Source organism: Pseudomonas sp. Pseusp9, from assembly GCF_059491265.1.
Genome location: NZ_CP168500.1, coordinates 4,313,163 through 4,424,191, shown reverse-complemented (window position 1 = coordinate 4,424,191; position 111,029 = coordinate 4,313,163). Strand labels below are relative to the sequence as shown.

General features: G+C 58.7%; 111 protein-coding genes, 9 tRNA genes and 3 pseudogenes (2 of these 123 cut by a window edge). 77 read left to right on the top strand and 46 right to left on the bottom strand.

Features of this window, described 5'->3' with window-relative positions; genetic code table 11:
• Nucleotides 1-443: the 3' end of a tyrosine-type recombinase/integrase gene (locus ACEN8E_RS20050; protein WP_102698819.1), read on the top strand. Its footprint begins 682 nt before the window's first position; the window shows 443 of its 1,125 coding nt (coding positions 683-1,125); its start codon lies off the left edge, out of view; its stop codon occupies nt 441-443.
• On the opposite strand, the gene ACEN8E_RS20045 is transcribed toward ACEN8E_RS20050, so the two are convergent.
• The 7 genes from ACEN8E_RS20045 to ACEN8E_RS20015 all read right to left on the bottom strand — a co-directional run bounded on the left by ACEN8E_RS20045 (nt 444) and on the right by ACEN8E_RS20015 (nt 5,507).
• Entirely contained in the window at nt 444-719 is a 276-nt protein-coding gene (locus ACEN8E_RS20045; protein ID WP_102698698.1) for a pyocin activator PrtN family protein, read from the bottom strand.
• A 373-nt stretch (nt 720-1,092) separates the two neighbouring features.
• Nucleotides 1,093-1,401, bottom strand: coding sequence for a hypothetical protein (locus ACEN8E_RS20040; RefSeq protein ID WP_495589572.1), 309 nt, complete (start codon nt 1,399-1,401; stop codon nt 1,093-1,095).
• Between the two features lie 8 nt (nt 1,402-1,409).
• Nucleotides 1,410-4,103: a toprim domain-containing protein gene (locus ACEN8E_RS20035; protein ID WP_495589571.1), complete on the bottom strand. Its 2,694-nt coding sequence runs from the start codon at nt 4,101-4,103 to the stop codon at nt 1,410-1,412.
• Between the two features lie 2 nt (nt 4,104-4,105).
• Entirely contained in the window at nt 4,106-4,351 is a 246-nt protein-coding gene (locus ACEN8E_RS20030; protein ID WP_495589570.1) for a hypothetical protein, read from the bottom strand.
• Nucleotides 4,352-4,423: 72 nt separating this feature from the next.
• Entirely contained in the window at nt 4,424-4,789 is a 366-nt protein-coding gene (locus ACEN8E_RS20025; RefSeq protein WP_102698693.1) for a hypothetical protein, read from the bottom strand.
• Nucleotides 4,786-5,265, bottom strand: a complete 480-nt coding sequence (locus ACEN8E_RS20020; protein ID WP_495589569.1) for a YmfL family putative regulatory protein — start codon at nt 5,263-5,265, stop codon at nt 4,786-4,788. Before ACEN8E_RS20020 ends, ACEN8E_RS20025 begins: the two co-directional genes overlap by 4 nt.
• A gap of 29 nt (nt 5,266-5,294) precedes the next feature.
• Complete coding sequence (locus ACEN8E_RS20015) at nt 5,295-5,507, bottom strand: helix-turn-helix domain-containing protein (protein ID WP_102698691.1); 213 nt, start codon at nt 5,505-5,507, stop codon at nt 5,295-5,297.
• Nucleotides 5,508-5,591: 84 nt separating this feature from the next.
• Here ACEN8E_RS20015 and ACEN8E_RS20010 point away from each other — a divergent pair, with 84 nt between their 5' ends.
• On the top strand, nt 5,592-5,942 hold the full coding sequence (locus tag ACEN8E_RS20010) for a helix-turn-helix domain-containing protein (RefSeq protein ID WP_102698690.1): 351 nt from the start codon (nt 5,592-5,594) through the stop codon (nt 5,940-5,942).
• Nucleotides 5,943-6,299: 357 nt separating this feature from the next.
• On the opposite strand, the gene ACEN8E_RS20005 is transcribed toward ACEN8E_RS20010, so the two are convergent.
• From ACEN8E_RS20005 to ACEN8E_RS19995, 3 genes are all read right to left on the bottom strand, one after another.
• Entirely contained in the window at nt 6,300-6,560 is a 261-nt protein-coding gene (locus ACEN8E_RS20005) for an ogr/Delta-like zinc finger family protein (protein ID WP_102698689.1), read from the bottom strand.
• Between the two features lie 87 nt (nt 6,561-6,647).
• The gene (locus ACEN8E_RS20000; protein WP_495589568.1) at nt 6,648-7,490 is read right to left on the bottom strand and encodes a phage portal protein; all 843 of its coding nucleotides are present in this window, start codon (nt 7,488-7,490) and stop codon (nt 6,648-6,650) included.
• Complete coding sequence (locus ACEN8E_RS19995; RefSeq protein WP_495589567.1) at nt 7,417-9,456, bottom strand: terminase large subunit domain-containing protein; 2,040 nt, start codon at nt 9,454-9,456, stop codon at nt 7,417-7,419. The genes ACEN8E_RS20000 and ACEN8E_RS19995 overlap by 74 nt, the downstream gene beginning before the upstream one ends.
• Nucleotides 9,457-9,617: 161 nt before the next feature.
• Between ACEN8E_RS19995 and ACEN8E_RS19990 the strand changes: the two genes are divergently transcribed.
• The 21 genes from ACEN8E_RS19990 to ACEN8E_RS19890 all read left to right on the top strand — a co-directional run bounded on the left by ACEN8E_RS19990 (nt 9,618) and on the right by ACEN8E_RS19890 (nt 26,438).
• Nucleotides 9,618-10,487: a GPO family capsid scaffolding protein gene (locus tag ACEN8E_RS19990; RefSeq protein WP_495589566.1), complete on the top strand. Its 870-nt coding sequence runs from the start codon at nt 9,618-9,620 to the stop codon at nt 10,485-10,487.
• Complete coding sequence (locus ACEN8E_RS19985; protein ID WP_495589565.1) at nt 10,487-11,533, top strand: phage major capsid protein, P2 family; 1,047 nt, start codon at nt 10,487-10,489, stop codon at nt 11,531-11,533. Before ACEN8E_RS19990 ends, ACEN8E_RS19985 begins: the two co-directional genes overlap by 1 nt.
• On the top strand, nt 11,530-12,297 hold the full coding sequence (gene gpM, locus ACEN8E_RS19980) for a phage terminase small subunit (protein ID WP_495589564.1): 768 nt from the start codon (nt 11,530-11,532) through the stop codon (nt 12,295-12,297). The genes ACEN8E_RS19985 and gpM overlap by 4 nt, the downstream gene beginning before the upstream one ends.
• A gap of 109 nt (nt 12,298-12,406) precedes the next feature.
• Entirely contained in the window at nt 12,407-12,859 is a 453-nt protein-coding gene (locus ACEN8E_RS19975; protein ID WP_008048489.1) for a head completion/stabilization protein, read from the top strand.
• Nucleotides 12,859-13,305 carry a phage tail protein gene (locus ACEN8E_RS19970; protein WP_008048490.1) on the top strand — a complete coding sequence of 149 codons (447 nt, stop codon included), beginning with the start codon at nt 12,859-12,861 and terminating at the stop codon, nt 13,303-13,305. Before ACEN8E_RS19975 ends, ACEN8E_RS19970 begins: the two co-directional genes overlap by 1 nt.
• Nucleotides 13,295-13,987 carry a phage virion morphogenesis family protein gene (locus ACEN8E_RS19965; RefSeq protein WP_008048491.1) on the top strand — a complete coding sequence of 231 codons (693 nt, stop codon included), beginning with the start codon at nt 13,295-13,297 and terminating at the stop codon, nt 13,985-13,987. The genes ACEN8E_RS19970 and ACEN8E_RS19965 overlap by 11 nt, the downstream gene beginning before the upstream one ends.
• An 11-nt stretch (nt 13,988-13,998) precedes the next feature.
• Nucleotides 13,999-15,243 (top strand): DUF2586 domain-containing protein, encoded by a 1,245-nt coding sequence (locus ACEN8E_RS19960; RefSeq protein ID WP_495589563.1) that lies wholly within the window; start codon nt 13,999-14,001, stop codon nt 15,241-15,243.
• 3 nt (nt 15,244-15,246) lie between these two features.
• A complete protein-coding gene (locus ACEN8E_RS19955; protein ID WP_008048493.1) occupies nt 15,247-15,702 on the top strand; it encodes a phage protein in 456 nt (151 codons plus the stop codon).
• Nucleotides 15,703-15,772: 70 nt separating this feature from the next.
• Nucleotides 15,773-16,024, top strand: coding sequence for a hypothetical protein (locus ACEN8E_RS19950; protein WP_008048496.1), 252 nt, complete (start codon nt 15,773-15,775; stop codon nt 16,022-16,024).
• A gap of 3 nt (nt 16,025-16,027) precedes the next feature.
• Complete coding sequence (locus ACEN8E_RS19945) at nt 16,028-16,315, top strand: putative phage tail assembly chaperone (protein ID WP_008048498.1); 288 nt, start codon at nt 16,028-16,030, stop codon at nt 16,313-16,315.
• 20 nt (nt 16,316-16,335) lie between these two features.
• Nucleotides 16,336-16,479 carry a DUF6890 family protein gene (locus tag ACEN8E_RS19940; protein ID WP_410922435.1) on the top strand — a complete coding sequence of 48 codons (144 nt, stop codon included), beginning with the start codon at nt 16,336-16,338 and terminating at the stop codon, nt 16,477-16,479.
• 30 nt (nt 16,480-16,509) lie between these two features.
• A complete protein-coding gene (locus ACEN8E_RS19935) occupies nt 16,510-18,579 on the top strand; it encodes a phage tail tape measure protein (protein WP_495589562.1) in 2,070 nt (689 codons plus the stop codon).
• The gene (locus tag ACEN8E_RS19930; RefSeq protein WP_008048506.1) at nt 18,576-18,893 is read left to right on the top strand and encodes a DUF2590 family protein; all 318 of its coding nucleotides are present in this window, start codon (nt 18,576-18,578) and stop codon (nt 18,891-18,893) included. The genes ACEN8E_RS19935 and ACEN8E_RS19930 overlap by 4 nt, the downstream gene beginning before the upstream one ends.
• Nucleotides 18,890-20,065, top strand: coding sequence for a baseplate J/gp47 family protein (locus tag ACEN8E_RS19925; RefSeq protein WP_102701201.1), 1,176 nt, complete (start codon nt 18,890-18,892; stop codon nt 20,063-20,065). The genes ACEN8E_RS19930 and ACEN8E_RS19925 overlap by 4 nt, the downstream gene beginning before the upstream one ends.
• Nucleotides 20,058-20,606: a phage tail protein gene (locus ACEN8E_RS19920; protein ID WP_008048509.1), complete on the top strand. Its 549-nt coding sequence runs from the start codon at nt 20,058-20,060 to the stop codon at nt 20,604-20,606. The genes ACEN8E_RS19925 and ACEN8E_RS19920 overlap by 8 nt, the downstream gene beginning before the upstream one ends.
• Nucleotides 20,594-22,780 carry a phage tail-collar fiber domain-containing protein gene (locus ACEN8E_RS19915; RefSeq protein WP_495589561.1) on the top strand — a complete coding sequence of 729 codons (2,187 nt, stop codon included), beginning with the start codon at nt 20,594-20,596 and terminating at the stop codon, nt 22,778-22,780. Before ACEN8E_RS19920 ends, ACEN8E_RS19915 begins: the two co-directional genes overlap by 13 nt.
• Nucleotides 22,780-23,358: a hypothetical protein gene (locus ACEN8E_RS19910; protein ID WP_495589560.1), complete on the top strand. Its 579-nt coding sequence runs from the start codon at nt 22,780-22,782 to the stop codon at nt 23,356-23,358. The genes ACEN8E_RS19915 and ACEN8E_RS19910 overlap by 1 nt, the downstream gene beginning before the upstream one ends.
• Entirely contained in the window at nt 23,355-24,269 is a 915-nt protein-coding gene (locus ACEN8E_RS19905) for a hypothetical protein (protein ID WP_495589559.1), read from the top strand. The genes ACEN8E_RS19910 and ACEN8E_RS19905 overlap by 4 nt, the downstream gene beginning before the upstream one ends.
• Nucleotides 24,266-24,811 (top strand): baseplate complex protein, encoded by a 546-nt coding sequence (locus tag ACEN8E_RS19900; protein ID WP_495589558.1) that lies wholly within the window; start codon nt 24,266-24,268, stop codon nt 24,809-24,811. The genes ACEN8E_RS19905 and ACEN8E_RS19900 overlap by 4 nt, the downstream gene beginning before the upstream one ends.
• The gene (locus tag ACEN8E_RS19895; protein ID WP_495589557.1) at nt 24,808-25,497 is read left to right on the top strand and encodes a hypothetical protein; all 690 of its coding nucleotides are present in this window, start codon (nt 24,808-24,810) and stop codon (nt 25,495-25,497) included. Before ACEN8E_RS19900 ends, ACEN8E_RS19895 begins: the two co-directional genes overlap by 4 nt.
• Nucleotides 25,485-26,438, top strand: coding sequence for a hypothetical protein (locus tag ACEN8E_RS19890; RefSeq protein WP_495589556.1), 954 nt, complete (start codon nt 25,485-25,487; stop codon nt 26,436-26,438). Before ACEN8E_RS19895 ends, ACEN8E_RS19890 begins: the two co-directional genes overlap by 13 nt.
• Nucleotides 26,439-26,614: 176 nt before the next feature.
• On the opposite strand, the gene ACEN8E_RS19885 is transcribed toward ACEN8E_RS19890, so the two are convergent.
• The 8 genes from ACEN8E_RS19885 to ACEN8E_RS19850 form a co-directional block, all read right to left on the bottom strand.
• Complete coding sequence (locus tag ACEN8E_RS19885; protein ID WP_495589555.1) at nt 26,615-29,005, bottom strand: hypothetical protein; 2,391 nt, start codon at nt 29,003-29,005, stop codon at nt 26,615-26,617.
• A gap of 139 nt (nt 29,006-29,144) precedes the next feature.
• On the bottom strand, nt 29,145-29,450 hold the full coding sequence (locus ACEN8E_RS19880) for an XRE family transcriptional regulator (RefSeq protein WP_495589554.1): 306 nt from the start codon (nt 29,448-29,450) through the stop codon (nt 29,145-29,147).
• A gap of 49 nt (nt 29,451-29,499) precedes the next feature.
• Complete coding sequence (locus ACEN8E_RS19875) at nt 29,500-29,664, bottom strand: hypothetical protein (protein WP_495579982.1); 165 nt, start codon at nt 29,662-29,664, stop codon at nt 29,500-29,502.
• A 119-nt stretch (nt 29,665-29,783) separates the two neighbouring features.
• Nucleotides 29,784-29,978, bottom strand: a complete 195-nt coding sequence (locus ACEN8E_RS19870) for a hypothetical protein (RefSeq protein ID WP_008048542.1) — start codon at nt 29,976-29,978, stop codon at nt 29,784-29,786.
• A gap of 1,035 nt (nt 29,979-31,013) precedes the next feature.
• Complete coding sequence (locus ACEN8E_RS19865; RefSeq protein WP_495589553.1) at nt 31,014-31,580, bottom strand: hypothetical protein; 567 nt, start codon at nt 31,578-31,580, stop codon at nt 31,014-31,016.
• A gap of 186 nt (nt 31,581-31,766) precedes the next feature.
• Nucleotides 31,767-32,261, bottom strand: coding sequence for a hypothetical protein (locus ACEN8E_RS19860; protein WP_495589552.1), 495 nt, complete (start codon nt 32,259-32,261; stop codon nt 31,767-31,769).
• A complete protein-coding gene (locus ACEN8E_RS19855; RefSeq protein ID WP_495589551.1) occupies nt 32,258-33,427 on the bottom strand; it encodes an AAA family ATPase in 1,170 nt (389 codons plus the stop codon). The genes ACEN8E_RS19860 and ACEN8E_RS19855 overlap by 4 nt, the downstream gene beginning before the upstream one ends.
• Before the next feature lie 155 nt (nt 33,428-33,582).
• The gene (locus ACEN8E_RS19850; RefSeq protein WP_495589550.1) at nt 33,583-33,792 is read right to left on the bottom strand and encodes a hypothetical protein; all 210 of its coding nucleotides are present in this window, start codon (nt 33,790-33,792) and stop codon (nt 33,583-33,585) included.
• Between the two features lie 600 nt (nt 33,793-34,392).
• Between ACEN8E_RS19850 and ACEN8E_RS19845 the strand changes: the two genes are divergently transcribed.
• Nucleotides 34,393-34,614 (top strand): hypothetical protein, encoded by a 222-nt coding sequence (locus tag ACEN8E_RS19845; protein WP_495589549.1) that lies wholly within the window; start codon nt 34,393-34,395, stop codon nt 34,612-34,614.
• 69 nt (nt 34,615-34,683) lie between these two features.
• Here the strand turns inward: ACEN8E_RS19845 and ACEN8E_RS19840 are convergent, their stop codons facing one another.
• From ACEN8E_RS19840 to ACEN8E_RS19820, 5 genes are all read right to left on the bottom strand, one after another.
• Nucleotides 34,684-35,445 carry a transporter substrate-binding domain-containing protein gene (locus tag ACEN8E_RS19840; RefSeq protein WP_495593358.1) on the bottom strand — a complete coding sequence of 254 codons (762 nt, stop codon included), beginning with the start codon at nt 35,443-35,445 and terminating at the stop codon, nt 34,684-34,686.
• A gap of 223 nt (nt 35,446-35,668) precedes the next feature.
• Nucleotides 35,669-36,052: a copper homeostasis periplasmic binding protein CopC gene (gene copC / locus ACEN8E_RS19835; RefSeq protein ID WP_495589548.1), complete on the bottom strand. Its 384-nt coding sequence runs from the start codon at nt 36,050-36,052 to the stop codon at nt 35,669-35,671.
• Nucleotides 36,053-36,104: 52 nt separating this feature from the next.
• Entirely contained in the window at nt 36,105-36,968 is an 864-nt protein-coding gene (locus tag ACEN8E_RS19830) for a copper resistance protein B (protein ID WP_495589547.1), read from the bottom strand.
• 10 nt (nt 36,969-36,978) lie between these two features.
• Entirely contained in the window at nt 36,979-38,685 is a 1,707-nt protein-coding gene (locus ACEN8E_RS19825; RefSeq protein WP_495589546.1) for a copper resistance system multicopper oxidase, read from the bottom strand.
• Between the two features lie 108 nt (nt 38,686-38,793).
• Nucleotides 38,794-39,495: a murein L,D-transpeptidase catalytic domain family protein gene (locus ACEN8E_RS19820; protein WP_495589545.1), complete on the bottom strand. Its 702-nt coding sequence runs from the start codon at nt 39,493-39,495 to the stop codon at nt 38,794-38,796.
• 81 nt (nt 39,496-39,576) lie between these two features.
• Between ACEN8E_RS19820 and ACEN8E_RS19815 the strand changes: the two genes are divergently transcribed.
• A complete protein-coding gene (locus ACEN8E_RS19815; protein WP_495589544.1) occupies nt 39,577-41,331 on the top strand; it encodes a L,D-transpeptidase family protein in 1,755 nt (584 codons plus the stop codon).
• A 123-nt stretch (nt 41,332-41,454) separates the two neighbouring features.
• Here ACEN8E_RS19815 and ACEN8E_RS19810 read toward each other — a convergent pair whose 3' ends face one another.
• Nucleotides 41,455-41,922 carry a hypothetical protein gene (locus ACEN8E_RS19810; RefSeq protein ID WP_495589543.1) on the bottom strand — a complete coding sequence of 156 codons (468 nt, stop codon included), beginning with the start codon at nt 41,920-41,922 and terminating at the stop codon, nt 41,455-41,457.
• A 384-nt stretch (nt 41,923-42,306) separates the two neighbouring features.
• Here ACEN8E_RS19810 and ACEN8E_RS19805 point away from each other — a divergent pair, with 384 nt between their 5' ends.
• On the top strand, nt 42,307-43,713 hold the full coding sequence (locus ACEN8E_RS19805; protein WP_495589542.1) for a DUF1254 domain-containing protein: 1,407 nt from the start codon (nt 42,307-42,309) through the stop codon (nt 43,711-43,713).
• A gap of 35 nt (nt 43,714-43,748) precedes the next feature.
• Here the strand turns inward: ACEN8E_RS19805 and ACEN8E_RS19800 are convergent, their stop codons facing one another.
• On the bottom strand, nt 43,749-44,060 hold the full coding sequence (locus ACEN8E_RS19800) for a hypothetical protein (protein WP_495589541.1): 312 nt from the start codon (nt 44,058-44,060) through the stop codon (nt 43,749-43,751).
• Nucleotides 44,061-44,265: 205 nt separating this feature from the next.
• On the opposite strand from ACEN8E_RS19800, the gene ACEN8E_RS19795 reads away from it, so the two are divergent.
• Nucleotides 44,266-45,096, top strand: a complete 831-nt coding sequence (locus ACEN8E_RS19795) for an arylamine N-acetyltransferase family protein (protein WP_495589540.1) — start codon at nt 44,266-44,268, stop codon at nt 45,094-45,096.
• A 60-nt stretch (nt 45,097-45,156) separates the two neighbouring features.
• On the opposite strand, the gene ACEN8E_RS19790 is transcribed toward ACEN8E_RS19795, so the two are convergent.
• Nucleotides 45,157-45,462 (bottom strand): BrnA antitoxin family protein, encoded by a 306-nt coding sequence (locus tag ACEN8E_RS19790; protein WP_495589539.1) that lies wholly within the window; start codon nt 45,460-45,462, stop codon nt 45,157-45,159.
• Between the two features lie 3 nt (nt 45,463-45,465).
• On the bottom strand, nt 45,466-45,747 hold the full coding sequence (locus tag ACEN8E_RS19785; protein WP_495589538.1) for a BrnT family toxin: 282 nt from the start codon (nt 45,745-45,747) through the stop codon (nt 45,466-45,468).
• A 253-nt stretch (nt 45,748-46,000) separates the two neighbouring features.
• Between ACEN8E_RS19785 and ACEN8E_RS19780 the strand changes: the two genes are divergently transcribed.
• Complete coding sequence (locus ACEN8E_RS19780) at nt 46,001-47,518, top strand: nucleobase:cation symporter-2 family protein (protein WP_495589537.1); 1,518 nt, start codon at nt 46,001-46,003, stop codon at nt 47,516-47,518.
• 134 nt (nt 47,519-47,652) lie between these two features.
• Here the strand turns inward: ACEN8E_RS19780 and ACEN8E_RS19775 are convergent.
• Nucleotides 47,653-47,728: transfer RNA gene (locus ACEN8E_RS19775), tRNA-Asn, on the bottom strand.
• Between the two features lie 238 nt (nt 47,729-47,966).
• Between ACEN8E_RS19775 and ACEN8E_RS19770 the strand changes: the two genes are divergently transcribed.
• Nucleotides 47,967-48,197 (top strand): hypothetical protein, encoded by a 231-nt coding sequence (locus ACEN8E_RS19770; protein WP_007978659.1) that lies wholly within the window; start codon nt 47,967-47,969, stop codon nt 48,195-48,197.
• On the opposite strand, the gene ACEN8E_RS19765 is transcribed toward ACEN8E_RS19770, so the two are convergent.
• From ACEN8E_RS19765 to ACEN8E_RS19755, 3 genes are all read right to left on the bottom strand, one after another.
• A complete protein-coding gene (locus ACEN8E_RS19765; protein ID WP_046038165.1) occupies nt 48,194-48,403 on the bottom strand; it encodes a hypothetical protein in 210 nt (69 codons plus the stop codon). The genes ACEN8E_RS19770 and ACEN8E_RS19765 overlap by 4 nt on opposite strands.
• 136 nt (nt 48,404-48,539) lie before the next feature.
• Nucleotides 48,540-49,736 (bottom strand): amino acid aminotransferase, encoded by a 1,197-nt coding sequence (locus ACEN8E_RS19760; protein WP_429366652.1) that lies wholly within the window; start codon nt 49,734-49,736, stop codon nt 48,540-48,542.
• Between the two features lie 147 nt (nt 49,737-49,883).
• Nucleotides 49,884-50,075, bottom strand: a complete 192-nt coding sequence (locus ACEN8E_RS19755) for a hypothetical protein (protein ID WP_495589536.1) — start codon at nt 50,073-50,075, stop codon at nt 49,884-49,886.
• Here ACEN8E_RS19755 and uvrB point away from each other — a divergent pair.
• A complete protein-coding gene (gene uvrB / locus ACEN8E_RS19750; RefSeq protein ID WP_495589535.1) occupies nt 50,074-52,089 on the top strand; it encodes an excinuclease ABC subunit UvrB in 2,016 nt (671 codons plus the stop codon). The genes ACEN8E_RS19755 and uvrB overlap by 2 nt on opposite strands.
• A 103-nt stretch (nt 52,090-52,192) precedes the next feature.
• Here the strand turns inward: uvrB and ACEN8E_RS19745 are convergent, their stop codons facing one another.
• Both ACEN8E_RS19745 and ACEN8E_RS19740 read right to left on the bottom strand, forming a co-directional pair.
• Nucleotides 52,193-53,743 carry an MDR family MFS transporter gene (locus tag ACEN8E_RS19745; protein WP_495589534.1) on the bottom strand — a complete coding sequence of 517 codons (1,551 nt, stop codon included), beginning with the start codon at nt 53,741-53,743 and terminating at the stop codon, nt 52,193-52,195.
• Entirely contained in the window at nt 53,733-54,821 is a 1,089-nt protein-coding gene (locus ACEN8E_RS19740; RefSeq protein ID WP_495589533.1) for an HlyD family secretion protein, read from the bottom strand. The genes ACEN8E_RS19745 and ACEN8E_RS19740 overlap by 11 nt, the downstream gene beginning before the upstream one ends.
• A gap of 243 nt (nt 54,822-55,064) precedes the next feature.
• Here ACEN8E_RS19740 and gltX point away from each other — a divergent pair, with 243 nt between their 5' ends.
• From gltX to ACEN8E_RS19690, 10 genes are all read left to right on the top strand, one after another.
• Nucleotides 55,065-56,546 (top strand): glutamate--tRNA ligase, encoded by a 1,482-nt coding sequence (gene gltX, locus ACEN8E_RS19735; RefSeq protein WP_413705325.1) that lies wholly within the window; start codon nt 55,065-55,067, stop codon nt 56,544-56,546.
• A 203-nt stretch (nt 56,547-56,749) separates the two neighbouring features.
• Nucleotides 56,750-56,825, top strand: a tRNA-Ala gene (locus ACEN8E_RS19730).
• A 79-nt stretch (nt 56,826-56,904) separates the two neighbouring features.
• Nucleotides 56,905-56,980: transfer RNA gene (locus tag ACEN8E_RS19725), tRNA-Glu, on the top strand.
• A 53-nt stretch (nt 56,981-57,033) separates the two neighbouring features.
• Nucleotides 57,034-57,109: transfer RNA gene (locus tag ACEN8E_RS19720), tRNA-Ala, on the top strand.
• Nucleotides 57,110-57,189: 80 nt separating this feature from the next.
• Nucleotides 57,190-57,265 (top strand) — tRNA-Glu (locus ACEN8E_RS19715).
• A 183-nt stretch (nt 57,266-57,448) separates the two neighbouring features.
• Entirely contained in the window at nt 57,449-57,988 is a 540-nt protein-coding gene (locus ACEN8E_RS19710) for a TetR/AcrR family transcriptional regulator (RefSeq protein WP_495589532.1), read from the top strand.
• 29 nt (nt 57,989-58,017) lie between these two features.
• Nucleotides 58,018-58,851, top strand: coding sequence for an alpha/beta fold hydrolase (locus ACEN8E_RS19705; protein WP_495589531.1), 834 nt, complete (start codon nt 58,018-58,020; stop codon nt 58,849-58,851).
• A gap of 49 nt (nt 58,852-58,900) precedes the next feature.
• Nucleotides 58,901-59,335, top strand: coding sequence for an acyl-CoA thioesterase (locus tag ACEN8E_RS19700; RefSeq protein WP_495589530.1), 435 nt, complete (start codon nt 58,901-58,903; stop codon nt 59,333-59,335).
• A 169-nt stretch (nt 59,336-59,504) separates the two neighbouring features.
• Nucleotides 59,505-60,464: a tRNA dihydrouridine synthase gene (locus ACEN8E_RS19695; protein WP_008050845.1), complete on the top strand. Its 960-nt coding sequence runs from the start codon at nt 59,505-59,507 to the stop codon at nt 60,462-60,464.
• Between the two features lie 132 nt (nt 60,465-60,596).
• Nucleotides 60,597-61,043 carry an Hsp20 family protein gene (locus ACEN8E_RS19690; RefSeq protein ID WP_085722999.1) on the top strand — a complete coding sequence of 149 codons (447 nt, stop codon included), beginning with the start codon at nt 60,597-60,599 and terminating at the stop codon, nt 61,041-61,043.
• 54 nt (nt 61,044-61,097) lie between these two features.
• Here ACEN8E_RS19690 and ACEN8E_RS19685 read toward each other — a convergent pair whose 3' ends face one another.
• Entirely contained in the window at nt 61,098-64,376 is a 3,279-nt protein-coding gene (locus ACEN8E_RS19685) for a PAS domain S-box protein (RefSeq protein WP_495589529.1), read from the bottom strand.
• Between the two features lie 67 nt (nt 64,377-64,443).
• Nucleotides 64,444-65,334: a LysR family transcriptional regulator gene (locus tag ACEN8E_RS19680; protein ID WP_085716665.1), complete on the bottom strand. Its 891-nt coding sequence runs from the start codon at nt 65,332-65,334 to the stop codon at nt 64,444-64,446.
• A 148-nt stretch (nt 65,335-65,482) separates the two neighbouring features.
• Here ACEN8E_RS19680 and leuC point away from each other — a divergent pair, with 148 nt between their 5' ends.
• From leuC to ACEN8E_RS19565, 23 genes are all read left to right on the top strand, one after another.
• Nucleotides 65,483-66,913 carry a 3-isopropylmalate dehydratase large subunit gene (gene leuC, locus ACEN8E_RS19675; protein WP_495589528.1) on the top strand — a complete coding sequence of 477 codons (1,431 nt, stop codon included), beginning with the start codon at nt 65,483-65,485 and terminating at the stop codon, nt 66,911-66,913.
• Between the two features lie 2 nt (nt 66,914-66,915).
• Nucleotides 66,916-67,560: a 3-isopropylmalate dehydratase small subunit gene (gene leuD / locus ACEN8E_RS19670; RefSeq protein WP_057396171.1), complete on the top strand. Its 645-nt coding sequence runs from the start codon at nt 66,916-66,918 to the stop codon at nt 67,558-67,560.
• A gap of 145 nt (nt 67,561-67,705) precedes the next feature.
• On the top strand, nt 67,706-68,473 hold the full coding sequence (locus tag ACEN8E_RS19665) for a class I SAM-dependent methyltransferase (protein WP_495589527.1): 768 nt from the start codon (nt 67,706-67,708) through the stop codon (nt 68,471-68,473).
• Between the two features lie 64 nt (nt 68,474-68,537).
• Nucleotides 68,538-69,620 carry a 3-isopropylmalate dehydrogenase gene (leuB, locus tag ACEN8E_RS19660; protein WP_008016234.1) on the top strand — a complete coding sequence of 361 codons (1,083 nt, stop codon included), beginning with the start codon at nt 68,538-68,540 and terminating at the stop codon, nt 69,618-69,620.
• Between the two features lie 66 nt (nt 69,621-69,686).
• Entirely contained in the window at nt 69,687-70,799 is a 1,113-nt protein-coding gene (gene asd, locus ACEN8E_RS19655; protein WP_110662242.1) for an aspartate-semialdehyde dehydrogenase, read from the top strand.
• Nucleotides 70,800-71,039: 240 nt separating this feature from the next.
• Nucleotides 71,040-72,050 (top strand): aspartate-semialdehyde dehydrogenase, encoded by a 1,011-nt coding sequence (locus ACEN8E_RS19650; RefSeq protein WP_495589526.1) that lies wholly within the window; start codon nt 71,040-71,042, stop codon nt 72,048-72,050.
• Between the two features lie 205 nt (nt 72,051-72,255).
• Nucleotides 72,256-74,883: a motility hub landmark protein FimV gene (locus ACEN8E_RS19645; protein WP_495589525.1), complete on the top strand. Its 2,628-nt coding sequence runs from the start codon at nt 72,256-72,258 to the stop codon at nt 74,881-74,883.
• 301 nt (nt 74,884-75,184) lie between these two features.
• Nucleotides 75,185-76,009, top strand: coding sequence for a tRNA pseudouridine(38-40) synthase TruA (gene truA, locus ACEN8E_RS19640; protein WP_032829430.1), 825 nt, complete (start codon nt 75,185-75,187; stop codon nt 76,007-76,009).
• Between the two features lie 63 nt (nt 76,010-76,072).
• Nucleotides 76,073-76,699, top strand: coding sequence for a phosphoribosylanthranilate isomerase (locus ACEN8E_RS19635; protein WP_495589524.1), 627 nt, complete (start codon nt 76,073-76,075; stop codon nt 76,697-76,699).
• A gap of 217 nt (nt 76,700-76,916) precedes the next feature.
• Nucleotides 76,917-77,837 carry an acetyl-CoA carboxylase, carboxyltransferase subunit beta gene (gene accD / locus ACEN8E_RS19630; protein WP_495589523.1) on the top strand — a complete coding sequence of 307 codons (921 nt, stop codon included), beginning with the start codon at nt 76,917-76,919 and terminating at the stop codon, nt 77,835-77,837.
• Nucleotides 77,834-79,141, top strand: a complete 1,308-nt coding sequence (gene folC / locus ACEN8E_RS19625) for a bifunctional tetrahydrofolate synthase/dihydrofolate synthase (RefSeq protein ID WP_495589522.1) — start codon at nt 77,834-77,836, stop codon at nt 79,139-79,141. The genes accD and folC overlap by 4 nt, the downstream gene beginning before the upstream one ends.
• Nucleotides 79,125-79,784, top strand: coding sequence for an SPOR domain-containing protein (locus ACEN8E_RS19620; RefSeq protein ID WP_495589521.1), 660 nt, complete (start codon nt 79,125-79,127; stop codon nt 79,782-79,784). The genes folC and ACEN8E_RS19620 overlap by 17 nt, the downstream gene beginning before the upstream one ends.
• A 98-nt stretch (nt 79,785-79,882) precedes the next feature.
• On the top strand, nt 79,883-80,443 hold the full coding sequence (locus ACEN8E_RS19615) for a CvpA family protein (protein WP_495589520.1): 561 nt from the start codon (nt 79,883-79,885) through the stop codon (nt 80,441-80,443).
• A gap of 41 nt (nt 80,444-80,484) precedes the next feature.
• Entirely contained in the window at nt 80,485-81,990 is a 1,506-nt protein-coding gene (gene purF / locus ACEN8E_RS19610) for an amidophosphoribosyltransferase (protein WP_008016246.1), read from the top strand.
• A gap of 81 nt (nt 81,991-82,071) precedes the next feature.
• Nucleotides 82,072-83,283, top strand: a complete 1,212-nt coding sequence (locus ACEN8E_RS19605; RefSeq protein WP_495589519.1) for an O-succinylhomoserine sulfhydrylase — start codon at nt 82,072-82,074, stop codon at nt 83,281-83,283.
• The gene (locus ACEN8E_RS19600) at nt 83,280-84,056 is read left to right on the top strand and encodes an SDR family oxidoreductase (protein WP_495589518.1); all 777 of its coding nucleotides are present in this window, start codon (nt 83,280-83,282) and stop codon (nt 84,054-84,056) included. The genes ACEN8E_RS19605 and ACEN8E_RS19600 overlap by 4 nt, the downstream gene beginning before the upstream one ends.
• 235 nt (nt 84,057-84,291) lie before the next feature.
• Nucleotides 84,292-84,367 (top strand) — tRNA-Val (locus ACEN8E_RS19595).
• A gap of 53 nt (nt 84,368-84,420) precedes the next feature.
• Nucleotides 84,421-84,497: transfer RNA gene (locus tag ACEN8E_RS19590), tRNA-Asp, on the top strand.
• Nucleotides 84,498-84,590: 93 nt separating this feature from the next.
• Nucleotides 84,591-84,667: transfer RNA gene (locus ACEN8E_RS19585), tRNA-Asp, on the top strand.
• A 434-nt stretch (nt 84,668-85,101) separates the two neighbouring features.
• A complete protein-coding gene (locus ACEN8E_RS19580; protein WP_495589517.1) occupies nt 85,102-87,933 on the top strand; it encodes a xanthine dehydrogenase family protein molybdopterin-binding subunit in 2,832 nt (943 codons plus the stop codon).
• Nucleotides 87,926-88,465, top strand: a complete 540-nt coding sequence (locus ACEN8E_RS19575) for a (2Fe-2S)-binding protein (protein WP_007982256.1) — start codon at nt 87,926-87,928, stop codon at nt 88,463-88,465. The genes ACEN8E_RS19580 and ACEN8E_RS19575 overlap by 8 nt, the downstream gene beginning before the upstream one ends.
• A 2-nt stretch (nt 88,466-88,467) precedes the next feature.
• A complete protein-coding gene (locus ACEN8E_RS19570; protein ID WP_495589516.1) occupies nt 88,468-89,706 on the top strand; it encodes a c-type cytochrome in 1,239 nt (412 codons plus the stop codon).
• Between the two features lies 1 nt (nt 89,707).
• The gene (locus ACEN8E_RS19565) at nt 89,708-90,679 is read left to right on the top strand and encodes an XdhC family protein (protein WP_495589515.1); all 972 of its coding nucleotides are present in this window, start codon (nt 89,708-89,710) and stop codon (nt 90,677-90,679) included.
• Nucleotides 90,680-90,732: 53 nt separating this feature from the next.
• Here the strand turns inward: ACEN8E_RS19565 and ACEN8E_RS19560 are convergent, their stop codons facing one another.
• Entirely contained in the window at nt 90,733-92,016 is a 1,284-nt protein-coding gene (locus ACEN8E_RS19560; RefSeq protein ID WP_495589514.1) for an NAD(P)/FAD-dependent oxidoreductase, read from the bottom strand.
• A gap of 184 nt (nt 92,017-92,200) precedes the next feature.
• On the opposite strand from ACEN8E_RS19560, the gene ACEN8E_RS19555 reads away from it, so the two are divergent.
• Nucleotides 92,201-92,277: transfer RNA gene (locus ACEN8E_RS19555), tRNA-Val, on the top strand.
• 102 nt (nt 92,278-92,379) lie between these two features.
• On the opposite strand, the gene ACEN8E_RS19550 is transcribed toward ACEN8E_RS19555, so the two are convergent.
• Nucleotides 92,380-92,550, bottom strand: coding sequence for a hypothetical protein (locus ACEN8E_RS19550; RefSeq protein ID WP_495589513.1), 171 nt, complete (start codon nt 92,548-92,550; stop codon nt 92,380-92,382).
• Between the two features lie 270 nt (nt 92,551-92,820).
• Between ACEN8E_RS19550 and ACEN8E_RS19545 the strand changes: the two are divergent.
• Nucleotides 92,821-92,919 (top strand): annotated as a pseudogene (locus tag ACEN8E_RS19545) (glycoside hydrolase family 19 protein); the annotation flags it as partial.
• Nucleotides 92,920-93,528: 609 nt separating this feature from the next.
• Here the strand turns inward: ACEN8E_RS19545 and ACEN8E_RS19540 are convergent.
• Nucleotides 93,529-94,374, bottom strand: coding sequence for a hypothetical protein (locus ACEN8E_RS19540; protein ID WP_495589512.1), 846 nt, complete (start codon nt 94,372-94,374; stop codon nt 93,529-93,531).
• 1,387 nt (nt 94,375-95,761) lie between these two features.
• Between ACEN8E_RS19540 and ACEN8E_RS19535 the strand changes: the two genes are divergently transcribed.
• Nucleotides 95,762-96,418, top strand: coding sequence for a trypsin-like peptidase domain-containing protein (locus tag ACEN8E_RS19535; protein ID WP_495589511.1), 657 nt, complete (start codon nt 95,762-95,764; stop codon nt 96,416-96,418).
• A gap of 321 nt (nt 96,419-96,739) precedes the next feature.
• On the opposite strand, the gene ACEN8E_RS19530 is transcribed toward ACEN8E_RS19535, so the two are convergent.
• Nucleotides 96,740-96,946 (bottom strand): hypothetical protein, encoded by a 207-nt coding sequence (locus ACEN8E_RS19530; protein WP_495589510.1) that lies wholly within the window; start codon nt 96,944-96,946, stop codon nt 96,740-96,742.
• Between the two features lie 251 nt (nt 96,947-97,197).
• Between ACEN8E_RS19530 and ACEN8E_RS19525 the strand changes: the two genes are divergently transcribed.
• The gene (locus ACEN8E_RS19525; RefSeq protein ID WP_007993363.1) at nt 97,198-97,392 is read left to right on the top strand and encodes a hypothetical protein; all 195 of its coding nucleotides are present in this window, start codon (nt 97,198-97,200) and stop codon (nt 97,390-97,392) included.
• A gap of 75 nt (nt 97,393-97,467) precedes the next feature.
• Here ACEN8E_RS19525 and ACEN8E_RS19520 read toward each other — a convergent pair whose 3' ends face one another.
• Nucleotides 97,468-98,220: a carbonic anhydrase gene (locus ACEN8E_RS19520; RefSeq protein WP_495589509.1), complete on the bottom strand. Its 753-nt coding sequence runs from the start codon at nt 98,218-98,220 to the stop codon at nt 97,468-97,470.
• A 203-nt stretch (nt 98,221-98,423) separates the two neighbouring features.
• Here ACEN8E_RS19520 and ACEN8E_RS19515 point away from each other — a divergent pair, with 203 nt between their 5' ends.
• Entirely contained in the window at nt 98,424-98,879 is a 456-nt protein-coding gene (locus tag ACEN8E_RS19515) for a DUF2214 family protein (RefSeq protein ID WP_495589508.1), read from the top strand.
• 185 nt (nt 98,880-99,064) lie between these two features.
• Here the strand turns inward: ACEN8E_RS19515 and csrA are convergent, their stop codons facing one another.
• A complete protein-coding gene (csrA, locus tag ACEN8E_RS19510; RefSeq protein ID WP_007975691.1) occupies nt 99,065-99,256 on the bottom strand; it encodes a carbon storage regulator CsrA in 192 nt (63 codons plus the stop codon).
• 250 nt (nt 99,257-99,506) lie between these two features.
• Here csrA and ACEN8E_RS19505 point away from each other — a divergent pair, with 250 nt between their 5' ends.
• Complete coding sequence (locus ACEN8E_RS19505) at nt 99,507-99,872, top strand: SPOR domain-containing protein (RefSeq protein WP_495589507.1); 366 nt, start codon at nt 99,507-99,509, stop codon at nt 99,870-99,872.
• Between the two features lie 86 nt (nt 99,873-99,958).
• Here the strand turns inward: ACEN8E_RS19505 and ACEN8E_RS19500 are convergent, their stop codons facing one another.
• From ACEN8E_RS19500 to ACEN8E_RS19480, 5 genes and pseudogenes are all read right to left on the bottom strand, one after another.
• A complete protein-coding gene (locus ACEN8E_RS19500; protein WP_495589506.1) occupies nt 99,959-100,648 on the bottom strand; it encodes an endonuclease in 690 nt (229 codons plus the stop codon).
• Between the two features lie 4 nt (nt 100,649-100,652).
• The gene (locus ACEN8E_RS19495) at nt 100,653-100,868 is read right to left on the bottom strand and encodes a DUF1654 domain-containing protein (RefSeq protein WP_495593357.1); all 216 of its coding nucleotides are present in this window, start codon (nt 100,866-100,868) and stop codon (nt 100,653-100,655) included.
• Nucleotides 100,826-101,788: an IS110 family transposase gene (locus ACEN8E_RS19490; RefSeq protein ID WP_495589505.1), complete on the bottom strand. Its 963-nt coding sequence runs from the start codon at nt 101,786-101,788 to the stop codon at nt 100,826-100,828. The genes ACEN8E_RS19495 and ACEN8E_RS19490 overlap by 43 nt, the downstream gene beginning before the upstream one ends.
• Nucleotides 101,789-101,990: 202 nt before the next feature.
• Nucleotides 101,991-102,092, bottom strand: a pseudogene (locus tag ACEN8E_RS19485) (DUF1654 domain-containing protein); the annotation flags it as partial.
• Between the two features lie 182 nt (nt 102,093-102,274).
• Nucleotides 102,275-103,363, bottom strand: coding sequence for an asparaginase (locus tag ACEN8E_RS19480; protein ID WP_495589504.1), 1,089 nt, complete (start codon nt 103,361-103,363; stop codon nt 102,275-102,277).
• Nucleotides 103,364-103,715: 352 nt separating this feature from the next.
• Between ACEN8E_RS19480 and ACEN8E_RS19475 the strand changes: the two genes are divergently transcribed.
• From ACEN8E_RS19475 to ACEN8E_RS19440, 8 genes and pseudogenes are all read left to right on the top strand, one after another.
• Nucleotides 103,716-104,174 carry a hypothetical protein gene (locus tag ACEN8E_RS19475; RefSeq protein ID WP_495589503.1) on the top strand — a complete coding sequence of 153 codons (459 nt, stop codon included), beginning with the start codon at nt 103,716-103,718 and terminating at the stop codon, nt 104,172-104,174.
• Nucleotides 104,175-104,368: 194 nt separating this feature from the next.
• Nucleotides 104,369-105,325 carry a sugar ABC transporter substrate-binding protein gene (locus ACEN8E_RS19470; RefSeq protein WP_495589502.1) on the top strand — a complete coding sequence of 319 codons (957 nt, stop codon included), beginning with the start codon at nt 104,369-104,371 and terminating at the stop codon, nt 105,323-105,325.
• 55 nt (nt 105,326-105,380) lie between these two features.
• Nucleotides 105,381-106,934 carry a sugar ABC transporter ATP-binding protein gene (locus ACEN8E_RS19465; protein ID WP_495589501.1) on the top strand — a complete coding sequence of 518 codons (1,554 nt, stop codon included), beginning with the start codon at nt 105,381-105,383 and terminating at the stop codon, nt 106,932-106,934.
• On the top strand, nt 106,931-107,908 hold the full coding sequence (locus ACEN8E_RS19460; RefSeq protein WP_495589500.1) for an ABC transporter permease: 978 nt from the start codon (nt 106,931-106,933) through the stop codon (nt 107,906-107,908). Before ACEN8E_RS19465 ends, ACEN8E_RS19460 begins: the two co-directional genes overlap by 4 nt.
• Before the next feature lie 3 nt (nt 107,909-107,911).
• Nucleotides 107,912-108,931: a LacI family DNA-binding transcriptional regulator gene (locus ACEN8E_RS19455; protein WP_495589499.1), complete on the top strand. Its 1,020-nt coding sequence runs from the start codon at nt 107,912-107,914 to the stop codon at nt 108,929-108,931.
• 109 nt (nt 108,932-109,040) lie between these two features.
• Nucleotides 109,041-109,958 carry a ribokinase gene (gene rbsK / locus ACEN8E_RS19450; protein WP_495589498.1) on the top strand — a complete coding sequence of 306 codons (918 nt, stop codon included), beginning with the start codon at nt 109,041-109,043 and terminating at the stop codon, nt 109,956-109,958.
• Entirely contained in the window at nt 109,955-110,359 is a 405-nt protein-coding gene (rbsD, locus tag ACEN8E_RS19445) for a D-ribose pyranase (protein ID WP_495589497.1), read from the top strand. Before rbsK ends, rbsD begins: the two co-directional genes overlap by 4 nt.
• 43 nt (nt 110,360-110,402) lie before the next feature.
• A pseudogene (locus ACEN8E_RS19440) lies at nt 110,403-111,029 on the top strand (nucleoside hydrolase) (it continues 401 nt past the right edge of the window).

The window sequence follows — 111,029 nt, the reverse complement described above, 5'->3', positions numbered from 1 at the left end:
CGCGAATTTTATGGGCTGATCTGGATGAGGCAGGTCATCGAGTGCTGGTCCGGGATATGAAAAACCCTGGTCAGAAAATCGGTAACGACGTGTGGTGCAATCTGCCTCCAGAAGCCTGGGACATTATCCAGACCATGCCAAAGACATTACCCGAGATTTTTCCGTACAGCGCCGAATCTGTTTCCACATCTTGGACCAGGGCCTGCAAGATCCTAGGGATTGAAGATTTGCACTTTCACGACCTGCGTCATGAAGGGGTCAGTCGACTTTTTGAAATGGACTGGGACATCCCACGGGTGGCGAGCGTTTCAGGGCATCGAGATTGGAACTCGATGCGCCGTTACACGCATTTGCGTGGGCGGGGGGATGCCTACGCTAAATGGAAGTGGTTCGACAAAATCCTGAAAGCGCCCGTGAAACTGGGCGCTAGAACCTTGAAGTGATCAGCTACTGCGGGGCGGGCTGTGTAGTTGGTTGCACTCCTTAACCGCAGCAGCGCGCTGAAGGTCAAGGTATTCAGAAAGGTCTGTGATATGAATCCCCTTTGCACTCTTTTGGCTCTGCTCTATACGTGTGATGGGAATCTTTATTTGGCCAGCACCGACTTTGCGTTGGAACATATCCGTAGTCAGGTGGGTGAAATAGTCCTCACAGACGCGCTCCAGTGGTATGACTACCTGGCCGTTGTACTGGGCCATAAGGACGAATAGGGTTTTCATATTGTTGTTCCAGTAATGCCCGGGTTAGAGATCATGATTAATCCTTTCATCAAACCGAGATGGGAGAAGTAGTTAGTGGCTCTGACGGCGACCTAGCCAGCAATTGAGCAACCACAGCTGCATCATTTGCACTCAGCTCGCCAAGGTCATGCGCCATAGCAGTTAGGTTTTCAAGCCGTATGCGGGCGTCAGGTGTCTTGTGTACTAGGTAGCCAATCATCGCGGCTCCAATGACGGCGGTAGCCACCTGGTGACGCGCCGGTGTGGTAGCCTTCCCGCCGCTACTACTTTGGTTCAGTGCTTGCATGGTGTTGTTCCTCAGTCGTGGTTGATGTCGGGGAGGGCCAACTCCTCGGCATCGCTTCTTTTCCAGTCAATCCTGGCGCGCCAGGTGAATGACCAGGTCATCGAAACGCTGGTCATCCTCAGTGCATGACCGCCATTCCAAAACCTTCAAAATCTGCAAATGAGTGCAATCAGCCACCAGAATCTCGCGCTGACCGCCAGCAGCTTGAACTTCCAAAATCTGTAACAGAGCCTCTTCGGCATATGCGGCAGCTTGAATGATCGGTGCGATTTGTCCTGCTGCGCGCAATTGGTCCTGGATCTCTTGCAGTTTGCTGGTCGTGCCGTCGCCGGCGTTGCCCATGAACACTTGAACTTGCATTTGTGCTTTCTCCATTGGTGGACTCAGGCAGCCTGGAAAATCCAGCACCGCACGGTTTTCGGCTTATCAGCGGCATCGGTATCCCATGCCGAGCAGACGTTTCTATTGGTCTCAACAAACTTGGGGCACTTGCTTGTTTTCAGGTGCCGCTTGAGCTCGGTTAGGTCCGGAACTTTCTGGCGCTTCTCTGCAGCTTCTTTGGCGAAGTCGTTGAGGTTCACCGCGATCAGACCGTCATTGCGAGAGTGGTTGAGCCCACCGGCAGCGCTGTTCAGGTACTCGTACAGCTCCCAAAACTCGACGACGATCGGGTGATCAGCATTGATCGCTAGCTGGCGATCCTTGGCCATGCTTTGAATCTCGGTGTGAGCCGCTTCCACCTGGTGTTTTTTCAGCGGGACAACGTGCACCAGGGCGTCAATTAGGGCGTGCAATTGGGCGTGATTTTTTGCGATCCGGACAGTGCGGATCTCGGGCAGGGCCAGCAGCTGCTGTTCATACTTGGGGCCCTTTTCGCGGACGCTCTCCATCACCTGGTTTTCCATCATGGTGGACTTGACCAAGAACCCGCTGACGCGGTCGACCGGCATGCGCTCGAGTTTCTCCACCAGCAATTTGGTTGCCGGCGTCTGCCCGTCCTTCGTCATGGCGATATGCACCAGGCGTTGCAGAATGGGTTCGGATGCGTTCACCGCGTGGTTCTGGCCGATGACCACTGCGCCACGAAAAGGAGGCTCGCGGGTATCGTTGCCGTTGTTTTTTACACCGGTGGAGCGGACGCTGCGGCCGTTGTAGGCGGTTTTCAGTTCGTCCCAGTCGTACTGTTTGGTTTGGCTGCCATCGGTCTTTTCCCGCTCCGATTCGATCAGCACCACCGGCAGATTGCCGACTTGGGCAAAGTTACGTGCTCGAGCAACTGGGGTGCCCTTGGTTGGGTCGAAACCCTCGTAATCGATACGCCCGCAGAGCTTCCATAGGAACTCGATCAGCGTGGACTTACCGGCGCCCGGCTCACCGATGATTTCCATGAAGGGGTAGCTTTTCTGGTGCTGTCGGATCTGCTCGGCGAACAGCGAACCGAACCAGAAGGCGAGCGCGACCAGGCCTTTGGCACCGAAGCATTCCCAGATGATGTCCAGCCATTCGGTGTCGAACTTCTCCAAGTCCGTGTTCAGGTTGAGAAGTACCGACTGGCTGAGGGTTTTAATGCTCAGCCGGTCCATGTCGAAGAAGTCCTCTTCGTTCAGCTTGAACACTTTCCCATCGCGCACAGCCACGTCGCCGTAGACGTATGCACTGTGCTCACGGGTGTAGCCGGTGAAGTCAATTGTTTGCACGGTTTTGAGGGCGTCGGTTTGCTCTTCAATGAAGGCGTCCAGCTGCTGGGTGGTGCCAGTGAACATCCCACCCGGGGCAATGCCCAGCAGGCGCTTCTTGAACTCTGCGGAGGAGGCGATCTGTGAGCTGGTGAAGGTGTTCTTGATCGGCGCAGCATCGTGGGCGAACGTGATCCGGAAGTAGTACCAGGACTCGTCGGTAAGTTTGTTTTCTTGGTAATACAGGGCCTTCGGGTTACAGGTGGCAATGCGCTGCAGCGCGCCGCACTGCTGCATGGCCTTAGCCCGCATTTGTTTGTTGTTCAGCTGCTGGTCGTCGTGGTGCTCGCTGTCCTCGAGTTCCTGAATCGCTTTGTTGTACTTCTCCAGATCGAGCTTGAACCAGTACAGGCGATTGCCGAACTCCAAATGAAATTCGCTACGGCGCTTCCAGTCGAACATCACCAGGGCCTTCTCGGTGGCGTTCTCAGCGATCAGCAGGGCGCCATTGTGCCGCGCAGTAGTGATGTCTTTGTCGACCTGAGCATCACGCTTCTCGCCTTCGTCCAGAAACTGCCAACGCTGATGCAGATCGTTCCAGTCGACCTTCTTGTTATCCCGTTGTGGGATTTGGGCCGCTTCGCAGGTGAAGCCTAGCTCGCGGGCCATACGGACCCAACGCTTGGTGTAAGCGTGTGCACCAGGTTCGTTATCAAGCGCCCAAACCAGCTTTGGCAAATTACCTGGGCGAGCCGCTACAAGTGCTTGCAACGAATCCGCTGGAAAAGCGTTTGAGGACATCGCCGATACGGCGGCAATGTGGTGGTGCACAAGGGCGAGCGCGTCGAAGATGCCTTCAACAATCCAGATTTCTTTCGCCTCGAGCACGTCCACGCACGGTGGGCACCACCACACCCCTTTGTAGGATTCACCCGGCTTGAAGCGGGCCTTCATCTTGCCGAAGCGCGAGGGCTTATCGATCAGGCGTTCCCAATAGCCACCTTTCTCTAGGGCGAATCGTACCGTCGCGGTTCCCGCCTCATGTTGGGACGAGTAGTACGTATCCTGTGTGAACCAACCTCCGATTAGTGAAATATTGAAACCGCGGGCGAACTCAAGGTATGCGCGCGCAGTCGCTGTTGGGGCGTTCTCAGTAGCGGGAGCGCGCTTGCTCCAGTCTTCAAATAGGTCGTCATAGATCTCTTTTACATGCAATGTGTGGCCACATTTCTCCTGGCGACCACAGATGAGCTGCCACGGGCTGTCAAAGCGGGTGTACAGCTCTTTCTTGTTGCACTTCGGGCAAGTCCCACCACGCATGTAATTGGTGGAGGGGCGGTGTTTGAGACCGAATTCGGACTCGATGCGCTGTAGAACGTCGTGACGCAGGTCGTCTCTCATGGTTATTTCGCTGCTTTCAGGCTAAGGCCGAGGCTATGAGTGAGGGCGCCAATCAGATGTTTCTGAGCAGCCATCACGGGGCTGTTGGCAAGGATCGATCCGTGACGTAGGCCATCGGGAATCAGGCGGTACTGGTCTGCGTACCAAAGTTCATTGAGGCTGAGACGGTATCGCTCGCGCAGGTTGGCCAAGAGCGCTTGAGCCTGGTCGGGCGTCAGTTTTGCGTTGATGTTCATGGCGTTTTCCATCGTCAAACCTCAATTTCAGGCGCAGCTCACCCAAACCCAATACAGTGGGACAGGCGATTTATTGGGTGGGTATTACGAAGCTGTGACGCGGAAACGCCCGTTATCAGGGGCGATAAGAATGCGTTCGTAGATCAGGCTGACCGGGATTGCCCAGGCTTTGCCGGTGGCAGTGTCGATGATGACGGTGTGCGTGGATGTGCTGCTGGCAATATCCATTCGTTGTCGATTGCTTACAGCCAACATTTCGCTGCTGGCCAGGTGCACCAGCTTTTCGGCGGTCTGAGTCAGGACGTCGTAATCCGCAACCAAGTGCTGAACGGTACGGTCAAACAGTTGCTGACCGTCGCCGAGGTGTTCGCACCGGTGCCGCTCTAGGAATATGAGCGCTGCGGCTTTAAGGGTGTCCTGATATTCCTGTACTGCGGGCAGGTTGTTCATTTGCCTTTCCCCGGTTTTGCCCGATACAAGTCGATGGCTGCGAGTACTTCGGCGTGTCGTGCGGCCATGTGTAGATTGTGAGCATTGAGGATAATTTCGGCCTCTCCCGCATTGATCGAACCGTCCTCCAACGCCTGGGCAATTGCTAGGTCAACGCTACCGCGCTTGGCTGAAACCTGAACGGATCGGGCATACAGCTCAACGTTATCCAGCGTTTCAGGATTGGCGACCGGTACAAAAAGCCCGCCGTACATTTGCGCAATGTAGTTCGGCAAATGAGAGGTGCCGTGCTCCTGTTCCAGCATGTAAACCTGAGCATCGCTGAGCGAACTGCAGCCCGCGCTTTCATAGGCGTGGTTGTCAAATTTTTTGACGTTCATTCCCAAGCGTGCTGCCGCGCCTTCGCGTCCATCAGGGTAGCTGCGAATGATCTGGCGCATAGCTTCCTTGCGTGTCTTTAGAATGGGGCTTTTCATCTTCTACTTTTCCCTATTGAACAGTGCCGTTACTGTGGGATTACGCCGACTTTTATACCGAGTAATACGGCGGCGCGATGTGCCTCCCCACGACGACAAAGGCTCTGTCCACTCAGCACCGCGTATACGGTACTGGGGTTCAGGTCGTGTAGTGCTGCAAAATTCTTTGCGCTCTGACCGCGCTGCTCTAAGGCTTCACGCGCTTGTTGTCGAGCTTGCTCGGTGATACTTCTGTTGGGCATAGTGCAGATCCGTGCAATTTCATGTGGTGTGAGATGCACAATGATGCACTTAGATGCATTTGTAAATATCAGAGATGAAAAATTTTGCACCTTTCCGAAGAAATCGGCTCTCGACTCCAGGAAGAGCGGAAGCGCTGCGCTTTGACGCAGAACGAGATTGCAGAAGCTCTGGGGATTGCCAAGCGAACCCAAGCTAACTACGAAGCCGGAACAAGCGATGCGACAGCGTCTTACCTAAGCAAAGTCGCGAGCCAGTTCGGCTTTGACGTTCCCTACATTCTCAATGGCTTGCGCACGACTTTGGCCGAACAGGCTTTGAATGAAGTGGAGGATTGCCTTGTAAAGCAGTTCAGAAGTATCACGCCATTCGATCAGGAAGCGATACGTCGTTTCCTGCAAGTCATGGCCGACGATGCCGCGAGGAGATCGAATTAATTTGTAACAAAGCCCGCATGAGATTCATGGTCTTTCCATTTTAATGCCGTTTAGCGCCCCGATATCGTCGATTCAATAATGCACTTTACGGAGTAGTTAGCATGTTGGATCGCACAGTTGGCGACGTTGGGGTGGTTGAAATATCTGATATTGAATGGCATCCATTGACGAAAACTGAACGTCGTCTGATCTGTTTCCATCGACAGTTGACCGAAGAGGAGCAGTGCCAACTATATCGATTAGCGGAGCTACTTTTTCAGTCTAGAGAGTCCACATAGATCTTGATCGAGCCTTCAAAAAATTAGAAGTCATTGGATATAACAAGTCGCCGGCTCCGTAGGGACGGGGGCTTGTATGTTACGTAATGGCAGGCGATCCAAGTCTCTCAAACAATTCTCGTTGTTCTGCCCGGGGCATATTGCGCAGGTGGTCGAGCAGCAGACGATCAACCACCTGCGCTGATGGATTGAGGGTATGGCAAAACGTGAGGTTGGCCACCCAAGTGTGACCACAACTGACAGACAGGCACTGGCAATAGAGCCTGGCAAACTCTAGCGACAATTCTTCACGCGAAGCGATCCGACCTTTTTCGCCACATTCCTTACAGTAAATCCGCATAGCCCCACCCACCGTATTCACAGGGGGCTATTTTGCCACACAACATCTGGTAGTTGTGTGGCTCTTCAGATACTAATTATGGTGTCGTCAGGTGGCAGACACGGATTCCGCCCAGGCAATATGGCGGTCAGCCCTCAAACATTCATTAACTTGGAGGAATAGCTGGCAAATTGGTCGAATCTCGTTGTTGGTGTAGATTTTGTCGATCTTTTCGATATCCCCAAACCCACCTGCGTTCTCCGGTATCACGCCAGCTAGGGCAGGGTGCATTCGCCAGGCGGCAATTACGTCGTTACGCGTGATGTTCTTGATCCGCTCGAACTCGTCTTTGGTGGCTACATCCCCAATCGGAATAATTTGAATGGCTTTTTCCGCACCGCCGGGGATATTCACAAACATCGAGCGAAAGTTACCCACACCTTTGGCGCTTTGAATCTGGCTCTTTAAATTCGCCTCGTCCTCTTCGGACAAGTCAGGGTCATTCGTATAAAAGATAAATCCAGCATGCGCACCGTTGTTGTAATAGCGGCGGCGAAACAAAGTAGCCGATTCGTTCAAGAGCAACGCGTGCATGCCGCCCAGGTAATCGGGCACCCCATAAATATTCTGCTCCACGTCGTAATCCATGACGTGCTCCACTTCCTCCTCTTCAAAGTGCAACTCCTTGGCATTGGGCAACAACATCATGAAACCGCCCCCGACTTTGCGCCGCATGTTGATCGCCGGTAAGTGCTGCAACTCAATCACCTGGCCGATGACGTTGCGGATGCGCAGGAAAAACGCATCGCCAAACACCATGAAGTCCAACCCTGCACGGCCCATGGTCTGCCGACTACAGCCGGCCGAGGGGATGAAGTCACGCAGCAGCATGTTGCGTTTGAAGCGCGGAATGGTGCCGTGATGGGCGTTGGCTCGCAGCAGCTTGGCCAACCCGGTGCGCGACACGGGCGGCACGTACACCCGCCCGTCGCTGGTCGAGAACACGCCCAGGTATTCGCCGACGTTGTTGGTCAGCACCGACTCCGGCGCACCGAAGCTGAACGCCTGCACTTTGTGAGGCTGGGGATTGTGCTGTTCGAGTTCGTTCATGGCTGCCTTCTAGGGTTGACCAGCGGCTGCGCCGCTTTTTATTTACGTTGAGAGGTTCGTTGGCCAGTGCGTGCATCACCGCCCAGGCGATGTCGGCATGACCGGTGGCGTCGGTGCGCGAGGCGCTGTAGGTGATCTGGCCGCTGTTGGTTGCACCGCGCTTGATCGTCAGGAAGGCCGAAGCGATGTCGTTCCAGTCGGCGTCCCATTCGATCCGCCGCCCTTGAATGGTGTCCTGGGCTTTGAGTACCAGGGTGTTTTTGGTTTCCAGGCTGTAATGGATCGGCGTCACGCGTGGGAAGAAATCGCGCACCAGGTCAAACACGCCATACCCCACACCAGTGATGTCGATGCCAATGTGTTGGACGTTGAAACGCTCGGTGATCTTTTTGACCTGCGCCGCCTGGTAGGTGAACGAGTGCCCGCGCCAGGAGTACTTCTCCAGAATCCGGAACTTGCCACCTTGCTCCAGGGGCGGCGCGACCACCACGCAAGTGGCATCGTCGCGGGTGCGGCTGGGGTCGTAACCGACCCACACCGGGCTGTTGGCGAATGGCCGTAGCGCCTTCGGGTCCGTGTCGTAGTCGGTCCACAGCAAGCGATCCGAATAGCAGCGCTCCAGATCTGCCAGGGCAAAGGCGCTCTGCGTGCTGTCGATAAATTTGCACAGGTAGAGCTGGTCGAACTGGTCATCGGAGTTTTCCAGTTGCAGCTGTTCCAGGTCGAACAGATCGCAGCCGCCGGCAATGGCATCGTGAATGGTGATGATCTTGCGCCACTGCCCATCCGGGCACAGCGCGCCCTGGCGTAGCTCGGCTTCGCTGGGGAACGGCAGACTGGCCTTCTTGTGTTTGCCACGCTTGAAGGCATCGCCGGTCCAGAACGGATACGCTTGATGGCTGACCGCGCTGGGCGTGGAAAAGTAGGTTTTGCGCCACTTCTTATGGGTGGCCATGGCCCCCGACAGGGTGTTGAGTTTGTCGAAATCGCGAATCCAGAAGTACTCGTCGACGTAGACGTGGCCATGGTGCCCTTGGGCGGTGCTGCTGTTGGTGCTTAGGAACCGCAGCTCGGCACCGTTGCTGAGGATGATCGGGTTACCGGTCAGCTCCAGGCCAAACCACTCGCGGGCAAACTTGATGATGTAGTTGCGGAAAATCTCGGACTGGGCACGGCTGGCGGACAGGAACATCTGGTTGTCACCGGTCAGCACCGCATCCATGAACGCTTCGCCGGCAAAGTAGTAGGTCAGGCCGGTCTGGCGAGCCTTCAGCACGTTGCGGATGCGCCGCGTCAGCGGGTTTTGCTTGGCCTCGAACAACTCTTTTTGATAGCCGAACAGCTTGCTGGTGAACTTGTCGAGAAAGTCCACCTCGGTCAGGTGGCTGATGTCGTTCTTTGGCGCTTTGGGTTTCTTCTTCCCAGGGCCGTCGGCGTCGCGACGGCTGGACTTATCCCCAGGCGCTCGCCGCTCACCATCGGCACCGGCGGGCAGATCCGCAGCAGTGCCGGGGGGCGGTCTGACCGCCTGCTTTTGCAAGCGCTCGCGCACGCTGAGCAGCCGGTCGAGCTCGTCCAGTTCCTTTTTTTCCAGCGTCTCGACCTTCTCCAGAATCAAGGTGATGCGCCGGCTGACCGCCGTCAGTGGTTCCTCGTCCGTCAGCAGTTCATCCCAACTGCCCTTGGCAATCCAGTAGTACACAATCCGGATGTTAGGCAGCTTGAGTTGCGCCTGTATCTCGCGGGGTTTGTAGCGGCGCAAATAGAGCTTTCTGGCCGCGTCTTTGACTTCAGGTAAGTAGGGCATGAGCCGCAGTTTATGCAGCTCCCCCCTCACAAACCCGCCCTTAAATTCCTGCTCAATCCTATTTCCTGAATATAGGATTTTCGCGCAATGGAACCGTTTGTTCGGGCTGGCGCAGCTGCCTATCGTGGCGGCCACTGCACCGAATCGAGCGACTTTGCCCCATGCCCCGCACCCTTGTTTCTGACTGGAAACGTGTCGCCACCAGCGGCAAAACCGTTGATGGCCGAACCATCGAAGCCCAGGACCTGCGCGACATGGCCAGCGCTTACGACCCGGCCACTTACACCGCAACTATCTGGTACGAGCACATTCGCTATTTTGGCAGCCTGGGCACCGTTGCCGAGGTGAAAGCCGAGGACGTGGCCGGCGGCAAGGTGGCGCTGTTCGCCAAGCTCCAGCCCAACGACCGCTTGCTCGGCCTGAACAAAGCTGACCAGGTGCTGTTTTCGAGCATCGAGATTCAGCCGAACTTCGCCGACACCGGCAAAGCCTACCTGCGCGGTATGGCAGTGACGGACAACCCGGCCAGCCTTGGTACCGAAGCGCTGCACTTTTCCAGCCGCGCTGAAGCCGGCAACTACTTTGCCAACCTGGAACCGCTGGACGACCTGACCGTGGGCGACAGCGAAGAAGCGGCGGCCCTGTCGTTTTTTGCCCGTGCATTCGCGGTCCTCCGGGGCAAGGGCGACACCGACTTCCCCGCACACCCCACAGAAGAGAACACCCCCATGGATCAAAAAACCGTGCAGGCCTTTGCCGCTGCGGTGGACAAACTCGGCACCGTGGCCACCAGCCTGGAAACGAGCGCCGCCACCTTTGCCACGCAGAAGCCGAACGAGCCGGACACCGCGCTCACCACTGACAAGACGGGCGATCAGCCCACCGGCCTCACCGTCGAGCAGTTCAACAGCCTGAAAGGCTCGATGGACACACTCACCGAACAATTCAACACCGCGCTGAACCAGGGCAAGGGGCAAGCGCTGCCCCTCACCACCGGTGCCGTGAGTGACCAGCCAGAGGGCATCTACTGATGAAGCTTAGCGATAATGCCCGCTTGAAATTCAGCACCCTGGCCCTGGCGATTGCATCGACCTATGCCGTGGCGTCGGTCCATGAAGAATTCAACGTCACGCCGACCCATGCGCAGACCTTGAATGAAAAAATCACCCTGAGTTCGGCTTTCCTGCAACGCATCAACGTGTTGGCAGTGACCGAGATCAAGGGCGAAAAAGTCATGATCGGGGTCAACGGCACGGTCACGGGTCGTATCAATACGGCCACCAATGACCGGGTCGCCCGTGACGTGCTGGGACTCGATGGCATTGGTTACGAGCTGTTCGACACCCAAAGCGACGTGGCGCTCAAATACGCCACCATCGACGCCTGGTCCAAGTTCCCCGACTTTGCGCAGAAGTACGCCGCCGCCGTGCAAAAGCAGATCGGCCTCGACCGCATCATGATCGGTTGGAACGGCACCAGCGTTGCCCCCAACACCGACCGCACAGCCAATCCGTTGTTGCAGGACGTCAACAAAGGCTGGATGCAGATCGTTCGCGAGCAAGCCCCGCAACAGATCCTGGTCGAGGGTGCGACAGCTGGAAAAATCCAGATCGGTGTCGGCGGCGATTACGCCAACCTGGACGCCCTGGTCTTCGACGTGTCCTTGATGATCGACGAGGAGTTCCGTGACGGTGGCGACCTGGTTGCCATTATCGGGCGCGACCTGCTGGCCTACGACAAGGGCAAGCTGTACGCCGCTCAAGGCGACAAGCCGACAGAAAAAGAACGCATCGAGATGGCCCAGGTGATCGCCACCTATGGCGGTCTGCCGTCGTTCACCTGCCCGCATTTTCCAAGCAAGGGCGTGGTGGTCACCAGTTGGGACAACCTGTCGATCTATTTCCAGGACAGCAGCTGGCGCCGCCAGATCATCCAGAACCCGAAACGCTCGCAGGTTGAAGACTACAACGCGCGCAATGAGGGCTATGTGGTCGAGCAACTGGGCAAGTTCGCCGGCATCGAAGCGGCCAACGTTGAGTTCGTCACCGTCACAGTGCCGGAGGCACCTGCGCCATGAGCCTCGCCCTCAATCACAAAAAGCGCCTGCTTGAGCAGGGGCCGATAGCCGACCCAAAACCCTACACCTCGGCCACGGCCTTGGCGGGACCGGCCAACGCCCAAAAACACCTGGCGTTGATGAACGCGGCGCTGGCCGAGGATTGCGGCCGACTGTCGGAGCTGAACTCGCTGGAGGCTCGCCAGCGCTTGAAGCGCGACGAGCTGTTGCCCAAGTACCTGGTGTACGTGCAGCGCTACCGCGAATCCGGTCTGAACCACCCGAACCTGGTGCTGATGCAGGTCCTGGTCTGGCTGTTCGACACCGAGCAGTTTGAGCAGGCACTGGAGCTGGCGGATTTTGCCATCGAGCAGGGCCAGGCCATGCCGGAGCGCTTCCGTCGAGACATCCCCACTTTCGTGGGTGACACGGTGGTCGAGTGGGCCGAGGCGCAGCACAAAGCCCAGCGCAACCCGGAACCGTACCTGTCCCAGCTGTTGTTGCGCGTGGACGGTCAGTGGCCAGGCCACCGCGAGCCCCGTGATGGCGATCCACGCGAACTGCCGGCACCGGCCGCTTCGTGGGAGCTGTTCGAGAAGATCCCGGCGCGCTACCACAAGCTGCTGGGCATCCTCGCCATGGAAGACAAGCGCTGGGCCAAAGCCTGCGCGCACTTTTACCGGGCCAATGAGCTGTACCCCGAGATCGGTGTAAAGACCCGGATGGATGAGGCCAGCAAGGCCCTGCGCAAGCAGGAAGCCGACGAAAAATCCGGTACCGAATAAACGACTAACCCCCCCAGCGGGGGCCTGCCGAGGTGAAGGCCCTGTGCCAACCGCCTAACGCAGTCACCCCCGCATCTATTCCGTAACAACCCACCGAGGAGGTCAGCACATGAGTTTTGGCGGCAAGCCGACCACCCTGGTGGATTGCACAATACCCAACGACGGTTTCTGGCCGGACCTTGAGCTGGCCGAATTCCAGGCGTCCTATCGTCTGCCGGCGGAGTACCTGCCGGAGATGATGGTCGAGGGGCTGACGCTCGCCATGGGTGAAGTCAACCTGGACCTGGCCAAGCGAAAAGCCGAATGGCAGGACATGGGCTACAAGTACCTGGAAGGCTCCGGCATGGAGCTGGAAAGCTTCTACCTGGCCAGCTACCGGCGTGCCGCGTACTGCCGCGCCAAGTCCTTTTTGCTCCAGCAGTTCGCCACGGTCAACCGCCGCGAGAGCGCCGAGAACCTGGGCAAAGAAGCCCCGGAGCGACACGAGCTTTTTCTGTCCTACAGCCAGCAGTCCGTGCGCGTTCTGCAAGGCCGTGGGCGTGTCACCGCGGAACTTCTCTGATGGAAAAGCTCCGCGCCCTGACCAAGTACCTGATCGAACATCGCGTGGTGGTCGCCGAGCAGCTGGAAAGTTGCGCGGAGCAGGTCAACTTGACGCTGGTCTGGAAGCCTGAAGAACTCGGCTTGCACATGGGCGACATGCGTTACCGCGCTGTGATCTTCCTGGAGCGTTTTACCGAGCAACCGGCGCGGCTGATGGCCTTGCTGGGCACCTGGTTGGTGAACAACGATCCCGACCGCCACCTGGATGAACTTCCGGCGCCGACCTTCGATATTGAACAGATGGACCCGGACGCGTCGGACGTGGAAATCACTGTCGAATTTATCGAACCGCTGCACCTGACCGAGTCGCCGGACGGCGAGTTCGAGGCCTTCGGGACCACCTGGGCCCTCGAACCGTTCGACCTCTGGATTGCTGAGCGCGGGGAGGTGCTGTATGGCGCGTAAACAAGCCATCAGCCTGACCGTCGAGGGCATGCTGGATGTTCAAACCCAGCTGGCCATGCTCAGCCTGCCGCCCAAATTACAAGCGCGCTTGATGAACCGCGTTGGCCTGCGTCTGCGCAGCCAATGGCGGCAGCGTGTGCGCAAACAGAGCGACCTGAACGACAGTCCTTTCCAGCCCCGCAAGTTTCGCAAGCAAGGGCAGAAGAAACGCATGCTCACCGGCCTGGCCAAAAGAATGGGCGTCAAGCGCCTGGTCGGCAACGCCGCCGAAGTGGGCTGGGGCAACGCCAAAACCGCCATGATCGCCAGCGTTCATAACGCCGGCATGACCCTGCGTGGCGGTGCTGACCAACTGAGCCGGCAAAAGGGCAAAAACACCCTCATGGCCACCCGTTTTCAGGCCAAACGCCTGCGGGTGCTGGGCTACAAACGTGCCGTTCAGAACCCGGACAAAAAGCGCCGCAAACCCCGCTTTATGCGACCCGGTGTGGCGTGGATCGAGGCGAACCTGAGTTACGACCAGGCCGGCCTGTTGATCCGTTTACTCAAGGGCGACGACCCCGGCCCGGCGAAGTGGGACATCAAACTCCCAGGCCGCGAATTCTTCGGCATAGCCAACCAGCAAGAGGTCAACGAGCTGGTGACCTACCTCATTCCACAAATCCTTAATTCACCGCGATAGAGGCCCCTTCCATGGCTCTTGGCAAAGTAAGTGTCAACAACCTGAACCTCGGCCAAGGCCCGGTGACGGAGATCGAGCGTTACTTTCTGTTCATCGGTCCGGCGTCCGCCAACGTCGGCGAGCTGGTCGCGCTCAATACCCAAAGCGACCTCGATGTCGAACTGGGGGTCGATGCCTCCGATCTGAAAACCCAGATTGCCGCCGCGCAATTGAATGGCGGTGACCGCTGGGCCTGTATGTCGGCCCCGATTGCCCCGGACGGTGACTGGGCCGAAGCCCTGGACAAAGCCCAGCAAGCCGGTGTTTCGGTCGAAGGCGTGATCATCACCACGCCGGTGACCACCGGTGCCGAGCTAACGGCGATGCAAGACAAAGCGACGGAAATTACCAACGTGTACGGGCGCCGCGTGTTCTTCATGGCCGCCACCAGGGGCATCGACATTACTCCGGAGCCGGAGCCCCCGTTGAAAACTGCCGCTGTGTCCAAGGACCCGGACACCTCCGCGAAAAGCCCACGTGCGACGCCCAAGGCGGTTCAAACCACCGAAGGGGAAACACCGGCCCCGCGTATCCCCGAAGACTGGTCGACCTACCTGACAGCCCAGCGCGCTATCACCGCCGGCGTGGCCGCTCAACGGGTCATGGTCGTGCCGCAACTGCACGGCAATGACCAGGGCGTCCTAGCTGGTCGCCTGGCCAACGCCATCGTCAGCATTGCCGACAGTCCTATGCGGGTTGCCTCCGGCCCGTTGCAGGGTTTGGGGCCGGTGCCCGTCGATGCCGCCGGCGTGCCATTGCCGGGCAGCGTGCGCGCCGAGCTGGATAAGGCCCGTTTTTCCGTGTCGCAAACCTACCCGGATTACCCGGGTGTGTTCTGGGCCGACGGCAATACGTTGGACGCGCCGGGCTCCGACTTTCAGGTGATCGAGTACCTGCGCATCGTGGACAAGGCCTCGCGCCGCATCCAGGTGCTGCTGATCCAGCGGGTCGCGGATCGCCGGTTGAACAACACGCCCAACAGCATGGCCACCGCGACGTCTGCATTCATGCGCCCGCTGCGCGACATGGCGCGCTCCGTCACGGTGAACGGCCAAGTGCAGCCCGGCGAGATCGAATCGCCCAAAGACGGTGACGTGACCATCTTCTGGAAGAGCAAAACAGCCGTGGAAATCTACTTCACGGTGACCCCTTACAACTGCCCGAAAGACCTGACGGCATACATCGCCCTGGACCTGTCCAACGGCGAAGAGGAGTAACCCATGGGTGCGCGCATTGGCGGCAAAAACTTCGATGTGAACATTGGCGATCTGCAAATTCACGTCGAAAAAATCAGCCTGGATATCACCGATAACACCGCTGTGGCACAAACCGGCGGCGTTCCGGATGGCCATGTGGACGGCGACGTGTCGGCCAGCGGCGAGATGGAATTGGACAGCGGCAACTTCTCTTTGCTGATCGACGCGGCCCGCCAGGCAGGCAGCTTTCGAGCCCTGGAACCTTTCGACAGCGTGTTCTTTGCCAAGACCCCCAGTGAGGAGCTCCGGGTGGAGGCCTTCGGCCTGAAGCTGAAGGTATCCAACCTGCTCGACATCGATCCCAAGGGTGGCGAAAAGAGCGTGCACAAGGTGCCGTTCGACGTCACGTCGCCGGACTTTATCCGCATCAATGGCGTGCCGTATCTCGACCCAAGCGAGATCGAAGGCTTGCTCGGATGATCAAGCCCAGCCCTTGCGCATACCACTCGATGGCCGTGCGCATTGGCGGCCCTGGTAACTGGAGACCCTGATGGATCTTTCCCCCGCCAGCGTCAGCGTGATGCTGCTGCTCACTGACTTGCTGGTGACCGGCGTGCTGGGCTTCCAGGTGTACCTGTTCCGGCAAATCAGCTTCGCCCGCCGCGAGCACCTGGAGTTCCGCATCAAGATCGCCGAGGAGTACGTGCGCAATGAGCACCTGGACAAGGCGCTGAGCAAGCTGGAAGAGAACCTGGAGCGGCGTCTGACCGCACTTTTAAGCACTTCAAATAAACGGAACTGAGCAATGAGCGAACGACGCGAAATCACCCTGGAAGTCGGCGACAACGAATTCACCTTCGCCCTCGATCCGGTCGATGTGAGCAAGTACTTCAACCACCTGACGCCGAGCAACAAAGTGGCACCGGCCAACAATCTGCTGACCCAAACCGTCAAGCAGGAACAGCTGGCCAGCCTGCGCCCGCTGCTAGCCAATCCGGTGATTACCCTGCAACTGGCCGGCGCACTGCTGGAGGAATACACCCCGGACATTGAGATCAACGTAAAAAAGCGCTCGCCCGCGCCGAGCGCTTAAACGAAAACGCCCTGGGCCAGCTGATGGCCTTGGTCGACCGCTGGCTACCGGGTGAAGAGCCGACCACGGACAACATGGGCACCGCCAAGTGGCTGGACGACCAGTATTGGAGCCGTATGGAAATCGCCATCGCCAACGGCATTTCCCGGGCGTTCAAAGGGTAACCGGCCAGCACCTGGTCAACGGAGAGTTTCATGGCTGACAACAGCGCCAAGCTCAATTTCATCGTTGCGCTAACCGACATGATCACCGGCCCGCTGAACAAGGTGAACGCCAGTTTCACTGACTTGGCCAGCGGCGCACAAAAGGGCCTCACCCAGATGGGAGTGGGGGCCGCCGGCATGGTCGCCACCGGCTACGCGTTGCAGGCGGCCATGGGCCCCGCGATTGACCAGCAGCGGGCATTGGGCGAAGTGAAGTCACTCGGCGTTGCCGCCGAAAGCCTGGATCTGCTCAACCAGAAGTCCCTGGAGTTCGCCATCAATTACGGTGAAAACGCCCAGGCCTTTGTTCGCTCGGCCTACGACATTCAGAGCGCCATTGCCGGGCTCACCGGCACCCAGTTGGCCACCTTTACCAATGCATCCAACGTGCTGGCCAAAGCCACCAAGGCCGATGCCGCGACCATCACCAACTACGTCGGCACCATGTACGGCATCTTCAAAGATCAAGCCGACGCCATGGGTAAAGGCGATTGGGTCGAGAACCTGACCGGTGTCACGGCGACCGCTGTGAAAATGTTCAAGACGACGGGGCAGGGGATGAGTGACGCGTTTACCTCCGTCGGTGCCAACGCCACCGCTGCCGGCATTAGCTTGAACGAGCAAATGGCGATCCTCGGCACGCTGCAAGCCACTATGAGCGGTGGCGAGGCCGGTACCCAGTACAAGTCCTTTTTGGCCGGTATTGGGGGAGCTCAAGGCAAGCTCGGTTTGAAATTCACCGATGCCCAGGGCGCCATGCTGCCCGTCCTGCAGATCCTCGAAAAAATCAAAGGCAAGTTCGGCGACACCTTGGATGTGGCTGAGTCGGACGCCTTGAAAGCAGCCTTTGGCTCCGACGAAGCCGTGAGCATGATCAAGTTGCTGATGGCCGACACTGATGGCCTGGCCGACAGTTTGAACGCCCTGGGCCAGGTCAAGGGCATGGAGCAAGCCCAGACCATGGCCGAAGCGATGATTGATCCCTGGGCACAATTTGCCAGCACGATAGAGGTGCTGAACATTGCGTTTGGTCAACTGATCGGCCCCGCGCTCACGCCGTTGCTGAAGATGCTCACCGAGGGCGGCGCGAAAATTCTGAAGTGGACCAAGCTGTTCCCCCACCTGACCAAAGTGATTGGCATGACCGTGCTCAGCGTCATTGCGCTGGTGGCGGCCGTCGCGCTCTTCACCTTGGGCATGGGGATGGCGCGCACGGTGATGGTCGGTTTCATCGTCATTCAGAAGATCTTCCGGATGGGCTGGCTTCTGACCAAGGCGGCGGTGATGTCCAACATCGTTTGGGGAGCCCTGTACGTCACGCTGCTTGGCGTCATGGCCATCGGCATGGGCACCGTGAGTGCCGCCATGATGATTTGGCAAGGGATCATCTGGCTGGTGAATGCGGCCCTGTTGGCCAACCCGATCGGGTTGGTCGTCACCGGCATCGTCGCCCTGGTCGCTGTCATTGTTGCAGCCATTTACTACTGGGATGAATGGACGGCGGCGCTGCTCAACAGTGCCGCGTTCACCTGGCTGAATGAACAATTCCAGGCCTTGAGCAGCTGGCTTGCCGCGTTCGGCACGCTGGCCAGCGATGCCTGGAGCGCGTTCACCACTGCCTGGAGCGACCTGTCGGTGTTCGACCTGCTGGGAGACGCGGCCAACGGCTTGATCGAACTGCTGAATCAGATTCCTGGCATCAACATCGAAACCCGCTTTGCGACGCCGACCGCCCCGGGCACTGCTGAAGCCCTGAGCGCCGCAACAGGCCCAGGTACGCCCGAAGCACTCAATGGAGCGGTAGTGCCCGGAGTCCCCGAGGCGATGCAGGCCGCCGACCAGGCCAACATGGCCACCAAGGCACAGCAGACCATCAACGGTGCCATTCCTAGCTTGCTACCTGCCGGCCCCAGTGAGGTTCCCACCGGTGGCTTGATGCAGTCGTTCCAGAACAACACGACCCAGAACAAGGGCACGCAGATTGGCAAGATCGAGATCCACACCAGCCAACCCCTGTCGCAGCACGAGCTCGACAAGATGCTGGAGATGGCCGCCGGATGAGCGAATACGTCGACTTGCTGATCAGTGCCAACGACCTGGTGTTCGATCCATCCAACCAGCCCATGGAGATCGAGGACCGCGCCAGCATCGCCCAGGACATCGCCCACATGATTCGGGAAAGCGGCCTGCTGGTGACCTTGATCGCCGAACGCAACAGCCTGCGTCAGCGTGACTGCATTCAGCAGCTGGAGCTGATGGTCGAGGCTGACGAACGACTGGTGCCAGGTACGGCGCGCATCACTCAACCGGGTTACGGCCAGTACTTGATCGAGGCCGACACCATTAAATTTGGCAACATCGAGGTGGCGTTTTGAGCGACGTAGATTTTCGTCAGGCGTTGGCCGACGCCGGCATTCCGACCACGCAGGAAGAGTTGCAAGCCGCGTGGGAAAGCGAGATCGCCGAACAGGGCAGCCGCTTGAGCAATACCAGTGCCTGGTCACCATTCTGGCGGGTCGTTACCGCCATCGTGACCGAGCCTGTGATGTGGTTCATCGATTTTATGGTTGAAGTCTCGCTGCCCAACGCCTACGTCAAAACTGCCGAAGGTGAGTATCTGGAAATGCTCGCCTGGGCGGTACAGGTTGAGCCCATGGGCGCCACCAAAACCGAAGGCAATCTGCTGTTCACCCGCTCCAGCCCGGTCGGCACGCTGGAAGTTGCCGCCGGCACACGGGTCCAGTCCGGTGCCATCAACGGGCATGTGTACGAGCTGTTAACCAGTCTGCCAGGCACCTTTACCGACGGCCTCACCCAGATCCTGATTCCAGCCATCGCCGCCGAACCGGGCAGCGGTTACAACCTGGCACCTGGTTACTACGCCATTTTGCCGGAGCCGGTACCGGGCATCGTCAACGTGGTCAACCTGGACGGCTGGATGACCGTACCAGGCACCGACAAGGAGTCGGACGAAGACCTTCGACTGCGCACGCGCAACCAGTATTCGGCCATCAACCAGTGGAACACCGACGCGGTTTATCGCGCGCTCATCACCACCTTTCCCGGCGTACAACCGGACGGTGTGTACTTCGAACACGAAGCCCCACGCGGCCCCGGTAGTGCCAATGCTTTCGTGCTGTTTGAAGCCAACGTGCCGGCGGACAGCTACCTGGAAGAAATCAACGACTACATCCGCGACCAGGGCAACCATGGTCACGGCGACGACATGCTGGTCATGGCCATGCCCGAGACCCTGCATGACATCCGCGTGACGCTGTGGCCGGTGCTGAACCTGCCGGTGGAGCAGTCCGACAAGCTGTTTGCCGATGTCGAAATGTTCATCCGCACGGCCTTTCGGGAAAGCACCCAAGCCGACTATCAGCCCACGCTGACCTATCCCCAGTCGCGATTTTCCTTCAGCCGTCTGGGCGAAGAGCTGCACCAAAAATTCCCCGAACTCGACTCGTTGCACTTCGACAACCTCGACATCGTGTCCGACCTGAACATTCCCCGCATTCAGACGCTGGAGGTGGTGCCCGGTGTTTAACCTCAAACTGCCGTTTTGGCTCGACGGACCGGAGCTGGCCAAGCTCAAAGGCGCCGCGCAGGCCTGGTGGGCCAACGTCGAGGGCTGGCTGAATTGGCCGCTGCACCAGATCGACCCCGACATCTGCCCCCTGTCTTTGCTCGACCTGCTCGCCTGGCAGCGCGACATCACCCGCTTCCCGGGGGAAGAGGAAAGCCTGTACCGCCTGCGGATCAAGCACGCCTACATCAACGCCGTGGACGCGGGCAGTACGGCGGGTCTGAAAAGGATTCTGATGCGCCTGGGCGTCGGCCGAGTCGAGATTCAGGAACGCATGGAGGGCCGCGACTGGGACGTGGTCTTCGTGAAAATCACTGACGAACAGAGTGCACTGCATTCGGACCTGCTGCGCGTGCTGCTCCGCAGTTACGGCCGCACCTGCCGCCGCTACGCATTTTTGACCGTGACCCCGCTGGATAACCTGCGGGTGTTCGCGGTGGAGTTCAACGACGACCAGCAGACCCTGATTGCCAGTTACGAGGAAGCCACATGGCCGCAATAACCATCGCCGGTGAAAACCTGATTGCCGAGAAGCAAGCCGCTCAGGAAGTCCTGGTCGTGAGTAAGTTTCTCTACGCCCTGGTGCCGGGGCAGGACCCAACCACACCGGTGGACCGCTATGCCGGCAAACCACCGCCGGACCAGATGATGTACGAAACGGACATCACCAAAGGCGGCTACGTGGACCCCAACCAAGTGGTCTACAGCAGCATGATCGGCTCCAATGTCGGCGACTGGGACTTCAACTGGCTGGGCCTGGAAACCGCTGAAGGCGTGCTGTTAGCCGCGGCTTACACGCCGGTGCAGCAGAAGCGCAAAAACATTCCGAACCAGCAGATCGGCAACAACATCACCCGCAACATGATGCTGGTATTCGACGGCGCGCAGTCGGTCACCGAGCTGACCATCAACGCCGACACCTGGCAGGCTGACTTCACCGTGCGCATGGCGGGCATGGACGAACGCGAGCGCCTGAGCAACCGCGACATGTTCGGGCGAGCCTGTTTCTTTGGCGACAGCCTGGCGCTGGTCTATCAGAACGAACAGTTCACGATTCAGCCGGGCATCGCCTACGTGGAAGGTTTGGCCGTCCATCAGCCTGCCGGCGGATTCATCACGCCGCCGGCGTTTCCCTTCACCTTGTGGTACGACATTTCGCTGAAAGGTGAATTGAGCGACGTGAACGTGGTTTTGGCCGCCAGCTACGGCGACGACCTGGTGGACTTTGTCGACACCAACGGGGTGGTGCACTACTTGGTGCCGGTGGCCACCGTCCTCAGCTCCACCGAAATCACCGACCTGCGCAGTACCGTTGAACCGATAGCTGGAGCGTTGATTCAGCACTTCGCGGCGCGCAGTGGCGACTATCCAGATTTGCGGGCTCGTGCCACCACCAAAGACGATGTCGACCTGGGCAATCTGCCGAATGCAAAAAGCGATGACCCGGAGTCGAATAGCAGCGAGATTCTGGCCACAACTGCTGCGTTGCACGCGGTCAAGGTCGGTATCGACACCGAGCTGGATGCACTCGGTTCAGCCGCCTACTTGGATGCTCAAATCGATCTCCACGATGCAACGCCTGATGTGCTGATGAAGGTCGGAGCATTTGGCTGGGGCGGGGCCGCCTATGCGGTCAGTGATGTTGACATCGGTGGCCTGAACGCGGTGACGGCCCTCTATTTCGTCAGCAATGGTACGGGAGGCCCAGGAGGCGGGATCTATGAGGGTTGGGTTCGCGTCTCGGCGATTACACCAGGTCAATACGCCTTCCAGGAGATTTATGGGAATGCCGACCACACCCTACACCGCCGGGCCTTGACTGCCGGAGTTTGGGGCGAATGGGAAAGCACCTGGGACTCAACCGATCTGGTTAAACAAACCTCTCCCCAAGATGACACACCAGGCCATGTATTGCTCACAGGTGCTTATGGCATCGGTCACGGGGGGATTGTCCTTCCCGACGGCACCGATCTAAACACAATCACCACTGTGGGCATTTACCGGGTGAACCCCGGCCCGAACGTTCCAGAAGGGTGTCAATTCTCCCCCATGCTGGTTGCGGTCAGTCAAGACACCCTCTGGCAACAAATCATCGGCTATAACACCGGTACAACTTACACCCGTGGCGGTGTGCAGACCCCAGAGGGATATGTATTCAGTGAATGGGTAACGGGCTGGGACACCAGTAACTTTGACCCTGCTGCCATATTTTCCGTCCCTGTCGGCGTGCCGTTTCCATGGCCAACCGCTACGCCGCCCGACAAATGCTTCTTGATGGGGGGGCAGCCGTTCAATGTCGCCGGGTTCCCGGAATTGGCAGCTGTGTATCCCAGCGGCATCCTGCCCGACATGCGCGCCGAGTCGATTCGTGGTCTAGATGGCGGGCGCGGAATCGACCCCGACTATGGGCGCCCCGTGTTGAGCCTTCAACTCGACACGCTGCAAAACATGACGGGCGAGTTCGTCCTGCAAGACGACGACTCGACGTTACTGGTGAACACCGCGACTGGCGTATTTACGGGTGGCAATTACGGCACGGCCATCACGCCGGCTGCACCGCAAGTCACTACAACGGGTTACCGCTCAGTCGTTTTCAATCCTTCAGCCGTCGTCCGTGTGAGTACAGAAACCCGTATGCGCAACGTGGCGTACAACTACATTTGCAGGGCGTACTGATGCCGACTTTAGTGAATGGCTTTTTTGATGAAAGTGGTTGGATCGACGTTTACACCTTCAGTGAAAACACTGCCGAATACCTCGGCCAACACGAAACTTATGTCAGCTGTGGTTGCGGTCTCCCAGCGGGCGCCACGTTGGAAGAACCACCCGAAGCCGGGGACGGGGAGGTGGTGGTCTGGAGGGATGGGGCGTGGGTGGTCGTGCCAGACTTCCGTGGTCCGGTGTATCAGACTACCGATGGCGCCGAGGTGCTGTACTCGCTGCCGGGCGAGTTGCCGCCCGAGTTGACGACCTTGCCGCGACCGAGTGCGGCCTATCTCTGGGATGGTCTCGTTTGGGTGCTCGATGCCGCACGCGATTTGGTGATTCAAAGCCGTCGAGAACGGTCGTGGATCGAAAATGAACTGCATTGGGCGGGCAGAGAGATCGACAAGCATCTGGATGCCGACCCGGCCGCGCTCAGCACGGAACTCGCCTGGCGCACCTACCGCAATGAACTGCGGGCCTGGCCAACCAACGAGATGTTTCCCAACCTCGACGCCCGTCCTACTGCACCATCCGGCCAGCAGCCATGACCTGGACGTCGGTCACCATGCAGTGGCCCAGCGAGGCCACACAGTGGGTCGAGGGACTGGATGAAGCCAAAGGCCTGGCCAGTACTGAAATCGCCAAAACGGAAGAGCGCTTGGCCGGAATGACGGTCACTACCAACCCCGGCCCCGTGGGTTCCGCTGCGCAAGAAGCCATCGAAGTCGGGCGCGTCGCCATGACCGAGCAACTGGCCACCGCGCCGGCCAGTCTCGTGGTGACGCCGTTCCAAAGCGGCATGGGGCAGGGTCGGGGATATCAAAAGTTTCTCTCGGCGCCCAACCTGTTGGAGGCGTTGGCCAACAAGCTCATTGATGCCGATACCGGTCGTCCCGAAGGGGAGCAGTATGGTTTGTGCGTGCTGTTTCTCTCTACGCGCTTCGACCAGTTTGCCGCCACCCTGGGCCGCTTCAATGCCTTGCTGCCCACTCCCGACCTGGAACGCGCCGAGCGTCGTGCCGCGAACATCGCACGCCTGGAGGCGGAGAAGTGGACGCTGCCCACCGCAGAGATACTGCCACGCTGGGGAGCCTTACCCTTGGAGCGTTGCACGGTGACCCGGGTGTCCCAGCAGACGCTGAACAGCCAGCTGGCCATCTATGAAAGCTACGCCGCCGACACGTCCCCGATGGCTGACCTGAGCGCCTTGGCGACCCGCAAGGCTGAGCAACAGGCCGCCTGTGATCAGCAGTTGACTGACCTGCAAAACGCACTGGCCAACGGCTTGCCCGATGCCACGATGCAGGCGCGCATGATCGGCCCAGGTGATGCCGCTGAGTTACGCCGGCAACTGCTCGAAGGCCCTACGCCTGGCTATGAATGGGTGCTGTGTGCCGGTCTGTTGTTGCTCGGCAGTGAAGAGAGTCTGAGCTTTGTGCAGGAGCTGATCGGGTTATGACGTTGCTACTCAACGGCGAGAAGGTTCAGGGCAAGGGCCTCAAGGTCATGGCCACCCTGACCATTGAAAGCGAAGACCTATCAGGCCAAACCAGCAATACGGCACAGGCGCACAAGGGCTTCAAACCCAAAACCCTCAGCGTCACGCTGATGATTCCCTACCGTGACGAGTCCGACTTGCGCAACTTGATGCGCATGGCCAGCTCGACCGCCGGCGGCGGGCAGTTGACGGTCTATCGGATCGTCAATCGCACGGCCTCAGCCTTCGGTGTGCGCGAGGTGCAGTTTCGCGATAACGTGAACGCCAATGAAGACGACAGCCTTCGAGCCTGGCGCGTGCAATTCAATCTGATCGAAAAACTGTCGATACCGGAGCGCGTGGAGCAACGCAGCCCGAGTAATCCCGTCGTGCAGCAAAGTGCACCAGGACAACCCGTCTCTGGTACGTCCGGTGCAGACGGTGGCAGCGCGCCCGTTGAAATGGACGGATTTGAGAAGGTCCTGAAGTCCGTCGACGACTGGTTAAAACCGGTCACGCCATGAACCTGCACAAAGTGTTGACCGTCGACGGCGTGTCCTACCCCCTCTGCAAAGATGAAACACGCCTGGACCATCACGCGCCCGGGCGCGCCAGTTTCACCATCACCGCCAGCGAATCCGTACACGGATTGGTGACCTTCGACATCGGCTACAACGACAGCCCACTACAGCGGCATTTTTTGGGTTACGTGGAGCGTTGCACTGCTGCCAACAGTCAACAGCAAGTCCTGCTTTGTCGTGAACTGTCCGCCGCACTGGAAATCCCCATGCCGCTGAACCTGCGTCATGTGGACTTGCACGCGGTCCTGGCTGCGATCAGTGAGCGTAATGGCCTACGTTTTCGGGTTCCCGACCAAGCCTACGCCCACACAAAAACTGCGTTCTTCTTCAACCTGGCCAACGGCGTGCAAGCCATCGACAGCCTCGGCAAAGTGTTTTCGATCCCTGACTTTATGTGGCAGCAGCAGGGCGACGGCGAAATCTATGTGGGCAGTTGGGCCGACAGCTTCTGGGGCCAGCGCCCGCCGCTGCAACTGCCTCGCGAACTCTTTGACAGCTACAACAGCAACCAGAGCGCGGTCATTGCCGCACTGCCTGGGATTCGTCCTGGTGCGCCGATTAACCAGGGCGAACGCATTACCGCCGTGACCCTCACCGAAAGCCAAATGAGCATCAAATGGAAGACGTAATTCGCCGTGTGGTTGACCGCCAGTATCCTGAACTGACCGGTGGCTATCACCTGCCGCGCTTTGCTCGTGTGGTCGCCATTCCGGACCCGCCCACTAACGCAGGGCTATGTGACGACTTCCGCCCGCGCTTCGCCGCTGACCTTGAGGTTCTGGGGCCGGACGGCGAGCCTGATACAGCATTGCCACTGCTCCAAGGCGTGCCGCTGCCGTTGCCGATGGGTGGCGAGTCCATGGGGATCTACGGCCTTCCCGATGAAGGCACGATGGTCGTGGTGTCGTTTGCCTATGGCCTGCCGCACAAGCCCTTTGTCCTGGCCATCCTGCCCCAGGGCTTGAGCCTGCCCAATCTGCCCAAAGGCGATCAGGTCTGGCAGCACAGCGAGGCCGTACAGCAGCGCGTCGACGCCGATGGCAACTGGCTGCGCCAGACGGATGGCCAGATCCATGATCAGGCCAGCGAGCGCCGTGTGGAGGCGCTGGAGAACACTGAGCACTACCAGCGCCACAGCGTGACCGTGGATGATCACAGCATCGAGTCAGTGGGTGGCATCAAAAAAATCGAGGCCCTGGGCTCGCTCAAGCTGCTCTCAGGCGGCTCCGCCAGCCTGGCGGCCGTGGACGACCTGCATCAGGCCACCGGGCGCGACCTGAATCTGGTCGTGGGGCAGAAGCTCAATGCTTCGGTGGGAGGTGATATGGAAGAGCGCATCACCGGCCTACGGCGCAGTGTGGCGGAAAAGACCTGGATGGGATCGGAAGGGGTGAACGTGCTGCAGATCCTGTGTGACCTGCTCGATCTGGTGACGGCAATGAACACGCAACTGGCCGGCCATACTCATGTACCTGGTCCGGAACCGAGCCCGAGCGATGCAAGCGCATTTACCGACAATGCGGCACAAGCCTCCGCTCTGGTCGGTCAGCTAAAACCGATTACCCTGTAGTTGAAGAATTGCTATTAACTACGACGATGGGAATCGGCAGGTGGTAAAAATAGCGTCAATGGAATGGATGAGAAGTAGGCGGGTTAGAATCGTAGCCTATAAAGCAGCCTTCTTATCGAAGGCTGCAGTCTCCGAGACAAACTTACCGCTGCTCCCGGAGGTCGAAATTACCTAGACTAGTACTGACGTAAAAAACCAAGCGCATAAACCTGGGAGAGTAATTTATTGCTTAGTGCATGGTAAGACTGCTCAAAGGGGATGAGGCTAACAGGAACATTGTGGCTGCTTCGACTACGCTCCTTTAAAGCTTTTCGTATTTGATACCACCCCACGTCCGACCTATTTAGCTTGTAGGCGTCACGCACGGCACGAACGTCCACATAGGAAAAATAGCTCTTCCAGATCTCGCGGCCGCAATCTAACACTGCCACTGCTTCACTCGAGAGGATCTTGCCGTCTAGGTACCGAACCATGAAATCCGACTCAAATCGGTCAGTTGCGCCGACTTCTGCTTCGGAGAAGGGAATAAAGTGATTAACTAGAGACCATTTTTTTTCATTCCATTCAATATTATCCGCCCCGGCGGTGAGGTTGTAGTTATTGAAAAGCATCCAGACTAAACAATCATTCTTGAATTCTTCAGTGAGAAACTCTGTTGGCTGCAAAAACTGGTCCCTGTCATTCAGCCAAGTCGGTTTCACTACTCGTCGCATAGAAAAAACTACAGCAACCTGCCAGAGATTGTCTTCGGTAATATATAGGCCGCCGCCATTCCCGCCCGTGTAAATCGATGAAGTAATGCAGGTTTCGATTGCAGCGTGCTGCAAATCATTATTGCTTGCGTAGAGATAGCCAAGCATATCATCGCACGATGTTTTCATTCGCGGATTTTTAGAAACAGTGACAGCATTTGATAGTGGTAAAGCGAGATTTTTGTTGGTTTTAGGCTTTTTAATCCATGCGTTGAGAAATGTATTGTTGGGCAAGTTGTAGTATTTCTTTGCGCCGATTTGGTTCCCTTTTTTATCCAGAACTTCAACCGGCAGATCAACTATTGGTGTCTTCGTCGTTGCGTGCTGATTGGTTTCCCAGATTAGAAAACCAATAGGAAAATCACCTTTTATGCCATCGAAGGCCTTGCTATGCACAACGAATCCACCCAGATACTGCGAATTCCAATGGTTACGAAACTTTTCAAAATTTGGTGAGTTGACGTATTTCATTGTACTGAACATTGCCAGCGTGGCATTGGGAAGCTCTTTCGATATGCGAGTCAAAAATTGCACGAATAGTTCTTTGCTAGCATACCCTTCTTTCGTCATTATTGCATTTATGCGAGTCTGCTCGACCCCAACTTTATTCTTATTGCCCTGCCCGACTCCAGCACCAGTTTCGCCGTAGGGAGGGTTAATTAGTACCAACAACTTTTTCCCATCCGCGATAGATTTTCGCAGTGTATTGGGTAGCTTGTTGGTAAGGTTGTAATCAATTTCACCGCTATCAGTAATGTCGTCATTAAGATAGTCATATTGGAACCTGATTGCGGCTGCGCAGGTTTTGGTAGCTCTCATTACGTCAATGTCGGCTTGATCTAGAGTAGACATGTAAATATTGCGGTGGTTGCTGTGCTTTACCTCCAAGTTCCCTACGCCACAGCACATATCCCAAACTACGTATTCTTTTTGCCAATTTTTCCCTAACGACTCTGATAGTTGGTCATACGCCTTGTCAACCACATGAAGAGGGGTATAGAAAGCGCCCTTAAAACTGCGCTCATTTAAAGGAATAAGGCTGTCGCGACGTTCAAGCAGGTAATCTCTATATTCGGATTTAGGGGGTTTGTGATAAATTGCCCAGAACTCTCTATATCCGTCTTGGTTGCCGAGTTCGTAGTATTTTCCAGCGAGACTAAATATGGGGGCGCCGTTTTTATGAAGCAATTCTGCTGGTAGATTTGAATGCGTGGATATAGTGCCGTCGTGCATTATGTCTGCAAAGAAGAGGAGCGCGTAATCTTCAGGCTCTACTCCTGAGAGTTCATCGCCAATCATGGAGACCCACTTGTCGAACACCTGCTTAAGGTTGTCTGGAGTGATTTGTATACGAATTATGTCTCCAGATTTGATAGCCTCCTTCGCGGTGCTTATAAACTCGTCTTCATGAGTAGATATCTTAAAAGATACAAAGTGCGTGCCAATATGAGCAGATATTTCATCCAGTGCTTCTTGAGTATACTGGCTTGCAGATTTTCCCCACTTAACAGTTTTCTTTTTAAGGAACGGTAAGACGTCGCTGAGTTTCATCAGCGCGGCCTTTTCAGTATCTATAACGGCAAGAAATGGAGGAACAGTTTCACCTTTGTCCAAAGCAAATTGAACATAGTGTAATAACTGGGTAAACATTGCGTAGCATGAATTTTTTCCAGTGTCCTTCGCCTCGAACCACATCTCTTTGGTTTGTATGTCAATCAAGCCTTTGGTGAAACTTTTGAGACCTAATGCTTTTATGTAGGCATCCTTGACATCTTCTTCGGTTTTTGCAGTTTTGAGGTTGGAATACAGGCTCAAGTTAAACTTCCTTTTAGTTTATAGTTAGCCAAGCATCTTGAATGCAGCATCGCATGACTACGTGATTCAGTACCAGCGTGACCATTCAAAGGTTTCCAGCCGGTTGCTGCGGAACTCAAGGGGGCGCTCTCGCAATTTCCTACGCTTGAGCCAAAGATGGCGGCCCGGCTGGTAGTGGACCTAACTCAACGTCAGCCCCCTGCGCGCGCATGGTGGCGACGACACGGGACAGTTCGTCCTCACTCAGCGTTAGCAGGGCCGCCATGTAGAAGTGCATGTGCATGCCCATCACGCGGTCCTCAGTGCGGCCCGTGTACTTGCGCCACTGCGACCCTTTCCCCAACCCGGCCAGATCCGCCATCTGTGGACTGGTGAACCCCAGTTCGATTTTCAGGCGCGCCAAATCTTCCGCTGTGGGCGGTCCATAGTGTTGAATTCGTTTCATTGAAAGTCCGAAAGCCCCAACACATTGGGGCAAAACTGGAGAAGGTCGGTTACAGGTGCGAGATATAGGTGTAAGCCATGAACACCACACCGGCGCAGGCGGCACCGATGAAGAACGGCACGAAGCCGTAGGTGGGCTTCTTGCTCAGGAGCTTGTCCAGGGCGGCAATCTCATCGGCCATCGGCTTGATCGGCGTCTTGTGGCTGTGGTTCATCGTTCATCCTCGTAAGGGGTTGGCAGGCGCGCCTATCGCGGCCCTTTTGGGTAATTTGGACTGATTCCCGGTAAAGCTCAAGGCCGAGAGGGTTGGCCCCGATGTTCGGGGCCGGTGACTCAGGGTTTGTTTAGCAGGTTGATCAGGGAAACTACCGCGGTAATCAGGGCCGCTCCAACCAGTAGCGGGTAAAACATTCCTTCCCGTCTCAACTTCTGTTCTTCGGCGATTAGCTTGCGGGTCTCTGCTACTAACTTCCGATTTTCTAACTGGAGCTTATCCAGTTCGAGGTAGGCTTTTTCATCTAGGTCCATCTGGCTTCCTTGGTTTGGGCGGCGCCTTCTGCGTCCCCCTTGGAAGCTATATTGACCCTTTAGGGGTCAATTAGAAAGGTCGTGTTGTGCCAACATTTCCACTATTTACGTGACTGCACTGGCTGCTGCTGGCGCTAGGGCAGCGCACGCCCCCATGTGCCTTCTCTTCACTTGAAAAACTCTTGCGCGAAGAAAGCGCAGCAAGGAACGCACTTTTCCCCCTCCCGCCGACGGGCCTTGCGTCCTTTTTTTGTGCAAATCTGGATGTAGTGCAAACGAACCTGCAGCCCAGGCGGGCCATGGGGCTCGGCAGGGGATCGGCCATTGCACAGAGTGCAAAGTATTGAAGGGAAATGCAGCGAGGTTGCGCAGCGGCGCTCAGGGCTGTCACGGACGGGGGGCGCGATGGAGGCCCCGGTTTCATTGGGTGGAAAGTTTTAAACAAAGTTTTCGGAGGGTTTTCAAAAACGTGCGCGATCTTTTTTGAGCAGAGATTGATGGTATGCGAAGTGCGGCTGAATTCTCTGCAAGCCATGACAGGCGGGGGCTGTAGGGAATTTAATGGATTTCACAGAGCTGAACACGATCCGCAGCCTGGTTCGCCTTTATGCAGTCGACCAAGGCCCTATGAAAAAATGTCATTTTATTGAGATTGATTCTTAAGGGGAGGGTGGTCGTTTTAAAAAGAGCGATATCAGCTATACGGAGGTGGCAATGGGGCTGGAGGCCCCGGCTTTACTGGGCTCTCGGTATTACAAGGGAAGGTAATATGAAGCGATATGAAAAGTAATATTTCTGTCAAACCCCGGGATTCATTGGGTTTTAAGGAATAGAAATATAGCTTTTAAGAAAGGTAATAGTATCGCCTTCCTATCGCTTAAATATCGCTCTTTCCAAAAAAGCTGGAGGCCTTGATCTACAAGGGCTGTGGCTGTTTTCAGGAGGGGATATTACTAATATTACGTTTTTTCGGGCCCCCACAGATTTTAAGATTGGTACATGTAGAGGCACGGAGAGTCACAAAGTCATTCAGCTTCAAAAGGCTTCAACTCGCCTGGTGTCACACATCTTTGCGTCGAGAAAGCCCTGGAGCAAGCCTCCGATCAGCCCGTACATATAGGAGAGGGATTCGTGAAAGGTAGGAGCTTCAGCTCCAGGGCCCGGAAAAGCCGAGCTCACTGCTTGCATGATCGCTGTCCGGCAGTTTCCGTATTTAACTTCATCAGGTTCGATGGCGTGGGCCATTAGGTTGCGCATGGTATTCAAGTGTCCTATCGAACCCCATACCCACTCTGAGGGGTGTGACTTCACAGGCACCATGGAGCGGACGAGCAATAAAACCTGCTTGAAGGAAAGACGGGCGTCCCTCAAGTACTTTGGATTACTAACGGATGACTCACAAAAGTCACGCAGTAGTTCCTCCAGAAGCAAATGGGTTTTCAGAATGAGCGTGGACTCATCGAGGTCGTCGTTTAAGTGCTTTTCAGCGAGGACGAAATGCTTGGTGCTTATATCCAGCCTTTCGGGGGGATGACTTACTGGGTTCGTCGGATCTTCCAAGTGGAACGTCTCCCAAAACGGCCCCCAACTGATTGCAGTCATGTACATGCACCGCTGGAGGCCTTGAAAACAGTGGAACGGATGAAGGGAATCGTACCCTCGTTATCAGCTTTGGAAACTGGTAACGAGGTGTTTGAAGAAGTTAGTGGATAAGCTGTGGTCGTTTTATTTGGTTGCCTGAGGAGATATCTCCCAGATATGCGCTGGTGGACCAAATAATTGCTGTCGTTATTTTTTTTCCGTCAGGTAAAAGTTGTGTTCTAAGTCAATGAATACCAGATAGAAAGTATTGGGGTCATAGGTCAAATGCCCCGGTATTGATCTATCCACATAGGTGGCAGGTATGGTGAAACCAATTAATCTCGAAAGGTTTTCCATTCTAAATCGGCACCAATTCACATCGTTAGGAACAAATTTTGGATACGTGAAATTGCTTTTCACTGGGAATGAATCGTAGTCTGCAAGGATTTTTAAACCGTGTCCGCCGCAGCGTTGATTACGCCAATAGTTTAAATCGTTTCGGGTATACGATTTAATTTTGTCTGCAATCTCTGCCAATACTCCAGCTTCCAATCCTATAAAGCTTGAACCGCATTTTTGGGAGTCATCAAAAAAAGAAAAATTAAATTTGCATCTTGTTTGAATATCGCTGGTCGCTACACTGGTTTCTGGAAATTGTTCAATGAAACTCATTTTCCGAGGGTTGTTCTTGAATTTTTTCATACCTTCGGAATGCCCCCAAGTTTTCCTTCTCTATACAAAGTTGAAATGGGTCTGTCATTTCTGATGATGTCTCCGGGGATTTCATCGAGGCGGTAACAAAAGCTTTCTCCGTTTTCTTTGGATACTAAATAGGTTCTGTATTTCCCCAGGTAGTCCATTATTTCCAAATTGTGCGACGTAAACAAAAATTGCGCACCTTTAGGATTTGTGTCTTCATTCAGAAACAAGTTCAATATTTGGGGCAGGAGAGCGGGATGGTAGTTTGTGTCGAATTCGTCCATGAGTAGAACACCACCGATGCTAAGAACAGCCCAATATTGGTAAAGTCGACGATAAAGTGCGGTTGTTCCGTCTGATTCCTCCCAATAGGTTAGCCAGTTGGAATTATCATTGAGTAAGTCATGATCATGGTGAAATATGGGGAAGTATCTCAGTTCTCCCGTATCAGGTTTTGTTGATTCATGTATTACTATATCTTTTATGCCTAGGTCAGAGTCCAAGATTATTTTCTTTGCGAACTCTAATGCGGCTGGAAACTTGTAATAGTATTCACTAATGCTGCTGTAATTGTATAAAGTCGTATCATCCATCAGCCCAAGAGAGCTTATATTGCCTCTGAATTTTTTGAAAAAATCATGTATATTTGAAAGATCTTCACCAATGTCTTTTAGGTTGTATTGAATTGCGGTGTCAATTATTGATGCGTTTTTTTTCAGGGTTATCAAGTCTAATGCTGCGTACTCCGCCGTCTTGTGCTTAATAGCATCTAGCTTTCGTTCTATTATCAACGTCTTTCGAGAGATTTTCTTGTAAATTGCTTCGCGAGTTACATGTTCTTTCGTTGCTGATAGCTCGTAAGTGTATTTGATGCCGTTACTTTCGAAATCTATATAGAAGTCTGACGGTTCAGTACTGTTGAAATATGGACTTATAATTATCGGGTCGTCGATTTCATGTTTAAAAGATCTTGTTATGAAGTGTGTTAGGAACTGTAAGCATTTGAGGATATTGCTTTTCCCCGATGCGTTTGCGCCTTTGATACCAAGAATGGTTGAAACTTTACGTGAGTTAGATACATTTTTGGGTACTTTGGAGTTGAACTCAAGGGATACCTGAAAGCCATCTTTAAAGGAGAAGTAGTTGTTAGCGCCGAATGAGTGAATCATGTGATGGTTTTCCTTAGGCGTGGATCTTGCCAAAAAATGACGTGATCGTAGAATAAGGGAGCTGGCGGCTGATTGCTACCCGGTTGTACGGAAATCATGAAATTACTCGTTACCTGTTGAAAAACTGCTTATGACCTGCAGTCGGTCGATCGCAGTCACTCAGGTGTCATGAGCACTGCAAGTGTCAGCTTGATGAACTCTTCGTTACGGTCGATCGCACCCAGGGCGCCACGGATGTTATTGGCGACATCCCCAGACCCGCGCTGCTCCACCCACAGAGTAAGCTCCATGATGGCTGCTTCCAGGGCGAGCTGGTTTTCGTTGATCTTGTACAGAAGGGAAGGGAGCAGGTCTGAATTTGGCATCGTAATTCCTCCTTGAACAGGGGGGGGAGCGTAGCAGTTTCAGAACTTCATGTAGGGAAAGAGGGGAAGGTGAGATTTCGTTATGGTCGACCGGCAGCAGTCGACCTGGAGCAGACGATTGCGGTAGGGAGACGTCTATCGGGAGCTACTTTGCTGACTTATTTGTGCTAGTTCCAACGCCGCTCTTCGCCTTAACTGCCAGGTGTAGACACTTCCGCAGTAGAAAGGTCAGTTGAGAAGTGTGGTGGTACAGAATTGGTACAGCTGAAATCTAAGTTTTCTGCAAGCCTTTGTTTTTGGGGGGCTTTGTCGTTAATCGATCCAATCCATCATGGGCGCGACGGAGAAACGACGGGAAAGCGGGGCGGGTGTTGCGGTGGTTACGGACATGGGGGATCTGGAATCGGTGAGGCTGGGAGGTGGGGGAGTTTATCAGGAATGGGGCTTGTGGGGTTTGGGGGAGTCGGGATACGCCAAAGTACAGGTGCAACCTGAACTGACGCTGTCTCCCCACGAAATTTCATGATCCCTGGCACAGACGAGGCATAGGATGACCACCAAAGATCACGTCCCCGCGCCTCAACCCACAGGAATAAAAAAATGATCGCAAACCTCGTCAAAGTCTCGCTGATCGCCGGTGCTTTGTTGTTGAGCGCCTGTTCGGGTGTGAGCGCCCATAGCGATTATTCGACCGACTCCGTGCAGCCAGCCGGCTTTGGTCCGGGGCCAACCGGCAGCAACCCCGGCAAGATGAATTTCCATGGCAGCGCGCTCGGCAATAGCTTCGGCGAATACAGCTCGGGTTTGCTGCACGACGACTGATACGCGAAGCGCAATGAAGAAGGGCGCTCCTTTGGGGGCGCCCGTTTTTGTGCGGGAAACAACAATCGGTTATTTCGCGTCAGGCACCGCCAGCCACTGCCGCAGAATCTTCTGGTAGTTGCCCGTCGCCTTGGCCAGGTGCAGCCACTGGTCGACGTACTGTTTCCAGGTGATGTCATCGCGGGGCAGCAGGTAGGCTTTTTCGCCGTATTGCATGTAGTGCGTCGGGTTGACCGCACACAGGCCCGGTTTGAGCTTCTGCTGATACAGCGCCTCCGATGCATCGGTGATCATCACGTCGGCCTTTTTATCCAGCAGTTCCTGAAAAATGCTGATGTTGTCGCGAAGCTGCAGTTGCGCCTGGGGCAGGTAGGCGTGGACGAACGCTTCATTGGTGCCGCCGGCAGGTTCGACCAGGCGAACCGAGGGTTGGTTGATCTGCTCGATGGTCTGGTACAGCGCCTCGTCTTCGCAGCGCACCAAGGGGATTTTGCCGTCGACGCCCAGGGTGGTGCTGAAGAAGGCTTTTTTCTGCCGTTCCAGGGTGACCGAGATGCCGCCCATGGCGATGTCGCACTTGCCGGCGAGCATGTCTGGCATCAGGGTTTTCCAGGTGGTGGGCACCCACTCGACCTTGACGCCAAGGCTGTCGGCCAGGGCGTGGGCCATGGCAATGTCGATGCCGGAATACTCGCCGTCCTCGGCTTTGAGGGTGTAGGGCTTATAGTCGCCGGTGGTGCAAACGCGCAGTTGCCCCTGCTGCATGACGCTGTCCAGATGCGAAGGTTCTGCCTGGGCGCCAAGGGCGAGTGCGAGCAAGCCGCCGAGCATCATTGCTCTTTTGCTGTTTTTCATTGTTATCGGGCTTTTGTGCTGGAGTGGTTTTGAAGCGGGGAGTGTAGTGAAACTTTCTCGGGTGTGAAAAATCAACCGCCTCAACCACGCCACCCACTCCACAATAAACACCGCAACGGCCAATTCCACTACCACACAACAGCATCAAATCCACATACAACACAAACCGCAGCACGACATTGGCCGAGTCGCTCATCGATCATTTCACTTTGAAGGTGACGTTACCGGTGATCGGGTGGGTGTCCGACGACACCGCGCGCCATTCGACCTTGTAAGTGCCGGCAGTCAAGGGTGCTGCCGGCATGATGAACATGGTCTTCGGATCACTGCCGCCGCTGACTTTGGCCTTGACCGGCATCGGGGCATGGGCCATGCCGGACATTTCGGTCATCAGCAGTTTGGCGCCGGAAAACTGAGTGACGAGGTTTTCGGAAAAGTGCAGTTCGATCTTGTCGGGTGACGCACCTTCTACACCTTCCGCCGGGGTGGAGGAGAGCAGTTTGGGATGGGCTTGAGCGAGGGTGCTCATGAGCAGGCCGGTGATCAGCGCGGTAACGACGGTGGTGGGTTTGATGAGGCGCATGCAAGGTCCTTTACCGCTTGAAGCGGTTGTTATTGGTTTGAGGTGAATCTGTTCAGAACCACAGTCGAATACCGAGTACCAGGCGTGCTTCGCTGCGGTCCTCGCCTTCGTCGTTGGCAAAGTCGGCGGTGTTGCCGTAGGTGCGGTTCCAGGTGACGCCGAGGTAGGGCGCGATTTCCCGGCGGATTTCGTAGCGCAGGCGCAGGCCGGCTTCGGTGTTGGACAGCCCCGCGCCGATGCCACGTTGCGGGTCGTTTTTGCCGTAGGCGTTGAGTTCGACGGTCGGCTGCAGGATCAGCCGATTGGTCAGCAGGATGTCGTAGTCGCCTTCCAGCCGCACGGCGCTCTGGCCGCCTTCGCCAATGAAGGCTGTGGCTTGGGCTTCGAAGTTGTACAGCGCCATGCCTTGCACGCCGAGCGCGGCCCAGGTTTGCGGGGCACCGGGTTTGAAGTCCTGGCGCACGCCGCTGACGACGTCCCACCACGGGGAAATGGCGTGGCCCCACAGGGCCTGGATTTCCGCGTCTTCGGTCACGCCGTTGCTGCGTTCGCCTTCGGAACGCAGCCACAGGCGATCAATGTCGCCGCCAATCCAGCCGGACAAATCCCAGGCCAGGGTGCTGCCGTTATCGGCGTCCTGCCATTCCAGTTTGTCGGCGAGGAAAAATGAATTGAGTGTGCTGTCATGTACGTGGTGACCGGCGGGATCGGCATAAACCGCAGCGCGATCGGCATCGGTCAGCACCGGGATCGGCGTACGACTTTCACTGGGCGCGGCGGGCTGCATCTGGCCTTCGTCCATGCCTTGCATCTGGCCGTGGTCCATCTGGCTGTGATCCATGCCCTGCATGTCATCGCTGGCAGCCATCGCCGCCGAGGTCACGAGGGCGAAAAAAAACGGGGTGAATCGAATCATGGGGTGCGCCTCATTCTTCCACGCGAACTTCACGGAACATGCCCATTTCCATGTGGTACAGGAGATGGCAGTGATAAGCCCAGCGGCCGAGCGCGTCGGCAGTGACCCGATAGCTGCGCCGGGACCCCGGTGGCATGTCGATGGTGTGTTTGCGCACCATGAACTGGCCGTTCTCGTCTTCGAGATCGCTCCACAGGCCGTGCAGGTGGATGGGGTGCATCATCATCGTGTCGTTGACCAGCACGATCCGCAGTCGCTCGCCGTACTTGAGGCGCAGTGGCTGTGCATCGGAGAACTTCACGCCGTTGAACGACCAGGCGAATTTTTCCATGTGCCCGGTCAGGTGCAGTTCCAGGGTGCGACCGGGTTCGCGGCCGTCCGGGTCTTCGAAGGTGCTGCGCAGGTCGGAATAGGTGAGGACGCGACGACCGTTGTTGCGCAGGCCCATGCCGGGATCGTCGAGCTTCGCTGAGGTGGACATGGCTTGCATGTCCACCAGCGGGTTGTCGGTTTCCGAGGCCGGGTGGGCCTGCATGCCGGGCATGTCGCCCATGGCCATGTTGCTGTGATCCATGCCCGCCATGCTGCCGTGGTCCATGCCGCCCATGCCCATGTCATCCATGGTCACCAGGGGGCGCGGGTCCAGTGGTGGCAGCGGCGCAACCAGTCCTGCCTTCACCGCGAGGGTGCCGCGTGCGTAGCCGGTGCGATCCATCGCCTGGGCGAACAGGGTGTAGGCCGCTTCGGTGGGCTCGACGATAACGTCGAAGGTTTCCGCCACGGCAATGCGAAACTCGTCGACGCTCACCGGTTTGACGTGGAGGCCATCGGCGGCGACCACGGTCATTTTCAGGCCGGGGATGCGCACGTCGAAGTAGGTCATGGCCGAGCCGTTGATGAAGCGCAGCCGCAGCTTTTCCCCCGGGCGGAACACCCCGGTCCAGTTCATGTCCGGCGCCTGGCCGTTCATCAGGTAGGTGTAAGTGGCGCCGCCGACGTCCGCCAGGTCAGTGGGGTTCATCTTCATCCCGGCCCACATCGTGCGGTCGGCGACGGTCGGCCCCCAGCCTTTTTCGCTGACATCGTGGATGAAGTCGCCCACGGTGCGCTTGTTGAAGTTGTAGTAATCGGACTGTTTTTTCAGGGTCTTCATCAGGCCGACCGGGTCTTCGTCGGTCCAGTCGCTGAGCATCACCACGTAGTCGCGGTCGTACTGGAATGGCTCCGGGTCTTTGGCGTCGATCACCAGCGGACCGTAGACGCCGGATTGCTCCTGAAACCCCGAGTGGCTGTGATACCAGTAGGTGCCGTTCTGCCGCACGGTGAACTGGTAGACGTACAGGCCGCCCGGCTCGATGCCCTTGAAGCTCAGCCCCGGCACGCCGTCCATGTTGGCCGGCAGCAGGATGCCGTGCCAGTGAATGGACGTGCTGTCCTTGAGCCTGTTGCGCACCCGCAACGTCACCGTATCGCCTTCGCGCCAGCGCAGCAGTGGACCGGGAATGCCGCCGTTGATGGTCATGGCGGTGCGTGGGTGCCCGGTGAAGTTGACCGGGGATTCGCCGATGAACAGGTCGAAATCGTTACCGGCCAACACCTGCGGTTCGCCGGGACTGCTGAGCGCCCAGACCGGCGTGCGCCATAACCCGAGGCCGCCGAAGAGCCCGCCGATGGCCAGCCCTTTGACGAAGGTGCGTCTTGTAGTGTGGGAGTGCATGCCGTGTGTTCCGCCCGTCAGCCTGTTGAACTTGTCGACGAGGCTAGCGGGCGGTGCCTTTCAGCAGGCTGAGGCGGGGATTACAGTTTTGACAGGTGGGGGCGTTGCCTACTGGCGTGAAGTGGACTTTTCCCTTGAGGCCACAGTGTCGCCGCCGCAGTTGATATAGGACGACGATTTCAGCCAGCGCTGGTCCGGGTAGTAGGAAAACAACAACTGCCCGTCTTTCATCGAATCGATCAGCCGATGGGCAATCGCCGGTCTCACGGCCGGGCAACCCAGGCTGCGGCCGATCCGGCCGTTGGCGCGGGCCAGCACCGGGCTGACATAGGGCGCGCCGTGAATGACGATGGCCCGGTCATAGGCATTATCGTTGAAGCCGGGCTCCAGGCCTTCCATGCGCAGCGAGTAACCGTTCTGGCCGAGGTAGCTTTCTTGTGTGCGGAACAGGCCGAGGCTGGTGGCGTAGCTTTCGTTCCGGTTGGAGAACAGCGTGGCCATGTTTTCGCCGCTGTTGCGGCCATGGGCGACCAGTTCGTGAAACAGCAACTTGCGTCGTTTAAGGTCGAAGACCCACAGGCGTTGTTCGGTCGACGGCAGGGAGTAATCGATCACTGCCAGCCTTTGGGCTGGGGCGATACCCTGGGCACGGCTGCATTGAGTGGCGCGAACGGCAAGGGCAATCACTTTGGCGTCGGCGCCAGGAGCTGCTTTGACCAGCGCGTTTTCAAGCGAATCGGCGTAGGCTGACGTTACTGAAAGGCACGTCAGTAAAATGGCAAATAAAGGGCCAAAGCGGTTTAGCGCCATAGTCGGGTCTCATCATGATAATTTCGAGTCTAGCAGCGAGCGGAAAGTTGGCCGCTTGAAACGGGGGATTAAGGATTATCCATGGTGCAATTAACAAGGTCATTCGTCATAAGCCGCCTGTTTTTTATGGGCTTCCTGATCAGCGGTGCGACGATTGGGCAAACTTCGCCGATTGAGCCGGTATCTGCGGCGAGCAGCGTAATCGATGCCGCGGCACCCGACGACACGGTCGGCCAAGCGATTCAGGCGACGCTGGAACCGCTGCGTTCGGCCTTTCCGCCGTTGCTCACGTCCAGGCGCCATCAGCGTGTGGATGTCAGCCGGGTGGTGCTGGATTTCTATATGCATCGCAACTATCGCGCGGCGTGGACGGATGACCGTGATGTGGCCCAGTTACTCAAGAGCCTCGAAGACACCCGGATCGACGGCCTGAACCCGGCGGATTTTCGCATCTCCGAACTGGCCCAGGCCCATGAATCGCTGGTGGCCGCCGTGCCTTCCACGGCGCAACGGGCAATGTTCGACATGGCGGCCACCCGCACGTTCATCACCGCACTGCTGCAACTGCGACGGGGCAAGGTCGATCCGTCGCGGCTGGATATTCACTGGAATTTCGACCCCGCTGGTGGCGATGCCCGCGAGGACATGAACAAACTGTTCGCTGCGCTCGATGGCCATGACGTGGCACGCGCATTCGCCGAGGCGCCTCCTCAGGAAGAGATTTACCGCAACTTGCGTGAGGGGCTGGCCCGGTTGCGCCAGGTCCGTGATGCGGGCGGCTGGCCGAAAGTCACCGAAGGGCAATCGCTCAAGCCTGGTATGGACGGGGTGGCGGTCACCCAATTGCGTGCGCGTCTGGCGGCGGGCGGTTACCTGAGCCCGCACTTGTCGAAAAAAGCCGGTTACGACGACAAGGTCATTGCCGCGGTGAAGAAGTACCAGGCCGAGCAATACCTGGGGGCCGATGGCGTGGCGGGGGCGGCGACGCTGGCGGCGCTGAACGTGCCGGTCGAGGCGCGGATCGATCAAGTGCGGGTCAACATGGAGCGTGCCCGGTGGCTGTTGTACAAGCTTCAGGGCACGTTCGTGATCGTCGATATCGCCGGATACAAGGTGGCGATGTACCGCGACGGCCTGCCGATCTGGCGCTCGCGGGTGCAAGTTGGTAAGCCGGTGCGCAGTACGCCGGTGTTCCAGGCCGAAATCACTTACATCACGTTCAACCCGACCTGGACCGTGCCGCCGACCATCCTCAAGCAGGACGTGATTCCGAAAGTCCAGAACGATCCGGGCTATCTGGCGGCCAATCGGATTCGCGTGTTTGATCGCGAAGGCAATGAGCTCAGTCCGTCGAGCGTTGACTGGAGCAACCCGCGTGGCATCCATCTGCGTCAGGATGCCGGGCCCGACAGTTCGCTGGGGCAGGTGGTGATCCGCTTCCCCAACGACTATGCGATTTACCTGCATGACACGCCGCACCGCGAGCTGTTTGCGAAAACCGTTCGGGCCACCAGTTCAGGCTGCATTCGCGTGGAAAACCCGTTGCAACTGGTCGAGTTGTTGTTCAACGATCCGGTGCGCTGGAACAGCGCCGGCATTCAGAAGCAGTTGGCCAATGGCAGGACCGAGAACATCGTGCTACCGGTGAAAGTGCCGGTGCTGTTGGCCTATTGGACCGTGGACCTGAGCAATGACGGACGAGTGACGTTCAAGCCCGATATTTATGATTACGATGCCAGGGTGTTGCAGGGCTTGAGCCAGCCTGTGAAATTGCCGGCCCTGGACTTGCGTCGTGCAGAGATACCGCTGGTGGTGACGGGGCAGAGCAAGTTGTAGGAGCGAGCTTGCTCGCGATGGACTTGAGAACGCTGCGTTTAGTCAGTAAACCCGCGGCATCGTTAACGACCATCGCGAGCAAGCTCGCTCCTACAGGTATTACCAAGCCGTTCGGCAAGCAACTTAAAGCGCCAGCGCCTGTTGCACCACTACAAGCAGATCGGTTTCCGTCAGCGCTATCGCGTCCGGCTGTGCGGTGGCCTGCTCGATCGTTTGTAGCCACCATTGTGTTTCACCGTGTTCGTCCACGGTGCGCAACAGGGCGAGTTCGCTGCCATCTGTATGAATCTCGATCCGCCCCTCGCCATCGGCTGTGAAGCGTGCAACCGGGTCAAAGGTAAGGCTGTGGGCGTTGCCGGAAATTACCAACTGGTCGATGGCGTAGTCGTAATCGTCGCCATAGGGGTGACGTTCAATCAAATGGGTGGGGTTGCGCCGCAGGACCAGGCCAACTTCGGTCAAGGGCTGTAGCCAGGCCTCTATCCGTTGATACAGGTCGTAGACCTGGCCCGCCCAGGCATCGATCGCCTGATCCGTGCCGATAAGCCGTGTTTGTTTCAATTTTGCCGCGAGCTCATTTGCCTTGCTCATGTCGATTCCCTGTATAGAAGTCAGTCTAATCGTAGCTCGTTGGCGCGCAGGCGGCGCTGTCATGGGTCATGTTTGCAGCACCTCCGGGCAAGGCCTGTGCGGTTTGCTCTACCTGCATCCGGAACAGTCCCCCGCCATGGCCTGAGCCTGGCGCAAGTGGCGTCTGCGAACCTGACGCGGCGTCGTATCAAGCCAGGCATTCGGGGCGAAACCGTGTGGCAACGTTGTCGATGACCGGCGGTGTCCAGGCATTGATGCGTTCCGATCGTTGAAGTGTACTTTCTGCCGGTTGTCTGTCTTTCTGGCCTGGCCGAATTGATCGTCTAGAGTTCCGTTAGTTCTGTCGATTCCGGCAGACTCCCCTTCGTACGGACGATCGCCAACATGTTGATACCTCAAACATTGACAGCTGTTGCTTTGACTGTCGCAGCCGCTGCCATTTTCCCGCTGGCCAGCCACGCGCAATCGAAAATCACCGCCGAAGAAGCTCACGCGATCGGCGTGGATGCCTACATCTATTTTTACCCGCTGCTGAGCATGGACGTTACCCGCAAGCAATTCACCAACATCGAGCCGGGCAAGGAGTTCGGCAAAGGTCCGATGAACACGTTTGTGAGTGTGCCGCAGTACCCGCCTGCCGAATTCAAAGGGGTGGTGCGCTCTAATTTCGACACGCTGTATTCGATTGCCTGGCTGGACTTGTCCAAGGAACCGCTGGTGATCGCCGCGCCGGATACCGAAGGGCGTTTCTACCTGTTGCCAATGCTCGATATGTGGACGGATGTGTTCGCTTCGCCGGGCTGGCGCACCACGGGCACCGAGGCCGGGCAGTTCCTGGTGACGCCGCCGGGGTGGGCCGGCGCGGTGCCCGCCGGGATGAGTCACCTGCCGGCACCAACCCCGTTTGTCTGGGTCATCGGCCGTACCAAGACGGACGGCGCGGCGGATTACGCAGCGGTGCACAAGATCCAGGCTGGCTACACGGTGACGCCGTTGTCCCGGTTGGGCAAGGAACCTGAAGCCGTCACCGTGAAAATCGACCCGGAGGTGGACATGAAAACGCCACCGAAGATTCAGGTCGACTCCATGTCGGCTGCCAATTACTTCACTTACGCTGCCGACCTGCTGAAGGTGAACCCGCCGCACAGCACCGACCAGCCAATGCTGGCGCAGATCAAGCGTCTTGGCATCGAAGCAGGCAAGCCGTTCGACATGGACGCGCTGGACCCGCAAATCCAGGCCGCGCTGCAATCGGTGCCCCAGGATGCGCAGGCCCTGATGACCTGGAAAGTGCCGACCCTGGCGCGGGAGGTCAACGGCTGGTCGATGAACACAGACACCATGGGCGTCTATGGCAACTACTACCTCAAGCGCGCCATCGTTACGCAGGTGGGGCTCGGTGCCAACCTGCCCGAGGACGCGATTTATCCGTTGAACATCGGCGACAGCAATGGCAAACCGCTCGACGGGGCAAACAAATACGTGCTGCATTTCAACAAGGACGAGACGCCGCCGGTGAACGCCTTCTGGTCGATCACCCTGTATGACCCGGAAGGGTTCCAGATTGCCAATTCACTCAATCGTTTTGCGGTCAGTAGCTGGATGCCGTTCAAGGGCAACGCCGATGGCTCGCTGGACCTCTATTTCCAGAACGAAAGCCCCGGCAAGGATCTTGAGGCCAACTGGTTGCCTGCGCCCAAAGGGCCGTTCAACCTGACCATGCGTTTATACGGCCCGAAAGCCGAGGCGCTGAATGGCAAATGGAACCCGCCGGCAGTCACGCCGATGTAGGCCGCAGGCGACAAGAAACAGCCAATGACTGCCTGTCATTGGCTGCTTTTACCTGTCCAGCTGCCCGTTCCGCCCCCGGCGCCACCAGTTCCGCCGCCGGGGGCGCCAGTGCCACCGCCCGCGCCACTGCCCGGACCATTGACGCCAGTGGTCCCGATTGACGAGCTGGGGCCTTGACCGCGGCCGTAGTCGCCCGAAGGGGCGCTGGGCCTTTTGTTGTCTGGCAGCATGGTCGAGTTGCGGGTTGCGCCCGATGTCGTGTTGGTCGTGCCAGCGCCATCGCCGGACGCCGCAAACGCAGCCAGGGGTGTTGCCGACAGCAATCCCGCCAAGAGCAGCGAAGTCATTGTGATGTTCATCATGGTCGTCTCCTGGGGTGAGTCGTTACCTGATGTTGGTGTGAAGGGGCGCGCAGTTGGATTCGCACAAACAGCATTGAGTTTTTCATACCGGGTGATTGGCTAAATCAATTGTCGGCGGCAGTGCCTGATCCCGTATACATAGCGGCCACTGGCGGAGCAATCCGCCGCTTGCGTGCAAAAGGATTGAACGATGAGCGAGCCACGCCTGACTGACCGTGCTTTGTATCTGCAACGCCTGGGCTTCGATGCACCCCCGCCGCCGACCCTGGAAAGCTTGCGCCAAATGCAGCTGCGCCATACCAGTGTTTTCCCGTTTGAAAACCTCACCACATTATCCGGCGAACCGGTGCTGATCGACTTGCCGTCCATCGAACAGAAGGTCTTGCACGATGGGCGTGGCGGCTACTGCTACGAACTCAACAACCTGTTCCTGGCCTTGCTTCAATCGTTGGGGTTCGATGCCCGCGCCATCAGTGGTCGGGTGGTGATGGGCCAGCCGGAGGGGGCCTGGACTGCCCGAACCCATCGTCTGAGCGTGGTCATCATCGACGACGTGCGCTACATCACCGACGTCGGCTTCGGTGGCATGGTGCCGACCGCGCCACTGCTGCTCGATTCCCGCGCCGAGCAACTCACCCCTCACGAGCCGTATCGCATCGACCTGCACGTCGATGGCTTTACCCTGCGCGCCAACGTTGCGGGTGAATGGCGAGCGATGTACATCTTCGACCTGCAACGCCAGGAAGACATCGATTTTGCCGTGGGCAACTGGTACGTCTCGACCCACCCTGAGTCGACTTTCGTCAAACAGTTGATGGTGGCGCGCACGGGGGAGGGGTGGCGCCGTACGCTCAATAACGGCAGCTTTGCGATCCACCGGATTGGCCGTGACAGCGAGCGGCGAGAGGTGACGGATGTGCAGGAATTGATTGGCTTGCTGGACAGCGAATTCGGCATTCGCGTACCGGAACAGGCGCAGTTGCTGCGCACGCTGGAACGCTTGATCACAGCGCCGCAATAGTACGCCGATCGAAAACATCACATCGCCAAGGGCGGATCCGATCGATCAGCCCTTGGCGTTTCAGGGCCGAACTCCCGGCTCCATCACCTGTTGAATTTCGCGCAAGGCCTCTGCCAGCTTCTGCTCCAGCCCCTTGAGTTCGGCAGGGGTGATTGTTGGTTTTAGCTGTGCAGGCCTGGCTTCGTTGAGCAGGGCCCGGCGCAACGTATTGTTGATTGCGGTCTGGTAGCCGTACCCCTCGTTTTCTGCCAGTGCCCGGGCAGCTTCGATGACGGCGTCATCGAGCATGATGGTAATGCGAGTCTTGCCTTTGGCGGGCGCTACGGCCCCGCGTTTGGCGTTGCTGAAATCGTATTGGTCTTTCATCGGTCATGCCTCCAGGTACTGTCGGCGTTCGCTTTTGGTGGCGATGCGCGCGGAAATGATTCGAACGAAATTCGGATCGCGGCAGGTGTAAGCAACGACCAGCAAACGGCCTTTGGCATCCAGCCCCATGGTGATCCAGCGTTGTTCATCATGGTGGTTGTCCTCGAGGGTCAGCGCTCGCTCGTCATGGAATACCGGTTCGGTCTCTGCGAGGCTGATGCCTTGGTGCTTGAGTTTGTTGGCTGCGTTCTTTGCCTTGTGGAACTGAATCTCGAATGACTTCATTATGCATACTTTATATGTATGTGAAAGGGGGGCTTTGCTGATGATCGCCAGGAGCCGAAAAGACTAGTCAGCAACAGGGGTTGCCCGGGAAGGGATGTGTTTCAAGGTTTCAGGCGGGGGCTGCGCTTGTGGCAACCAGGGGAAATGGACAGGTATCCATTTCGTGATCGATAAGTTGTATACAACTCTATAGACATTTGTCCTGACTATTGCATACAGTGTGCGCATAACAAAAACCAGGGAACCCCCTACCATGAAAACGCCCCATGTTTCACACCAACGGCCCGAGGACGAAAATCTTGGGATCGGCGCGAATATGGCTTATGGCCTGCAACATGTTCTGACCATGTATGGCGGTATCGTCGCGGTGCCATTGATCATCGGCCAAGCGGCCGGGCTCTCGCCGGCGGACATCGGTTTGTTGATTGCTGCTTCATTGTTTGCGGGGGGGCTGGCAACGCTGCTGCAAACCCTGGGTTTACCGTTTTTCGGTTGTCAGTTGCCGCTGGTACAGGGCGTATCCTTCTCCGGCGTCGCAACCATGGTGGCGATTGTCAGCAGTGGCGGGGAGGGCGGGTTTCAGTCGGTGCTGGGCGCGGTCATTGCGGCGTCCTTGATCGGGTTGCTGATAACCCCGGTGTTCTCGCGTATCACCAAGTTCTTCCCGCCGCTGGTGACCGGCATCGTGATTACCACCATCGGCCTGACGCTGATGCCGGTAGCCGCGCGCTGGGCCATGGGCGGTAACAGTCACGCGCCGGACTTCGGCAGCGTGGCGAATATCGGCCTGGCGGCGGTGACATTGGTGCTGGTGCTGCTGCTGAGTAAAATCGGCAGTGCGACCATCTCCCGTCTGTCGATTCTGCTGGCCATGGTCGTCGGTACGATCATCGCGGTGTTCCTCGGTATGGCGGACTTCTCGTCCGTAACCCAGGGCCCGATGTTCGGCTTCCCGACGCCGTTCCACTTCGGTATGCCGACGTTCCACTTCGCGGCGATCCTGTCGATGTGCATCGTGGTGATGGTGACGCTGGTGGAGACTTCGGCGGACATTCTTGCCGTCGGTGAGATCATCGGCACCAAGGTTGACTCCAAGCGCCTGGGCAACGGTCTGCGTGCCGACATGCTGTCGAGCATGTTCGCGCCGATCTTCGGCTCCTTCACCCAAAGCGCCTTCGCCCAGAACGTCGGGCTGGTGGCGGTCACCGGCATCAAGAGTCGCTATGTGGTGGCAACCGGCGGTCTGTTCCTGGTGCTCCTCGGCCTGCTGCCATTCATGGGGCGGGTCATTGCCGCCGTGCCGACCTCGGTGCTCGGTGGCGCCGGCATCGTGCTGTTTGGCACCGTAGCGGCCAGCGGCATTCGGACCTTGTCCAAGGTCGACTACCGCAACAACGTCAATCTGATCATTGTCGCCACCTCCATCGGCTTCGGCATGATCCCGATCGCGGCGCCGAACTTCTACGATCACTTCCCGAGCTGGTTCGCGACCATTTTCCATTCGGGCATCAGCTCTTCGGCGATCATGGCCATCGTGTTGAACCTGACCTTCAACCATCTCACTGCCGGTAACTCCGACCAGCAATCGGTCTTTGCGGCCGGTACCGAACGGGTGCTGCGTTATCAGGATCTGGCGGCGTTGCGTGAAGGTGACTATTTCAGCGACGGCAAACTGCACGATTGCGATGGCAAGGAGATTCCGGTGCTTGAATCGGAACACGGCGTGGCAGAACCACGGACGGTGCACGGCAAAAGCAGTGAACATGTCTGACGTTCACGGTGGCTGAAAAGAGCCGATCTGTTGAATAGACAGATCGGCTTTTTGCGTTTCAAGAGTTGGCTTTTCAATCGGCCACAAAAAAGCCCCTGGATCTTTCGATTCAGGGGCTCTTCGATGTTGCTGTCTGGCTCCACGACCTGGACTCGAACCAGGGACCCAGTGATTAACAGTCACTTGCTCTACCAACTGAGCTATCGCGGAATGGCGCGTATCTTACTGATTAAAAAGGGGAAGTCAAGCATCGAATAACAATTGGAGCGCATCATCGGGACGGGCGGTGGTTTGGCGGTGGTTTGGCGGCGATTGGCGGTTACCAGGATCGTCCCAGAGGTCTACCATGGCCGCCCGGAAGTGGTGACACGCGCTGCCGGCCATTCGCCGAAAAGGTACGCGCCATGAATCATCTGACCCCCACACCTCGCCACCACAGGGTGCACCCATGAGCATCTCTCAGATCAGCCTGCCCAAAGGTGTCGGCCCCCACGCCGAAAAGTTGTTCGACGCCATCACTCAAGCCGGCACTGCTGAAGCATTGAACCGCGCGGGTGGCAAGGCCGAAGGTTTTGTCCTGGGCCTGGAAAGCACCAAGGCGATCAAGAGCCAGGTCGCGGAATCGCTGTATGTCGCCTACGACGACGCTGCCAGCCAGCGTGCGACCGAACTGGCTTAACCGCCGAAGGTAATCGTGCCAAGCATCAGTTTGGCGTAGAGCGCAGTGGCACCCAATTGCACCAGCCACAGGGCCAGGCCGCCGAGGAAGACACCCGCAGCGACTTGCATTACCAGGTTGTTGCCACGTTTGGTCGGGGCGCGGGGGATGAAGTGATCCAGGTCATCCAGGTCATCGCGGTCAGCGCGCAGGTCATCGTTTTTCATGTGGGTTCTCGCAGGAATTCCAGGGTGTATACAAGCCTTTGGAGTTTAGAGGGCAGAGCCACCGCTTTGAGATAAATCTGCAACAAACAAAAAACGGGAAGCCCAAAGGCTTCCCGTTTTTCATTTCAAGGTGTCATCAGATGACTTGGACGATAGCGTCCGTCACAACCTTGATGTTGCTCTGGTTCAGCGCGGCCACGCAGATGCGGCCGGTGTCCAGGGCGTAGATGCCGAACTCGTTGCGCAGACGGTGAACCTGCTCAACGCTCAAGCCGGAGTAGGAGAACATGCCGCACTGACGACCGACGAAGCTGAAGTCGCGCTGCGGCGCCTTTTGTGCCAGCAGGTCGACCATCTGGGTGCGCATGCCACGAATGCGCAGACGCATTTCGGCCAGTTCCGCTTCCCACTGGGCACGCAATTCCGGGCTGTTCAGCACGGCTGCAACAACGCTGGCGCCGTGAGTCGGCGGGTTGGAGTAGTTGGTGCGGATAACGCGTTTGACTTGCGACAGCACGCGCGCGCTTTCTTCTTTCGATTCGCTGACGATCGACAGGGCACCAACGCGCTCGCCGTACAGCGAGAACGACTTGGAGAACGAGCTGGAGGCGAAGAAAGTCAGGCCCGACTCGGCGAACAGGCGTACGGCAGCGGCGTCTTCGTCGATGCCATCGCCGAAACCTTGATACGCCATGTCGAGGAATGGCACGTGGCCTTTGGCTTTAACCACTTCCAGGACGTTTTTCCAGTCCGCCGGGCTCAGGTCCACGCCGGTCGGGTTGTGGCAGCAGGCGTGCAGCACGATGATCGAGCCGTTTGGCAGCGCGTTCAGGTCTTCGAGCATGCCGGTACGGTTGACGTCGTGGGTCGCGGCGTCGTAGTAGCGGTAGTTCTGCACCGGGAAACCGGCGGTTTCGAACAGGGCGCGATGGTTTTCCCAGCTCGGATCGCTGATCGCCACAACGGCGTTCGGCAGCAGTTGCTTGAGGAAGTCGGCACCGATTTTCAGGGCGCCAGTACCGCCAACGGCCTGGGTGGTGATCACGCGGCCAGCGGCGATCAGCGGCGAGTCATTGCCGAACAGCAGCTTTTGCACGGCCTGGTCGTAGGCGGCAATACCGTCGATTGGCAAGTAGCCACGGGAAACGTGTTGAGCGGCACGAACGGTTTCGGCTTCGACAACGGCGCGCAGGAGTGGAATTCGCCCCTCCTCGTTGCAGTAAACACCGACCCCCAGGTTGACTTTGTTGGTGCGGGTATCTGCGTTGAATGCTTCGTTGAGGCCCAGGATTGGATCGCGTGGTGCCATTTCGACAGCGGAGAACAGGCTCATTATTGCGGCGGCTCTGAATGGAGAGTGGAGGGACGTGTCGCGCTCCAGCCGAATGCACTAGAGCGGTGCACAAACGGGGAGCTAGTATAGAGGCCATCCGCGATCAATGGCGACAGGCGATTCGGCTTTTAAGGCAAGTTTTTCCGATTATTTTGCGACCATTAGTCGAATGGCGTCGGCAAAGGTTTTGCGCGATGTAGGACGTTTGCCTTGAAAGCGCTGGCAATCGGCGCCACATTGAGCACAATCCAGTTTTTTTTCCTCGGGCGACATCGGTCGTTTGCGGTCTTTCTCGTTCGTGCCGGTTTTGCCGGCAAGAGTGATCCAGAGGTTTTTCATGTCCGAATTCCAGCTAGTCACCCGTTTCGAGCCCGCCGGCGATCAGCCGGAAGCCATCCGCCTGATGGTCGAGGGCATCGAGGCCGGGCTGGCGCACCAGACGCTGCTCGGTGTGACCGGCTCGGGCAAGACGTTCAGCATCGCCAACGTGATCGCCCAGGTGCAGCGTCCAACCCTGGTGCTGGCACCGAACAAGACCCTGGCGGCGCAGTTGTACGGTGAGTTCAAGGCGTTCTTCCCGAACAACGCGGTGGAATATTTCGTTTCCTACTACGACTACTACCAGCCTGAAGCCTACGTGCCGTCGTCGGACACCTTCATCGAGAAAGACGCCTCGATCAACGACCACATCGAACAGATGCGTTTGTCGGCAACCAAGGCATTGCTTGAGCGCAAGGACGCGATCATCGTCACCACGGTGTCCTGCATTTATGGTCTTGGCAGCCCGGAAACCTATTTGAAGATGGTGCTGCACGTGGATCGCGGTGACCGGCTCGATCAGCGTGAATTGCTGCGACGCCTGGCCGACCTGCAATACACCCGCAACGACATGGATTTTGCCCGAGCGACCTTCCGCGTGCGTGGCGATGTGATCGATGTCCATCCGGCGGAATCCGATTTTGAAGCGATCCGCATCGAGCTCTTCGACGATGAGGTGGAAAGCCTGTCGGCATTCGATCCGCTGACCGGCGAAGTCATTCGCAAGCTGCCGCGCTTCACCTTCTACCCGAAGAGCCACTACGTGACGCCACGGGAAACCCTGATGGGCGCGGTCGAAGGCATCAAGGTCGAGTTGCAGGAGCGCCTGGAATACCTGCGCTCCAACAACAAACTGGTGGAGGCCCAACGCCTGGAGCAGCGCACCCGCTTCGATCTGGAGATGATCCTCGAGCTGGGTTACTGCAATGGCATCGAAAACTATTCACGTTATCTGTCCGGTCGCGAAGCTGGCGCACCGCCGCCGACGCTTTATGACTACCTGCCGCCGGATGCCTTGCTGGTGATCGACGAATCCCACGTCAGCGTTCCGCAGGTAGGTGCCATGTACAAGGGCGACCGCTCGCGAAAAGAGACGCTGGTCGAGTACGGTTTCCGCCTGCCCTCGGCCCTGGACAACCGGCCGATGCGTTTCGATGAATGGGAAAGCATCAGCCCGCAGACGATTTTCGTCTCGGCGACTCCGGGTAACTATGAAGCCGAGCACGCCGGGCGCGTGATTGACATGGTGGTGCGTCCGACCGGGCTGGTGGACCCGCAGATCGAGATCCGCCCGGCACTGACCCAGGTCGACGACTTGCTGTCGGAAATCACCAAGCGCGTCGCTCTGGAAGAGCGAGTGCTGGTCACCACGCTGACCAAGCGCATGGCCGAGGATTTGACCGATTACCTGGCCGACCACGGTGTGCGTGTGCGCTACCTGCACTCGGACATCGACACCGTGGAGCGCGTGGAGATCATCCGCGACCTGCGCCTGGGCACTTTCGATGTGTTGGTGGGCATCAACCTGCTGCGCGAAGGTCTGGACATGCCGGAAGTCTCGCTGGTAGCGATCCTCGATGCCGACAAGGAAGGCTTCCTGCGTTCCGAGCGCTCGCTGATCCAGACCATCGGGCGCGCGGCACGTAACCTCAATGGCCGGGCGATTCTGTATGCCGACCGGATTACCGGTTCCATGGAGCGGGCGATCGGTGAAACCGAGCGTCGCCGCGACAAGCAGATCGCGTTTAACCTGGCCAACGGCATCACGCCAAAAGGCGTGTTCAAGGACGTTGCCGACATCATGGAAGGCGCCACCGTGCCCGGTTCGCGCAGCAAGAAGCGCAAGGGCATGGCCAAGGCGGCCGAGGAAAACGCCAAGTACGAGGCCGAATTGCGCTCGCCGGGTGAGATCGCCAGGCGTATCAAGGCTCTGGAAGAGAAGATGTATGCATTGGCGCGTGATCTGGAGTTTGAAGCGGCAGCGCAGATGCGCGATGAAATTGGCAAGTTGCGCGAGCGGTTGATTACGGTCTGATCTCTAGCGCTTGGCGGGCCCTCTTCGCGAGCAGGCTCGCTCCCACAGGAATTACGCTGAACCTTGTGGGAGCGAGCCTGCTCGCGAAGAGGCCGCCGCGGTCTCAATGCGCCTCGCCAGCCTTCAACCCCGCCGGCAATTTCCTGGTCAGCAACACCGCCACCATGCTGATCCCCAACGCAATCCCGACAAAATGAAACGCATCGTTATAGGCCATGATCGACGCCTGTTGATGCGCTATTTCGCTGAGCTTGCCCAGTGCCGCCGTTTCGTTGCCCAGCGTGCTGGTCAACGATGCCAGGCGCTCAGCCACCTGCGGATTGCCCGGCACGATGGATTCACGCAGGTAGTCAAAGTAGACCTTGGTCCGTGCATCCAGCAGCGTGGCGAGCAGGGCGATGCCGATGGCTCCGCCGAGGTTGCGCAGGATGTTGAACAGGCTCGACGCCGATCCCGCATCCTGGGGCAGGATGTAGGCGGTGGCGATCAGCGAGATGGTCACCATGATCAGCGGCTGCCCCAGCGCGCGGATGATCTGGATCTGGTTGAACTGTGGTCCGGCAAAGTCCGGGTTCAGCACCCCCGAAGAGAAACTCGCCAGGCCGAACAGTCCGAAACCCAGGGTGCACAGCCATTTCGGCGAAACGAATTTCATCAGCTTGGGCACCAACGGAATCAGAAACAGCTGCGGCACGCCCATCCACATGATCACTTCGCCGATCTGCAGGGCGTTGTAGTTCTGGATCTGCGCCAGGTAGAGCGGCAACAGGTAGATCGAGCCGTACAGCCCGACCCCCATCCCGACGCTGGAAATACTGGATAAGCCGAAGTTGCGGTTGCCGAGGATGCCGAGGTTGATCAGCGGATTGGGTTTGGAAAACTGCACGATCACAAAGGTGATCAGGCTGACCAGCGCGATGCTGCCCAGGGTCACGATCAGGTTCGACTCCAGCCAGTCCTTGCGGTGGCCTTCCTCCAGAAACACCTGCAGGCAACCGAGCCCGACGCCGAGGGTGAGAATGCCGGCGTAGTCGGTGCTTTTCAGCAATTCCCAGTGCGCTTCCTTCTTCTCCAGGCCGTACATCAGGCCGGCGATCATGATCAGGCCTGGCGGAATGTTGATGTAGAAGATGTATTCCCAGCCCCAGTTCTCTGTCAGCCAGCCGCCGAGGGTCGGGCCGATGGAGGGGGCGAAGGTGGCGGTCATGGCGAACATGGCCATGCCTTTGGCACGGTGGTGTTCCGGAAGCTTGATCAGGGTCAGGGTGAAAGCCAGTGGAATCAGCGCGCCGCCGGTAAACCCTTGCAGGGCGCGGAACACGATCATGCTTTCCAGGCTCCAGGCCATGGAGCAGAGCAGGGAGGCGGCGAGAAACCCGAGGGACACCCATACGGCCAGGCGCCGCGCCGACAGTAATTGCACGAGCCAGGCGGTGAGCGGGATCATGATGATTTCCGCCACCAGGTACGAGGTGGAGATCCACGAACCTTCTTCCAGGGTCGCCGACAGCGCGCCCTGGATATCCTTGAGCGAGGAATTGGTGATCTGGATGTCCAGCACCGCCATGAAGGCGCCGAGCATCACGCTCATCACCGCGATCCAGTCGCGCCGGGTCGGTTCGCCGACCGGGCGGATCAGTTGATCACCGGCCATCGTCAGGGGCGTCTTTGCTGCTCACTTTGGTGGTGACGTCGTCAGGGGCGTCCTTGATGTTCACCTTGGCGGTCACCGACATGCCCGGGCGGATCTTGCCGCGCAGCGGGTTATCGGCGGCGAAGGTCAGTTTTACCGGAATCCGTTGTACGACTTTGGTGAAGTTGCCCGTGGCATTGTCCGGCGGCAACAGGCTGAACTGTGCACCCGAGGCGGCGAACAGGCTGTCGACCCGGGCTTCGATCGGGGTGTCGCTGTAGGCGTCGAAGATCAGCTCGGCTTTCTGCCCGGGCTGCATGTGGCCGATCTGGGTTTCCTTGAAGTTGGCCTGAATCCAGATGTCTTCGTCCGGCACGATCGACAGCAGGTAGGCGCCAGCCTGCACGAATTGGCCTTCGCGGGCTGCACGCTGGCCGATCAGGCCGCTGATGGGCGCGTGGATTTCGCTGCGGGTCAGGTTCAGTTCAGCCTGGGCGAGGTCGGTCCTGGCGTTGGCGATCTGCGCGTCGAGGCGCTTGATTTCGGCGGTCAGTGCGTTGATCTGCTGGCGCTGACTTTGCGCGTCGGCCTGGGCCTTGGCCAGTTGCGAGCGGGCGATGTGGTTGTCGGCGGAGAGGGTAGTCACCCGCTCTTCCGAGATGTAACCGGGTTTACGCAAGGTCTCGGCGCGGGTCAGGTCGATCTGCGAGCGACCCAGACTGGCCTGACTGGAAGCAACTTGCGCTTCGCTGGCGGCAATCAGGCTGGCCTGCTGGGTCAGTTTGCTCTGGGCTTGCAGGCGTTCGGCCTGGCGGGTGGCGAGGGTCGCATTGGCACGGTCGACAGCGAGGCGAAAGTCGTCGCCTTCGAGTTTGATCAGCAACTGGCCTTTCTCGACATGCTGGTTGTCCTGCGCCAGCACCCGATCGATGCGCGCCCCCAATTGGCTCGACACACGGGTGATCTCGCCCTGGACATAAGCGTTGTCGGTGCTTTCATAAAAGCGCCCCTTGAAGAACCAGTGGGCAAACAGGCCCCCGCCAATCAACAGGACAATCAGCAGGAAGGTGAAGAGGCGACGCTTGAGTTGGGCAGGCATGGGGCAAACTGTAGTCGAGAAGTTGTATTAGAAGTTATCAGCAGGCAAATCTGGCATACAGCCGATAAACGGTAAATGCCATCGGCGGATATTCGGCCATTCACCGCGCCATACGGGCGTTACAGACGCAACCTTGGCTTAAATGCCCTGTTCGCTGGAGCGGGGCGGGTGTCGCCTGTTACCATTCCGCTCTTGTTTGATGTTCTGTTCGAACTTCGCTTTTAATTCTTTTCGAGACATGCCATGACCACCGTCCGCACTCGCATCGCGCCATCGCCTACCGGGGATCCCCACGTAGGGACTGCCTACATCGCCTTGTTCAACTACTGCTTTGCCAAGCAGCACGGCGGTGAGTTCATCCTGCGGATCGAAGACACCGACCAGCTGCGTTCGACCCGCGAGTCCGAACAGCAGATTTTCGACGCCTTGCGCTGGCTGGGGATCGACTGGAGCGAAGGCCCGGACGTCGGCGGCCCGCACGGTCCGTATCGTCAAAGCGAGCGCGGCGATATTTACCAGAAGTACTGCCAGCAACTGGTCGACATGGGGCACGCCTTCCCGTGCTTCTGCACCGCCGAAGAGCTGGACCAGATGCGCGCCGAGCAGATGGCTCGCGGTGAAACCCCGCGTTACGACGGCCGCGCGCTGCTACTGTCCAAGGAAGAAGTCGCCCGTCGCCTGGCGGCTGGCGAGCCGCACGTCATCCGTATGAAAGTACCAAGCGAAGGCGTTTGCGTGGTGCCGGACATGCTGCGCGGCGACGTTGAAATCCCGTGGGACCGCATGGACATGCAAGTCCTGATGAAGACCGACGGCCTGCCGACGTACTTCCTGGCCAACGTGGTCGACGACCACCTGATGGGCATCACCCACGTATTGCGCGGCGAAGAGTGGTTGCCATCGGCACCCAAGCTGATCCTGCTTTACGAGTACTTCGGCTGGGAACAACCGGAGCTGTGCTACATGCCGCTGCTGCGTAACCCGGACAAGAGCAAGCTGTCCAAGCGCAAGAACCCGACCTCGGTGACGTTCTACGAGCGCATGGGCTTCATGCCCGAAGCGATGCTCAACTACCTGGGCCGCATGGGCTGGTCGATGCCGGACGAGCGCGAGAAGTTCTCGTTGCAGGAAATGGTCGACAACTTCGACCTCAAGCGCGTGTCCCTTGGCGGGCCGATCTTCGACATCGAGAAACTGTCGTGGCTCAACGGCCAGTGGCTGCGTGACTTGCCGGTGGAAGAGTTCGCCGCACGCGTGCAGAAGTGGGCGTTCAATTCCGATTACATGATGAAGATCGCTCCGCACGTGCAAGGCCGGGTCGAAACCTTCAGCCAGGTGGCACCACTGGCCGGGTTCTTCTTTGCCGGTGGCGTGAACCCGGATGCGAAATTGTTCGAATCCAAGAAGCTGTCGGGCGATCAGGTCCGCCAACTGATGCAGTTGATCCTGTGGAAGCTCGAAAGCCTGCGTCAGTGGGAGAAGGACAGCATCACCGCGACCATTCAGGCCGTGGTCGAGTCCCTGGAGCTGAAGCTGCGTGATGCCATGCCGCTGATGTTCGCCGCGATCACAGGCCAGGCCAGCTCGGTGTCGGTGCTTGATGCGATGGAGATTCTCGGGCCGGACCTGACCCGTTTCCGTCTGCGCCAGGCCATTGACCTGTTGGGCGGCGTGTCGAAGAAAGAAAACAAAGAGTGGGAAAAGCTGTTGGGCGCTATCGCCTGACACGCTTGATGCAGGACTGATGGCCATTGCGTGCGCGCGTCGTTGGGCGCGCAGTGGTCCTCAGACCCCCGATTTTTCGGGGGGAGGGCGGTAAGTGATTGTTATGTCGGCAAAAAATTTTAAATTTTTTGAAAAATAAGTTTGACAGACTTTCGATACGCCCTTAAGATTCGCCCCGTCCTCAGCGATGACATCAACGATGAGGGGCTATAGCTCAGCTGGGAGAGCGCTTGCATGGCATGCAAGAGGTCGACGGTTCGATCCCGTCTAGCTCCACCAATTTACACTTCAAGGTCTGGCCACACCGGCCTTGAAGCGATCAACGCTCAGCGTTGATCAGTTGTACAGAAGGGTTTGCGTCCCCTTCGTCTAGTGGCCTAGGACACCGCCCTTTCACGGCGGTAACAGGGGTTCGAGTCCCCTAGGGGACGCCAGTTTTACAGAAGCGATGTTGCACGATGTCGCTCCGCCGCGAGGCGAAAAATCCGGGGCTATAGCTCAGCTGGGAGAGCGCCTGCATGGCATGCAGGAGGTCAGCGGTTCGATCCCGCTTAGCTCCACCAATTTTACAGTTCAAGGTCTGGCCACACCGGCCTTGAATCGATCAGCTCTCAGCACTGATCAGTTGTATAGAAGGGTTTGTGTCCCCTTCGTCTAGTGGCCTAGGACACCGCCCTTTCACGGCGGTAACAGGGGTTCGAGTCCCCTAGGGGACGCCACGATTACCCGCTCTGCGGGATTTATAAGGGTCATTCAATTATTGAATGGCCCTTTTGTTTGTCTGGCGTTTGGCCAAATCTCCCATTTCTTTCCAGACTGTTCTTCAGACCAGCGGTCACATCCACGACTTGCGTTAAATTATTATGAGAATAATATTCTAGTCGTAATATTCGGAGGCAACGATGAACGATAAAAAAGCTCAAACCCGCGAACGCATCCTCAAGGCTGCCAGCGCAGCGCTGATTCAGCGCGGCCCGGCCGAGCCAAGTGTGGGCGAAGTGATGGGGGCGGCGGGCCTGACGGTCGGCGGCTTCTATGCACACTTCGAAAGCAAGGACGCGATGATGCTCGAGGCGTTCAGGCAATTGCTCGGTCACCGTCGCGACCTGATTGCCGACATGGATGCGCAGTTGACCGGCGAAGAGCGTCGCGCGCTGGTGGCAGCGTTTTACCTGTCGCGCAAGCATCGTGATTCCTCCGAATCGGCCTGTCCGATCCCGGCATCGGTTGGTGAACTGGGCCGGCTGCCGGAAGCCTTTCGTGTCGCGCTCAATGAGCATGTGGAAATCATGGTCGCGCAGTTGGCGGCCAGTCCTGAAGAAACCGAAAAAGCCCTGGCCGATATGGCCTTGATGGTGGGTGGGCTGGCTCTGGCGCGGGCGCTGGGGCCGGGAGAGTTGTCCGATCGATTGCTGCGCGCCGCCAAATCGGCAGTGCGCTGACCTGAAGGCCGCGGCCTGAGGAGAATGCGATGAGCGCGTTAAAGTGGGTTCGTGGCGTTAATGGCACCTTGGGCTGGTTTGCCCCGAAACTGGTCGCTAGCAAAATGCGACTGGCCTTCATGACTCCGCGCAATCTGCCGCCCCGTGATTGGGAGCTGCCGCTGTTGGCGAGATCCGAACGCATCACCCTGCGGTTTGGCCTTTCGGCCCTGCGTTGGGGGCAAGGCCCGGCAGTGATGCTGATGCACGGCTGGGAAGGTCGGCCGACACAATTTGCCAGCCTGATCACCGCGCTGGTCGATGCCGGTTACTCGGTCGTCGCCCTGGATGGTCCGGCCCATGGCCGCTCACCCGGCAACGAGGCCAATGTGGTGTTGTTCGCCCGCGCCATGCTTGAAGCGGCTGCCGAATTGCCACCCTTGCAAGCGGTCATCGGTCACTCCATGGGTGGCGCCAGTGCCATGCTCGCGGTCCAGTTGGGCCTGCGCACCGAAACCTTGGTCACCATTGCCGCCCCGGCGCGGATCCTTGGCGTGTTGCGTGGATTCGCCCGCTATGTCGGGCTGCCACCAAAAGCCCGTTCGGCGTTCATTCGCCAGGTTGAAAATGACGTCGGCATGCGCGCCTCGACGTTGGATGTCGCTCACTATCAACTCGATATGCCCGGCCTGATTGTCCACGCCGAAGATGACAGCATGGTCTCTGTCAAGGAGTCTCAGCTGATCCACGAAGCCTGGTTCGACAGCCGTCTGCTGCGCCTACAGGAAGGTGGGCATCAGCGGGTACTGGCCGACCCGCGGGTGATTGATGGCGTGTTATCACTGCTGTCCGGTCGCAGCCTGCAATCGCGCCAATCCGCTTGAGCATCCGTTACACTGCCCCGGTCGAATCTATCTGACCGGGGAGCGGGGCATGGGCTGGGATCGGGAAACGCCATTTATCATTGATCTGCAAGTGGGCGCCGAGGACATTGACGGGTTGGGGCACGCGAACAACGCGGTCTATGTGACCTGGCTCGAACGCTGTGCCTGGCGCCACTCCCAGCGCCTTGGCCTGGATCTGGTCGAGTACCGGCGGCTGGACCGGGCGATGGCGGTGGTGCGCCACGAGATCGATTACCTGGCAGCAGCCTATGACGGCGACGAGTTGCAATTGGCGACCTGGATCGTCGATTGGGACCAGCGCCTGAAAATGACCCGGCACTTCCAGTTGAAGCGCCCCAGCGATAATTCGACGTTGCTGCGGGCGCAGACCACGTTCGTCTGCATCGAACTGTCCACGGGCAAGCCCAAGCGCATGCCGGCGGAGTTCATCGAGGGCTATGGCCCGGCGCTGCTATCGTTCTAACCAATGTAGGAGCGAGCTCGCTCGCGAAAAACCCGAGATCGCCGCGGGGTGTCAGGCTGGTCGCGTTATCGTTGACGACTATCGCGAGCAGGCTCGCTCCTACAAGGGATCTGCGGTTTCTCGCGTAATCCAGTAAACTGCCGCACGTTTTTCCTCGAGTGTGTTTTTCATGCAAATTGCTTTGGCGCCCATGGAGGGGTTGGTCGACGACATCCTGCGCGATGTGCTGACCCGCGTGGGCGGTATTGACTGGTGCGTGACCGAGTTCATTCGGGTCAACGACCAGTTGCTGACGCCTGCCTATTTCCACAAATTCGGCCCGGAGTTGCTCAACGGTGCCCGGACGGCCTCCGGCGTGCCGCTGCGTGTGCAACTGCTCGGCTCCGATCCGGTGTGCCTGGCAGAAAACGCCGCGCTGGCGTGCGAACTGGGTTCCGAAGTGATCGACCTGAACTTCGGCTGCCCGGCCAAGACCGTCAACAAATCCCGTGGTGGCGCGGTACTGCTCAAGGAACCCGAGCTGCTCAACCAGATCGTCGAACACGTTCGTCGTGCCGTTCCCGCACACATTCCGGTCACCGCCAAGATGCGCCTGGGTTTCGACAGCCCGGACGGTTCGCTGGTGTGCGCCACGGCCCTGGCCGAAGGCGGAGCGGAACATATCGTGGTGCACGCGCGGACCAAGGTGGATGGCTACAAGCCACCGGCGCACTGGGAGTGGATTCCGCGCGTGCAGGACGTGGTCAAGGTGCCGGTGTTCGCCAATGGCGACATCTGGAGCGTCGAAGACTGGCGTCGCTGCCGCGAGATCAGCGGCGTGGAAGACATCATGCTCGGCCGTGGCCTGGTGTCGCGTCCGGATCTGGCCCGGCAGATCGCCGCGGCGCGGGCCGGTGAAGAGGTGGTCGAGATGACCTGGGCCGAGTTGCTGCCGCTGATCCAGGACTTCTGGCTGCAAGCCAAGGCGCAGATGACGCCACGTCAATCGCCGGGGCGCCTGAAGCAATGGCTGGCGATGCTGACCCGTAATTATCCGGAAGCGGTAGAACTCTTCACCGTCCTGCGTCGTGAGACCGAACTGGATAACGTCTCGCGCTTGTTGGGGCTGCCGGTGGCTGAGGCCGCCTGAAACCTTTTTTAAAAAAAGCAGAAAATACTCTCTTGAAATGCAATCAGCGGTCCCTATCTAAGGGTTACGCGATGCCGAATTCGGGTCGCGGAGACAAAAAACCTTGCTGATTGTTTTCAGGAGATTTGAACCATGAGTACTGCATTTTCCCTGGCACCACTGTTCCGTTCCTCGGTAGGTTTCGACCGTTTCAACGACCTGTTCGAAACTGCCCTGCGCAACGAGCCAGGCAGCACCTATCCCCCATACAACGTGGAAAAGCACGGTGACGATCAATATCGCATCGTCGTAGCCGCCGCCGGTTTCCAGGAAGATGACCTGGAGCTGCAAGTCGAGAAGGGTGTGCTGACCATCAGTGGTGGCAAACGCGACGCCAACGAAGGCGTGACCTTCCTGCACCAGGGCATTGCCCAGCGTGCGTTCAAGCTGTCCTTCCGTCTGGCGGACCACATCGAAATCAAGGCTGCCGGCCTGAGCAACGGTCTGTTGAGCATCGACCTGCTGCGGGTGATCCCGGAAGAGGCGAAAGCCAAGCGCATCCCGATCAACGGGGCGCAGAAACCGGCTCTGCAACACTGAGTCAGAACAAGAGAAAAGGGCGCCATTGGCGCCCTTTTTTGTGACCGTGTGCCGTCACTTCAGGAGTTTTTGAAACGCCTCCACCGGCAACGGCTGGCTGTGCAGATACCCTTGGTAGAAGTGACAATCCAGCCCCTGCAAGAACTCCAGTTGCTCCGCTGTCTCGACCCCTTCGGCAATCACTTTCAAATCCAGGCTGTGGGCCATGGCGACGATGGCGCGGATGATCTCGGCGTCGTTCGGGTCGCTGGTGGCGTCGCGGATGAACGACTTGTCGATTTTCAGGGTGTCGACCGGCAAGCGCTTGAGGTAGGTCAGCGAGGAATAGCCGGTGCCGAAGTCGTCCATGGCGAAGCTCACACCGAGTTTTTTCAGGCGGCGCATTTTATTGATGGTGTCTTCCAGGTTCTGGATCACGATGCCTTCGGTGATTTCCAGCTTCAGCAGCGTGCAGGGTAGCCCGTGGGTGGCGAGGCTGTTTTCGACCCGTTCGACGAAATCGTTCTGGCGGAACTGGCGCGGGCTGATGTTCACGCACAGGCTGAATTTGTACGGATCCACCAGGCCGCCGTCGATCAAATGCTTGAAGGCCTTGCAGGCTTCGTCGAGGATCCAGGTGCCGACCTCCAGAATCAGCCCGCTGTCTTCCAGCACCTTGATGAACTCGGTGGGCGATTGTGCGCCGAGCTCCGGATGATTCCAGCGCACCAGGGCCTCGGCGCCGACGATGCGGTCGCCGCGGGCGTCGACCTGGGGTTGGTAATGCACGTGAAACTCGCCCCGGGACAGGGCCAGGCGCAAGTCGGTTTCCATGCGCAGGCGTTCGCTCGCGGCCTTCTGCATGGTGTTGTGGTACATCTGCGCGGTATTGCGACCCGAGTCCTTGGCGCGATAGAGCGCGATGTCGGCGCGCTTGAGCAGGTCGGTCGGGGTCGAACCGTGATCGGGGATCAGCGCGATGCCGATGCTAGGCGTCACTTGCAGGCGCTGGCCGTCGAGGAACATAGGTTCCGACAGCAGCTCGCGGATGGTGTCGGCCAGTTCGCGAACCTGATCGCTGACTTCGCTGCGCGAGCCTTCCAGGCCGCTGAGCAGAACCACGAACTCGTCACCGCCCAGGCGCGCAACGGTATCCTCCATGCGCACGCTGGCTTCAAGGCGCGCGGTGATGATTTTCAGCACGGTATCGCCCACCGGGTGCCCGAGGGAGTCGTTGATGTGCTTGAAATGGTCGAGGTCGAGGAACATCAGCGCGCCGCGCAGGTTGTGACGTTTGAGCAGGGCAATCTGCTGGCTCAGGCGGTCCATCAGCAATGCGCGATTGGGCAGGTTGGTCAGAGGGTCGTGGTAGGCCAGGTGGCGAATCTGCGCTTCGGCGTTTTTCAGCAGGCTCACGTCTCGCGCGGTCAACAGCAGGCAGGCGGTTTCGTTGAGGGTGATCGGCTCCACCGAGACTTCGACGGTGAGCAGTTCGCCGCGCTTGTTGCGCCCGAGCATTTCCTGGTGATGAACCCGGCCCTTGATCTGAAGTTCCGCCAGCAGTGCCGAGCGTTGTTTTTCTTCGGCCCAGATCCCGACCTGGTACACCGTGCGGCCCACCACTTCCTCGGCGCGGTAACCGGTCAGGCGGCAGAAGCCGTCGTTGACCTCCAGATAGCGTCCGGTGTCGCGCTCGGTGATGGTGATGGCGTCGGGGCTGGAGTGGAAGGCCTTGGCGAATTTCTCCTCACTGGCCTTGAGTGCCGCCTCCGAGCGTTGTTGCTGGGTGATATCGCGCAGCGTGGTGACGATACAGGGCTGGTCGCCGACGCTGATCTGGCGACTGGAAATCACGCAAGTCAGGGCCTGTCCGTCCTTGTGCTGGACCAGAATGGCGACGTTGTTCAGGCCTTGTTCGCGGATCACCTGTTCGATCCGTTGCAGGCTTTTCGCCGATGCGTCCCACAGGCCGATTTCGTCGGCGCTGCGGCCAATCACATCGGCGGTGCTCCAGCCGAAGGTCTGGGTGAAGCTGGAGTTGATTTCAATGAACTGGCCAGTCTCCTGATGGGTGACGCAGATCGGATCGGGGCTGACCTGGAACAGCGTGGCGAACTTCTCTTCGGAGGCCACCAGCCGTTGTTCGCGCTCCACCTGGTCCGTGATGTCGAGCAATGTGCCGGCCATGCGCACCGGCACGCCGTGGTCATCGCGGTACAGGCGGGCGCGGCTTTCCAGGTAGCGCGAGCTGCCGTCGGGCAATTGCACGCGGTAGGTCAATTGATAGTTGCCGGCGGGGCCTTCACGCAGGCTGCGGTAGGCGTCGCGCATGGTGTCGCGTTCTTCGCCGGGCACGCCTTCGAAGAACTCGTCGAAAGACTCGTGGAAGGGTTTGGCGTCCAGTCCGTGCAGTTGGGCGGCCCGTGCCGATCCGTAGAGCATGCCGCTGGGAATGTGCCAGTCCCAGGTGCCGAGTTGCGCCGAGTCCAGGGCCAGGTCGAGGCGCTCCTGGCTGTCCTTGAGGGCCTGTTCGGCGACTTTGCGTTCGGTGGTGTCAAGGAACGTGCTCAGCAGATACGGCTGGCCTTCGAGCTCGACTTTTTGCGCGCTGAGGATGCCGTCATGGATCTGGCCATTGCTGGCGCGAAACTGCACTTCCATGCTGACCAGTTCACCTTTGGCTTTAGTGGCCTTGACCAGCTCGTCCCGTTGCTCGGGATGCACCCATAGCCCCAGTTCCACGGTGGTACGGCCGATCGCGTTTTGCACCGGCCAGCCGAACAGGCTTTCGAAATACTGGTTGGCTTCGGTGATCAGGCCGTCTTCCTGGCGGGTCAGCAGGACCATGTTCGGGCACAGGTGAAACAGGGTGGCGAAGCGTTTTTCCGAGCTGCTCAGTGCCTGTTCGCGCTGGCGCTGGTGAGTGATTTCGCGGATCACGCCGATCATGCGTGGCCTGCCGTGCTTGTCCGGCAACAGGCTGCCGCTGATCTCCAGCCAGTGCAGGCTGCCATCGGGCCAGCGAATGCGGTGGTGCATGGCCTGTTCCAGCGGCGCGCCGGCGATGACCGCATGGAAGGCGCGAAGGGTTTTGGCGCGATCTTCCGGCGGCAACAGGTCGAGGTATTCCAGATCATGTGGCAGCGGTTGCCGGGGATCGAAGCCAAACAGCGCCTGTGTACCCCGGGACCAGCTGATCTGCCCGCGCTCGATGTCCCAATACCAGGCGCCCAGGCGCGCACCGTTGAGCGCGGCCAGTAATTGCGAGGCGCTTTCCCAGCTCTGTTCGGAGCTTTTCGGGTCAAGTGCCTGAATACGCGGCATCGGCGGAATACGGTCAACAGATTTCGGCATTGTTAAGCCTTGGGCTGAATTTGGGCATTTGTTGCAGGTATTCGCGGCTCTATAGGATTAGCACAAGTTAGCCTTGAGTCCCTGGCAGATCGAGTTGAGCGTCCAGCAGGGCCATGAAGGCCCGCGCAGCATTCGACAGCGTCCTTTCCGTGTGCAGGATATAGCCTAGCTGGCGAGTGAGCTGTATGCCCGGCAAAGGTATGCGCGCCACCTGGTCATCGAGCATGGTGCGCGGCAAAACACTCCAGGCCAGGCCGATCGAGACCATCATCTTGATGGTTTCCAGGTAGTTGGTGCTCATGGCGATGTTTGGCGTCAGGCCCTGGGCTTCGAACAGTCGTTGCACGATATGGTGGGTAAACGTGTTGCCGCCGGGAAATACCGCCGGGTGTCGGGCGATGTCCGCCAGGCTGACCTTGCCGTTGTTGAGCAGAGAATGCTCCGGGGCGACCACGAAATCCAGCGGGTCGTCCCACACCGGCGTGGCCTTGACCAGAGCATGGGGTTCCGGTGCCAGGGTAATGACCGCCAGTTCGGCGCGGCCATGGAGGATTTCCTCATAGGCCACTTCCGAATCGAGAAACTGGATATCCAGCGCGACGTCAGGATAGCGTCGGGTGAACTCTCTCAATAAAGGCGGCAAACGGTGCAGGCCGATGTGGTGACTGGTGGCCAGGGTCAGACGACCGGTCACCTCTCCCGTGAGGTTGGTCAGGGCGCGGCGCGTATCATCGAGGACGTTCAGAATCTGATAGGCCCGCGGCAGCAGGGCGCGCCCGGCCTCGGTCAGGCCCACTTCACGACCCAGGCGGTCGAACAGCCGCACCTTCAATTGCTGTTCCAGACCGGCGATGCGCTTGCTGATGGCCGGTTGGGTCAGGTGCAGCCGTTCGCCGGCGCCGGAGAAGCTGCCGGTCTCGGCGATGGCAATAAAAGCATTGAGGTTGGCCAGATCCATAGTCGCATTCCAGTTGGTTATCCAAAGCATAAAAAATATGAATTTGAGTTATTTAATGTAACCCCCTAGGATCGACCTCACAAGCCAAAGGGTTATTGAAGCGTTCAATGCCCGGGGCATAGAAACAAGCTGATGAGGAAACCGTCTGATGGCCGGCAAAACGCTCTACGACAAGCTCTGGGATTCGCATTTGGTCAAGCAGCGCGACGATGGCTCTGCGCTGATCTACATCGATCGTCACATCATCCACGAAGTGACCTCGCCGCAAGCCTTCGAAGGCCTGCGTCTGGCCGGGCGCAAGCCATGGCGCATCGATGCCAACATCGCGACCCCGGACCACAACGTACCGACCACGCCGGAGCGCAAGGGCGGCATCGACGCCATCGTTGACCAGGTCTCGCGTCTGCAAGTCCAGACCCTCGATGACAACTGCGATGAATACGGCATCGTCGAATTCAAGATGAATGACATTCGCCAGGGCATCGTCCACGTCATCGGCCCGGAGCAGGGCGCAACCTTGCCGGGCATGACCGTGGTCTGCGGCGACTCCCATACTTCGACCCATGGCGCATTCGGCGCATTGGCTCATGGTATTGGCACCTCCGAGGTCGAGCATGTGCTCGCCACCCAGTGCCTGGTCGCCAAGAAAATGAAGAACATGCTGGTGCGCGTCGAAGGCCAATTGCCGTTCGGCGTCACCGCCAAGGACATCGTGCTTGCCGTGATCGGCAAGATCGGTACCGCGGGCGGTAACGGCCACGCCATCGAATTCGCCGGCAGCGCGATTCGCGACCTGTCTGTCGAAGGCCGCATGACCATCTGCAACATGTCCATCGAAGCCGGCGCTCGCGTTGGGCTGGTGGCGGCTGACGAAAAAACCGTGGCTTACGTCAAGGGCCGTCCATTTGCTCCGAAGGGCGCGGAATGGGACTTGGCTGTCGAAGCCTGGAAAGATCTGGTGTCCGATACCGATGCCGTGTTCGACACCGTCGTCGAGCTCGATGCTGCGCAAATCAAGCCGCAAGTCAGCTGGGGCACCTCGCCCGAGATGGTTTTGGCGGTCGATCAGAACGTGCCGGATCCTGCGAAGGAAATGGACCTGGTCAAACGCGACTCCATCGTACGTGCCTTGAAGTACATGGGTTTGACCGCCAATCAGGCGATCACCGACATTCAACTGGACCGCGTGTTCATTGGTTCCTGCACCAACTCGCGGATCGAAGACCTGCGTGCGGCGGCCGTGATCGCCAAGGGCCGCAAAGTGGCCTCGACCATCAAGCAGGCCATCGTGGTGCCAGGCTCGGGCCTGGTGAAGGCGCAGGCCGAATCGGAAGGGCTGGACAAGATTTTCCTCGAAGCCGGTTTCGAATGGCGCGAGCCGGGTTGCTCGATGTGCCTGGCGATGAACCCGGACCGTTTGGAGTCCGGCGAGCATTGCGCCTCGACCTCCAACCGTAACTTCGAAGGCCGTCAGGGCGCCGGTGGTCGTACCCACCTCGTCAGCCCGGCCATGGCCGCGGCCGCCGCTGTGAACGGTCGTTTCGTCGACGTCCGTGAAATGATTCAGGGAGCGCAGTAAGCATGAGAGCATTTACCCAACATACTGGTCTTGTCGCACCTTTGGATCGTGCCAACGTCGATACCGACCAGATCATCCCGAAGCAGTTCCTGAAGTCGATCAAGCGCACGGGCTTCGGCCCGAACCTGTTCGATGAGTGGCGTTACCTGGATGTGGGGCAGCCGTATCAGGACAACTCCAAGCGTCCGCTGAACAAGGACTTCGTCCTCAACGCCGAACGTTACCAGGGCGCCAGCGTATTGCTGGCCCGCGAGAACTTCGGTTGCGGCTCCAGCCGCGAACACGCGCCATGGGCGCTGGAAGAGTACGGTTTCCGCAGCATCATCGCGCCGAGCTATGCCGACATCTTCTTCAACAACAGCTTCAAGAACGGCTTGCTGCCGATCATCCTGAGCGATGCCGAAGTCGACGAACTGTTCCAGCAGGTCGAGGCCAATCCGGGCTATCAGTTGCAGGTCGATCTGCAAGCCCAGACCGTGACCCGCCCTGACGGCAAGGTGTTGAGCTTCGAAATCGACGCGTTCCGCAAACATTGCCTGCTCAACGGTCTGGACGATATCGGCCTGACCCTGCAGGACGGCGATGCGATTGCGGCGTTTGAAGCCAAGCATCGGGCGAGCCAGCCTTGGTTGTTTCGCGACGCTTGATTTTGTGTAAGGCGTAGTACGCCTTCGCGAGCAGGCTCGCTCCCACATTGGAATTGCGGCGTTCACAAAACCTGTGGGAGCGAGCCTGCTCGCGAAGAGGCCCGATCAAACACCACAAGGCTAAACCCTGAAAAAGGAAGTCCAAATGACCAGCACCGCCCAGCACAGCCAGGTAGTCCAAAAGCAATTCGGTGAGCAGGCTTCGGCCTACCTGAGCAGCGCCGTACATGCTCAAGGCACCGAATTCGCACTGCTACAGGCTGAACGGGCAGGGCACAGCGAAGCCCGGGTGCTGGATCTGGGCTGTGGCGCCGGTCACGTGAGCTTTCATGTGGCGCCGCTGGTCAGGGAAGTGGTGGCCTACGACCTGTCGCAGCAGATGCTCGACGTAGTGGCCGGCGCTGCTGTCGATCGTGGTTTGAGCAACGTGTCCACGGTCAATGGTGCAGCCGAGCGCCTGCCGTTCGCCGATGGCGAGTTTGACTTCGTGTTCAGCCGCTATTCGGCGCACCATTGGAGCGATCTCGGCGTGGCCCTGCGGGAAGTGCGGCGGGTGTTGAAGCCGGGTGGGGTGGCGGCGTTCGTCGATGTATTGTCACCGGGTAGCCCGCTGTTCGACACTTACCTGCAAAGCGTCGAAGTGCTGCGCGACACCAGCCATGTGCGCGATTATTCCGCCGGCGAGTGGTTGCGCCAGGTCAGCGAGGCAGGGCTGCACACGCGCAGTACCACTCGTCAGCGCTTGCGCCTGGAGTACAACAGCTGGGTCGAGCGCATGCGCACACCTGAAGTGATGCGTGCGGCGATCCGGGCGCTGCAGCAGTCGATGGGCAGTGAAGTGCGAGAATATTTCGAGATCGAGGCCGATGGTTCGTTCAGTACCGATGTGCTGGTGCTGATGGCTGAACGATAAGTTCTGAACGATAGAATTTTTCCGGGCGCGCCCAAGGCGCACCGACTGATGACATGAGGAAAGCATGAGCAAGCAGATTCTGATTCTCCCAGGTGACGGTATTGGCCCGGAAATCATGGCCGAGGCGGTCAAGGTTCTGGAGTTGGCCAGCGACAAGTTCGCCCTGGGCTTCGAGCTGAGCCACGACGTGATCGGTGGCGCCGCCATCGACAAGCACGGCGTGCCACTGGCCGACGAGACCCTGGAGCGTGCTCGCGCCGCTGACGCCGTACTGTTGGGCGCCGTTGGCGGCCCGAAATGGGACACCATCGAGCGTGACATCCGCCCTGAGCGCGGTCTGTTGAAAATCCGTGCGCAACTGGGCCTGTTCGGCAACCTGCGTCCGGCGATCCTGTACCCGCAACTGGCCGAGGCTTCCAGCCTGAAGCCGGAAATCGTTGCCGGGCTGGACATCCTGATCGTTCGCGAACTGACCGGCGGCATCTACTTCGGCGCGCCACGTGGTACCCGTACCCTGGAAAACGGCGAGCGTCAGTCCTACGACACCCTGCCGTACAGCGAAAGCGAAATTCGCCGTATCGCCCGTGTCGGTTTCGACATGGCCATGGTGCGTGGCAAGAAGCTGTGCTCGGTGGACAAGGCCAACGTACTGGCGTCCAGCCAGCTGTGGCGTGAAGTGGTCGAGCAAGTGGCCAAGGATTACCCTGAAGTCGAACTGAGCCACATGTACGTCGACAACGCCGCCATGCAACTGGTGCGTGCACCCAAGCAGTTCGACGTGATCGTCACCGACAACATGTTCGGCGATATCCTGTCCGACCAGGCCTCGATGCTCACCGGCTCCATCGGCATGCTGCCGTCGGCGTCCCTGGACACCAACAACAAAGGCATGTACGAGCCGTGCCACGGTTCGGCGCCGGACATCGCGGGCAAGGGCATTGCCAACCCGCTGGCGACCATTTTGTCGGTGTCGATGATGCTGCGTTACAGCTTCAACCAGCAGGCGGCGGCCGATGCCATCGAGAAAGCCGTTAGCCTGGTGCTGGATCAGGGCTTGCGTACGGGCGACATCTGGTCGGCTGGTTGCACTAAAGTCGGTACGCAGGAAATGGGTGACGCAGTAGTCGCCGCGCTGCGGAATCTGTAATCTCTCGGGCCCGCTGCCAAATTCAAGACAAGGCAGCGGTCCACATTTCAAGAAGGTGTAGTTGCGATGAAACGTGTAGGTCTGATCGGTTGGCGCGGTATGGTCGGTTCCGTGCTCATGCAGCGGATGCTGGAAGAGCAGGATTTCGATCTAATCGAGCCGGTGTTTTTCACCACTTCCAATGTCGGTGGCCAAGGCCCGTCCGTGGGCAAGGACATTGCTCCGCTCAAGGACGCTTACAGCATTGAAGAGCTGAAAACCCTCGACGTGATTCTGACCTGCCAGGGTGGCGACTACACCAGCGAAGTCTTCCCCAAGCTGCGCGAAGCCGGCTGGCAGGGCTACTGGATCGACGCCGCCTCCAGCCTGCGCATGCAGGATGACGCGGTGATCGTTCTGGACCCGGTGAACCGCAAGGTCATCGACCAGCAACTGGACGCGGGCACCAAGAACTACATCGGCGGCAACTGCACCGTCAGCCTGATGCTGATGGGCCTTGGTGGCCTGTTCGAAGCGGGTCTGGTGGAGTGGATGAGCGCCATGACCTATCAGGCGGCCTCCGGTGCCGGCGCGCAGAACATGCGTGAGCTGATCAAGCAAATGGGCGCGACCCACGCGTCTGTTGCCGATCAACTGGCCGATCCGGCCAGCGCGATCCTCGACATCGACCGTCGTGTTGCCGAAGCCATGCGCAGCGATGCGTACCCGACCGAAAACTTCGGCGTACCGCTGGCCGGCAGCCTGATCCCGTGGATCGACAAGGAACTGCCGAACGGCCAGAGCCGCGAAGAGTGGAAGGCCCAGGCCGAGACCAACAAGATCCTCGGTCGCTTCAAGAGCCCGATCCCGGTCGATGGCATCTGCGTGCGTATCGGCGCCATGCGCTGCCACAGCCAGGCACTGACCATCAAGCTGAACAAAGACGTACCGATCGCTGATATCGAAGGGCTGATCAGCCAGCACAACCCTTGGGTCAAGCTGGTGCCGAACAGCCGCGAGACCAGCATTCAGGAGCTGAGCCCGAACAAGGTCACCGGCACCCTGAACATCCCGGTTGGCCGTCTGCGCAAACTGAACATGGGTTCGCAATTCGTCGGCGCGTTTACCGTCGGCGACCAGCTGCTGTGGGGCGCGGCAGAACCGCTGCGTCGCATGCTGCGGATCCTGCTCGAGCGTTGATCGACTGAAGCAATGAAAGAACCCGCGCCTTGAGAGAGACGCGGGTTTTTTTATGGAAGAAATGTTGTCAGGCCCGACGCCTTCGCGAGCAGGCTCGCTCCCACAGGGAAATGCGATCAACTGTGGGAGCGAGCCTGCTCGCGAAGGGGCCATCACAGGCACCACAAGGCCTGGCAGAATTGCCTGCATCCCCACCACCCGGTAAAGTGCCGCTCCCCCCGTTTCGCCAGAGGTCAAACCATGAGCCAGTCCATTGATATTGCCGTGATCGGCGCCACCGGTACTGTCGGCGAAACGCTCGTGCAGATTCTCGAAGAGCGCGATTTCGCGATCGGTACCCTTCACTTGTTGGCCAGCAGCGAGTCGGCCGGCAGTTCCGTAATGTTTCGCGGCAAGAACGTGCGGGTGCGGGAAGTCGATGAGTTCGACTTCAGCAAGGTGCAGTTGGCGTTCTTTGCCGCCGGCCCGGCGGTTTCGTTGAGTTTTGCTTCCCGTGCGACCGATGCCGGTTGCTCGGTGATCGATCTCTCCGGTGCCTTGCCGGCAGAAAGGGCGCCACAGGTTGTGCCCGAGGCCAACCCTCAGGTGTTGGCCGGCTTGAAAAAGCCGTTTCAGGTCAGCAGTCCAAGTCCGTCGGCCACCACGCTGGCGGTGGTGCTCGCGCCGCTGATGAAGTTGCTCGATTTGCAGCGCATCAGCCTGACCGCCAGCCTGGCAGTATCGGCCCAGGGCCGCGAAGCCGTGACTGAGCTCGCCCGGCAAACCGCCGAACTGCTGAATGTAAGGCCGCTGGAGCCGAAATTCTTTGATCGGCAAATGGCTTTCAACCTGTTGGCCCAGGTCGGCAAACCGGATGAGCACGGCCATACGTTGCTGGAAAAACGCCTGGTGCGCGAGCTGCGCCAGGTCATGGCCTTGCCTTCATTGAAGATTTCCGTCACTTGCATTCAAGCCCCGGTGTTTTTTGGCGATAGCTATAGCGTGACCCTGCAGTGCGCGAGTGAAATCGACCTGGCGCAGATCAATGCGGCCCTGGAGAACGCACCCGGAATCGAGCTGGTGGAAGCCGGCGATTACCCGACGCCGGTGGGCGATGCGGTAGGGCAGGATGTGGTCTATGTGGGGCGGGTTCGCCAGGGTATCGACGACCTGTCGGAACTTAATCTGTGGCTGACGTCAGATAACGTACGCAAGGGCGCCGCGCTCAACGCTGTGCAGCTGGCTGAGTTGTTGATAAAAGACCTGCTGTAAAAGATACTTTGCAACTATTTGTCGAATGATTCCGGGCGAGCCTATGCTTGCCGGAATGCTGAAGGCGAGCCACTCTGCGGGGCTTTCCGGGGCATCAATGAAATGATCGCGCGCGACGACCCTCGCCGTTGCGCGCAATGCCTTGCGGCAGCGGCTATCAATACCTTCTCGCTGGCCGAGGAATGTTCAAACTAAGGATGAGCTAATGGTTCAAGTTCGCAAACTGGTGTTAGCAATAGCGGCCGCCTCGGCGCTGTCCTCCGGTATGGCGCATGCCCTCGGGCTCGGGGAGTTGACCCTGAAATCGACGCTCAACCAGCCGCTGGTAGCGGAAATCGAGCTGCTCGATGTCAAGGAACTCACCGCTGCTGAAGTGGTGCCGAGCCTGGCTTCGCCGGAAGATTTCGCCAAGGCCGGTGTCGATCGCCAGGCGTTTCTCAATGACTTGACCTTCACCCCGGTACTCAACGCCAGCGGCAAAAGCATCCTGCGCGTGACCTCCAGCAAGCCACTTTCCGAACCCATGGTGAAATTCCTGGTTCAGGTCATGTGGCCGAACGGCCGTTTGCTGCGCGACTACAGTGTATTGCTCGATCCATCGAAATTCTCGCCGCAGACCGCCGAGGCGGCTGCGCAGCCTGTACCGACTCAATCCGTCGCCGCGCCGGTTACCGGTGCAACCAAGCCGTCCCGATACACCACCACGCCACGGGATACCCTGTGGGAAATCGCCGCAAAAGCGCGTAATGGCGGTTCGATCCAGCAAACCATGCTGGCCATCCAGGCACTGAACCCGGACGCCTTCATTGACGGCAACATCAACCGTTTGAAGACCGGCCAGGTGCTGCGCATGCCGGATCAGGCACAGAGCACGAGCCTGTCGCAACCCAAGGCCATTGCCGAAGTGGCCGCGCAAAACAAGGCCTGGCGTCAGGGCCGCCGTTATGTGGCCAAGCCCGGGGCAGGGCAGCAGCAACTCGACGCCACCCATCGCGCCCGTACCGATGGTGCTCCGGCTCAAGCGGCCGGTGACAGGCTGAGCCTGGTTTCCGCCGAGTCCGGCAAGAACCGAGGCAAAGGTGCTGCCGGAGAAGCCAAGGCCCTCGCCAACAAGCTGGCGCTGACCCAGGAAAGCCTCGACACCAGTCGTCGTGATAACGCCGAACTGAATAGCCGCATGGCCGACCTGCAAAGTCAGGTGGACAAGCTGCAACGCCTGATCGAGTTGAAGAACAATCAACTGGCCAAGTTGCAGGCCGAGGGCGCAAATGGCGCACCCGCCGCCGCAACGGCCCCGGCAATGTCCGCCGAGCTGGCTGCCAACCCGGCGGCCGCGCCGGCTCCGACAGAATCTGCACCGGTTGCACCTGCGCCAGTGGCCACGGCGCCCGATGCCGCTGCGGCGCCGGCTGAAAAACCAGTCGAGGCGACACCGGCTGCATCCGGCGATCAGAAATTCAATGAGTTGCTGACCAATCCGGTGCTGCTGGGCCTGGTGGGTGGCGGTGCGGTGATCCTGCTGCTCTTGCTGCTGTTGCTGGCGCGCCGCCGCAAAGCCCAACAAGAAGCCGAGAAGCACATGCGCATGGCGCGTGCCCTGGCCGAAGAGCAGCCGTTCTCGGCTGATTTCGACTTGCCGGAAAGCAGCTTCGAAGGCCTGGAAGTTCCGCCGCCGAGCGTGAAGCTGGCGACTGCACCGACGCCTGCTCCCGCGCCCGCGCCGGTAGTCGCCCCGGTGGTGATGACCACGCCGATCGCCGCGCCATTGGTGGCGCCGGCTGCCGAGCGTTCCGATGACGTGCTGGGCCAGGCTCAGTCGCACATCAATGGCGGTCGTCTGAACCAGGCTGCCGCGTTGCTGGAGGCCGGCGTCAAGCAAGAGCCCAAGCGCAGCGACTTGCGCTTGAAACTGATGGAAGTCTACGGCCAGCAAGGCGACCGCGATGCGTTCGTCGGCCAGGAGCGTCAGTTGGTGGCCAATGGCGACAACTTCGCCCAGGTTGAAAAACTCAAAAGCCGTTTCCCGGCCATGGCGCTGGTGGCTGCCGGTGGCATCGCCGCAGCTGCCGTTGCTGCCGAACTGGACGCGCAATACGTCAAGGATCTGTTGCTCGACGAGCCGCAAGCACCGGCACCAGAGCCGGCACCGCTCGAGGACGACCTCGACAGCGCCTTCGACCTGAGCCTGGATGATCTGGACACGATCACGCCGGTGACGCCTGAAGTTGCGCCGGAGCCTGAAGTGGCGACGCTGGCAGATCTGGAAGAGTTCCCGCTGGACGACGACCTGAGCTTTGAGTCGGTGTTGCAACAACAGACTGAAATCAAGGAAAGCCTCGACGATCTGTCGGACTTCGATCTTGACCTGGATCTCGGTGCGCAACCCGCGCCGGCGATGCTGGCTGAGGACGATTTCCTGCTGGATCTGGATGAGGGGGTGAAGGATTTTCCAGTTGCCGAAACTCCGGCTGTTCCTGAAGTCGCACTGGATGATCTGGAGCTGCCGGCCGATTTCGATCTGTCGCTGGCCGACGAAATGGACGCGCCGGATGCGTTCGCGGCAGAGCTGGATGATGTCAACGCTGAGCTGGAGAGTCTGTCCGGCAGCATTGGCGAGCCGACCTTTACTGAAGCTGATGCTGCACTGGGTGGCGATGATGACTTCGACTTCCTCTCGGGTACCGACGAAGCCGCTACCAAACTCGATCTGGCCCAGGCCTATATCGACATGGGCGACAGCGATGGCGCCCGCGACATTCTCAATGAGGTCGTGAGCGAAGGCAGTGACGAGCAGAAGAGTGAAGCGAAGGAAATGCTTTCGCGCCTGGCTTGAATGCCCGTCAATTTGTAGACAGAACGGCAGCCCATTGAGGCTGCCGTTTTTGTTTGGTTAGTGCCGGTGTTCCTTGGGATTTTCGCGAGCAGGCTCGCTCCCACATTGGATCAAAGTCGTTCGCAACATTGGGCTCGGCACCAATCCCTTGTAGGAGCGAGCCTGCTCGCGATAGGGGACCACATTCAACGCTGTACTGTCGGATGTACTGGCATCCCCTCCAGTCGGCCTTATAATGCCCGCCTTTGGTACATCAGCAGGCTGTCCCTCCTTGGCAAATATAGATAACCCGGCCGCCGAAATGGCAGCCGACGGCTTTTTCCGGATCGCGCTGGGCGTCGAATACAAAGGCTCGCGCTACCGCGGCTGGCAGCGCCAGGCGTCCGGGGTGCTCACCGTGCAGGAAACCCTCGAAAACGCCTTGTCCAAAGTCGCCGACTCACCCGTTTCGCTGATGTGCGCCGGGCGTACCGACGCCGGGGTGCATGCCTGCGGACAGGTGGTGCATTTCGACACCCAGGTCGAGCGTTCGATGAAGGCCTGGACCATGGGTGCCAACATCAACTTGCCCCACGACGTCAGTGTCAGTTGGGCCAAGGTCATGCCGGCGCATTTTCATGCACGGTTCAAGGCCATCGCCCGGCGTTATCGCTACGTGATCTACAACGATCAGATCCGCCCGGCGCACCTGAACGAAGAAGTGACCTGGAATCACCGTCCACTGGACGTCGAGCGCATGGCCGAGGCCGCCCAATACCTGCTCGGCACCCATGATTTCAGCGCTTTTCGCGCCGGCCAGTGCCAGGCCAAGTCGCCGATCAAGGAGCTGCATCACCTGCGCGTCACCCGTCACGGCAAGATGATCGTGCTGGATATTCGCGCCAGCGCCTTCCTGCATCACATGGTGCGCAACATTGCCGGCGTGCTGATGACCATCGGCGCCGGTGAGCGTCCCGTGGAGTGGATGAAAGAAGTGCTGGAAAGCCGGATTCGACGGACCGGTGGCGTGACGGCGCATCCATTCGGCTTGTATCTGGTCCAGGTCGAGTACCGTGACGAATTCGAATTACCCGAGCGCTACATCGGTCCGCACTTCCTGACCGGCTTCTCGGAACTTGGCGGCTGACGCCCTCGAACGCTTTTGCTACCATCCGGGACTTTCCCGGATTTGTCTTGGAGTTATGTCGACATGTCAGCCGTTCGCAGCAAGATCTGTGGGATTACCCGCATGGAGGATGCGTTGGCAGCCGTCGAGGCCGGGGCGGATGCCATCGGATTCGTGTTTTACGCCAAGAGCCCCCGTGCGGTGACGTTCCAGCAGGCGCGCTCGATCATCAAGGCGTTGCCGCCGTTCGTGACCACCGTGGGTTTGTTCGTCAATGCCAGTCGTTGCGAGCTGGGGGAAATCCTCGATGCCGTGCCGCTGGACCTGTTGCAGTTCCATGGCGACGAAACCGCCGCTGAATGTGAAGGCTGGAACCGGCCGTACATCAAGGCATTGCGGGTAAAGGCCGGTGACGACATCGCGGCGGCTTGTGATGCATATCCAGGCGCCAGCGGTATTTTGCTCGACGCCTATGTCGAAGGTATTCCCGGAGGAACCGGTGAGGCATTCGACTGGTCATTGATACCGCAAGGCCTGAGCAAGCCGATCATTCTGGCGGGCGGTCTGACGCCGGATAACGTCGCCGGGGCGGTTGCGCGCGTTCGGCCTTACGCCGTGGATGTCAGCGGCGGGGTGGAGGCGAGCAAGGGCATCAAGGATCACGCAAAGATTCAGGCATTCATCAAAGCGGTACGCGGTAGCACCTGTTGATGTGACGGCTGGCAGACTGCCGCCGTCCACTGCACTGTACAAAGCGGATGCACTGCACACAGCAGGCATGTCCGAGGGTTTCTGGTTGCACGCAGGTCATGTTTCGCGCTGACCGTGGCAGTCCATCGACCGTCGCCGCACACATGAATTTAGCGCTAGGGCATACACGGGGCTGCGAACCAGAGCGTTCGGGCCGCCGGTACTGGAGAAAGAAAGCATGAGCAACTGGTTAGTAGACAAACTGATCCCTTCGATCATGCGTTCCGAGGTCAAGAAGAGCTCGGTGCCTGAAGGTCTTTGGCACAAATGCCCGTCTTGCGAGGCTGTGCTGTATCGTCCGGAGTTGGAAAAGACCCTGGACGTTTGCCCCAAGTGCAACCATCACATGCGTATCGGCGCCCGCGCCCGTATCGACATCTTCCTCGACGTTGAAGGCCGTACCGAGCTGGGCGCGGACCTGGAGCCGGTTGACCGTCTGAAATTCCGCGACGGCAAGAAATACAAGGACCGCCTGACCGCTGCCCAAAAGCAGACTGGCGAAAAAGACGCGCTGGTTTCCATGAGCGGCACTTTGCTGGGCATGCCGATCGTGGTTTCGGCGTTCGAGTTTTCCTTCATGGGCGGTTCGATGGGCGCCATCGTCGGTGAGCGTTTCGTGCGCGCCGCCAACTACGCCCTGGAAAAACGTTGCCCGATGGTCTGCTTCGCGGCTTCCGGCGGTGCGCGGATGCAGGAAGCGCTGATTTCCCTGATGCAAATGGCCAAGACCTCCGCGGTACTGGCTCGTCTGCGTGAAGAAGGCATTCCATTCATCTCCGTGTTGACCGATCCGGTCTACGGCGGCGTTTCCGCCAGTCTGGCGATGCTGGGCGACGTGATTGTCGGCGAGCCGAAAGCATTGATCGGTTTTGCCGGTCCGCGTGTAATCGAGCAAACCGTGCGCGAAAAACTGCCGGAAGGCTTCCAGCGCAGCGAGTTCCTGCTGGAGCACGGTGCCATCGACATGATCATCGACCGTCAGGAACTGCGTCCGCGTCTGGGTAACCTGTTGGCGCAAATGATGGGCCTGCCGACGCCGAAGTTCGTTGCTGCCCCTGTCGAGCCGATCGTGGTTCCACCGGTACCCGTCAGCCTATGACCCAACGTACCCTTGGCGAATGGCTCGCCTACCTTGAACAGTTGCACCCTTCAGCCATCGACATGGGCCTGGAGCGGTCGCAGCAGGTAGCGTCCCGCATGGGACTGGGCAAGCCGGCGCCTCGGGTGATTACGGTCACCGGGACCAACGGCAAGGGTTCCACCTGTGCGTTCGTGGCGTCCTTGCTGCGGGCCCAGGGCTTGAAGGTGGGGGTCTACAACTCCCCGCACCTGCTGCGTTACAACGAGCGGGTACAGGTCAATGGCGTCGAAGCCACCGATGCCGAGCTGTGCGAGGCCTTTGCTGCGGTAGAGGCCGGGCGCGGCGACACCTCCCTGACTTACTTCGAAATGGGCACCCTGGCGGCATTCTGGCTGTTCCAGCGCTCCGCGCTCGATGCCGTGGTGCTGGAAGTCGGTCTGGGCGGTCGTCTGGACACGGTCAACGTGGTCGACGCCGACATGGCGCTGGTCACCAGTATTGGTGTCGATCATGCGGATTACCTGGGTGATACCCGAGAGTCCGTCGCCTTCGAGAAAGCCGGTATTTTCCGTCAGGGCGCGCCTGCGCTCTGCGGCGATCTGAATCCGCCACAACCTCTGCTGGACAAGGCGCGCGAGCTCAATTGCCCGTTTTTCCTGCGTGGGCGCGATTTTGATCTCGGCATGACCGATCACAACTGGCAGTGGCGCGGTGTCGATGCGCAAGGGCATGCGGTTGAGTTGCACGACCTACCGCTGCTCGATCTGCCGATGGAAAACGCTGCGCTGGCGTTGCAGGCTTACTTGTTGCTCGGCTTGCCTTGGGTGGATGCGCAGATCATCGAAGCACTGCAGGCAACCGGGGTGGTCGGTCGTCTGGATCGCCGTGAGTTCGAGTGGCAGGGCAAGCGCTTGAACCTGTTGCTGGATGTGGGGCATAACCCCCATGCGGCGGAGTATCTGGCTCGCCGCCTGGCCAGTCGCCCGCCGGTCGGCAAGCGACTGGCGGTGTTCGGGCTGCTGGCGGACAAGGACCTGGGTGGTGTTGTCGGCGAATTGAATGCTAGTGTCCAGCACTGGGCTGTCGCACCCCTGGATTCGCCTCGGGCGCGTCCGGTTGCGGATTTGCACGATGCATTGCAGGGGTTGGGTGCTTCGGTCACGTCATACGAGAGCGTAGCGGCCGCCCTGGAAGGGCAGTGCGCCCAAGCCACGAACGATGACGAAATCCTGTTGTTCGGATCATTTTATTGTGTCGCCGAGGCCCTTGAATGGCTGGCCCGGCGCTCCACGGAGGACGCGGCAAATGGCATTGCTGGATAAGGCATACAAGCAGCGCATGGTCGGCGCTCTGGTGTTGGTTGCGCTGGCAGTGATTTTTCTGCCGATGCTGTTTTCCCGCCAGGACGAACAGCGCCAGGTGACGGTCGAAGCGCCTGCAGCTCCGCAGGCGCCGGTGATGCCTCAGGTGCAGGTCGAACCTGTGGCGGTGCCTGAGCCGCAAGCCTTGCCTCAGGAACCCGTGCCGAGCGATGACGAAATCGCCCAGCAAGAATCGGCAGTGCCAACTGCGCCGGTGGCGCCAGCTCCGGCTACCCCTGCGGCTGCCAAACCGGTTGCACCGGCGCCGGCTCTGGCCGCAAAACCTGCGACAGCGCCTGCCCAGCCCATTACAGCGGCACCGGGCAAGCCGGACACCACGCAAAGCCGTGTCGATGCCAATGGCTTGTCTGTCAGCTGGTCGGTGCAACTGGCAAGTCTGGCGAACCGTGAAAGCGCGGAAAAGCTGCAGAAAACCCTGCGCAGCCAGGGTTACAACGCCTACATCCGTACCGCCGACGGCAAAAACCGGGTGTTTGTCGGGCCGCTGATCGAGCGTGCCGAAGCCGACCGTCTGCGTGACTTGCTCAACCGCCAGCAGAACCTCAAGGGGTTTGTCGTGCGCTTTCAGCCGGAACGTGGCTGAAACTATCGCCTCGATATGCAATGCACTGACAATCGCAGCTTACCGATAAGCATGGGCTCTGCTAAAATGCGCCGCCTTATCCGTCTGTAGGCTGCACTGTGCCATTTACCTGGGTTGACTGGGCGATCGTAGCAATCATCGCCATCTCCGCATTGATCAGTCTGAGCCGCGGCTTCGTCAAGGAAGCCCTGTCGCTGGTGACCTGGATCATCGCAGGAGTCGTCGCCTGGATGTTCGGTGGCTCACTGTCCGAGTACCTCGGCGGGTACATTCAAACACCGTCGGCCCGTATAATCACGGGCTGTGCCATCATGTTTGTCGCCACTTTAATCGTAGGCGCAATGATCAATTATCTTATCGGCGAACTGGTTCGCGTCACCGGGCTCTCCGGGACCGACCGATTCCTCGGCATGGCCTTCGGCGCCGCGCGTGGCGGGTTGCTGGTGGTTACTGCCGTCGGGCTGTTGAGCCTGGGGCCGGTACAGCAGGACGGGTGGTGGAAAGAGTCACAGCTCGTGCCAAGATTTCTATTGGTCGCCGACTGGTCCAAAAACCTGATCCTCGGGTGGAGCAGTCGGTGGCTTGCCAGCGGAATCAGCGTACCCGCTGATATTCCGTTCAAGGAGCAACTCTTGCCGATGGCCAAAACGCCTCAGTGAGTAGTGCTCAGTTCAGATCCATTAAGTAGGGGTTGCGTCGCATGTGTGGCATCGTCGGTATCGTCGGTAAGTCGAACGTCAATCAGGCGCTGTATGACGCGCTAACCGTCCTCCAGCACCGCGGCCAGGACGCTGCCGGTATCGTGACCAGCCATGATGGCCGGTTATTCCTGCGCAAGGACAACGGTCTGGTGCGTGACGTGTTCCAGCAGCGTCACATGCAGCGCCTGGTCGGCCACATGGGCATTGGCCATGTGCGTTATCCGACCGCGGGCAGCTCGACATCGGCCGAAGCTCAACCGTTTTACGTCAACTCGCCTTACGGCATCACCCTGGCGCACAACGGTAACCTGACCAACGTTGAACAACTGGCCAAGGAGATTTACGAATCCGACCTGCGCCACGTCAACACCAGTTCCGATTCGGAAGTGCTGCTCAACGTGTTTGCGCACGAGCTGGCCCAGCGCGGCAAGTTGCAGCCAACCGAAGAAGACGTGTTCGCCGCCGTCACTGACGTGCACAACCGTTGCGTCGGTGGTTATGCCGTCGTAGCGATGATCACCGGCTACGGCATCGTCGGTTTCCGCGACCCGCACGGCATCCGCCCGATCGTTTTCGGCCAGCGTCACACCGACGAAGGCGTCGAGTACATGATCGCCTCGGAAAGCGTTTCCCTGGACGTGCTCGGCTTCACCCTGATTCGCGACCTGGCTCCCGGCGAAGCGGTCTACATCACTGAAGAAGGCAAGCTGTACACCCGTCAGTGCGCGACCAACCCGTCCCTGACCCCGTGCATCTTCGAGCACGTCTACCTGGCGCGTCCGGATTCGATCATCGACGGCGTGTCGGTCTACAAGGCCCGTCTGCGCATGGGTGAGAAACTCGCCGAGAAGATCCAGCGCGAGCGTCCGGATCACGACATCGACGTGGTCATCCCGATTCCGGACACCAGCCGCACCGCGGCGCTGGAGCTGGCGAACCACCTGGGCGTGAAGTTCCGCGAAGGCTTCGTGAAGAACCGCTACATCGGCCGGACCTTCATCATGCCGGGCCAGGCCGCGCGGAAAAAATCCGTACGCCAGAAACTCAACGCCATCGAGCTGGAATTCCGCGGCAAGAACGTGATGCTGGTGGATGACTCCATCGTTCGCGGTACCACTTGCAAGCAGATCATCCAGATGGCCCGCGAAGCCGGCGCGAAGAACGTTTACTTCTGTTCCGCGGCGCCAGCGGTTCGCTACCCGAACGTCTATGGCATCGACATGCCGAGCGCCCACGAACTGATCGCCCACAACCGTTCGACCCAGGACGTGGCCGACCTGATCGGCGCCGACTGGCTGGTCTATCAGGATCTGCCTGACTTGATCGAAGCGGTCGGTGGCGGCAAGATCAAGATCGACAAGTTCGATTGCGCGGTGTTCGATGGCCAGTACGTCACCGGCGACGTCGACGAGGCTTACCTGAACAAGATCGAACAGGCACGCAACGATGCCTCCAAGGTCAAGACGCAGGCAGTCAGTGCGATCATCGATCTGTACAACAACTGAGTTTCTACCGGCCCTGAGGGGCCGGTTTTGTATCTGGCAAAAAGACTTTTATCTATCAAGAGCAGGGCAAGGAGTGACAGCATGAGTCAGGAATGGGATGCCGGTCGGCTGGACAGCGACCTCGAAGGTGTAGCGTTCGATACCCTGGCCGTACGTGCCGGTCAGCACCGTACGCCGGAAGGCGAACACGGTGATCCGATGTTCTTCACCTCCAGCTACGTATTCCGTACCGCCGCCGACGCCGCTGCGCGCTTCGCCGGCGAAGTACCGGGCAACGTTTACTCGCGCTACACCAACCCGACCGTGCGCGCGTTCGAAGAGCGCATCGCTGCGCTGGAAAGCGCCGAGCAGGCCGTGGCCACGGCCACCGGCATGGCGGCCATCATGGCCGTGGTAATGAGCCTGTGCAGCGCCGGTGATCATGTGCTGGTGTCGCGCAGCGTTTTCGGCTCGACCATCAGCCTGTTCGAGAAGTACTTCAAGCGCTTCGGCATCGAAGTCGACTACGTTGCGCTGGCCGATCTGTCCGGCTGGGATGCGGCGATCAAGGCCAACACCAAATTGCTCTTCGTCGAGTCGCCGTCCAATCCGCTGGCCGAATTGGTAGACATCGCCGAACTGTCAAAAATCGCTCACGCCAAAGGCGCGATGCTGGTGGTCGACAACTGCTTCTGCACACCGGCACTGCAACAGCCGCTGAAAATGGGCGCGGACATCGTCGTGCACTCGGCCACCAAGTTCATCGACGGTCAGGGTCGTTGCATGGGCGGCGTGGTCGCCGGTCGCAGCGAACAGATGAAGGAAGTGGTGGGCTTCCTGCGTACTGCCGGGCCGACCTTGAGCCCGTTCAACGCCTGGATCTTCCTCAAGGGCCTGGAAACCCTGAACCTGCGGATGAAAGCGCATTGCGCCAACGCCCAGCAGCTGGCCGAGTGGCTGGAGCAGCAGGAAGGCATCGAGAAAGTCCATTACGCCGGCCTCAAGAGCCATCCGCAGCACGAGCTGGCGCTGCGTCAGCAGAAGGGTTTTGGTGCCGTCGTCAGTTTTGAGGTGAAGGGCGGCAAAGAAGGCGCCTGGCGCTTTATCGATGCCACGCGTCTGATTTCGATCACCGCCAACCTGGGTGACAGCAAGACCACCATCACGCACCCGAGCACCACGTCCCATGGACGCCTGGCGCCGCAGGAGCGTGAAGCGGCGGGCATTCGTGACAGCCTGATCCGCATTGCGGTCGGCCTGGAGGACGTGGCGGACCTGCAAGCCGATCTGGCGCGCGGCCTGGCTGCGTTGTGATCGAGTTGGCTGCGCCGACCACGGGCTCGAATGGCCGCGTAGCGCTGGTGACCGGTGCTGCGCGGGGCATTGGCCTGGGGATCTCGGCCTGGCTGATCAGCGAAGGCTGGCAAGTCGTGCTGACGGATCTGGACCGCGAGCGCGGTTCGAAAGTGGCGAAAGTGCTGGGCGACAACGCCTGGTTCATCGCCATGGATGTCGCCAACGAAGGGCAGGTCGCGCTGGGCGTGGCCGAGGTGCTCGGCCAGTTCGGGCGCCTGGATGCGCTGGTGTGCAATGCGGCGGTTGCCGATCCGCACAACATCACGCTGGAAAGCCTGGATCTGGCGCACTGGAACCGGGTGTTGGCGGTGAACCTCAGTGGGCCTATGTTGCTGGCCAAGCACTGCGCACCTTACCTGCGCGCTCACAGCGGTGCCATCGTCAACCTGGCCTCGACCCGCGCCGGGCAGTCGGAACCTGATACGGAGGCTTATGCGGCGAGCAAGGGCGGTCTGTTGGCCCTGACTCACGCGTTGGCCATCAGCCTTGGCCCGGAGATTCGGGTCAATGCTGTCAGTCCTGGCTGGATCGACGCCCGCGACCCCTCGGTGCGGCGTGCCGTGCCATTGACCGAGGCCGATCATGCCCAGCATCCGGCGGGCAGGGTGGGGACGGTTGAGGATGTCGCGGCGATGGTGGCCTGGCTGCTGTCGAGGAATGCCGGATTTGTCACTGGCCAGGAGTTCGTGGTTGATGGCGGCATGACCAAGAAGATGATTTACAGCGAGTAATCGGACAAGGGCGCAGTCTTCATCATCGATGTTGAATGTGCCGCCGTCTTCGCGAGCAGGCTCGCTCCCACATGTGTACCGCGTTCCACTGTGAGCGAGCCTGCTCGCGAAGCGGTCTGATGGTTGCCAGCCTCATGCGGAATGACACGATTTTGTCTTTTTCAGAAAAACTTCAAGCAGGGTATTGACTTAGGTTCGCTACCTGCGTAAATTTCGCGGCCTCGGAGATGCAAACGGGTGATTAGCTCAGCTGGGAGAGCGTCTGCCTTACAAGCAGAATGTCGGCGGTTCGATCCCGTCATCACCCACCACTCCCGAGATACTTGCGAAAGCAAGAGGTAGGCTGAAATGCCTCCACCGACGCGCAGCGGTAGTTCAGTCGGTTAGAATACCGGCCTGTCACGCCGGGGGTCGCGGGTTCGAGTCCCGTCCGCTGCGCCATATTTTTCCGAGTCAGGTTCGCCTGGCTCGAGATTGAAAAGCTACTGAGTTTTCAATCAGACGAGTTACTTGAGCATCTGCTCAAAGCGATACGCAGCGGTAGTTCAGTCGGTTAGAATACCGGCCTGTCACGCCGGGGGTCGCGGGTTCGAGTCCCGTCCGCTGCGCCATATCTGCCTCAAGGCCAACTGAACGCCTTGGAGCTACGAAGAAGCCACTGGCTGCTTCGAGTCGATAGCAAAGACCCTGGTCGAAAGACCGGGGTTTTTTGTTTCTGGAATTTGATTTCTCCCTTCCCGTACTTTTCCTGTCAGTCCTTTCTGTATGTCTGTCCCCCGGATAGAGCCATTTTGTGCGTGAGCGCGACAGGGCGATTCCTGCTCTCGTCGACATCCTCAATGCGCTGCGCCAAAAAGCCGCAGTTTTTTGATCTTTTGGTCAGTTTTTGGTTTTCCGCAAGGTCGTAAGCCTATAAACTTAACCTTTCGGTCAGCTTCGCACTGTCATTACAGCCCTTTGCTACGTCCAGAAGGGCTTCTGCAGACTCGAGATTTCCAGTACATAATCAGAAGGGCGGACTCCATGACCGCCCAGAGGATGATCCATGTCCAACCGTGATATATCCCGGCGCTCGTTCCTTCAGGGCGGGCTGGTAGCGGGTGTGAGCGTGACGCTCGCGCCATTGAGCAGCCAGGCGCTGGCCGCCTTGATGGAAAACAGCGTGACCGTGCCGTCCGAGCAGTGGCTTGGCAACAATGGCAAGGCACGCGCCCGTAACGATGCCTTGTCCAAGGTCTGCGGCAGCAAGGTCTTTGCCCGCGACATCCGCGCCAAGGACATGCCGGGCTGGCCGCAGCAGCAAGGCCACGCCATGTTGCTCAAGACCGTCAAGGCAGACCGCATCTACGCAGGGCTGGACCTTTCATGGCTCGGTGCCGAGTTGCAGCCGGACCGCATCGTCACCGCCGAAGACCTGGTCAAGGACGGTATCGTGTTCCCTGAGGAGCATGCACCGGATCCACTGTTGCCGGCCGGCAAGGTGCCGATGTTCATCGGGCACCCCGTGGCGATCCTGATCTGGAACGATTTCGAGCGTTTCCGTCAGGCCAAGAACAAGCTCAAGTTCAATGACAAGGCAATTCGTTACGGTGCCCAGGTGCCGTTCTATGAAGGCGATCCGTACGGCAGCTTCCGTTACGTGCGCGTTGGCGGGGCGACCTCGGCGGACGAAGACGAGTTCGCCAGCCTCAAGGACTCGATCCTGTTCCCGATGCTGAAAAACCGTCGTCCGGTGTGGAACTCCCAGCCGAACCTGCACGGCAACCTGACCGAGCGCGGGTTGTTCTACGCCGAGCGCATGAAGCAGCAGATCGATGCGCCGCCGGATAACTGGCTGGTGTTCGATGAGCGCTACAAGACCCCGTCGATCGAGCCGGCGGCCCTGGAGCCGGACAACGGCAACGGCTGGTACGACCCGGCCACCAAGACCCTGCATTTCGTGGTTGCCACCCAGTGCCCGCTGGAAGCAGCGACCGAAACCGCGAAAATGATCGCGCCGTCGCGTTTCGGCCTGGCCAACCTGAACATGCACCCGGGCTACACCGTCGGTTATGGCTCAAAGGACCACAACATTTTCGTCTACTACGCAGCCCTCGCGGCGCTGTACGGCGCCGGTGTGCCGGTGCGCCTGGCCAACGACCGCTACGAGCAGTTCCAGAGCGGCATCAAGCGTCACCCGTTCGACATTCGCTATCAACTGGCGGTGGACAAGAACGACTACAGCTTCAAGATCTTCCGCGCTGAAATGAGCGTCGACGGTGGCGGGCGCATCAACTACAGCCCTTCGGTGGCTGCGGTGGGCGCCACGGCGGCACAATCGATCTATTACATGCCGCAGAACGATCTGCAGGTCACCGCTTACCATTCCCGCGCGGTAGAAGCCGGGTCGATGCGTGGCTATGGCACCCTGCAGAGCATGGCGTCGACCGAAATGATGGTCGACGAAATCGCTGATCGCCTCGGCGTCGATGCCATTGAGCTGCGCCGCAAGAACGCGCTGCGCTCGGGCATGAAAAACACCCAGGGCGCGATCCCGGCCGGTGCCTTGCGCCTGCACGAGATTCTCGACAAGGCGGCAGTCCACGACACCTGGAAAAACCGCGACGCGATCAAGCAGCAGCGCGAAGCCGCCGATCCGGACAACTGGTACGGCATCGGCTTCGCCATCTGCCAGAAAGACTTCGGTACCGGTTCGGAAGCGCCGATGGCCAGCATCGAGTTCACCGCTGAAGGGCGCATCAACTTGCGTCACATCGGTATCGAGATCGGCACCGGCATGTCCACTTCGCAAGCGATGGTAGTGGCTGACTTCCTCGGTCTGCCTGCGCACGAAGTGAAGACCGGCGAAACCGACTGGAAGGAAATGCAGCTGATCACCGGCGGCAACCCTTACATCATGAGCCAGGCCGAGCAGGACAACTTCCTGCGTAACCCGCGCTGGGTCGGCAAGATCGCTTCGGCGTCGTCGGCGACCAACTCCGCCTATTACTTCAGCCACGCCACCCGTGAAGCGGCGCGCGTGCTGTTCAACCACGGCCTGTGGCCGGCGGCGCTGGAGATCTGGCGACAAGGCCCTTACGGCGGCCAGGCCAACCCTTACGTGGTGCGCCGCGAAGACGCCCATTGGGTCGACGGCAAACTCACCGCCAACGGCATGGAGCCGTTGCCGTTCGCGATGCTGGCCAAACGTGCCCACGAGCGCGGGCTGGTGACTGGCGCCACCGTGCATGGTTTCAACCGCTGGAGCTGGGCCGAGGCCGAGTTCAGCATCGACGGCGTGCGTGAGCGTCTGCCGCTCGATGGGCTGGCGGTCAAGTACGGTGACGGTGCGCCAAAAGCGAAGCAGGCGCAGATGAACAGCACCGGTTTCCATTTGCTGGATCGGCAGAACATCGCCTACCCGGCAACCCAGTTGAACAACGCGGCGGTGACTTACTACAGCCCGGTCGCGACGCTGGTGGAAGTGAAGGTCAACAAAGGTTCGGCTGAAGTGTCGGTGCTCAATCACCATTCGTGGGTCGAGTGCGGTCGGGTGCTGGTGGAAGAACTGGTCAAGGGCCAGCTCGAAGGCGGTATCGCCATGGGCATCGGCCATGCGTTGATGGAAGAGATGCCGCTGTATGAGGGCGGTCCGGGGGAGGGTGACTGGAACTTCAACCGTTACCGTCTGCCAATGGCGCGTCACGTTGCGGTGTGGAAACAGACCGCGGACATCCTGCCGCCACTGTCGCCGAGCGACCCGTCCAAGGGTATCGCCGAGGTGGTGATGATCCCGGTGGTCGGTGCCATCGGCAACGCCGTGGCCCATGCCATCGGTAAACGTGTCCGCGACCTGCCTATCACTTCTGCACGCATCAAGGAGGCCCTCAATGGCTAACCGTCCGCTTCAACTGACCCTCAACGGTCAATCCGTCGGCCCGGTGGACATCCCTGATGACCTGCCGATGATCGATTACCTGCACGAGTACAAGAACCTCACCGGTTCGCGCCTGGGTTGCGGCCAGGGCATCTGCCACGCCTGCGTGGTGATCGTCGACAATCCCGACGGCACCAGTGAAGAAGTGCGCACCTGCATCACTGGCGCGCACTATTTCGAAGGCAAGAAGGTTCGGACCATCGAAGGCCATGCGACCCGCGACGAGCAGGGCAAGGTCACCGAGTTGAACCCGATCCAGCAGCGTTTTGTCGATGAATTCGCCTTCCAGTGCAGCTACTGCGCGCCGGGTTTCGTGAATGCCGCGACCGTGCTGGTGGAAAAGCTGCAGCGTCAGCCCATCGTCAAAAGCCAGCTGGAAAAAGTCATCGAGGACAGCCTCGGTCATCACATCTGCCGTTGCACCGGATACGTGCGCTACTACAGCGCCACGCGCAACGTGTTGACCGATCTCGGCCTGGTCAAGGAGGGTTAAGCATGAAGCTACTACTCAGCCGCCTGGCGTTGGCGGTCGGCCTGGCTGCGCCTGTATTGCTGGCCCACGCCGATGATGCGCAGGTCAAGCAAGGTCAATACCTCGCCCGCGCTGCCGATTGCATGGCGTGCCACACCGCGCCGGGCGGCGCGCCCTTTGCGGGCGGCCTGCCGATCGTTTCGCCGTTCGGCACGATCTATGGCACCAACATCACCCCGAGCAAAGAGCACGGCATCGGCCTGTACAGCGACGACGAGTTCTTTGCCGCGCTGACCGAAGGCAAGCGCCGCGATGGCGCAAACCTGTATCCAGCGATGCCGTACACCTCGTATCACCTGATGCCGCGTGCCGACTCCGACGCGATCCATGCCTACCTGAAAACCGTCGAGCCGATCGAGCGCGCAGCGCCGGTCACCAGCCTGAGCTTCCCGTTCAACGTGCGCCTGGGCCTGATGGGCTGGAACATGATGTACGGCAAGGACGTGAAGCTGGAGCCGGCCGAAGGCAAGAGCGAAGCCTGGAAGCGCGGCCAGTACCTGGTCGACGTGCTTGGCCACTGCGGCGAATGCCATACGCCACGCGGCTTGCCGGGTGCGATGCAGCAGGACAAGCGCATGACCGGTGGCCTTCTCAACGGTTATCTGGCGCCGAACCTGCTGGCCACTGACCTGGCGGCTCGTGGCTGGAATCATCAGGACCTGAGCTCGTTCCTCAAGCACGGCATGAGCGCCCAGGGCACGATGTTCAACGAGATGTTCCCGGTGTTCCACAACAGCACCCAGGGCCTCAACGATCCGGATCTGGCGGCGATGGCGACTTTCCTGCTCGGCGATCAGCCGCCAGCGGCGAAAGTACTCACCGAAGTGCCATTGGACAAGCTGAGCGCAAGTGCCCAGCGCGGCCGTCAGGAATATTTGAACGTCTGCGCCGGATGCCATGCGCCGGGCGGCGAGGGTAAACCACACATCGCCGTGGCCATGCGTGGCAACACCACGTTGCGCCTGGAAGATCCGCGTAACCTGGTGCGAGTGATCGACGACGGTATCGGTGAGCAGAAGTTCTCCGGTTTCGAACACATGCAGCCGATGCCAGGGTTCGCCGAGAAGTTGAGCGGCGAGCAACTTACGGACCTGTTGAACTACCTGCGTCAGGGATGGGGCGGTCAGCCGAATGATCTGGCGGTGAACGACGTGCAGAAGTTGCGGGCCGATGCGCCGCCGCTCGAGCACAAGGCGCACTGATATGCAGCATCTCGATCTGCAAGTCGTGCGCCGGGCGCTGGAGTGGTCGGCGGCCGGTCAGCGTATCTGGCTGTGTACGGTGCTGGCCACCTATGGCTCGGCGCCGCGCGCACCGGGCTCGCTGCTGGCGGTGAACACCGATGGGCGCTGGATTGGCTCGCTGTCGGGTGGCTGCGTCGAGGAAGATTTTCTCGAGCGAGTCGCCGAGGGCGCGTTTCTGCAGCCGGTCTGCGTTGTTCGTTACGGTGAAGGCGACGATCCACGCTCGCGCGTCAGCCTGCCGTGCGGCGGGGTGCTGGATGTGCTGGTCGAGAAGCTTGAGGCCGATTGCGAGGTGCAAGCGCATCTGCGCGAGCTGGAGTCGGCGCTGTTGGGCCGGCGTCGGTTGATCCGCGAGGTTGATCTGCTCAGCGGTGCGCGCAGTCTGTTCGATGACCGTGAGCAGGGTGTGCGTATCGAGCGTGAAATCGATCGGGTGCGAGTGCGTGTCGGCGCGGCCCAGCGCTTGCTGCTGGCGGGGTACTCCAGTGTCGCCCAGGCCTGTGCGGAGTTTGCCGTGGGCCTGGGGTTCGAAGTGATCCTGTGTGACCCGCGGGACGAAGTGCTGGAAGGCGTCGTGCTGGAAAACGTGGAGATTCGCCGCCAACTGCCGTCGGTGTTCATTGCCGATGGCGGCTGCCACAGCGACACGGCGGTGGTGGCCTTGACCCACGATCCGCGTATCGATGACCTGGCGATGATGGAGGCGGTGCGCACCGAGGCGTTCTATATCGGCGTGATGGGCTCCATGCAGACCTCGCAGAAGCGCTTCGAGCGGTTGCGGCGCATTGGCGGGCTGGGGGACGTCGAGTTGGGGCGGATTCATGCGCCAATCGGGCTGAACCTGGGCAGCAAGACGCCAGCAGAGATTGCCCTGGCGGTGCTGGCGGACATCCTGCGGATTCGTAGCGGTATCGCGCGGGACCGGTTGTAAAACATTGCCATATGAAAAGGGCCGCACATTGCGGCCCTTTTTGCATCTGTCGGTCACACGCCGAGCTTGTCCCGTAATCCGTAGTACCAGGCACCCAGCGCCGCGAACGGGGTGCGCAGCATTTGTCCGCCGGGGAACGGGTAGTGGGGCAGGTCGGCAAAGGCGTCAAAACGCTCGGCCTGGCCACGCAGGGCTTCGGCCAGGACCTTGCCCGCCAGGTGCGTGTAGGTCACGCCATGGCCGCTGCAGCCCTGGGAATAGTAGATGTTGTCGCCCAGGCGTCCGACCTGAGGCAGGCGTGACAGGGTCAACAGGAAGTTGCCCGTCCATGCGTAATCGATCTTCACGTCCTTGAGCTGCGGGAACGCCTTGAGCATCTTCGGTCGAATGATCGCTTCGATGTTCGCCGGATCCCGCGCGCCGTATACCACGCCGCCACCAAAAATCAGGCGCTTGTCGCCGCTGAGACGGTAGTAGTCGAGCAGGTAGTTACAGTCTTCGACGCAGTAATCCTGAGGCAGCAGGGCCTTCGCCAATTCTTCGCCCAGTGGCTCGGTGGTAATCACTTGTGTGCCGCAAGGCATCGACTTGGCAGCCAGTTCCGGCACCAGATTGCCCAGATAAGCGTTACCGGCGACGATGATGAACCTGGCCCTGACTTTACCTTGCGGAGTGTGCACGACGGGGGTAGCGCCACGCTCGATGCGTATGGCTGGCGACTGCTCGTAGATCGTCCCGCCCAGGGACTCGACCGCTGCCGCCTCTCCCAGCGCCAGGTTGAGCGGATGGATGTGTCCGCCACTCATGTCGAGCATGCCGCCGACGTATTGATCGCACGCCACTACTTCGCGAATCCGACGTTGATCCATGAGCTCGAGCCGGGTATGGCCGAATCGTTCCCACAGGCGCTTCTGGGATTCGAGGTGCCCCATCTGCCTGGCGGTCATGGCGGCGAACACGCCGCCGTCTTTCAAGTCGCACTGAATGTTGTACTTGGCGACGCGCTCACGAATGATCCGGCCGCCTTCAAAGGCCATCTGCCCCAGCAACTGCGCCTGCTTGGGGCCGACCGTGCGCTCGATGACATCGATATCGCGGCTATAGCTGTTGACGATCTGGCCGCCATTACGCCCGGACGCCCCGAAACCCACCTTGGCGGCCTCGAGCACCGTGACCTTGAAGCCACTCTCCAGCAGGAACAGGGCAGAGGACAGCCCCGTATAACCGGCGCCAATCACACAGACATCGGTCTCGACGTCATCCTGCAACGCCGGGCGCGGCGGGACCGCATTGGCCGATGCGGCGTAGTAGGACTCTGGGTAGGGAGTGTTCGCCATCCTGCAGCCTCTGTTTAATATATTTTACGAGTGCGTTGATCCTACCCGAGTTGAAAATCGGCCGCCAGCCACCCGGAAAATCTTCTTTGTACCCGTGAAATTAAATATTTCGCATATTCATAGGGTTAGCTCGAAAAAAGGTGTTGACACCCCTCAGGAATTCCGTAGAATGCCGCCTCACAGCAGGCACGTAGCTCAGTTGGTTAGAGCACCACCTTGACATGGTGGGGGTCGTTGGTTCGAGTCCAATCGCGCCTACCAAACAAAATCCGCTCTGCTGGGCGGTCTGGAAGGGCCCACCGAAAGGTGGGCCCTTTTTTGTTGTCTGGTGTTTGGGAAAACTTTGGGCAAACGACCGCCGCGTTACATTATTGGCTCGTGCTTCCAACACCTGACCAGGTTGATCGCCGCTTTCCAGGTGAAGCGCAAGCCCTGCACCTTGCCAGTCGAGCGCGAGATGACGTGATAGGCGTTCTCGCCCTTGCTGACGACCTGGTAGTGAACCGGGTTAGCCGGCGCGTCTTTACCGATCATTGCGTAAAATTGCCGCTATTCGCGTTACTGCCAGAGTAAAGGACGGATGATGAAGACTGACGGCGACGACAGTTTTCACGGTGTCCGCTGGGAACGATGCGCCATGGAGCAGGATTCGGGTGATGTCATCGTTATTGAGTATAACTGCATTTGGTAGGGCGCCCATTTCGATGTCCGCTGGTGGAGGAACTGGTGAAATAGGGAGGGTGCTTGATGCGGGTTATGTATTTCCGATCCCGCCAAGTGCGGGATTTTTTGTTTGGAGAAAGCATGCCCATCACATCGCAGCAGCTGCATCAGGTCATTCCGTGCGCCGGCACCAAAGCCGGCGTTTTTGCACCTGTCCTCAATAGGGCCCTGCGCAGTTTTTCATGCCTGGCGCAAAGCATGGGAGAGCAACGCGCTTAGCGTCGAAGACGTATTTTCTGCCAGTTGTCTTCACTGGAAAACGCTCCTGTATCGCCACAAAAAATAAAGCGGGTCGCTCGATACAGGGCTGTTGAGCGCGAACAGTGCAGCCCGCGTAGTTTGTGATATGCCCATTTCCATCCATGTTTGTTCGCGCTGCTCATGGTATCCCCGATGTTAAAGATCATCCGTTCCCTGATGGTAGCAGGAAGAAATGAATAGCCAACGATCGATTTCAGGCGTCAAAAGTACGTCCGGGAACGATTACATTTTTCTGAAAATCGAATGTTAAGTACACCGGCAGCATGAGTCGCAGCTGCTGCCGATCCTTCCCGGAGCCCGCCAAGTGCGGGTTTTTTATGACTGGAGAAAACCATGTCCGCAACCGTGTAAACGACGGCAAGGCCTGGTCGTGGTGGGGGGGGGCATGTCGGCGTGTGCCAGAAGCCTTGCCAGTTCAGCTGCTGGAGCAGGCCTGCATTTCACTCGGCGAAAAGTAAAATACCGAACACGGATTGATTGCGTTGGCGGTGTGCCAGGCTTACGCCATGGCACTCGCGCCTACACATTTCAAATGAGTTCGCGGGACTTCGCGGAGATTACCGGGTGGGAATGGAAATCAGCGTTGATTGGCTGATGAGTCTCTGTAGCTGATGTCTGTGCTGCTGCGGACTCGTTAGCCAAAAACTGAGTTGAGTCGGAATTGCCGAGCTGTGCTTTCTCACGACGAACTCGCTCCTTTGCGCGGAGCGTCGAAAGCATAGGGAAGAAAAGTATCAGGCTGACTGGCCAAGCCAATATCATGCAAATGATGAGCAGGCTATGGGTAAGCCGGTCATCGTAATTAAGGGCAAAAAAATCCAATACACGATCCAGAACCGGGTTGTTCTGGATTGGATCAGCGCTATCGTTGATCCAGTTCCGGCCAATTTGAAGAAGCTGACAACAAGCGCCGAGGAACAAAGCGACTAGCCAGGCCGCGCTCAAAACGCAGCTGATGATTGCGATGCTACGCATGACTTCCATTGCAGTAACTCCCGATCGGAGGTTGATACAGTAATTCAGCGCAATTGTTTGTAACAGCTGCAAAAATTTAGCAGGCTTTTCCGAACTCGTCGTACAGGAGATCAAAAAATCTGCTTCTGTTGATGGCCCTTCCGGCGCCATCATTACCGCAAGCGTCATCTTGATGAATGCTTCATTCTTATCGATCGCTTCAAGGGCGCCGCGCTCGTCGGCTGGGCAAATGGCTTGGTAAGGTAATCTGCCGTCACTGCATTCCAATGCAGCTTGGCGTCCAGCAGTGTCCGCTTCCGTGCCTTTTCGGGCCGCTGCCCGCCGTTTACCGGCAGACTCAATGTTGATTTTGTTCGGGATTCTGTGCGGGACACTTGGCGCAGCGCTGGGTAAAGTCATGACCGCTTGCCCGGCCTGGTGTGTTTCAGATGGATTACTGAATGGCCAGCAACTGGTCAGGGTAGTCACGCATTCAGACAGGATGAAGGCGATTAGCCAAGCAATTCAGCTAACGTTTAGTCGTTCGCCTCGCCAGCTGCTTTAAACGCAGCTCCCCCGGAAGTCGCTGGCGGGGCGAACCCTTACCGTCGTGGCCCCTTGTGGCAATGCACGTGGGCGAGCCAGGCTGGCCGACTTGACCCAGAGGATGTTCAACGAATTGTCGCCATCACCGACGCGGGCGATCAAGGGCAGATTGCGCCGACTACCATTTCCAGCTCATTTCTGGGCGAAGCTCCCAAAGTTCATTTGGTAGATGGTCACATGTTTCCGTGATGTCAGGCTCAATCAGGAAGTATTACCTGGGTGAGGCAGTAACCGCGATTTTTTGCTGGCCAAAAGAGGTTATCACCTGTGGTAACTTTCTTGAATTTTGCTTATGGCCTGCCGAGACACATGCGTAATCCTTTGTAGTTACCAAGGTCCTTGTTTAACCTTGGAAGTATTTTTTAATTGCTTACCACGCGTTCGGCGCCACTTGCCAATAAGTCCGGCACTATGCATTGCGTGGGAATTAAGTTGATAGTCGTTTCGTCGCTAATCAGCAAACATTCTACTTTGTTGAGCGTCCAGGGTCGTGGTTTTGCCATGAGTGATTTGGGGGAGGGTGTTTTTTCAACAGGGCTTGGGATGTCGAAGGCGAGTGTTGATATTTCTTTATTTTCATTGTGATGGCGTTGTCCCTTTACTGCCGTTGGCTCATTGACCTGCTCGCACATATCGCTCCGAGCAGGATTTGACACTGAGAAAATCTTCACAAGAGGCTATCGGGATTCAAGCGCAATCGCGAATTAATTTCTAACGAGCCACCATTCACGCTGACCTGCCCGATTGAGCGATTGGTTCTCGTGTAAATGTTCTCGCCCTGGATAATTACTCCCTTTGGAGTTACCAGCAGGCTTGCTATGTATGTTCGAGCCACCAAGTAGCACTATTTCAGCAGATGAGCCGAGAGCAGCAACTGCTTGTGCCAAGCATCAGGCTTCTTGTCGCTCTTGTGGGTGACGGGTATTGCGATTGATTCAGGTGGGCGTCATAAACGATAGCTACTCTTGTTTTCTTGCTTCGTATTTAATGTTTTTCAGGCGCCAAATATTTGAATTTTTGCAGTTGTTCGAAAAGCGATTGACCTTAGCGCAATTTATTCATACGCGTCATTACAAGCTCAGCCATAAGTAAGGAAACGTCCAACTAGCACAAGTGGCGAGGAGTACTGCAACTCGACAAAAGTCAAAATGCTGACAACAAAAAAACAGTCACGCTCTCCCAATTAAGTCGGTGATATATCATGATCAAGATCATGGCCTACTTTTTAATTGGAGCTGTAACTGCAGGATGCAACGGCATCGTAAGGCCCGACTTTTCGGGGCCAACTAATGACTCATATTTTTCAGTCTATTCGGGCTTTCCTGCACCGTATCTATACATGGCCTCGGCCGTGCAATGGAACGAGGACTATGCCGTAACCACCCGCCACACTCCGTTCATCCCAAACGTGAAGTACAGCTGCAGCACAGGCTGCGATCTCGTCTTCATCCTGCACAAGGCCGGCGGCCACCACCCATCATGGCGCGCGCCGCGCGTGGGCGAGAGCATAACTGCCGTTGGGGCGAGTCCTTACCTCATGACCACTGCGGGGAAAGGCAAGGTGTATCAAACGCCTTTCGTCAATACCGATGAGCACAGCGGTGATCTCTATGCCATTCATGATGCCCCGCTGGTCAAGGGCATGTCGGGTGGGCCGGTCCTCGCCAGCGACGGCTGTATTGTCGGCATCAATATCGGTTTCTACTCAACCACTCTGAACGATGTGAGCAATCACCCCGGGGTAAAGGGGGCTGAGAGGATCAGCATCTTTATTCCTTACTCGATCATTCAGCGCGAGTGGGGGCTATTGCAGGCAAAACTGAACGATCCACATGGCGCGAAGTATGCCGTGAAGTAACTTTTAGCGATCAAACATTGAGTCATCGCGTCTGACAGAAAAAATCCGCTCTGCTGGCGGCCTGGAAGGGCTCACCGAAAGGTTTAATGCTGTTCAGTCAAGGATCCTGTAGGAGCAAGCTTGCTCCGGGCGGCGTTCCGACGATGGTCTCAAGCGCGCTGCGTTTAGTCAGTAAACACGCGGCATCGTTAACGACCATCGCGAGCAGGCTCGCTCCTACAGTAGCATCGGGCCTTCAAGGTGCGACGGTTGCTGAACCAATGCCGGGCAACCCGTGATGACCAGGTCAATCGTTAAGATCGTCGCCTGCCTCAGTAGCAGTCAGAGGGCAAAGGTCGCCGCAATGCCATGTTGGCCCTCCTGCGCTCCAGCGATCAGGTGCATTGGGATGTTCTGCTGTACTTCAATGGACGCTACCTCGAAGTTCCTTACGATCTGGAGGTGCCGCTCGCTCAGTTCGGTCGACTCTGCTGCCTTTTCCTTAGCCATTCTCGCGTGGTTCATTGCGATTTCGTTGAGCGTTGACACGTTACATCTCCCGGTGACTGACCAAGCGTATCGCTGGAGTCCTTAAGCATTGATTGAATGGCTGCGGCGTCAGAGTTATGTCGTTCCGGCGCTGCTAGGCGCGTACTTTGCAATCCTCAAGCCACGGATGCGAGTGATTTCTTCGCTGGATTTTCGCAGGCGACGAATGGCGGGCCACTGTGGGTGATAGCCCGGTTTATTTGCCATTCCGGCGTAAACTAGTAGTGCTGCCTCATTGAAAGGAGCCGCCCATGAACGCCGATCAAATCATCAAGCAGGCATCTGTGGACAAGACTGTTTGGGATCAATATTTCTGCGCTGCATTGATTGCCGAAAGCAATTTGACTGCCCCGGTTGTTGGCGGGGCTACTCATGAAGACAGGCAAAACCTGTTGATCGAGAGGGCCAAAACCCTTGCGGACAAAATGATGGAAAACCGAAGATAAACAGAGCCCAGCCACCGCGCTGGGCTCTTTGCATGCGGGGTTTTGCTCCGATGCGGGCGATGTGCGTACCGCGGTTCAGGCGATCAGCTCTACCTTGCCGCTCGCCAGGCGATAGACTCCTCCCACGATCTTCAGCATGCCCTTGCTCTGGGCATCGGTCAGCAAGGGCGATGCCTGTTTCAGGCTGTTGACAGAGTTTTTGACGTTCTGTGCGGTGGCGTTTTCCATCAAGCTCCCGGGTTGCTTCATCACTGTCTCGATAGCCGATTTGAGTGCATCAGTCAGTTTCGGGATGTGGCCTGGGAATACCGTATGATCCTTCACGGCCTTGATACCTGCCTCGATGGCGCCGCAGCTCTCATGCCCCAGTACGAGAATCAGCGGGGCGCCAAGTACGGCAACCCCGTATTCAAGACTGGCCAGGCCTTCCGGGGTCACGAAGTTGCCCGCGACGCGGATGGAGAAAAGATCGCCGCGCGCGGTGTCGAACGCGTATTCCGGGGCGATCCGCGAGTCAGAGCAACTCAGTACTGCCACGAACGGATTTTGACCGGATACCAGGGCCTCTCGCTCAGCCTTGAAATCATGCGTCGTGGAAGTACCGCTTATATAGCGTTCGTTGCCCTCCATCAGTCTTTTCAATGCCATATCGGGACTGATTACGTTTTGAGGTTTTGGTGGGGCTGTCGCTTTTTCGGCTGCCTGGATGATCTTGCCGGGCAGTGTGCCGGTCAGAAGCAGGGCGCCTGCGCTCAATCCGGCAAATTGAAGAAAACGACGACGGCCTGTTGTGTTTGAAGCAGAGCTTGAATCACATGATTTACACATGATTTTGTTTACTCAGTTCAATGAGTGAGAGTGAGTTGCTGTTGGGGGCTGGTACTGCCGCGAATGCTCGATACCAGCGCAGTGGAGTCTAGTTGGTCTGTCATATTGTGTTCAGGACATTGCCCACCGTTGCCGTGCAAGCAACCATTTCATGGGCTACTACTGACAGGCTCATACAACTTCGATCTGGCAGGAGCTTCTCGATGCTGACTCACTGGTTACTGGCGGCGGTTCATCTTCTGGCAGTTGCCCTGGGGTTTTGGGCGGTGCTGGTTCGAGGCAGCGCTTTTCGACGTTTGGCCGATGGGGCCGCGCAAGTGCGCAGTGTTCTGATAGCGGACAATGTCTGGGGTATTTCAGCTGTCGTCTTGCTGGTCAGCGGGGGGATGCGAGCCTTTGGCGGGTACGAGAAAGGCACGGACTATTACCTGCATCAGCCGCTGTTTCATCTGAAGATGACCCTGTTCGTACTGATCCTGTTGCTGGAAATTGCACCAATGGTGACCTTGATCAAATGGCGGATGGCACTGGGCCGTAAAGTGGCTGTCGATACTGGCCGTGCGAAGCTGTTTGCACGGATCAGTCATGTCCAGGCGCTATTGGTGTTGTTGATGGTGGTGGCGGCGACTGGCATGGCGCGTGGCGTGATGTTCGGTTAACCACAGAGCGAACGCGCCCTTCCTTGGTACAAACCAGAAAGATCTGACAGCCAGGGCGTTGAGCTTGTCGCTAGTATCGACCCCTGGAAGCGTGTGTGGGAAAACAAGCGGAAGCGAAGCGATGCTGAATCTTTAGCCAGCCGTGATTCCGGACTGAACGGGCTGGCTACTGACTGCAACAGAATTCAGGATTGCGGCTTTTCCGGGGCGGTCAGACCGGCCTGAATGCGCTGATAAATTTCTTCTCGATGCACTGCAACGTCCTTCGGGGCGTTGATGCCGATCCTGACTTGCTGGCCGCTTACGCCCAGAATGGTGATCGTAATGTCATCACCTATGTTTATGCTTTCACCGACTTTGCGGGTGAGTATCAGCATGGTCTTCTCCTTGATTGCTATGTGGGGCACCTGATTCGGACAGTGCAGAGGTCGGTGGTATGTATAGATTAGTGCGAAGTCTCACGGTTTGGGTGCCTCTTTCTGACGCGCAGATGCGACATTAATTCCCAAGGAGTAACTATACAGAGGCCGCAACCATCATTCTCGTAGTTTTGAGCCCATTTTACGGCACTCGTGAAGTATTCATGGATGTTAAAATCGCCGCTTTATGCATTTAGAGGGAAACGCCGTGCGCAAAATGGTTCTGGTAATCGCGATATTGGCGCTGGCGGGGTGCGGCGAGGGCAGCAGTGTGGATGCGCCGAAGCCCAAGCCGGCCATGGCTGCCGTACCCGCGCCGGTGTCCGGCCCGCAATGGGATCTTGAAGTGCGGGGTGAAACCCCTCAGGCGGTCAGCGATTTGAGTGGCTGGCTGATCGAGCACAGTTTCATGTCCAGCATCGTCAAGGACAATGGCAATACGCGAATCCTGATGGGGCCGTTCAATTCCAAAGCCGAGGCGCAAGCCAAGCAGGATGAAGTCCGTGCGGCGCTCACTCGCTCCAAGAAACAGAACATCGAATTGCTGATGCTCGAGCGTCCGGCTGCTCAATAACATTCTGTAGCGCAGACGTTGAAGAAACAAAAAAGGCCTCGGGTGTTCAGTTCCGAGGCCTTTTGTGTTTCAGGCGTAGTCTGGGTTCAGCCGCAGGCCTTCATGTCTACCGGGCCGACGAACTGGTTGCCGCGCCCCATGACGCACGCCACGCTCTGGTTGCGTTGGCGCTCCCAGGCCTGTACCGGATAGGTTTTGTCCCAGGCTTCGAACAGTTGCCGATCCTGTTTCGACAGACGCAAGCCATACTGGTTGCTCATATAAAAGTAGGTACGGGCGATCATGCCGCGAATTGACGGGCGGGGCATGACTTTCCTGGCCTTGAAGTCGATCTGGGTCAGGCAGGAACCATATTGTCCGGACTGCTCGGGCAGCCAGCCGTAACTGAAGTTGCTGCGATCGCCATTGACCTCGCCAATGCTGGGCACCAGGTTGTGCAAGTCAGCCTCGGCCTTTTGGTAAACCGGGTCGTGGCGGGTGCAGTTCTTGCGTCCGCCCTCTTGCCAGCACTGGCGTTGATGACCGATTTGCCAGGCCGGAACGATATGCTCCCATTCGATGCGGGATGCGCGTTTGGCATTTTTACGTGGCACATAACCGCAGGCGGCAAGGTTCACATGGTTGCCGGTGTACTTGCAGCCACAGTAAAACTCGGTGGATTGGGGCGCGTAGAGCTTCCATGCCACCTTTTTCGCTTCGGTGAAGGTGCGCGGAGCGTCGGCTTGCGCAGCCATGGCAAAAAACAGAAACAACAAAGCAAACCAGCGGACACTCATCGACTCAATCTTCCTTCGGTACAACCCAGAAAATCTGCACGCCGCCATCGTCGCGATAGGCGAGGGTGACGTTGTCGTTCTCGTCGATTTCTTCCAGCAAGCGTTCCCATTCGTCCACCGGCTCATCAGGAAGGCGGAAGATCAGCGCTGCCCTGGCCTTTTGTGCGGTGGGAGATTCTATGTTGCAGGGGAACCCTGCAGCCTTAAATTTGGCTGGTATTCGCTCTGATTTTTCATGAGGGCGAATGCCACCCGACAGAGCTTGCGGGCGAGGATGACCAGAGCCTGAGTTCTGGCCAGGCCTCTTGCCAAGTAAGACTCATAGAGCGGTTTCCAGACGGGAGACCGGCAAGCCGCCATTGCTGCATTGTGCGCAAGACGCCGCAGCTCCCCATCGCCTTTTTTGCTCAAGTGGCGCGGGCTGTGCTTCTTTCCTGAGTCCTTCGGCCTCAGGTCCATTCCCAAAAAGGCAATAAACGCATCGGCACTGGCGAATTGACCACGCATAAAAGTGGCTGCCAGACCCGTGGCCGTGAGCTCGCCAATCCCTTCAATCGCTTGGCAACGTCTGATGTTTTCGGTGATCCCGGCCTCTTGGCTGGCTTTGCGCAGCAATTTCTGAATAGCCTGATCAGTCTGTTTGAAGTGCTCCAGCTCTTGGGCCAGAAGGTCTTTGAGAAGGGGCTCACTCGACCAGCTCAGCATGATGCTAACCCGGGCTTTCATCAGTTCTGCACGTTTGTTGAGGAGGCTTTTCAACACGGTGTAGAGCTTCGGAGGTGGATTCCAGATGCGAAGCCGATCCTGCTCACTGGTCAGGTAACGTGCCAGCAAACGCGCATCACAGGGGTCGGTTTTTGCTCGCTGGCCAATGCTTTCGCGGTAGTGGCTCACCCGATAAGGGTCCACAACGTAAACTCGGTGCCCCATGCCATGGGCCAGTTCAGCGGTATCCAGGTGGTAGAGACTGGTGGCTTCCAAGGCAATCGAGCTTTGCGCCGGCAGGGATTTGAGCCAGCGCCCAATAGCTGTGCGATCGTTGTTGATGAACTGAGTGATTTTCAGATCTTCGCGGTAAACGACGATTTCTGCCTTGGCCACATCGACACCAACCACCGTTGGCGAGGTAAGGATTGTCATGACGAATCCTCGGAGCTAGGGTTTAAGTGCTTGTCGGGGTCTACCGTAGCGCTGGCTTGCCTCTATCGTCGGTATTAACCGATGAATTCCTTATCGGCGCTTTAGGTAGAAAGGGCGGAACGAGAAGTCTCCCACGGTCCGTACTGGCTAGAGTCGGAATCGAGCTTTTAGTCCCGCCCACCCCTTCAAGTCTAAACATACAAGAGTTGATGATTTTCTGAACGCGCAGACCCATGCGGACATAGGTGTCAGGAGGGGTAGAGGTGGTGTCCATGGGATTTTCCTTATTAAGCTGTACGTGCATACAGTATTTAACTGTAGGTCATTTCGCAACTGCTTAAAAATCAAGAAAATCCTCTGACAGCGGTTTGTTGCATTTGGCGTAAGGCGAAGGGAGATTTTTTGTCAGATCGAGTGGCAGCCACTCGCCAGGGCCGGCGAATGGCGCACGGGGTGCCCGACCGGATCCGGTCGGGCGAGGGCGAATCAGTATTCCCAGAACATCCGTTGCAGCTCTTTGCTGTCATTGGTTTTGGTCAACGCGACCATCGCCAGGATCCGGGCCTTTTGCGGGTTCAGATCGTGGGCCACGACCCAGTCGTATTTGTCGTCAGGCTGTTCGGCGTTGCGCAAGACGAAACCGCCGGCGTTGACATGGGAGGAGCGAATGATCTGCACGCCATCCTTGCGTAGGGCTTGCAGGGCGGGGACCACTCGCGACGATACCGAGCCATTGCCAGTGCCGGCGTGGATGATGGCTTTGGCGCCGGACTGAGCCAGGGCCTTGTAGGCGGTGTCGCTGACGTTGCCATAGGAATAGGCGATTTCGACGTCAGGCAGGCTCTTGATGGTCTTGATGTCGAATTCGGAATCCATGGTGTGACGCTTGGCCGGCAGGCGGAACCAGTAGGATTTGCCCTCTACCACCATGCCCAGAGGTCCCCAGGCGCTCTTGAACGCTTCGGTCTTGATGTTGATCATTTTGCTGACATCGCGACCCGACTGGATTTCATCGTTCATGGTCACCAGCACGCCTTTGCCCCGTGCATCTTTGCTGCCGGCCACGGCCACCGCGTTGTACAGGTTCAGCATGCCATCGGCGGACATCGCGGTGCCCGGGCGCATGGAACCCACGACAATGATCGGCTTGTCGGTTTTTTCCACCAGGTTCAGGAAGTATGCGGTTTCTTCCAGGGTGTCGGTGCCGTGGGTGATCACGATGCCATCGACGTCTTTGCTGTCGGCCAGCTCGGCTACGCGGCGACCCAGTTGCAGCAGGTTTTCGTTGGTGATGCTTTCGGAGGCGATTTGCATGACTTGTTCGCCGCGAACGTTGGCCAATTGGCTCAGTTCCGGAACGCCGGCGATCAATTGTTCGATGCCGACTTTAGCCGCTTGGTAGGTCGCGCTGTTGGCGGCGCTGGCGCCAGCGCCGGCAATGGTGCCGCCGGTGGCCAGGATCACCACGTTGGCCAGTTTCTGTCGGGTTTCGGCTTCTTTGGCCTGCAGGGCAGTGGGCAGAAGCAGCAAGAGGGCCAAGGCGCCCGGTACAAAGGTCTTGAGTGCAGATGTCATTATTTTTCTCTTCTAGTTGTGAGACGGTGCTGATGCAAGTTCATCTAGATGCGCCCCGGGCGAATCTGAACGCCGGGGGTACGGGGAGAAGAGCAGGATCTGTACCAGTAATACTTCGAATCGAAAAACACGCGTAACTTAATGATTTGTAATGGTATTGCGGTTTGTGTCCGATGTGATTCCAGGTCTGGATGTTCGGATTGCCGAACATGTCCGGCCTTTTACGTTCGGCTCTCCGAAACGGATGGCAGTCCTGTTTAAGACATCAATGCGTCAAATCGTCGTTAACGACTAAAGAAACGCGTGCGTCGGTCGATGCTCCTTCAAGGGATCTGTTTCTGAAGGAGTTCACATGTCGTTATCTATTGGCTTCCCTAACGCCGCGGGCATCACCATCGGGGGAAAGTCTGCGACGAGCATTCGGGCTTTGGGCGATGCGACAGAGGATGTGTCTGCTCAAGCGCTGGCGGCAAAGGAAGGCGGCGCCCAGGTCAAAACGGGCCGGCCAGGTCTGGGAAAAAGTGCTGGCGCACAGGCCGAAACGGAAACGAGCGATAACACCAGCGTTGCGGTGAAGGCCTTGCTTAAACGTCTGAAGGAGCTGCAGCAGCAATTGCGTGAGCAACAGCAGCAACTGGCGCAGGCCCAGGCGGCGTCCTATCCGACTCCGGAAGCCAGGACCAGCGCGGTAGCGGCCATTCAGGGGCAGGTTGCCGAAACCAACGGTGCCATCCTGCAAGTGAGCGCGAGTCTGATCAAGGAGCTGACCAAGGGTTCTGGCACGGGATCGGTGGTCAACACCACGGCGTGAGCTCAATGCCGCTTTTTTCGCTGAACATCTCTGAAAGCATTTTTCAGGTCGTTGACAAATAGCGGCAGGGTTCGCATAGTTTGCTTCACGCAAACGTTTGCGCGGCTCCAATGATGACTATTCATCGCCGTGGGTCGTGAAGCTTACGCCAGCGCAAGCGTTGCTCACAATAATCATAAGATCGGAGTGATCCCATGAAGCTGCCATTCGCTGGACGTCTTCTCGCTGTCGCTATGCTGGCCGCCACATCCGCTGCACTGCCTGTCTCTTCGGCTTTTGCCGAGACCGCTGAAAAACCGAAAGTCGCACTGGTCATGAAATCCCTGGCCAACGAGTTCTTCCTGACCATGGAGGACGGCGCCAAGGCCTACCAGAAGGATCACTCCGGCGAATTCGAGCTCATCTCCAACGGCATCAAGGATGAAACCGACACCGCAGGCCAGACGCGCATCGTCGAGCAAATGATCCTGGCCAAGGTCAATGCACTGGTGATTGCGCCGGCAGACTCCAAAGCCATGGTTCCGGTGATCAAGAAAGCCATCGATGCCGGCATCACCGTGATCAACATCGATAACCAGTTGGACCCCGTCGTCGTCAAAAGCAAAAACATCAACGTTCCGTTCGTAGGCCCGGACAACCGCAAGGGCGCACGACTGGTGGGCGATTACCTGGCCAAACAGCTGAAGGCCGGTGATGAAGTCGGCATCATCGAAGGTGTGTCCACCACCACCAATGCCCAGCAGCGCACCGCCGGTTTCAAGGATGCGATGGAGGCGGCGCAGATCAAGGTCGTGTCCCTGCAATCCGGTGACTGGGAGATCGACAAAGGCAACAAGGTGGCCGCGTCGATTCTCAGTGAGTACCCGCAAACCAAGGCCCTGTTGGCCGGCAACGACAGCATGGCGGTCGGTGCGGTGTCTGCGGTGCGCGCCGCTGGCAAGGCCGGCAAGGTGCAAGTGGTCGGCTACGACAACATCAACGCCATCCAGCCAATGCTCAAGGATGGTCGTGTGCTGGCCACGGCAGACCAGTTTGCGGCAAAACAGGCAGTGTTCGGCATCGAGACGGCATTGAAGATTCTCAAGGGCGACAAGGTCGATGGCGGCGCCAGTGGCGTGATCGAAACGCCGGTGGAACTGGTTACCAAGTAGCCTTCTGGCGACGCAACGGCGCTCGTCCAGCCGGACGGGCGCATGGAGAGTTTTTATGTCCGCTTGCGCCACGAACGCTGTCCTCTCGGTCAGCGGTATCGGCAAGACCTACGCCCAACCGGTTCTCGCCGGCATCGACCTGACGCTCATGCGCGGTGAAGTGCTGGCGTTGACCGGCGAGAACGGCGCAGGCAAAAGCACGCTTTCGAAGATTATTGGCGGGCTGGTCACGCCGACCAGCGGTCACATGCAGTTTCAAGGGCAAGACTATCGCCCGGGTAGCCGGACTCAGGCTGAGGAGCTGGGTATCCGCATGGTCATGCAGGAGCTCAATCTGCTGCCGACCTTGTCGGTGGCGGAAAACCTGTTTCTGCACAATCTGCCCAGCAAGGGCGGCTGGATCAGGCGCAAGCAGTTACGCAAGGTTGCCATCGAGGCCATGGCTCAGGTCGGACTCGATGCCATTGACCCGGACACGCTGGTCGGTGAACTGGGCATCGGCCACCAGCAAATGGTCGAGATCGCCCGCAACCTGATTGGTGATTGTCAGGTGCTGATTCTCGATGAGCCGACGGCGATGCTCACTGCGCGCGAAGTCGAAATGCTGTTCGAGCAGATCACCCGCCTGCAGGCTCGCGGCGTGTCGATCATCTACATCTCCCATCGCCTCGAAGAATTGGCGCGGGTCGCGCAGCGCATTGCCGTGCTGCGTGATGGCAACCTGGTCTGTGTCGAGCCGATGGCCAACTACAACAGCGAGCAACTGGTTACCTTGATGGTCGGGCGCGAGCTCGGCGAACACATCGATATGGGCGTGCGCAAGATCGGCGCTCCGGTGTTGACGGTCAAGGGCCTGTCTCGTGCCGACAAGGTGCGCGACGTGTCGTTCGAAGTCCGGGCCGGTGAGATTTTCGGCATTTCCGGTTTGATCGGCGCGGGGCGCACCGAGTTGCTGCGCCTGATCTTTGGTGCCGATATCGCCGACAGCGGCACGATCGCCCTGGGCGCGCCGGCGCAAGTCGTCAGCATCCGCTCGCCGGTGGATGCGGTCGGGCATGGCGTCGCGTTGATCACTGAGGATCGCAAGGGCGAAGGCCTTTTGTTGACGCAGTCGATAGGCGCCAATATCGCCTTGGGCAACATGCCCGGTATCTCCGGCGCGGGCTTTGTCGATAACGATAAGGAAAGCGCCCTGGCCCAGCGTCAGATTGACGCCATGCGCATTCGCAGCTCCGGCCCGGCACAGTTGGTGTCCGAGCTGTCCGGCGGCAATCAGCAGAAAGTCGTCATCGGTCGTTGGCTGGAGCGCGACTGCTCGGTGCTGCTGTTCGACGAGCCAACCCGGGGCATCGACGTCGGTGCCAAGTTCGATATCTACAACCTGCTCGGTGAGTTGACCCGCCAGGGCAAGGCGCTGGTGGTGGTGTCCAGCGACTTGCGCGAGCTGATGCTGATCTGTGACCGGATCGGTGTGCTGTCGGCAGGAAGCCTGATCGATACATTCGATCGCGACAGCTGGACCCAGGATGAGTTGCTTGCCGCGGCGTTCGCCGGCTACCAAAAACGTGATGCGCAGCTCAATGAAGCCGCGCCTAGGGATCTTCCATGAAAACCGCTTCTTCCGCCGGCATACTCAGTGGCAACTTCTACGGCCTGGGTACCTACCTGGGCCTGGCGGGTGCCTTGTTGGCGATGATCGTGCTGTTCTCGGTGCTGAGCAGTCATTTCCTCTCGTACGATACTTTCAGCACCCTGGCGAACCAGATTCCTGACTTGATGGTGCTGGCGGTCGGCATGACCTTCGTGTTGATCATCGGTGGCATCGACCTGTCCGTAGGCTCGGTGCTGGCGCTGGCGGCCTCGACCGTGAGCGTGGCGATTCTTGGCTGGGGCTGGGGCGTTCTGCCGGCGGCGCTGCTGGGCATGGCCGTCGCGGCGCTCGCCGGTACCATCACCGGTTCGATCACGGTGGCGTGGCGGATACCGTCATTCATCGTGTCCCTGGGCGTGCTGGAAATGGCTCGGGGGTTGGCGTATCAAATGACCGGATCGCGTACGGCCTACATCGGTGATGCGTTCGCCTGGTTGTCCAACCCGATCGCCTTCGGCATTTCGCCGTCGTTCATCATTGCGTTGCTGATCATTTTCATCGCGCAGGCCGTGTTGACCCGTACGGTTTTCGGTCGCTACCTGATCGGTATCGGCACCAACGAAGAGGCCGTGCGGCTGGCGGGGATCAATCCCAGGCCCTACAAAATCCTGGTCTTCAGCCTGATGGGGTTGCTGGCCGGTATTGCCGCGTTGTTCCAGATTTCTCGCCTGGAAGCCGCCGACCCGAATGCCGGCTCCGGGCTTGAGTTGCAGGTGATCGCAGCCGTGGTGATCGGCGGGACCAGCCTGATGGGTGGCCGCGGCTCGGTGATCAGCACGTTTTTTGGTGTCCTGATCATTTCCGTGCTGGCCGCGGGGCTGGCGCAGATCGGGGCAACCGAGCCGACCAAACGCATCATTACCGGCGCGGTGATTGTGGTGGCAGTTGTGCTGGACACTTATCGCAGTCAACGCGCAAGCCGGCGGACCTGAGTCATGGCGACTATCAAAGATGTGGCAGCCCTTGCGGGCATTTCCTACACCACGGTTTCCCATGTGGTGAACAAGACCCGCCCGGTCAGTGAAGAGGTGCGGATCAAGGTCGAGGCGGCGATCCAGACCCTCGACTACGTTCCCAGCGCCGTGGCCCGTTCACTCAAGGCCAAAACCACAGCGACCATCGGCCTGTTGGTCCCCAACAGCCTCAACCCGTATTTCGCCGAACTGGCCAGGGGGATCGAGGATTACTGCGAGCGAAACGGTTACTGCGTCATCCTGTGCAACTCCGACGACAATCCGGACAAGCAGCGCAACTACCTGCGTGTGCTGCTGGAAAAACGCATCGATGGTCTGATTGTCGCCTCGGCCGGTGGCGACAGCGGCCTGGCACAAGGCCTGAAAGGCGTGCGCACACCGATGGTGATCGTCGACCGTGGACTGGACGGTGTCGATGCGGACCTGGTGCGCATCGACCATGAATACGGCGCGTACCTGGCGACCCGGTACCTGCTGGAGTTGGGGCATCGGGATATCGCCACGATCAGCGGGCCGGAAAACACCAGTGTCGCGCAGATGCGTCTGGCAGGTTATTGCCGGGCCTTGAGAGAGGCGGGCGTCGAAGCCTCTCCCAGGCGCATGCTGCAAAGCGATTTCACCAGCACTGGTGGCTACAGCGCTGCCGCGGTTTTGCTGGAAAGCAATCCGCCCAGCGCCATTTTTGCCGCCAACGACATGATCGGCATCGGCGTGCTGCGGGCCGCCGCCGAGCGCAATATTCGCGTACCGAGTGAGTTGTCGGTGATCGGCTTCGACGATATCCAGATGAGTCGGTACGTCTACCCGTCATTGACCACAGTCGGGCAATCGATCCTGCAACTCGGCGAAATGGCCGCCGAAGTGCTTTTGCGGCGAATCGCCACGCCGGACCTGATGACCGATCAGCGGATCGTGACGCCGAGTATTGTCATACGTGAATCGACTGCGCCGCTGGCCGGGGTGTTTGACCAGTTCCGTTGAAAACAGAAAGCCGTTGAAAACAGAGAGCCGTTGAAAACACAAAGCCGCTGAAAACACAAAGCCGCTGACCCGACAGCGCCGCCGAAACAGAATCGATGAGTAGCAATGTATGCCAGCAAAAGTAGTGGTAATAGGCAGTTTGAACATGGACCTGGTGACCCGGGCGCCGCGCTTGCCCAAGGGCGGTGAAACGCTGATCGGTCAGTCGTTTGCCACCGTCTCCGGCGGCAAGGGCGCCAATCAGGCCGTGGCTGCTGCACGGCTGGGAGCGCGGGTGTCGATGATCGGCTGCGTGGGCAGTGACTCGTATGGCGAGGCGCTGCGCGAGGCTCTGCTGGCCGAACGGATCGATTGTCAGGCGGTCAGCACCGTCGACGGTTCCAGCGGCGTGGCGTTGATTGTGGTCGACGACAGCAGTCAGAACGCCATCGTGATCGTCCCCGGTGCCAACGGTGCATTGACCGCTGAAGCCATTGACCGTTTTGATTCGGTGATACAGGCGGCGGACGTGCTCATCTGTCAGCTGGAGGTGCCCGATGCATCTGTTGGCCATGCGCTCAAGCGCGGCCGCGAGCTGGGCAAGACGGTCATTCTCAACCCGGCACCGGTCAGCCGTGCGCTGCCATCGGACTGGTACGCGTCCATCGATTACCTGATCCCCAATGAAAGCGAAGCATCGACCCTGAGCGGACTGGCGGTCGATTCCCTGGAGACCGCGCAAGCCGCGGCAACCCGCCTGATTGCCCTGGGCGCCGGCAAGGTGATCATCACCCTCGGTGCGCAAGGTTCGCTGTTTGCCGATGGTCAGCGCTTCGAACATTTCCCCGCGCCCGCCGTAAAGGCTGTCGATACCACGGCGGCGGGCGATACGTTCGTAGGCGGTTTCGCTGCGGCGCTGGCGGCGGGTAAAGATGAGGCGCAGGCGATCCGCTTCGGCCAGGTGGCCGCGGCGTTGTCAGTCACCCGTGCCGGCGCGCAACCGTCGATTCCCGTCTTGAGCGAAGTGCAGGCGTTTAAAACACCATGAAAAAGACCCCACTGCTCAACATTGCGCTGTCGCGGCTGATCGCCTCATTGGGGCATGGCGACAGGGTCGTCATCGGGGACGCGGGGCTGCCGGTTCCTCCGGGCGTTGAATTGATCGATCTGGCCTTGACTCATGGCATTCCGGATTTTGTCAGCACCTTGAAGGTGGTGCTCAGTGAGATGCAGGTTGAAAGCCATGTGCTGGCTCAGGAAATCTTCGACAAAAAGCCGACGGCCCTGGTCGCGCTGGATGAGCTGGACGGCGAAGGCGCGCTGGGGCGGCGTGAGGTGCTCAGCCATGAACAGTTCAAGGTCCTTAGCCGGCAAGCGAGAGCGGTTGTTCGTACCGGCGAGTGCCAGCCGTACTGCAACATTGTGCTGGTCGCCGGCGTAACGTTTTGACCGGCTGTCCGCGTTTTGATTTCCCCGGCGCAGGGAGTGCGCCATGTATCACTTTGCTCAAAAACTGCACCCACTGCTCCGGAGTCTTCTGCTTTGTCCCTGATTACCGCAACGAACGCCCAGGCGGCACAAAAGATCGACTTGATCATCGACACCGATCCTGGGGCTGACGATGTCATTGCGTTGTTGTTCGCCTTGGCATCGCCGGACGAGCTCAATGTGCGGGCATTGACCACAGTTGCGGGTAACGTTCGCCTGGACAAGACATCGCGCAATGCACGATTGGCCCTGGAGTGGGCGGGGCGCGAAGAGGTGCCGGTCTATGCGGGGGCGCCGAAGCCCCTGATGCGTACGCCCATCTACGCCGAGGACATTCATGGCAAGGAAGGGTTATCGGGCATTGCCGTGCATGAGCCCAGGCAAGGCCTGGCCAAGGGCAGTGCCATCACTTATCTGATAGATACCCTGAAATCGGCCGAGCCCCACAGCATTACCATCGCCATGCTTGGTCCGCAGACCAATCTGGCCCTGGCGCTGATGCAGGAGCCGGGTATCGTTCAGGGCATCAAGGAAGTGGTGGTCATGGGTGGTGCGCACTTCAACGGTGGCAACACCACGCCGGTGGCCGAGTTTAACCTGTTCGCCGATCCGCACGCTGCCGAAGTGGTAC

Excerpts from the sequence above, each read along its gene's own strand:
- ACEN8E_RS19880 (WP_495589554.1), bottom strand. The coding sequence starts at position 29,450 with ATGAAACGAATTCAACACTATGGACCGCCCACAGCGGAAGATTTGGCG.
- ACEN8E_RS19755 (WP_495589536.1), bottom strand. The coding sequence starts at position 50,075 with ATGAAAAACCTCTGGATCACTCTTGCCGGCAAAACCGGCACGAACGAG.
- ACEN8E_RS19945 (WP_008048498.1), top strand. The coding sequence starts at position 16,028 with ATGAGCGAACGACGCGAAATCACCCTGGAAGTCGGCGACAACGAATTC.
- ACEN8E_RS19605 (WP_495589519.1), top strand. The coding sequence starts at position 82,072 with ATGAGTCAGGAATGGGATGCCGGTCGGCTGGACAGCGACCTCGAAGGT.
- ACEN8E_RS19805 (WP_495589542.1), top strand. The coding sequence starts at position 42,307 with ATGTTGATACCTCAAACATTGACAGCTGTTGCTTTGACTGTCGCAGCC.
- ACEN8E_RS20025 (WP_102698693.1), bottom strand. The coding sequence starts at position 4,789 with ATGAACAACCTGCCCGCAGTACAGGAATATCAGGACACCCTTAAAGCC.
- ACEN8E_RS19680 (WP_085716665.1), bottom strand. The coding sequence starts at position 65,334 with ATGGATCTGGCCAACCTCAATGCTTTTATTGCCATCGCCGAGACCGGC.
- ACEN8E_RS19840 (WP_495593358.1), bottom strand. The coding sequence starts at position 35,445 with ATGCTCGGCGGCTTGCTCGCACTCGCCCTTGGCGCCCAGGCAGAACCT.
- ACEN8E_RS19910 (WP_495589560.1), top strand. The coding sequence starts at position 22,780 with ATGCCGACTTTAGTGAATGGCTTTTTTGATGAAAGTGGTTGGATCGAC.
- ACEN8E_RS19930 (WP_008048506.1), top strand. The coding sequence starts at position 18,576 with ATGAGCGAATACGTCGACTTGCTGATCAGTGCCAACGACCTGGTGTTC.
- ACEN8E_RS19985 (WP_495589565.1), top strand. The coding sequence starts at position 10,487 with ATGAAGCTTAGCGATAATGCCCGCTTGAAATTCAGCACCCTGGCCCTG.
- ACEN8E_RS19700 (WP_495589530.1), top strand. The coding sequence starts at position 58,901 with ATGGGCTGGGATCGGGAAACGCCATTTATCATTGATCTGCAAGTGGGC.
- ACEN8E_RS19770 (WP_007978659.1), top strand. The coding sequence starts at position 47,967 with ATGAGCATCTCTCAGATCAGCCTGCCCAAAGGTGTCGGCCCCCACGCC.
- ACEN8E_RS19845 (WP_495589549.1), top strand. The coding sequence starts at position 34,393 with ATGATCGCAAACCTCGTCAAAGTCTCGCTGATCGCCGGTGCTTTGTTG.
- ACEN8E_RS20040 (WP_495589572.1), bottom strand. The coding sequence starts at position 1,401 with ATGGAGAAAGCACAAATGCAAGTTCAAGTGTTCATGGGCAACGCCGGC.
- ACEN8E_RS19465 (WP_495589501.1), top strand. The coding sequence starts at position 105,381 with ATGTCCGCTTGCGCCACGAACGCTGTCCTCTCGGTCAGCGGTATCGGC.
- ACEN8E_RS19900 (WP_495589558.1), top strand. The coding sequence starts at position 24,266 with ATGACGTTGCTACTCAACGGCGAGAAGGTTCAGGGCAAGGGCCTCAAG.
- ACEN8E_RS19800 (WP_495589541.1), bottom strand. The coding sequence starts at position 44,060 with ATGACTTCGCTGCTCTTGGCGGGATTGCTGTCGGCAACACCCCTGGCT.
- ACEN8E_RS19975 (WP_008048489.1), top strand. The coding sequence starts at position 12,407 with ATGAGTTTTGGCGGCAAGCCGACCACCCTGGTGGATTGCACAATACCC.
- ACEN8E_RS19690 (WP_085722999.1), top strand. The coding sequence starts at position 60,597 with ATGAGTACTGCATTTTCCCTGGCACCACTGTTCCGTTCCTCGGTAGGT.
- truA (WP_032829430.1), top strand. The coding sequence starts at position 75,185 with ATGGCAGCCGACGGCTTTTTCCGGATCGCGCTGGGCGTCGAATACAAA.
- ACEN8E_RS19875 (WP_495579982.1), bottom strand. The coding sequence starts at position 29,664 with ATGAACCACAGCCACAAGACGCCGATCAAGCCGATGGCCGATGAGATT.
- ACEN8E_RS20005 (WP_102698689.1), bottom strand. The coding sequence starts at position 6,560 with ATGCGGATTTACTGTAAGGAATGTGGCGAAAAAGGTCGGATCGCTTCG.
- ACEN8E_RS19850 (WP_495589550.1), bottom strand. The coding sequence starts at position 33,792 with ATGCCAAATTCAGACCTGCTCCCTTCCCTTCTGTACAAGATCAACGAA.
- ACEN8E_RS19870 (WP_008048542.1), bottom strand. The coding sequence starts at position 29,978 with ATGGACCTAGATGAAAAAGCCTACCTCGAACTGGATAAGCTCCAGTTA.
- ACEN8E_RS19580 (WP_495589517.1), top strand. The coding sequence starts at position 85,102 with ATGTCCAACCGTGATATATCCCGGCGCTCGTTCCTTCAGGGCGGGCTG.
- ACEN8E_RS19790 (WP_495589539.1), bottom strand. The coding sequence starts at position 45,462 with ATGAAAGACCAATACGATTTCAGCAACGCCAAACGCGGGGCCGTAGCG.
- ACEN8E_RS19520 (WP_495589509.1), bottom strand. The coding sequence starts at position 98,220 with ATGTGTAAATCATGTGATTCAAGCTCTGCTTCAAACACAACAGGCCGT.
- leuB (WP_008016234.1), top strand. The coding sequence starts at position 68,538 with ATGAGCAAGCAGATTCTGATTCTCCCAGGTGACGGTATTGGCCCGGAA.
- ACEN8E_RS19635 (WP_495589524.1), top strand. The coding sequence starts at position 76,073 with ATGTCAGCCGTTCGCAGCAAGATCTGTGGGATTACCCGCATGGAGGAT.
- leuD (WP_057396171.1), top strand. The coding sequence starts at position 66,916 with ATGAGAGCATTTACCCAACATACTGGTCTTGTCGCACCTTTGGATCGT.
- ACEN8E_RS19820 (WP_495589545.1), bottom strand. The coding sequence starts at position 39,495 with ATGGCGCTAAACCGCTTTGGCCCTTTATTTGCCATTTTACTGACGTGC.
- ACEN8E_RS19890 (WP_495589556.1), top strand. The coding sequence starts at position 25,485 with ATGGAAGACGTAATTCGCCGTGTGGTTGACCGCCAGTATCCTGAACTG.
- ACEN8E_RS19865 (WP_495589553.1), bottom strand. The coding sequence starts at position 31,580 with ATGACTGCAATCAGTTGGGGGCCGTTTTGGGAGACGTTCCACTTGGAA.
- ACEN8E_RS19995 (WP_495589567.1), bottom strand. The coding sequence starts at position 9,456 with ATGCCCTACTTACCTGAAGTCAAAGACGCGGCCAGAAAGCTCTATTTG.
- asd (WP_110662242.1), top strand. The coding sequence starts at position 69,687 with ATGAAACGTGTAGGTCTGATCGGTTGGCGCGGTATGGTCGGTTCCGTG.
- ACEN8E_RS19915 (WP_495589561.1), top strand. The coding sequence starts at position 20,594 with ATGGCCGCAATAACCATCGCCGGTGAAAACCTGATTGCCGAGAAGCAA.
- ACEN8E_RS19685 (WP_495589529.1), bottom strand. The coding sequence starts at position 64,376 with ATGCCGAAATCTGTTGACCGTATTCCGCCGATGCCGCGTATTCAGGCA.
- csrA (WP_007975691.1), bottom strand. The coding sequence starts at position 99,256 with ATGCTGATACTCACCCGCAAAGTCGGTGAAAGCATAAACATAGGTGAT.
- copC (WP_495589548.1), bottom strand. The coding sequence starts at position 36,052 with ATGCGCCTCATCAAACCCACCACCGTCGTTACCGCGCTGATCACCGGC.
- rbsK (WP_495589498.1), top strand. The coding sequence starts at position 109,041 with ATGCCAGCAAAAGTAGTGGTAATAGGCAGTTTGAACATGGACCTGGTG.
- ACEN8E_RS19740 (WP_495589533.1), bottom strand. The coding sequence starts at position 54,821 with ATGCCTGCCCAACTCAAGCGTCGCCTCTTCACCTTCCTGCTGATTGTC.
- ACEN8E_RS19560 (WP_495589514.1), bottom strand. The coding sequence starts at position 92,016 with ATGGCGAACACTCCCTACCCAGAGTCCTACTACGCCGCATCGGCCAAT.
- ACEN8E_RS19950 (WP_008048496.1), top strand. The coding sequence starts at position 15,773 with ATGGATCTTTCCCCCGCCAGCGTCAGCGTGATGCTGCTGCTCACTGAC.
- ACEN8E_RS19565 (WP_495589515.1), top strand. The coding sequence starts at position 89,708 with ATGCAGCATCTCGATCTGCAAGTCGTGCGCCGGGCGCTGGAGTGGTCG.
- ACEN8E_RS19480 (WP_495589504.1), bottom strand. The coding sequence starts at position 103,363 with ATGACATCTGCACTCAAGACCTTTGTACCGGGCGCCTTGGCCCTCTTG.
- ACEN8E_RS19470 (WP_495589502.1), top strand. The coding sequence starts at position 104,369 with ATGAAGCTGCCATTCGCTGGACGTCTTCTCGCTGTCGCTATGCTGGCC.
- ACEN8E_RS19785 (WP_495589538.1), bottom strand. The coding sequence starts at position 45,747 with ATGAAGTCATTCGAGATTCAGTTCCACAAGGCAAAGAACGCAGCCAAC.
- ACEN8E_RS19895 (WP_495589557.1), top strand. The coding sequence starts at position 24,808 with ATGAACCTGCACAAAGTGTTGACCGTCGACGGCGTGTCCTACCCCCTC.
- ACEN8E_RS19825 (WP_495589546.1), bottom strand. The coding sequence starts at position 38,685 with ATGCACTCCCACACTACAAGACGCACCTTCGTCAAAGGGCTGGCCATC.
- ACEN8E_RS19535 (WP_495589511.1), top strand. The coding sequence starts at position 95,762 with ATGATCAAGATCATGGCCTACTTTTTAATTGGAGCTGTAACTGCAGGA.
- ACEN8E_RS19550 (WP_495589513.1), bottom strand. The coding sequence starts at position 92,550 with ATGATCGGTAAAGACGCGCCGGCTAACCCGGTTCACTACCAGGTCGTC.
- ACEN8E_RS19515 (WP_495589508.1), top strand. The coding sequence starts at position 98,424 with ATGCTGACTCACTGGTTACTGGCGGCGGTTCATCTTCTGGCAGTTGCC.
- ACEN8E_RS19645 (WP_495589525.1), top strand. The coding sequence starts at position 72,256 with ATGGTTCAAGTTCGCAAACTGGTGTTAGCAATAGCGGCCGCCTCGGCG.
- ACEN8E_RS19855 (WP_495589551.1), bottom strand. The coding sequence starts at position 33,427 with ATGATTCACTCATTCGGCGCTAACAACTACTTCTCCTTTAAAGATGGC.
- ACEN8E_RS19780 (WP_495589537.1), top strand. The coding sequence starts at position 46,001 with ATGAAAACGCCCCATGTTTCACACCAACGGCCCGAGGACGAAAATCTT.
- rbsD (WP_495589497.1), top strand. The coding sequence starts at position 109,955 with ATGAAAAAGACCCCACTGCTCAACATTGCGCTGTCGCGGCTGATCGCC.
- ACEN8E_RS19490 (WP_495589505.1), bottom strand. The coding sequence starts at position 101,788 with ATGACAATCCTTACCTCGCCAACGGTGGTTGGTGTCGATGTGGCCAAG.
- ACEN8E_RS19965 (WP_008048491.1), top strand. The coding sequence starts at position 13,295 with ATGGCGCGTAAACAAGCCATCAGCCTGACCGTCGAGGGCATGCTGGAT.
- ACEN8E_RS19830 (WP_495589547.1), bottom strand. The coding sequence starts at position 36,968 with ATGATTCGATTCACCCCGTTTTTTTTCGCCCTCGTGACCTCGGCGGCG.
- ACEN8E_RS20030 (WP_495589570.1), bottom strand. The coding sequence starts at position 4,351 with ATGGAAAACGCCATGAACATCAACGCAAAACTGACGCCCGACCAGGCT.
- leuC (WP_495589528.1), top strand. The coding sequence starts at position 65,483 with ATGGCCGGCAAAACGCTCTACGACAAGCTCTGGGATTCGCATTTGGTC.
- ACEN8E_RS19955 (WP_008048493.1), top strand. The coding sequence starts at position 15,247 with ATGGGTGCGCGCATTGGCGGCAAAAACTTCGATGTGAACATTGGCGAT.
- ACEN8E_RS19960 (WP_495589563.1), top strand. The coding sequence starts at position 13,999 with ATGGCTCTTGGCAAAGTAAGTGTCAACAACCTGAACCTCGGCCAAGGC.
- ACEN8E_RS19570 (WP_495589516.1), top strand. The coding sequence starts at position 88,468 with ATGAAGCTACTACTCAGCCGCCTGGCGTTGGCGGTCGGCCTGGCTGCG.
- ACEN8E_RS19460 (WP_495589500.1), top strand. The coding sequence starts at position 106,931 with ATGAAAACCGCTTCTTCCGCCGGCATACTCAGTGGCAACTTCTACGGC.
- gltX (WP_413705325.1), top strand. The coding sequence starts at position 55,065 with ATGACCACCGTCCGCACTCGCATCGCGCCATCGCCTACCGGGGATCCC.
- ACEN8E_RS19970 (WP_008048490.1), top strand. The coding sequence starts at position 12,859 with ATGGAAAAGCTCCGCGCCCTGACCAAGTACCTGATCGAACATCGCGTG.
- folC (WP_495589522.1), top strand. The coding sequence starts at position 77,834 with ATGACCCAACGTACCCTTGGCGAATGGCTCGCCTACCTTGAACAGTTG.
- ACEN8E_RS19620 (WP_495589521.1), top strand. The coding sequence starts at position 79,125 with ATGGCATTGCTGGATAAGGCATACAAGCAGCGCATGGTCGGCGCTCTG.
- ACEN8E_RS19575 (WP_007982256.1), top strand. The coding sequence starts at position 87,926 with ATGGCTAACCGTCCGCTTCAACTGACCCTCAACGGTCAATCCGTCGGC.
- accD (WP_495589523.1), top strand. The coding sequence starts at position 76,917 with ATGAGCAACTGGTTAGTAGACAAACTGATCCCTTCGATCATGCGTTCC.
- ACEN8E_RS19815 (WP_495589544.1), top strand. The coding sequence starts at position 39,577 with ATGGTGCAATTAACAAGGTCATTCGTCATAAGCCGCCTGTTTTTTATG.
- ACEN8E_RS19525 (WP_007993363.1), top strand. The coding sequence starts at position 97,198 with ATGAACGCCGATCAAATCATCAAGCAGGCATCTGTGGACAAGACTGTT.
- ACEN8E_RS19475 (WP_495589503.1), top strand. The coding sequence starts at position 103,716 with ATGTCGTTATCTATTGGCTTCCCTAACGCCGCGGGCATCACCATCGGG.
- ACEN8E_RS19455 (WP_495589499.1), top strand. The coding sequence starts at position 107,912 with ATGGCGACTATCAAAGATGTGGCAGCCCTTGCGGGCATTTCCTACACC.
- ACEN8E_RS19745 (WP_495589534.1), bottom strand. The coding sequence starts at position 53,743 with ATGGCCGGTGATCAACTGATCCGCCCGGTCGGCGAACCGACCCGGCGC.
- ACEN8E_RS19705 (WP_495589531.1), top strand. The coding sequence starts at position 58,018 with ATGAGCGCGTTAAAGTGGGTTCGTGGCGTTAATGGCACCTTGGGCTGG.
- ACEN8E_RS19935 (WP_495589562.1), top strand. The coding sequence starts at position 16,510 with ATGGCTGACAACAGCGCCAAGCTCAATTTCATCGTTGCGCTAACCGAC.
- ACEN8E_RS19860 (WP_495589552.1), bottom strand. The coding sequence starts at position 32,261 with ATGAAAAAATTCAAGAACAACCCTCGGAAAATGAGTTTCATTGAACAA.
- uvrB (WP_495589535.1), top strand. The coding sequence starts at position 50,074 with ATGTCCGAATTCCAGCTAGTCACCCGTTTCGAGCCCGCCGGCGATCAG.
- purF (WP_008016246.1), top strand. The coding sequence starts at position 80,485 with ATGTGTGGCATCGTCGGTATCGTCGGTAAGTCGAACGTCAATCAGGCG.
- ACEN8E_RS19810 (WP_495589543.1), bottom strand. The coding sequence starts at position 41,922 with ATGAGCAAGGCAAATGAGCTCGCGGCAAAATTGAAACAAACACGGCTT.
- ACEN8E_RS19665 (WP_495589527.1), top strand. The coding sequence starts at position 67,706 with ATGACCAGCACCGCCCAGCACAGCCAGGTAGTCCAAAAGCAATTCGGT.
- ACEN8E_RS19710 (WP_495589532.1), top strand. The coding sequence starts at position 57,449 with ATGAACGATAAAAAAGCTCAAACCCGCGAACGCATCCTCAAGGCTGCC.
- ACEN8E_RS19650 (WP_495589526.1), top strand. The coding sequence starts at position 71,040 with ATGAGCCAGTCCATTGATATTGCCGTGATCGGCGCCACCGGTACTGTC.
- ACEN8E_RS20015 (WP_102698691.1), bottom strand. The coding sequence starts at position 5,507 with ATGCCCAACAGAAGTATCACCGAGCAAGCTCGACAACAAGCGCGTGAA.
- ACEN8E_RS19695 (WP_008050845.1), top strand. The coding sequence starts at position 59,505 with ATGCAAATTGCTTTGGCGCCCATGGAGGGGTTGGTCGACGACATCCTG.
- ACEN8E_RS20045 (WP_102698698.1), bottom strand. The coding sequence starts at position 719 with ATGAAAACCCTATTCGTCCTTATGGCCCAGTACAACGGCCAGGTAGTC.
- ACEN8E_RS19990 (WP_495589566.1), top strand. The coding sequence starts at position 9,618 with ATGCCCCGCACCCTTGTTTCTGACTGGAAACGTGTCGCCACCAGCGGC.
- ACEN8E_RS19760 (WP_429366652.1), bottom strand. The coding sequence starts at position 49,736 with ATGAGCCTGTTCTCCGCTGTCGAAATGGCACCACGCGATCCAATCCTG.
- ACEN8E_RS20035 (WP_495589571.1), bottom strand. The coding sequence starts at position 4,103 with ATGAGAGACGACCTGCGTCACGACGTTCTACAGCGCATCGAGTCCGAA.
- ACEN8E_RS20020 (WP_495589569.1), bottom strand. The coding sequence starts at position 5,265 with ATGAAAAGCCCCATTCTAAAGACACGCAAGGAAGCTATGCGCCAGATC.
- ACEN8E_RS19540 (WP_495589512.1), bottom strand. The coding sequence starts at position 94,374 with ATGACTTTACCCAGCGCTGCGCCAAGTGTCCCGCACAGAATCCCGAAC.
- ACEN8E_RS19795 (WP_495589540.1), top strand. The coding sequence starts at position 44,266 with ATGAGCGAGCCACGCCTGACTGACCGTGCTTTGTATCTGCAACGCCTG.
- ACEN8E_RS19765 (WP_046038165.1), bottom strand. The coding sequence starts at position 48,403 with ATGAAAAACGATGACCTGCGCGCTGACCGCGATGACCTGGATGACCTG.
- gpM (WP_495589564.1), top strand. The coding sequence starts at position 11,530 with ATGAGCCTCGCCCTCAATCACAAAAAGCGCCTGCTTGAGCAGGGGCCG.
- ACEN8E_RS19500 (WP_495589506.1), bottom strand. The coding sequence starts at position 100,648 with ATGAGTGTCCGCTGGTTTGCTTTGTTGTTTCTGTTTTTTGCCATGGCT.
- ACEN8E_RS19905 (WP_495589559.1), top strand. The coding sequence starts at position 23,355 with ATGACCTGGACGTCGGTCACCATGCAGTGGCCCAGCGAGGCCACACAG.